Source organism: uncultured Kordia sp. (assembly GCF_947496985.1).
GTDB lineage: Bacteria > Bacteroidota > Bacteroidia > Flavobacteriales > Flavobacteriaceae > Kordia.
Map to the genome: position 1 here is coordinate 1 of NZ_CANMEZ010000009.1, position 115,343 is coordinate 115,343.

The window sequence follows — 115,343 nt, forward strand, 5'->3', positions numbered from 1 at the left end:
CCAGCATACGATACAGATGGCGATGGAGTAAGTAACCACTTAGACTTAGATGCAGACAACGATGGAATCTATGATACGATAGAAACTGGCGGCACTGATGCAGACAATAATGGAATTGCAGATGGCACGCCAGATCCGATCACCGGAATCCCAAGTAGTGCAGGCACGGGAGTATCGAGTCCAGCAGACAGTGATGGGAATGTTGGAGAGAACTTACCAGATTTCTTAGACAGTGATAGTGATGATGATGGTTGTAGTGATGCCAATGAAGCATACAACAATTCAACTGCCGATGGTAATGATGGTGGTTCGTATGGAACTGGAGAACCTCAAATAGGTGTAAATGTAAGTGGTCTTGTGATAGGAGCAGATTACACAATAGGAACAAATGCTGATGTAACAACTGTAGGAGTTGATATAGATGGAGATGGACTTGTAAGCGGATGTGACGATGACGATGATGGAGATGGTGATCCAGATGTGACAGATTCTGACCCTGCAGATCCCTGTGTTTATGATTTAACCACACAAGATATTACAATGGTTGAAGCTTCATGGAATGCTTTAGATTGTGATAATGATGGTCTAAATAATGGAGAAGAAATAACGGGAATTGATGATCCTACAACAACTTCTACTCCTAATGGAAACATAACTGATCCGAACGATCCAGATACAGATGGCGACGGAGTAAATGACGGTCAAGAAGGTGTTGATATGACTGATCCAAATGATTCGTGTAGTTATAATGTTGCAAATCAGGATATCACAACAGTTGATTCAATATGGAATGATACGGATTGTGATGGAGATGGTGTAACAAATGCTCAGGAAGTAACTGACATGACGGATCCAAATGATCCATGTGACTATCAGGCATCAAGTCAAGACTTAGCAACAGTAGACGCAGCTTGGTCAGACACAGATTGTGATAGTGATGGCTTAACAAATGGAGAAGAAGTAACAGGTGTAGATAATCCTTCCACACCAGCCGATCCAAACGGAATAACAACCGATCCACAAGATGCAGATACAGATGGCGACGGAGTAAATGACGGTCAAGAAGCAATTGATATGACTGATCCAAATGATTCGTGTAGTTATGAAATGTCAAGTCAAGACATTACAATGGTCGGAACGGTTTGGAATGAAGCTGATTGTGATAATGATGGATTAACAAATAACGAAGAAGTCACAGGCGTAGATGATCCTTCCACACCAGCCAATCCAAATGGAGTAACAACCGATCCACAAGACGAAGATACAGATGGAGATGGAGTAAGTGATGGACAAGAAGCCTTAGATGGAACTAATCCAAATGATCCATGTGACTATCAGGCATCAAGTCAAGACTTAGCAACAGTAGACGCAGCTTGGTCAGACACAGATTGTGATAGTGATGGCTTAACAAATGGAGAAGAAGTAACAGGTGTAGATAATCCTTCCACACCAGCCGATCCAAACGGAATAACAACCGATCCACAAGATGCAGATACAGATGGCGACGGAGTAAATGACGGTCAAGAAGCAATTGATATGACTGATCCAAATGATTCGTGTAGTTATAATGTAGCAAGTCAGGATATCACAGCAGTAGAACCAGTATGGACAAGTGCTGATTGTGATAATGATGGATTAACAAATAACGAAGAAGTTACAGGCGTAGATGATCCTTTAACACCAGCCAATCCAAATGGAATAACAACCGATCCACAAGATGCAGATACAGATGGCGATGGAGTAAATGATGGTCAAGAAGCAATTGATATGACTGATCCAAATGATTCGTGTAGTTATAATGTAGCAAGTCAGGATATCACAGCAGTAGAACCAGTATGGACAAGTGCTGATTGTGATAATGATGGATTAACAAATAACGAAGAAGTTACAGGCGTAGATGATCCTTTAACACCAGCCAATCCAAATGGAGTAACAACCGATCCACAAGACGAAGATACAGATGGAGATGGAGTAAGTGATGGACAAGAAGCAATTGACATGACGGATCCGAATGATCTATGTGATTATCAGGCATCAAGTCAAGACTTAGCAACAGTAGACACAGCTTGGTCAGACACAGATTGTGACAGTGATGGCTTAACAAATGGAGAAGAAGTAACAGGTGTAGATAATCCTTCCACACCAGCCGATCCAAATGGAGTAACAACCGATCCACAAGATACAGATACAGATGGCGACGGAGTAAATGATGGTCAAGAAGCAATTGATATGACTGATCCAAATGATTCGTGTAGTTATAATGTAGCAAGTCAGGATACCACAGCAGTAGAACCAGTATGGACAAGTGCTGATTGTGATAATGATGGATTAACAAATAATGAAGAAGTTACAGGCGTAGATGATCCTTTAACACCAGCCAATCCAAATGGAGTAACAACCGATCCACAAGACGAAGATACAGATGGAGATGGAGTAAGTGATGGACAAGAAGCCTTAGATGGAACTAATCCAAATGATCCATGTGACTATCAGGCATCAAGTCAAGACTTAGCAACAGTAGACGCAGCTTGGTCAAACACAGATTGTGATAGTGATGGCTTAACAAATGGAGAAGAAGTTACAGGTGTAGATAATCCTTCTACACCAGCCGATCCAAACGGAATAACAACCGATCCACAAGATGCAGATACAGATGGCGACGGAGTAAATGACGGTCAAGAAGCAATTGATATGACCAATCCAAATGATTCGTGTAGTTATGAAATGTCAAGTCAAGACATTACAATGGTCGGAACGGTTTGGAATGAAGCTGATTGTGATAATGATGGATTAACAAATAACGAAGAAGTTACAGGCGTAGATGATCCTTCCACACCAGCCAATCCAAATGGAGTAACAACCGATCCACAAGACGACGATACAGATGGAGACGGAGTTACTGATGGACAAGAAGCAATTGACATGACGGATCCGAATGATCTATGTGATTATGAAGCTGCAAGTCAGGATGTAACAGCAGTAGAACCAGCTTGGGGAGATGCTGATTGTGATGGTGACGGATTAAACAACGAAGAAGAAGTTACGGGAGTAGATGATCCTTCTACACCAGCTGATCCAAACGGAATAACAACCGATCCACAAGATGCAGATACAGATGATGACGGAGTAAATGATGGTCAAGAAGCAATTGATATGACCGATCCAAATGATCCTTGTGATTATGAACTAATGAACCAAGATATCACAATGGTCGGAACGGTTTGGAATGAAGCTGATTGTGATGATGATGGATTAACAAATAATGAAGAAGTTACAGGCGTAGATGATCCTTTAACACCAGCCGATCCAAATGGAGTAACAACCGATCCACAAGACGACGATACAGATGGCGATGGAGTAAGTGATGGACAAGAAGCAATTGACATGACGGATCCGAATGATCTATGTGATTATGAAGCTGCAAGTCAGGATGTAACAGCAGTAGAACCAGCTTGGGGAGATGCTGATTGTGATGGTGACGGATTAAACAATGAAGAAGAAGTTACGGGAGTAGATGATCCTTCCACACCAGCCGATCCAAATGGAGTAACAACCGATCCACAAGATGCAGATACAGATGATGACGGAGTAAATGATGGTCAAGAAGCAATTGATATGACCGATCCAAATGATCCTTGTGATTATGAACTAATGAACCAAGATATCACAATGGTTGGAGATATATGGAACAATGCCGATTGTGATGGTGATGGAGTTACCAATGGACAGGAAGTAACAGATATGACCGATCCATTAGAATCATGTGACTATCTAGTAACAAGTCAAGATATAACACAGGCTTCGGGAGCTTGGCTTACAGCAGATTGTGATGGTGACGGAGTTGCCAATGGACAAGAAATCAATGACAACACTGATCCAAATGATCCATGTAGTTTCAACTCAAACAGTCAAAACACATCAATGACAACAGATGAATATGATATGTTAGACTGTGATGGAGATGGAGTTACAAACGGACAGGAAGTTACTGACGGAACTGATGCTCAAAATCCTTGTGATTACAACGAGTCAAACCAAGATGTAACAATAATTACAACCACTTGGGAAGGTTTAGATTGTGATGAAGATGGAGTTCCAAATGGTCTCGAAATCTTAGAAGCTACAGGAGTACAAGATCCTTGCGATTACAATGTAACAAGCCAAGATATTAGCGCTGTTGGAGCAATTTGGAATACTGTTGACTGTGATGGAGATGGTGTCATAAATGGTGATGAAGTTGTAGATGGAACCAACCCAGTTGATCCATGTAGCTTTGACTTAGGAAGCCAAACAACTGTAACATCAGATGTCTGGAACAACGCAGATTGTGATGGAGATGGTGTAACAAATGCTGTGGAAGTTGCTAATGATAGTACAGATCCAGCAGATCCTTGTGATTTCGATTTCAATAGTCAAAACTTAGCAACGGTAGATGCTGCTTGGTTAGCTCTAAACTGTGATGGAGATACCATTCCAAACGGTGATGAACTAGGAGATGACAATAACAATGGAATTCCTGATTATGTAGAAGTAAACAACGGAGATCCTAACCAAGAACTAGAAATCTTTGACATTCTAACACCAAATGGTGATGGCCTTAACGATGTGTTCACTATCAGAGGAATTCAAAACTTCCCTAACAACAACTTAAAAATCTATAACAGATGGGGAGTTAAAGTGTACGATGTAGATGGCTATGGTCAAGGAGACAAATTCTTTAGAGGTTACTCAGAAGGAAGAGTTACCATTGCACGTGACGATCGCTTACCTGTAGGAACGTACTACTATGTATTATCATACGTGGATAGCAACGGAAACCGTAAAGAAAAAGCAGGACCACTTTACATTAATAGAAGATAAAAACAATACAAACACCTATCGGAGTATACGCTCCGGTAGGTCTAATACATACACTTATGAAAAAAAATTATGTAACGATCATAACTTTACTAGTTTTAGTGTTGTTCTCTAACATTGCAACAGCTCAGCAGGATGCACAGTATACACAATACATGTACAATACGTTGAGTATAAACCCTGCCTATGCTGGTTCAAGAGACGTGTTTAGTTTTCTAGGATTATACAGAACGCAATGGGTTGGATTAGATGGAGCGCCAAAAACATTCACAGCTTCTATGCATACACCAGTTGGAAAACGAGTAGGATTGGGACTCAATATTACCAATGATGAAATATTTATAGCCAAAGAAAGCTACATTGATATCGATTTTAGCTATACGCTAGATGTTGGAGATCAAGGTAGATTGGCTTTAGGATTAAAAGCAGGAGCGCACTTATTAGATATCGATTCGAATCGATTAAACACAGGAGCTTTCAATCCTGGAGATCCAGATGCATTTATAAATATTGATAGGCGTTTTTCACCACAATTTGGAGTAGGTTTATACTATCATACACCAAAATTTTATCTAGGACTTAGTGTGCCCAATCTATTAGAAACGGATCACTTTGATGAATCATCTAACAGTAACAATTCAAGTGCTACAGCAAGAGAGCGTGTCAATTACTATTTAATGACAGGCTATGTATTCAATCTATCAAGTGAAGTAAAATTGAAGCCAGCCACATTGGTAAAACTAGTGGCAGGAGCGCCATTACAAGTAGATCTATCAGGAAATTTTCTCATCTATGACAAACTTACGCTTGGAGCCGCTTATAGATGGAGCGCCGCACTAAGTGCTATGGCAGGATTTCAAGTATCAGATCAATTTATGATCGGATTTGCCTATGATAGAGAAACTACTGAATTGCAACAATACAATGATGGTTCGTATGAAGTATTTCTTCGCTTCGAACTCTTCAATCGTAAAAAACGTATGATATCACCAAGATTCTTTTAATCCAACAAAAAACAGCAAATATGAGACAAACAATACACACAATCATAGTTTTCTTAATCGTTGGAATCGTAGCGGTCAACGCACAAGAAAAAAAGATCCAAAAAGGAAATGATGAGTACAATAAATACGCGTTTATTGATGCCCGTGAAGCATACTTAAAAGTAGCGGAAGATGGATTTCAATCAGTAGATTTATTAGCCCGATTAGGAGATTCGTACTACTTTACAGCAGACTATAAAAATGCCGCGAAATGGTATGGCGCACTCTTTAATTTTTCAGAAGAAATAGAATCAGAATATTTATATAGGTATGCGCTTTCGCTGAAAAGTACAGAGCAATATGCGGCTTCTGATGCAATCATGGAAAAATTCTATGCAAGAAAAGGAGAAGATTATCGAGCAAAACTCTTTGTAAATGAACGTAATTATCTAGAAGAAATAGAACAACAATCAGGACGATTTAAAATAGAAAATGCAGGATTCAATTCTAAACTATCAGACTTTGCTCCAACATTTTATCAAAACAGATTAATTTTTGCATCTAACAGATCAAACAGAAACGTAACAAGAAGAATTCATGATTGGAACGATCAACCATTTCTAGATTTATATCAAATAAGTATCGCTTCTGAAAATGCAAAAAGTACAATCTCAAAAATGCCAAAAGTTATTAACACCAGATATCACGAATCTACAGCAGCGTACACAAAAGATGGTAACACGTTTTATTTTACTAGAAACAATTACACCGACAAAGAATACAAGCAAGATGATGAAGGAACAAACAAATTAAAACTCTACAGAGCAACGCTTGAAGGTGAAGAATGGAAAGTAGAAGAATTACCATTTAATAGTGATCAATACTCGGTGGCGCATCCTGCGTTAAGTGTAGATGAAAAAACACTTTACTTTGCTTCTGATATGCCTGGCGGAAAAGGACAATCGGACTTATATAAAGTAGCAATTAATGGAACAGAATTTGGAACTCCAGAGAATTTAGGAGACAAAATAAATACGGAAAGTAGAGAAACCTTTCCATTCATAAGTAAAGACAATAAACTATATTTTACATCCGATGGACACGTTGGTTTGGGAGGGTTAGATGTTTTTGTGTCAACTATTGACAGGACAAATGGCTTCGGGGAAGTTTTCAACTTGGGTCGCCCAATCAACAGTCCAGCGGATGATTTTACCTTTATCATTAACGAAACAACAGGAACAGGATACGTTGCTTCCAATCGTGAAGGTGGCGTTGGTGATGATGATATCTATATATTTACACGAACACAAAAAATCATTTCAACATGCAGTCAAACATTAGAAGGTGTTGTGTTAGACGAGCAAACGAATAATCCAGTTGCAAATGCGAAAGTATTATTATTAGATGGTGATACCAATGTGATAGAACAAACCTTTGCTAAAGATGATGGAAGCTTTGCATTCAATTTAGACTGTAATACACAATACGCTATCAGAGCTGCTAAAGAAGACTATTCAACGGCAGAAAAATCATTTGGAACGACCAATGAATTGAATAAGGTTGTTAAAAAAACACTTTTCCTCAAAAAAGGCACTACACTAGAAAAGCCAATAATAGCAAACATAGGTGGTGACTTAGTAAAAATATTAGGATTAAACCCAATTTACTTTGATTTAGACAAAGATTTTATCAGAGGAGATGCAGAAATAGAGCTACGCAAAGTAATTGCAATTATGGAACTATATCCAGGCATGAAAATTGATGTACGTTCACATACCGACAGTAGATCGGATGACGATTATAATATGGATTTATCAGAAAGACGTGCCAAATCAACGATTAAATTTTTAATAACCAATGGTATCGATGAAAGTAGACTCACGGGCAGAGGCTACGGAGAAACAAGGCACGTAAACAGATGTAGTAATGGAGTCCCATGCTCCGAATACGAACATCAACTCAATAGACGTAGTGAATTTATCATTATAGAAAATTAATAAATGTTCGAGTATTTTTAAGGTTCTTAACAGAAATGAATTCAAAGTCTATAAAAGCCCTAAAGCTGACTACTTTAGGGCTTTCTTCTTTTTATTAAACTAAGTGTTGAAAAGTCTGTAAGACGTACATAAAATACTATAAGTTGAATTAACCCTGTTGTAAAACTGGGTCTCAAAATTGTTCAATTTTAAAATAAAAAGTATTTCTTCCTAATTCCTAATTCCTAATTCCTAACTACTGACGATACTTTTCAATAGCTTCCTTAATACGTTGAATTCTATTCTCTGGATCAGGATGTGTACTTTGAAACTCAGGAGTTCTATTTGGTCCAGCGGCAGCTTTTAAAATCTTCATTACTTCAATCATAGCTTCCGGATCATATCCAGCATATAACATTAATACAACGCCTAACTCGTCACTTTCAAGCTCATCTTCACGACCATTTTTAAGTAAAGTCTGTTGTCCAATTCCATTAATCATACCACCCATGTCAGCTCCAACGGAAGCGCCTGTAGAAACGGTTTTCCAAAAATCACTCTCAGCAATTCGTTCTGCGGAATGTCGTCCCAAAACATGTCCAATTTCATGACCTAATACGCCTGCTAACTGATTGTCATCTAGCTTACTATATAAAGCATTTGTAATAAAAATTTGTCCGCCAGGCAATGCAAAAGCATTGATAGCTCTATTATCAGCCAGCAAATGAAACTCAAATTGATAATTAGATTCCTTAGCCATACTTTTGGTAACTAATTTTTCGCCAATAAAATCTACACGTGCCTGCGCACCAGCATCAGGATACAACCCACCATGTTGTTGTGCCATGGCGTCACGATTAGCAAAACCTAAAGCAATTTCTTCATCCGTAGACATGCTAATAGTTTGCGTACGACCTGTATATTGGTTTTTTTCTTGATTAGAACATTTTTTAAAGTATGCAAATGCCACAATAGCAACTCCGATCAATAAACGGATTTTAAACTTATTTCCTCTCATGATTATTAAAATTGGGATTATTTAAAAATACAAAACTTACCCTAAAAGCTGAGGATTGATATCTAAAATATTCTCTTTTATATATGAATTGATAAAATCTTCGTCAAAATGCTCACTTCCTAGTAATTTTTCAGCTTGAAGCATCTTTTTAACGTCCAATTTTTTATACGCTTGTAACATGGGTTTCGAAATTGGGGCATAACTATAATGCCAAGGTTCATACTTAAAACCTTTACGATCAGAACGATCTGTATACACGATATAAAAACCGAAGGAATTCGCATTGTTTTCTAACCATTCTCTAAGCTTGCAAAATGGTCCATCACCATGAAATTTTTTAGGAATCAACACATCACCACTATACGAAGCATTTTTATCAATAATATCAATGTCAGTTGCCCAATGGTGTCTTGAAGTTCCTGGGATAGTAGAATACTCTATAATTTTTTTAATTGCGTTTAAAGGTGCTAAACCTTGTTTTGTAAAACGTTTATACTTGCGTTCCCAAATACGATTTTGATGCGCATAATTGCGATAGCTAGAAACGACATGAATTGAAATTCCATCTTTTTCTGCAGCAGCGCGCATTTGTATAAACGCATCATAAGCCTCTTTTCGTAATGAAAATCCCTTACCGAAAACAGTTGGATTCCCTTTACCAAGAAGTTCTAAAGTTTTTGAATCTTGTGTATTAAAAGCCATACTTGGTAAACTGTGCAAAGCAATTGTTCCCAAACAAAGTAGCTTCATGAAATTTGATCTATTCAAGTTTAAGTGTTTTAACTATTTTATCAAACGGAATATAATAAATTTTTGAAGTTCCATTGCCTTCTCCGTTCATAACTTCCTTTAATTTTTTCATCGACATATTTTTATATGTCTGTTGGATAGTATTTTTTTCACTAGTAAAGAAAAAATATTTCTTGTCAAAAGTTACAAACGGACAATAATCTATTTGATCAGAATTAACTAAGTTTCCTAAAGAAACTGCTTTTGCCCAAGTTCGATTTTTACGAAAACTAATATACAAATCACCGCGTCCTAAACTTCCTTTTCGCCCGTATGAACCAAAAATAATGAAAGTCTCATCAGGACTTATATACGCGTTATATTCATAGGTTTTTGTATTCACTCCAGTTCCTAAACTCATAGGTGTTTGATAGCTTCCGTTTTTTAATTCACTTTTATAAATATCTTCTTTTCCTTTGGCGTCTTCTCGTTCGGCCGTAAAATAAATAGTTCCATTACTTGCAATTGAAGGATAATATTCGTTTTTATCAGTATTAATAGTTTCTGGCAAGCGTGTTGGGTTTTGCCATTTGCCGTTTTCTTTTGTAAGAAACCACAAATCATAGTCTTTTTTTGGAGAAGTTTCTCCGTTTGTTGGACGTTTAGAAGCAAAGAATAATTGTTTTCCATCAGGAGAAAATGCAGGTTCAATATCATGATACTTTCCAGAAAAAGAAGCAATTGTAAAATCAGACCATTTGCCGTTAATTAATTTGGAAGTTAAAATAGTTCTGAAGGCATTTTTTGGTGCATCTAGTGTAAAGAAAATTTCATCATTTGTTGGTGAAATTGCCATATCTCGAACATTAATATTTTTAAAATCAGGAAGATGAATAAAAGCTTGAGCTGTGTCAAAATCTTTTTCAAAAGTAACCGTTGCTTGTTTTTGAGCAAGCAATTGTGTGCTCGTGAAAACGAGTAAGAGTAGTATTGTTTTCATAAAATATAATTTTGATTGATAGAATTAGATTCAAAAAATACTTTATTTCCTTTCTTTGAAGCGTTAAAAAGGCGTTAATCTTTTTTGTTAAACTTTTTAATCATAACATAATGTAAACCAATTTTCGGAATAGAAAAAGGAGTTCCATGTTTTTGATAGCCTAACTTTTCGTAAAATCGAACCGCAATTTCACGTGCATTCATCCACATAAAAGTGCCATCGCGTTTCTGTATCATTGTTTCAGACTTTTTTACCAAAGCATCTCCAATACCTCTTTTTTGAAAACTAGTCAATACTGCCATTCCACGCAATTGAAAAGCCTTTTCAGATTCCAAAGTTGCATGATTATTTTCCAATAAAGTAACCACACCAACTAATTGTGTGTCTATAAAGTAACCCAAATGAAAAGTGGTAGGCAAATCATCTCCTTCAAAATGACAGGCATCTATTGGTTTTCCTTCACGCAATACAGGATGACGTACGTCATATGCTTTTTTTGCAGTAATCTCTCTAATTGTAAAAGATTCGTTAGTTTTCATAATCACAAATTATATTCAGAATACTCAAAAGTATAACTAATTTAAGACTCTTTTTTTACAGAAATAAATTAATTTTGAATAAAAAATAATAGCATGCAAATTACGTTCAAATTGCTCAATAAGGAAGAAGCCACAATTATTCTTCCCTATTTAGATATCATGAATTCGCAAAAAGTTCCAATGGATTTATTAAAAGAGCGCTTTTCTGAAATGTTAGATCAGAATTATGAAGCTTTTGCCATCTATGATGATGCACAACTGATCGGTTGTTTTGGTTTGTGGAATATGACACGCCATTATTGTGGAAGAAGCTTAGAACCCGATCATGTATACATTGAAGAAAATTACAGAAGCAAAGGAATAGGAAAGCAATTATTTGAATGGATTGAAGTGTATGGGAAAGAAAAAGGAGTGACTACGATAGAATTGAACACATACGTGGAAAATTTTCCATCACATAAATTCTATAATAATCAGGGATTTATAGCGCGAGGGTATCATTTTTTGAAAAAAATATAAAGAAATGTTTGGAAAATAAAGGAGTGTTTCTCTATATTTGCACCCGCAATGCGAAAGTAGCTCAGTTGGTAGAGCGTCAGCCTTCCAAGCTGAATGTCGCCGGTTCGAACCCGGTCTTTCGCTCCACAAAAAGCCGATTCATATGAATCGGCTTTTTTTATGGGAAAACCTTACTGGAAATTCAAAAGCTATTTTTAGTTTCATTGTCTTAAATAATTTAAAATTTTAATAATTATGAAAAAAAGACAATTTCAGAAAAAATTGAAACTAACTAAAGTTATAGTAACAGATCTAAATTCACTAAAAGGAGGAAGAGCAGGAACACACTATGAATGGTGTGAAAATGGAGGTTCTAACTTTCCTTGTGAAGTAGGAAAAGATAGATAATAAAAAAGAAAAGGTCACATAAATTTATGTGACCTTTTCTTTTTTGTTATGAAAACATGAGTGTTGAACCAGAATCGAGTTCATACGGAGCTTTCTCATGTTCAAATATTCTTGCAGAGTGTGGACCTTCTAGCGTAACTTTTTCATCAACTACACGAATCCAACTACCTTCTCTAATCCCAACTACAGGAAGTGTATTAAACTTATGAAACTCTTTAATACGTGTTTCACGCGTTTCACCCATATGTGTATCGCCTTCTATCGGATCTAAATAATGTGGGTTTATATTAAAAGGAATAGTTCCTAAGGTTTTAAAACTCGGCGGATAGATAATAGGCATGTCATTTGTCGTTTGCATGGTAAGTCCGCAAATATTACTTCCAGCACTTGTTCCTACATATGGAATTCCATTAAAAATTGCATCTCTAAGCGAAGTCATAACTTCAGTTTTATACAACTGAGAAACTAATAAAAATGTATTTCCGCCACCTGTAAAAATTCCTTTAGCATTGGCAACTGCTTCATTCGGGTTGTCAAACTCATGTGCACCACGAACTGTTTTTCCAATCGTTTTAAAAGCTTTGGCAGCAATAGCAGTATATGCATCGTGGGTAATTCCTCCAGGTCTTGCGTAGGGAATAAATAAAATTTCTTCCGTATCTTTATATAACGAAGCAAGTTCATCAAGAATATAGGTTAAATAACCGCTTTCGTGAATTGTTGAAGTACTAGCAATGATCATATTTTTCATAAGGTGTAAATGCTTGTGTTTATTCTAATAATGTAAAAGTAATCATAATAAGTTTTTAACAAAAGTTTAATGGATGTTGGCATTTTTTTAAGGACAATAGTTAATTTCTTTACCGTATCTTTATAAAAGCCTATTAAACAAACCAAAAATAACTAAACTAACAATGAAGCAAAAATTACTCTTAATATGTCTATTAATTTCAACAATAGTAATAGCTCAAGATACAGAACGGAAAATTCTGCGTGGTAAAGTTATCTATAGAAATGTAAATGTAGTTGGTGTAAATGTTGTAAATAACACTACAAGTAAAGGAACGGCTACCAACGCAAAAGGTGAATATGAAATACTAGCAAAAGAAGGTGATATTCTAATTTTTTCTTCGGTTCAGTATACGATAAGAGAAATTACAATTACAAATAAAGTTCTTAAAAATAACCGTTTAGTGGTTGAAGTAAAGGAAAAAATAGAAGAATTAGATGCAGCCGTAATTAGTCCTGAAAACAAAGAAAAATTTCTTGATTTCCAAGAAGAACAAATCGCAAAATATAAAGATTATCAATTTGCAGATGACCGGTATTCCAAAGTGCATAATGAAGCGCTAGATCAGGCAAATTTTCAAGGTGCTAACATACTTGGATTAGTCGGAATGTTATTAAACACTATTATTGGAGAAGGTAAAAAACGAGAAGTTGAAAAACCAATACATCTGCGTACAAGCTTTAATGATATTCGTGATCGTTATAAAAATGAATTCTTTACCAAAAACTTGAACATTCCAGAAGAAAAAATAGCAGCATTTCTATATTATTGTGATGATCAATTACCATCAGAAGATATATTTACCAAGAAAAATGAATTCTTAATGATTGATTTTATGGTGAAAAACAGCAAAACATTTTTAGAATCTCTCAAAACAAAAGAATAGACTAATTTCCTGAAATCTTTTTTTGGAACGCTTTTTGAATATCTTTGCCACAACAAAAATAAAGATAAAATACATTAATGAAATCATATAAATCTCTAGTCTTACTACTACTAATACCTTTGTTTTCTTTTGTAGTAGCGCACAAATTTTATGTAAGTGTTACGAATATTGAATACAGCAAACTTGACAATTCTTTGCAAATTACAACACGTATCTTTATTGACGATTTTCAAAAAGTTATGGAAATGCGATATGATTTAAAAGAAGAACTCACTACAGAAAAAAAGGTAAAAGAAGTAGAGCAAATGATGGAAAAATACCTAAAGAAAAAACTAAAAATTTGGGTAAATGGAGAACAAAAAGCATTCACGTTCATTGGAAAAAAATATGAAGATGATGTAACAATCTGTTATTTAGAAATTCCAAACATAAAAGATGTTACTTCTATAGAAGTGGAAAACGATATTTTATATGAATTAGAAGAAGATCAACAGAATTTAGTACACGTAAAAATAAAAGACCAACGTAAAAGTTTACTATTGGTTAAAGAAAATGATAAAGGTTTGTTAAATTTTTAACAATAGTAGTTGAAAATAATTATTTTCACGAATTGAAAAATACAAACCTATTTAAAACCTAATGAAACGGATACAACTCTACATTCTCGCTTTTCTATTTATAGGAGCGAATCTTGCAATAGCTCAGGAGACTCAGGACGACAAGAAGCCGCAAGGACACATCAATCAAAATAAATTTAGACAGTTATACCAAGAATTCTCTACACCAAACATGTACAGAACTGCTTCTGGTGCGCCAGGGAAAGCATACTATCAACAACAAGCTGACTATGAAATGGACATTGAGCTTGATGATAAAAACGAAAAACTGTATGGAGTTGAGACAATTACATACAAAAATAACTCACCAGACGATTTAGCATACCTTTGGGTACAATTGGATCAAAACATCAGAGCCAAAAACTCACAAGCTTCTTTAAAAAATGGACAGCGTATTCCGCGTTTACAAAGAGCTTCTACATTTGTAAGAAGTTATGTGGCAGATCCTTTTGATGGAGGTTTCAATATTGATTATGTAAGAGATGCTAAAGGAAAACCATTATCGTTTACAATCAATGAAACAATGATGCGTATTGACTTGCCTGAGACATTAGAGTCAGGTGATAAAGTATCATTTACAATTAAATGGTGGTATAACATCAACAATCACGTAAAAAACAGAGCACGTTCAGGATTTGAGCATTTTGCAAAAGATGGGAACAATGCATACGTAATTGCTCAGTTTTTCCCAAGAATGGCTGTATATAATGACGTTGAAGGATGGCAAAACTATCAGTTTTGGGGAAATGGTGAATTTGCTTTACCATTCGGAAACTACAAAGTAAATATTACAGTTCCTGCAGATCATATCTTAGATGCAACAGGGAAATTACAGAATAGAAAAAATGTCTTCACAAAAGAAATGATGAAGCGTTATGAGCGTGCCACAAACTCATATGACAAGCCTGTAATAATTGTAACGCAAGAAGAAGCAGAAGCTGCTGAGAAAAACTTTTCTAACAAAAAGAAAACATGGAAATTCTATGCAGAAAATGTAAGAGATTTTGCTTTTGCATCATCGCGTAAATTTATCTGGGACATGCAGGCAGTAGACATCAATGGTAAAAAAGTGATGGCTGTATCAATGTATCCAAAAGAAGGAAATCCACTTTGGGAAGAATACTCTACAAAAGCAGTAGCAAGTACTTTAGAGACATATTCAAAACATACATTTGACTATCCATACCACAAAGCAATCTCTGTACACGCAAAGAATCAAGGAATGGAATATCCAATGATTTGTTGGAATTATGGACGTCCAAACGAAGACGGAACATATTCTGAGCGTACAAAATTTGGAATGATCAGTGTAATTATCCACGAAGTTGGACACAACTTTTTCCCAATGATTGTAAACTCTGATGAGCGTCAATGGGGTTGGATGGATGAAGGTTTAGATACATTTATGCAATATTTATCTGAGCAGGAATTTGCAAAAACCTATCCTGAATCAGTAGCATCTACAGGAGGAAAATATCCTTCACGTAGAGGTGAAGCGTCAAAAATAGTTCCTTACATGAAAGGAAATCAAACAAGATTATCTCCAATCATGTCAAATCCTGAAAATGTATTTCAATTAGGTCCAAACGCCTACGGAAAGCCAGCTACAGGATTAAATATATTACGTGAAACTGTCATGGGAAGAGAAGCATTTGATCATGCATTCAAAACATATTCTCAACGTTGGATGTTCAAACACCCAACTCCAGAAGATTTCTTTAGAACAATGGAAGATGCTTCAGGAATCGATTTAGATTGGTTCTGGAGAGGATGGTTTTACACAACTGATTTTGTTGACATAGGAATTGAAAGCGTTGATAAATATCAAGTAGGATCAAGAAAAGGAAAAAATGGGGATTTTGTGTACTTTGTTCCAGAAGACGATGTACGTTATACAAAAGAAAACGAAGGGAAATCAGTATTAGACTTAGAAGCAAATGCGCCGTTAAAAGAATACTTAATGGATAATTTCTCTGAACAAGAAAGAAATACGATGAAAGACCCTAAATATTTCTACGAGGTTAAATTTAATAAGCCTGGAGGATTGGTTATGCCAATTATCGTAGAATGTACATATGAAGATGGAACAACTGAAATGATGAAGTATCCTGTTCAAATTTGGAGAAAAAATGATAACAGCGCAAAAATTGTAATCGCGTCAAGCAAAGCAATCAAAACGCTTCAATTAGATCCAAAACTTGAAACGGCTGATGTGGATACATCAAACAATGCATGGCCAACTGAAGAAGGAAATACAGACTTCAATAAGTTTAAAGAAAACAAAGTAAAACAGTAGTATTTACTACATATTCATAAAAAAACCAGCTTAATTGCTGGTTTTTTTATTCCATAATATTAACTTGACTATATTTGCATAATAATACAAGAACACATGGCATTATTCATAAGTGGAGGAGAAATATTCGTAGTTATGTTAATCGTAGTTTTAGTATTTGGTGCTGACAAAATTCCTGAAATAGCCAGAGGACTAGGAAAAGGAATGCGTCAATTGAAAAATGCTACCAATGAAATAAAACACGAAATTCAAAAGAGTGCAGAGGATAATGGTCTAGATACTGATATTACTGGCGATATTCAAAAAGAAATAAACAAAGTAAAAGAAGATATCGAAGACATGTCTGGCCCTATCAAAAGGCAATTTTAATGCTAGATGATTTATTAGCATATGACAAAGAATTATTAATTTACCTAAACAATTTAGGCGAAACCCAATTTGATACTTTCTGGGTATACATCACAAGTTTTATATATTGGGTACCATTATTAGTCTTCATTTTTTACAAAGTATATAAAAAATTCACCAAACTAGAGGCAAAATATATCATAGGATATGGGCTTTTCATTCTGTTTGTCTCTTTATTTTTCGTGGAAATAATTAAAATAGGAATTGAACGAATTCGTCCTTGTAATGACCCAACTGTTGCTCCATTTTTAAATATTGTAATAAAACCTACGAACTATAGCTTCTTCTCAGGGCACGCAACAGTTTCTTTCGCATTAACAACATATTTAGTGCTCGTATTACGAAAAATACTTCCATTAATACACTTACTATACATTTGGCCAATATTATTTATTTATAGCAGATTATATTTTGGGGTTCACTATCCTTCAGATATTTTAACAGGGATGATTATTGGAATTTTGATTGGAATTGCATTTCATCGAATTTGCAATGCGCGCATAGTAAAATTGCGAATTTATTAATATATTCGTTAAAATTTTAACCAATCAATAAAAAAAGAATGAAAAATCTTAACCTAAGGCTCGTCTTAGTAATGGCTGCTTTAAGCGTCATTGCGTGTTCCAAAGACGCGGCAATCAATGAAACCTTACCAGAAGAAAATGTAGTAGTTGTTGAGCAGCGAGAAGCATTAACTCCCGAACAAATTAATGCGAAAATCAACGAAACTATCGCTCAGCGTATAGAATTTGAATGGAAAAACATGGACGCACATATGATTTGGAGTGCAGCGGTTCATGGAGACAATATTATTACTGTCGGATTTGGAGCAGATGAAAATGACTTCACCAAAGAAAACTCTAATGCAGGTAGTATTAAAGACCAATTACTAAGTAATATTGCAAAAAATGAAAACGTTAGTGCTCAAAAAACAGCAAACGTATTGATTGAAGAAGATGATCAATTAAATATCATTGATGTAAAAGTTGAAAACTTAGCTACTGTAGAAGACCTATTAAGACAAGATGGAGTTCGTTACGTAGAGCCAAGTGGATATAGATATTGGCTGCATGAAGCAACGCCAGAATCTGGAGCAGGATGTGGATTTGATGGAGAATCACTAAACTCTGGAGATTACAGAACAATTGCACCAGGAGCAAAAGTGCCTTGGACATTTGACGTACATAATATACCAGATGCATGGAATTATAGTACAGGTGCAGGAATTGGAATAGGTGTTATTGACACAGGATTAACGCCAAACAATTCGTTAATGAACGGAAGTTTCAATGATGGGTATTCTTCCGGACGTTACAGACAAAGATATGGACTATACGTAGATTCATGGTGGCCATGGTCGTCAAATACAGACGGACCAAATGACAGATGTGGACATGGAACCAGTATGGCTGCGGCAGCTACAGCACCAAGAAATAATGATGGAATGCCAGTTGGTGTTGCATATAATGCAAATTTAATTAGCTATCGTGGAACAAAAAACGTACTTTTAGACGGTTATCACGAGAAAAAAGGTGTTGCTAATTCATTAAAAGCTTTAGGGAATAGAAGTGATGTAAGAATCATTTCGATGTCAATCGGAAACATATTTTCTGAAAATAGAATTAAGGACGCTATACGATATGCAAATAATAGAGGAAAATTAATCTTCGCAGCTGGTGGAACTTCAACAACTTTCACTAACTTTGTCGGAGTAATATTTCCAGCGAACATGAGTGAAACGGTTGCCGTAACAGGAGTAACTGATGCAAATTACTATGAAGAATGTGATATTTGCCACAAAGGAAGCAAAATAGATTTCACAGTTGTAATGCAACGTAATGGTAACGGAAATAGGACAATGCCAGTATTAGGGTACTATAATGGACAAACAGATTACGTAGGCGGATCGTCTGTTGCAACAGCAACAACAGCAGGAATTGCAGCCTTAGTTTGGTCAAGACACCCAAGTTGGACAAAAGAACAAGTATTAAACAGATTGAAACAATCTGCAGATTTCTATCCAAACAAAAATTCTCAGTATGGATATGGAAATATAAACGCATTGCAAGCAGTTCAATAGAACAGTTGGCATATTTAGTTTAGTAAATAGGGAGAAACTCTCGTCGTAATGGCGAGAGTTTTTTTATGATCTTTATTGAAGTGTGTCAAAATTTGTTATTGTGTAATTATCTTAAAATAAGCGTATTGTGAGTTATGAATTATGTTTTAACCTTACTTTTCTTATAAGAAAACACTCTTTTTTTAAAAGAAAAACAGTTACCTTATTAAGCGTTTATTTACATTAATGTGAATAAACGAATAATTAACCAATAACCAAATTTAACCTACATTATGAGAGCAAATTATTTTTTCTTATTGTTTTTGATGGGTATTTTTACCATTCAAGCTCAAAAACCGGGCACATTAAAAGCAACATCTACCGCTAAGGCAGCATATATGGTAGAAGTTCCTGCGTTGTCTAAAATGGATAATATTATAGCAGCAAAAGGATTAGAACATGTTGCACCTCCAAAGCGAAGAGGTAGTAACATTGTAATTGAAGGGAAAGGTCTTCCCGTTGGACGCGATCCATTAATTCAAAAACAAGTAAACATTCCAAAAACTGGAGGTAGAGCACCAACTATTGATTTTCCAGCACACACAGGAACAGTCCTTAATGATCCTACAGGAGCTATTGGACCAAATCATTATGTGTATGCATTCAACTCTGGGTTCGGTATCTTAGACAGGTCAGGGAATGTATTAGTGCCAGAAGCTTCACTAGCAACATTATTTCCTAATGAAGATCTTGGTGATCCTGTAGTAGTGTATGATCGCTATGCAGATCGCTTTATTATTATGCAATTTAGTGATACGCCAAATGGTATTTTAATAGCTGTTTGCCAAGGACCAGACCCTGTAAATGATGGCTGGTATACATATCGTTTCAATACTGGATCTTTCCCTGATTATGAGAAAATGTCCGTTTGGAGTGATGGTTACTATATCACAGCAAATAAAGATTCAGGGAACCCTAGCAATAATGATGTAATATATGCGCTTGAAAGAGATGAAATGCTGGCAGGTAATGCTAATTCTCAAATAGTTGGATTTCCATTGCCTAACGCAGCAACTAGTGGCTTTTATAGTCCAGGCGGATTTAACTGTATTGGACCAAATTTACCGCCAGTAGGAACGCCGCAACCTATAGTTTACTTACAAGATGATGCTTGGTCAGGTATTTCTCAAGATCACTTAAAAATATGGAATGTAAGTGTAAACTGGAGTAATCCAGGGAGTTCTTCTATATCACCTCCTCAAATTATCAATACAGCACCGTACGATTCTGTATTTGATAATGGTTCATTCAGTAACTTGGACGAGCCCGGAAATGGTCCAGATATAGATGCATTACAAGCAACTATGATGTATATGACGAATTACAGACGATTTGGCTCTTACAATTCAGCGGTAATGAATTTTGCAGTAGATGTAAGTGGAAATGATAGTAAAGCAGGAATTAGATGGTATGAATTAAGACAGACAGCTGATGGGCAGCCTTGGACAATTTATCAAGAAGGAACCTACTCACAGCCAAACTATAGTACTTTTTGTGGTAGTATTAGTATGGATGCGCAAGGAAATATTGGACTTGCCTATACAATTGTAAGTAGCACAGTATATACTTCGTTACGTTATACAGGACGCCAAGTAGCTGATCCGTTAGGTACAATGACAATAGCAGAGCAAAATATTGTTGATGGTGATGCGCAAAATAATAGAGGTGACGGACGTTATGGAGATTATGCTCAGTTAACGGTAGATCCTATTGATGATATGACTTTCTGGCACATTGCAGAATATATGAAAGGACCAGGGAATAATGTAAGAAAGAGTCATGTAGCAGCATTTCAAATAGTTGCAGGACCGCCTGATACAGAAGCTCCATCAACACCAACAAATTTATCTGCTTCGAATACTACGGATACAACTACAGACTTATCATGGACTGCTTCCACTGATAATGTATCTGTTGCTGGATATGATATCTATCAAGATGGTAATTTAATCGGAATAACTTCGGGAACTACATATACAGTAACTGGTTTAACAGCATTAACGAGTTACGATTTTTATGTAGTCGCAAGAGATGGTGCAGGAAATACTTCAGGAAACAGTAACACAGTTACAGTTGTAACGCTAGATGTACAAATAACATATTGTGATTCTGCAAGTACAAATACCAATGATGAATTTATTGGTCGCGTACAATTGAATACTATAGATAACTCATCTGGAGCTCAGTTTTATACTGACTTTACAGGTATTTCAACAACCTTAGATAAGGATTCACAATATACAATAACAGTAACACCAACTTGGATAGGAACTATTTATAGTGAAGGATATTCAGTTTGGATTGATTATAATCAAGATGGTGATTTTACGGATGCTGGCGAACAGGTTTGGTCACAAGCTCCAACTACAAATACACCTGTAAGTGGTAGCTTTACCGTTCCTGCTTCTGCGACTAATGGAGCAACAAGAATGCGTGTATCTTTAAAATATAACGGCATACCAACATCTTGTGAAACCTTTACATATGGTGAAGTAGAAGATTATACAGTTGTTATACAGGATGGTTCAGGAGGACCAACGTGTAGTGATGGTATTCAAAATGGAGATGAAGAAGGTGTAGATTGTGGAGGCTCGTTCTGTGCCTCATGTTCTACAGGAAGTGTAGTAATCCATGAAGGTTTCTTTGAAACTGGATGGGATAACTGGGTTGATGGAGGAAGTGATAGTTTCCGCTACAGCGGAACACGTTCTTATGAAGGAAGTTATTCTATTAGATTAAGAGATAACACAAACAGTTCTACAATGACTTCGGAAACCTTTGATTTATCAGGATTTGATTCTGTTAGTGTTGAATTTTTCTTCTTCCCTAATAGCATGGAAAATAATGAAGATTTCTGGCTTCAGTACAATGATGGTTCTGGATGGCAAACAGCAGCTACTTGGGCGCGCGGATCGGAATTTGAAAATGACTCATTCTATACATCTACCGTAACATTTAGCGCATCGGAATATAATTTAAATTCCAATGCACAATTTAGATTTAGATGTGATGCTAGTGGTAATGGAGATCGCGTTTATATTGATGCTGTCACTATTACAGGTAACACAGGCACAAGTAGAATTGCCAATTCTACTAGACGTGTAGAGAAAGAAACGCCTCAATCAACAATAAGTACACATGCACTTAGTACTGATGAAGAAGGCTTTACGATTTACCCTAATCCAACGAAAGGCATTCTTAATATCAAAAATACTTCAGGTTTAAAAGTAGATACTGTAAAAGTATTTTCTGCTTTCGGAATGTTAGTGAAGGAAATGAAAGGGATTGATAACGATGCAAGTATTGATGTTTCTAATTTTGCATCTGGAACTTACTTTATACGATTTGTTTCTGGAGAAACCATGGTGACAAAGAAATTTATTAAAAAATAAGTAGTACAAAAAGTTTAATCCTAAAATTAAAAATGAAGCCGTTTCAATGAATGTTGAAACGGCTTTTTTTCTTCTTTTTTTAAACCTTATTCAAAGATACAAACTCTAATTAATCATTCTACTAATCGTCAAACCGTCTCTAATAGGTAGTACAACTGTTTCTACGCGTTTATCTTCTTTCAATAATGTATTATATTCTAAAAGTGCTTTGGTAGAAAAATCATTCTTTTGAAGTGTTTCAATCACTTTTCCACTCCATAAAACATTATCAGATAGAATAATTCCATTCGGATTCATCTTGTCAATAATCGCATGGAAATAAGCAGGGTAATTAGGTTTATCTGCATCAATAAATACCAAATCAAATGTGCTGTTTATAGTAGGGATAATCTCCAAAGCATCTCCTGTATATTGAAAAATTTGATTTCCATATGAAGATTTATCAAAATATTTACGTTGAAAATCGTGTAATTCTTCGTTAATATCAATTGTGTGTAAATCGCCATCTTTTTGCATTCCTTCTGCCAAACACAAAGCTGAATATCCTGTATAAGTGCCAATCTCTAAAATTGTTTTTGGACGAATCAATTTAGACAGCATACTCAACAAACGACCTTGATAATGACCGCTTAGCATACGAGGTTGCAAAATTTTCTGATACGTTTCACGTGTCAATGCTTTCAATAACTCAGGTTCATTGGCAGAATGCGCCACCACATAATCATCTAAAGCTTCTGGAATAAAGTGCATAGGAAAAATATTTCTACAAAAATATCAATAAAATATGATTACCGTAAAAAGTGATTTATAAAATGATAAATATCTTTTTATTACAAAAATCTAATACGTATTTTTGATAAAAATAGCATTCAACATGTTTCAAAATACACTAGCGTATGCAAAAGAGCAAGACGCAAAAGATCCACTAAAAAGTTACCGAAATCAATTTCATATTCCAAAAGATGCAGCCGGAAACAAATGGTTATATTTTTGTGGAAATTCACTTGGATTACAACCAAAAGTAACACAAGAATATATTCAGCAAGAATTAAAAGATTGGGCAAACTTAGGTGTAGAAGGGCATTTTGATGCAAAAAACCCGTGGATGCCATACCACGAATTCTTAACAGAAAACATGGCGAAAATAGTAGGAGCAAAGCCAATTGAAGTAGTGATTATGAATACACTAACAACAAATTTACATTTGTTGATGGTTTCGTTTTATCAACCTACCAAAACAAAATACAAAATTGTTATTGAAAGCGATGCTTTTCCATCAGATCGATATGCGGTAGAATCGCAATTAAAGTTTCACGGTTTTGATCCAAAAGACGGATTGATAGAATGGAAACCTAGAGCAGGTGAAGAGTTACTTCATATGGAAGACTTAGAAACCATTTTAGAAGCAGAAGGAGACGAAATAGCGTTATTGTTGATTGGAGGTGTAAACTATTACACAGGACAGTATTTTGACATAAAGAAAATTGCGGAACTCGGACATGCAAAAGGAGCAATGGTTGGAATTGATTTAGCGCACGGCGCTGGAAACATTCAGCCAAACTTACACGATTCTAATGTGGATTTTGCGGCTTGGTGTACCTATAAATATTTAAACTCTGGACCAGGAAGTTTAGCAGGATTATTTGTGCATGAAAAACATGCGCATAACAAAGATTTAAATCGATTTGCAGGTTGGTGGGGACATGATAAAGAAACGCGTTTCAACATGCGTTATGACTTCAATCCAATTCCAGGAGCAGAAAGTTGGCAATTGAGCAATCCGCCGATATTATCTATGGCAGCAATTAAAGCTTCGCTAGATATGTTCAATGAAGTAGGAATGGACGCTTTACGCGAAAAATCGGAGACACTAACGGCCTATTTTGAATATTTAATTAATGAAATTGGTACGGATCAAGTCAAAATAATTACACCTGCAAACCCAAAAGAAAGAGGTTGTCAATTATCGATTCAAGTAAAAAATGCTGATAAATCATTGCATCAGAAACTAATGGACAAGCATATCATATCTGATTGGCGCGAACCAGACGTAATTCGTTGTGCACCAGTTCCATTATACAATACCTTTGAAGATGTTTACAAAATGGTAGACGAACTAAAAAAATGCTTATAACATGAAAACTAAAGAAAACATACTTATTGTTGGCGCAGGATTATGCGGTTCATTATTAGCGTTACGTTTAGGACAACGCGGCTACAAAGTAACTGTGATGGAAAGTCGTCCCGATTTACGAAAAGTAGATATTTCTGCGGGAAGATCCATCAATTTAGCATTTTCAGACAGAGGAATTAAAGCCATGAATATGGTGGGAATTGCAGATAAAGTAATGCCGCTATGTATTCCAATGCACGGACGTTTGGTACATGATGTAGAAGGAAATACATTCATGTCTAACTACTCAGGACGAAATGACGAATATATCAATTCGATTTCACGAGGCGATTTAAATGCGTTGTTACTCACCGAAGCAGAAGAACATGAAGCGGTTGATATTACGTTTAATAAAAAATGTACAGCTATTGACATAGAAGAAAACAGAGCAACTTTCTATTGTTACGAAACTAAAAAAGAACTACAGGTAAAAGCTGATGTTATTATCGGGACAGATGGTGCAGGCTCTATTTTACGCAAAAGCTATTACTTAGAACGTAAATTTTTATTTAGCTATTCGCAGAATTATCTCAGTCATGGATATAAAGAATTAAGCATTCCACCAACGGCAACAGGTGGTTTTCGAACAGAAAAAAATGCATTGCATATTTGGCCAAGAGGTGATTATATGATTATTGCTTTGCCAAACTTAGATGGAAGCTTCACAGTAACACTTTTCTTATCGTATGATGAAGGTGAATACAATTTCAATAATCTAACTACAAAAGAACGTGTACAAGAATTTTTTGAAACACAATTCCCAGATTTAGTTTCATTGATTCCTGAATTGACCAAAGAATATTTTGAAAACCCAACAGCGCCATTAGGAACAGTAAAATGTTCTCCTTGGTCTTACAAAAACAATACCTTACTAATGGGAGATGCAGCGCATGCAATTGTTCCATTCTACGGACAAGGAATGAATGCTTCTTTTGAAGATGTTGTTGTTTTTAATGAAATCCTAGATCAACATGAAGGCGATTGGGAAACTGTATTCAAAGCCTATGAAAAAGCGCGTAAAAGAGATACAGATGCGATTGCTGATTTGGCGATTGATAACTATTATGAAATGCGTGATCATGTTGCAAATCCTATCTTTAAAGAAAAGCGTAAACTAGAAATGGATTTAGAGAAAAACTTCCCCACACAGTATTTTTCTAAATATTCAATGGTAACGTTTAATGAAGATATTCCATATAGTAAAGCTATGGAAATTGGACGTGCGCAAGACAAAGCATTGTTGAATATGATTGCTGATGATGCAATTGATACCACAGCTGATTTACACGAAATACTTAAAAAAGTACAAACGGAAACCAACGAAATATTAGATGAAGATAACGTTGCGAAGACGATGAAGCATTAAAAGAGAAAGTTAAAAACTTAAGACCTTTTCAACTCTTCAATAATAGCTTTGATCCCTTTTTGAAAACCAGAAAAATAATTGTCTTTCTTAAACTCAGGGACAATTATTTTTTTGATGATTTCTAAAGTTTCATTATCGGTAAGTTTTTGCATAATACCATTTCCATTCTGAATCCAAATACGACGGTCTTTCATGTATAAAGCAATGAGAACACCATTGTCTTTATCTTCTTGACCAATTTTCCAATTATTAGCCAAGTCTAAAGAATAGGATTCCAGACCTTCATATCCTTGAATAGAAGTCAGCGTTACAATAGCAATTTGAGTAGTAGTTTCTGCTTCATATTGCTTTACCAAATTAAGTAACGAAGTTTCTTGTTCTTCTGACAAAACATTATCAAAATCATTCACAAATCCAACAGGAACAGGAAATACGGTGTCAGCTTGTGAGGCTGCAGATATAGCATCATACTGAGGAGGATACGCTGCTTCACAACTGATACAAAGAATAACCAGCAGGGCAAGCAGGTAATTTTTGAAATTCATAGTAGGTTATTAAAGTGTTTGGGTATCCGCAATATAATAAATTCCTGTAAATATTAGCAAGTTTTAGAATGTAGAAAAAACAAATTGCTTATAGTGCATGCGTACTAAATTTCACAATACTCTAACCATTGTAACGGTTTTTTCAATTGTTTAGTACTAAATTCTAAATGTAAAACGCTGCGTTGTTTATGATTGGTAGTACGTTCAGATGCATGCAACGTTAACGGTTTCATCAACATGACGCCACCTTTTTTAACTTCACAAATATGTTCGGTTTCTATATTCCAATCAATTGTTTCTGGTCTATAAATTCCTTTTTGATGTGAAGTGGGAATCACTTTTAAGGCACCATTTTCTTTTTCGGTTTTGTCTAAATGTATTCTTATGGTAACAATATTCTCTAAAATATCTAATGGAGGTTGTACGCCAATTTGCCCTTTTTTGAAAGTCCAATTTTTATAACTTGAAACGTCTTCTCTCCGGTCTACAGAAATACTTAAGTCTTGATGATATGCTACAAACCAATTGGACTTGCTTGGTTTATCAAAATAAATAGCTTTTGTTAAAAAACAAGATTTATCAAAAATAGTAGCCAATAGTTTGTGAAATTTATCAGTGAATAATAATGATTTTAATTCAGGGATTTTGGTCATAACTTGCCTGATTGCGAACAAATTTGCAGAACTTTCTGCAAAACCTTGTTCAGCGTTCACTTTTTCAATGCACGAACGAATGGCTTCAACTTCACTATTCGAATACATTCGATCCAATACGGCAAAACCATTTACCTCTAAATGGGATATATACGATTTGTTTTCAATCATATAAAAACTAGTTTAGTTTGGCTAACTCTTTGTCTATTTCTGAATGAAGAAAAGACAATTGCGCATCATATTTATCAGTATCTTCTTTTAAGGCTTTTTTTAATAAATCAAATATATCTAGACGTAGTTCAGAATAACGTAACAATATTTTATTTTGCTGTAAAATAGCTGAATCCAAGCCTTTTAGTGTATCCATGTTTTTTACAATTTGTAAATTTTCTTTCCATTTTGGAATGACTTCATTATCGAGCTCAAGGATTAAACCAAACGAATTTCCATTATCTAAATGATCATAAAAGACTAAAGATTCATTTTCGTTTTTGGTAAACTGTTGAAGTTGTGTATTGTATAAATTTTCAGTTTCAAAATCTGTCGATGAATAAATATATGCAAAAAGTCCTCCTCCAATAACTAATAATGACAGAATTCCAATTCCGGCTGCTTTCCACCGTGAAAAGAAAGCATATGCATTTTCTTCATGTTGTTTAAAAATTGCTCCAAATGTTTGCTCTACCCAATACACCGTTGCACCTGTATAAATAGCAGGAATAATCATCTTAGGAATTTTTTCTATAATATGTTCTGGAATAGAAAAAATAAGCGCAAACAGGGCTATCGTAATAATAATGGAAATGATAAGAGCTTTGTTTCCTTTTTCAGATTCATTTAGTGCTTTGTAATTTTCTCTAATGAGATAACCAGCAGCTAAAGGACCACCTATAAATGTAGCAATACCAATTGCTTTCTGAGAGTAAAACGTTAAATTTTTTGTATTAATTTCTTGCTGCATTCTTAAAATTTAAAGGGAATTTGATAAAGACCAAATATATTAAATACCCAAGAAAAAAATGTATGTCATTCTTCAAATGTAATTTTTGTGTTAATATATTTAGGAAGCATGGCAACAGCACTTTTCAGTTGTTCAATATTCTGCTTTTTTATTTCTTTATCTTCAAGATAGTAGATGTAGTTTTTATATAAAAAATAGATAATCACTCTGTTGAAATCATCTAGTTGTGTGTCTTTGATCATTGCCAACATAGAACGTTCAATATGTTCTCTGTTTTTAGTCTCAGCCAAAGCTCTTCCAGTTCTACTGATGCTTGCGTAATAATGGTTTTCGGCAGGGTTTTCAATACGAAAACTAATGCCAAAAATTAAATCAGAGACATTAATATTTAGTTCTTCCAACTCACGGATATATGTTTTTCGTCTTGCTTGTGCATAACTTCCATCAGAAACTCTATCAAAACGATCGTTCATGATATCTAAATGTGCTCTAAGAAACACTTCCCAATGCACAGTTTCGGCAGCCAAAACAGCAATGTTTACAGCATGTTCTCTTGGACTTGAATCCATACTACAACTTCCCATTACTTTGGTATTTCGCATTTTTGCTAATAGTGTAGATTTTTCTTCTTTGGAAAGTTGTTGCCAATTTTTAGGCAAGCTCTTGTAGAAACCTTGCGCTGCATCTTCTTTAAATTTTGTAGTAGTCGTATCAATTAGACAATTAGCATAACCAACCATTGTAGCGTATTTTTCAACTAGTGGTTCGGCTGTAAATGTGTTAGGGAAGTAAAAAGCCTTCAGCGATTCACGCGAATATGCATCTTTACTGTTGTAACGATATAACCAACTTTTCTCTTTAAGTGTTTTATATTGCTCTAATTTTTTTGTTTTTCTAATAGAAAATTCGTTGTCAGTATTTAAACTTATTTCTCTAAAATCAATCACATCTTTTTCGTCATAATCTGTATATTGATATTGAACAACGAGTACATTTTTCTTTACTGTAGCTTGCGGATGTTTTTTGAGAAACAGATCAAAGTCCATTTGATTTTCAAGATCTTTTTTAGCACTTTTCATATCTCCTGTGGTCAATTCAATGATGTGTGCAACAGTCTGATTTTTTGCCAAATAAACTTTATTAAGATCACAGTATTTATATTGAAGATTTAATGAATCTACAATGTGCGAAAGTTTACTCATGGTTACTTTGCTGTAAATCAATCCATTTTCATGTGTTGTGAATTCTCCACTTTGACCAAATGCAGGGATGCTAGCTATCAAAATAGTGAAGATTAGCAGTTGTTTTTTCATCTTTATTCGGTTTTAACATATAACGATTAAATAATTGTTTTATTTAAAAGTATTTGAATTTATAAAAAGATAAAACCCAGAATGAGTGAATGTTACTTCTGAGTTCGTAAACAAGTCAATATAAAATTAATAATCACCACTGCGTAATTTTTTATAGGATATTCGAGCAATATTCGGATGTTCGGAAGAGTAAAAAATGGGGATAATCATGCCTTTGTTAAAACTGTTGTATTCGTTTTTACCAATATCAATTGTTGCGGATTGTTTTTGTTTATGTTCATCTAAAAAAAGTACCTCAATACTTTGAATTGTTCTTCCACGCCTTCCATACATTCTTGATTTACTTTGCACAATTGCAGTTGTATAAACACCGTTTTCGGCAAGTTCATTAGAACTATAAGAAGTTGTTTTCCAAATAAAACAAATCCCAAAAATAAATAAGGAAGCTATACAGAGTAAAAATATAGGAATTGCCATATATTTTAATAAACTTCTTAGCAAAGTGCCAGCTACCCAAAACGATAAAATCACGGTAATGACACCTCCAACAATAGAAAGTAGAATACTGTAGGCTTCTGCAATATGATCTGGAATTAATTCAAAGAAAAGATAAATATTAAACAAAAGTAAAGCTAACGGAAGTATTTTTTGTAGTAGCGTTAGCTTTTTTGGTTGCACTTCTTCGGTAGTTGCGGTCATCTAAAATTGGTTTTTAATGTACCTACAATATAGTTTAAAATTTGAAAATGAGTATATCTCTATAATTTCATGTAAATCATTTACTCAGTGCTTTCATGTTTTCTTAATTGTCAAATAAGTTTATCCTTAAAAAAATCAATTGTTCGTGTCCAAGCTAATGTTGCTGCTTTTTTATCATAACGCGGTGTCGTATTGTTGTGAAAACCGTGATTTACATTCGGATAAAAATGTGCTTCGTAATCAATTTTGTTTGCTTTTAATACTTTTTCATACGCTTCCCAACCTGCATTCACTCGTTTGTCTAAATCAGCATACTGAAGCAATAAAGGGGCTTTTATTTTAGCAGCATCTTCATCATTAGGTTGTCGTCCATAAAACGGAACAGCAGCTTTTAAGTCGTCTAGTTTTACAGCCATCATATTTGAAATCCATCCGCCAAAACAAAAACCAACGACGCCAACTTTTCCATTACAATTTGGATGACTTTTTAAGTATTCATAGGCAGCAATAAAATCTTCTAGCATTTCGTTTCGATCGCGTTTTTTTTGCATGGTGCGTCCGTCATCATCATTTCCAGGATAACCACCTAAAGGTGTCAACGCATCTGGTGCCAAACTGATAAAACCATCTAATGACGTACGTCTGCCAACATCTTCTATATATGGATTTAAGCCTCTATTTTCATGAACGACAATAACGCCAGGAACTTTTGTCGTTGTATCTTTAGGTAATGAAAGTAAGCCTTTAATTTTTCCACCACCTTTTGGAGAATCATACATAATATAATCTGATTGTACACGCACATCATCTTCAGGTACTTCCGCAGTAGTTCTATAATTTGGCGACATAAAACTTAACAATGCACCAACGGTGACACTTCCTGCGGCATATAATGAAAGGCGTTCTACAAATTGTCGACGTCCAATTTTATTATGCGCATAATCGTCATATAAATCAAATACTTCTTGTTTAATGTCTTCTTTCTTCAGTTGGTTCATGGCTTGCGTTTTAGGTTGACTTAAAGTTACGGAATTAGAATAACTTTATAGAACTGAAAAGTTGTTAGTCATTATAAATATTAAATTCAATTAATAAAGTGAACAACCCATTTAATGATATAATGAAATAGTAGTATCATAATATTAAAGCTCTTTTTTAGTTCCATCATGTAATAAACGATACATGACATCATTTTCAATTAATAAACCTTCTGATTGAGAATTTGGCCAACTTTTATTGTAATCTTTTGGGTGATGTACATCAATTCCAATAATTTTTCCGTTAAAGAATGTTTTTACTTTTGACTGCAAGGTGTGTCCAACAACAACTGATTTTGCATTGAAAGTTTCCAGTTGTGCATCAATTTGCGCTTGTGACAAATCTGCTTTAAAATATCCGCGATACCATGAAATCCCTTTACGTGTTGAGGTAATTAATTGTGCAGATGTTTTTTGTACTTGTGGAAAATAAGCTTTGTAATAATGCTTGCGCGAAATATCATTTATTGCTTCCAAACTCATTCCAAGTGTAGCAACTTCAGGATGAATGCCACCGTGTACAAAAATATGTCCGTTGATTTTTTCAATAGCGTTTTTGCTTGACAACCATTTTCCTAAAAATGATTCTTGACTGTATAAATCGTTTTGTTGTTTGTCTAAAATTGCCGAAACAGCCAAGTATTTTTGAGAAGCAGCACCAAACTTTGCTTGCATGTTTTTTAATTCGTGATTTCCGATAATAAAATGTACCAAACCGCCATATTTTTTGGCTTCTTGTTCTAGTTTGTATACAAACCACAATACTTGTGTTGTAGAAAACCCACGATCTACGAAATCGCCTACCAATACTAAATGCCCTTTGCCAAATGTCCAATTCAAGTTAGTATCAATTACTTGTTGTTGAATTAAAAAATCGCGAAAGGTTTTAAAACCACTTTCAATATCCGAAATCGCCACAATAGGATTTCCATCATTATATATGGTTTTTGGTGTCTCAAACTGTGGATAAATGGTAAAGTCAAAGCTTGTATCTTCTAGTGGGAAATAGCAACTTCCAGGAATGGTATGCGCAATCGAATACTCCTTTGTTGCCGTGTAAAAACCGTCGTTTTTGTTTCCTCTGAGATAATTCACGCTAAGTGTAGAATCATTTTCATAAAAAACATACGGGCCATCTTTGTCAAGATTCATACGTGACGGATGATCGCCATAATGTAGCGAAGCGCCGTGATACAATCCTAAAGAAATTGCGCTAAGCGCCAAAAATAAAAAGGTTAAAAAGATATGTTTTAGATATCTGACTATTCGTTTTTTCATGATGATATGTGTTTAATTGTTTCCACAAACCTATACACGAACGATTGTCTAAAAAAGCTTTTGGGATCAACAATGGATAATGCGTGATACACTAATTTTTATTGAGGTTGAAATGATTTCATCACACATTTTGATTTAAATACCATCAAATATTGGTCGTTTATCAACTTCTTTTGTTCGGAAGTGGTTTTCAATTACATTTGTGTTATGTCATTTAAAAAACACTATAAAAAAATACTTTTACTTATCGGAATTTCGATTCTGTCGTATCCATTACTCATTACAATTTTTGAAGTAATGACTTCGGGTAAAGATTCTGTGATTTTTTTAGAAAACTATGATCCAACCATTAGTGCCGCAATTTTTGCGCTATATGTTATTTTATTTGTACCGATAGTAATACTTGGTCTGTATTGGCTTTTTAAGCGAATTAGTGCGATGTTAACCTTAAAAAAGGAGCAACAACAAATGGAATTATCACATTTGCAGAGTCAAGTAAATCCACACTTTTTCTTTAATATGTTGAATAACTTATATGGTTTGGTTGGTAAAGACTCAAAGAAAGCACAAACGCTGATTTTGAAACTCTCCGATATGATGCGCTATAGTATTTATGAAGGGCAAAAAAGTAGTGTGACTATTGCTGAAGAAGTGGAATATTTAAAGAATTATATCGAATTACACAGAATGCGCTATCACAAAGAAATTGATGTGGAATTTACTACAGATATTCAAGATGAAATGATTGAAATAATGCCGTTGTTGTTTATCATTTTACTAGAAAATGCATTCAAGCATGGTGTCGAAAATTTGCATGAAAACGCTTTTGTAAACGTAAGTTTAATGACAAATCAAGACGAAATTCGATTTAGTGTTGAAAATAATTTTGATAAAGAAAGTATTCCTGATAAAACAGGAATTGGATTGAAAAATTTACAAAGACGCTTGGAATTGGTGTATCCAAAAAAGCATTCACTATCTTTTACGAGTAAAGAAGAAATATACACATCACAATTAACGATTCAATTGTAATTATTGACAATGTAAGATGTGTTTTTAGACTGAGTCGTTATGTCTTATTAAAAACATAGGGAATGAAAAAAATAATAGTTGTATACTTTTTATGTTTGTTTTTTTATACTGTAAATGGGCAAAATAGTACCGATATCATTATTGGAAAAACGGATCATGTGTATTCTGAAATACTACATGAACAAAGAAAAATAATGGTGTATGTCCCTGAGAACAATCCATATGATAAAAACACCTATCCTGTAGTTTATCTTTTAGATGGCGATGCTCATTTTTATTCAGTTGTTGGGATGATACGACAATTGAGTTCTGTAAACGGAAATACTATTTGTCCAAAAATGATTGTTGTTGGGATTTCTAATACGAATAGAACTAGAGATTTAACACCTACAAAAGGAGAGGTAGAAAATTCAGGTGGAGGAGAAAACTTTATTTCATTTGTTGAAAAGGAACTTATACCGCATATAGATACAAATTATCCAACGACAACCTATCGTACATTTATTGGGCATTCATTAGGCGGATTGACAGTTATGAATACGTTAGTAAACAAACCTCATTTGTTTAATGCCTATGTTGCCATTGATCCGTCAATGTGGTGGAATAAGAAAAATTTATTGAATAAGATTAAGAGTGCAGAATTCAATAGTAAACATAATAACAAAACACTTTTCTTAGGTATTGCAAATACAATGAGTAAGGGTTTGAATATCAAAAGTGTATTAAAAGATACAACTTCTAAAACAGCGCATATTCGTGCCATTTTAGAACTTAATTCTTATTTAGAAACGCAAACAGAATTATCTTTCAAAGGAAAATACTATGAAAATGATGATCATGGCTCTGTACCATTGATTACAACATATGATGCGTTACGTTATATTTTTAATTTCTATAGATTTAAACTTAAACAGGAAGATTATATAAATCCTGAAATTGACATTTTAGGCAAAGTTGAAAATTATTATAAAAGACTATCAAAAGGATTTGGAGTAGAAATTAGACCAGACGAAGGTTATGTTAACAGTATAGGAGTTATATTGTTAAGAAAAAAACAATTTAAAAAAGCAGCGCAGTTTTTTAATTTGAATATAAAAAACTATCCTGAAAGCTTTAATGCATACGAATCAATAGGAGATCTTTATCTGGCAACAGGAAATAAAGAAAAAGCAATTAAAAATTATAAAAAAGCGATTTCATTGAATGATGATGTATTCTTAAAAGCCAAATTATTAGAATTAGAAAAAAAGTAAACAGAAAGACACATGGCGAATATAAGCTATTTAATTATTGACGATGAACATATAGCACATGATATCATTAAAGGATATTGTGATTTATTGCCAAATATGGAATTGAAAAAACATTGTTACAATGCATTAGAAGCCATGGAATATTTGAATCAGCACACAGTAGATTTAATTTTTCTCGATTTGAATATGCCAAAACTCAAAGGATTCGATTTTTTAAAAACATTGATGCATCCACCAAAAGTAATAGTAACAACAGCGTATCAAGAATATGCTTTAGAAGGTTATGAATTAAATATTTCTGATTATTTACTCAAACCGTTTTCTTTTGAACGTTTTCTAAAAGCGATCAACAAAACTGTGCGTGTTTCTGCGCAAGTAAAATCTACAGTAGTGGAAAAAAATAAGGAAACAAATCAAAGCATTTTTCTAAAATCACAGAACAAGTATGTGCAAGTTTTTACCAATACCATTCAATTTGTAGAAGCATCAGGAAACTATACCAAAATTAGTACAGATTCGGAAACCATAACCATTCGGGAAAAGCTTTCGGATGTTATTTCGTTATTACCCGTGGAAGATTTTTTACAAGTACACAAATCGTTTGCAGTAGCTACAAAACGAATCAATAGTATTGAAGGAAATCGTATTATGATAGCGGATCATATTATTCCTATTGGAAAATTGTACAAAGCAAATGTGAATGGATTGTTGCGTTAAATATCGATTGTTCTAAAGGTTAAATTTATTCTTGGATTTTTTGTTTTTTTGGTTGGAGGTAAACGGTGAAGCCAATTAGTTTGTGTCTGTCCTTTCATAACCAATAAGCTCCCTTTTTCTAAAAAGATAGAAACGGTTTGTTTGGTAGTTTTATGTTTGAATGAAAATTTGCGTTCTGCGCCAAAACTCAACGAACCAATTGCGCCATTCTTTTTTAAATCTTTTTCGCCATCACTGTGCCAAGCCATTCCTTCGTTTCCGTTATGGTATAAATTAAGTAAACAAGAGTTGAACTTTTCTCCTGTTTTATGTTCTACAATTTCTTTGAGTTCTAACAATTCTTTAGTCCAGGGTAGTGCCGATTTAGTAGTTTTTGAATACGTATAACTAAATGGCTTATCTCCATACCAAGCCACTTTGCGTTTCGTAATTATCAATTTTCCAAAAATAATAGCTTCGTCATTTTTCCATTGAATATTCTGAAGTAATTGGTTAAAATAATGTTGAGATTCTTCTATGTTTATTACTGAACCATAATAAATTACTTCTCCATCAAAAGGTAAAATATTGGTGTTTTCGCTGTTATTAAATAAGTCCATTCTTCCAAATTTTATAATCGGCTCGTAAACAATGTCCACAAGGTCTAAATCCAAATTCTTTGGCTTGTTCAATTGTCCTGAAAAAAACACGATTTTTCTTTTTCATTCTTTTACCCGATTTGCATTGTAAAGTTCCGTAAATTTTTAGATTGAAGTTTCCTCCATAAACAATTTCTTTTCGTTTTATTTTTTGATGAAGTTCAGTAGCATCAATTTCTATATGTTTTATCATGGTGTTAGTTGGTTGCATCGTGAAATATAATACCTAAAGTATATCGTTCTCCACTAATTACTTCACTAACTCCGTGTTTCATATTTGCTCTATAATAACCTCTAGTTCCTTTTATGGGTCTAAAATTCGTAGTAAAAATAAGCATATCGCCTTTTTTAGGTTTTAAAACGATAGCTTTAGATTGTGCTCTTGGTGTGTGTTGTGTTAAAACAAATTCTCCGCCTGTAAAATCTGTATCGGGTTCAGTTAAAAAAAGAACAGTTTGTATTGGGAAATACACATCGCCATATAAATCTTGATGCAACGTGTTAAAACCGCCTTTTCCATATTTTAAAATTAGTGGTGTTGGTTTTAGTTGCTTATTTTGATGGCAAAGCGATTGTAATTCTTTTAATGTTTTGGGGAATGTTTTATTAATATTTAGAACCTTCATCCAAAGGTTTGCAATAGGAGAAAGTTTAGGATATATTGTTTCTCGTATTGTTTGAATAATTTTAGGAAGTGGATAATTGAAATATTTATATTCGCCCAAACCAAAGCGATAGCGTTCCATTACAACAGTTTTTCGATACAACTTTTCGTTATTATATTCGTGTATTAGTTCTTTACATTGTTTGGCAGATAGTATTTTGGGAATAATGGCAAAGCCTTTTTCATTCATTGATTCAGATACCAATTGCCAATCGGTTGTTTCAAGTTTTGTTATCAGATTTTCCATTATTTAGATAATTGTTTTTGAAGAAATATTTTTTGATGCTTCCCAACCAATAATTGCTGTTTTTCGAGTTGTTCCCCACATATAACCGCCAAATAATCCTGTAGATTGAATAACTCTGTGGCAAGGAATTAAAAAAGCAATAGGATTGTTCCCAATAGCTGTTCCTACTGCTCTTGATGCTTTTGGTTTTTGAATGATTTTTGCAATATTTCCGTAAGTGGCTAAATTACCTGTTGGAATTTTTAAAAGTGCTTCCCAAACTTTTAACTGAAAATCTGTTCCTTTTAAGTGTAATTTTATCTTATTGATTTTAGTCCAATCTTCGGTGTAAATTTGTAAAGCATTTTGTTGAATCTCGTCTGTTTGTTGAATGAAATTAGCTTTAGCGAAACGTTTCTCCAATTCTAAAAAAGCATTTTCTTTATTATCTGAAAACCCCATATAACAAATCCCTTTATGTGTAGATGCAACTAAAATTTCACCAAATAAGCTTTCTGAGAAACTATAATTTATGGTCAAGTTTTCTCCTTTGTTTTTGTATTCTCCAGGAGTCATTCCTTCAATTTTTACAAACAAGTCATGTAATCTGCCTGTGCCAGAAAGTCCTGTTTTGTGTGCGGTTTCAAATAAAGTAGTCTGTGAATTACTTAGAATAGACTTTGCATGTTGTACGCTTATAAATTGCAAGAATTTTTTTGGACTAACACCTGCCCAATCAGTAAACATTTTTTGAAAATGAAAAGGACTCAAATGTACTTTTTTTGCAATTTCTTCAAGTGTAGGTTGTTCTGTGTAATGCTGTTGTATATATGTAATAGCTTCTGCTATTCGAGTGTAATTTATGTATTCTTGCGCGTTCATTAAAGGTTAAATTTTACAATAGCAAAAATAGAATTGATTTTACGACTGTAAAACCCGAAACTTGCTGAATGAGTATTTTGTTTTGTATAAACTCAATAGTGGATTCTAAGACTTGCGTTGCAGTCTGTAAGATACGTTTGTTTAGCAAAATAGTGATTCAAGTTTACACCTAAATCACTATTATGTTTACACTTTATTGCAACAGATTTTAAATCTGTTCTAATTTTTGATAAATTTTTCTTTTAGAGTTCTCAAATATTTCTCCTCCAAATTCTTCATTGTCTAATGAGATGATTGAAATATCTTTTATGCCCATTATTCCAAATATAAACTTCAAGTAGGTTGTTTGAAAATTCATATGTTCGTTTTTTTCATTTTCGCCATATCCTGTATCACCTCTACTTGACAAGATGAACATTTTTTTGTCTTTGAGAAGTCCTACGTAATCTCCATCTGGTTTACCCGAACGAAATTTCCAAGTTTCGTTAATTCTCATAAGTTGATCGATATATGATTTTAGACCACTCGGAATTGACCAGTTATACATTGGAGTGCCTATGACATAGATAGTATGTTCCTTAAATTCTTTGATTAGTTGGTCACTAAACTCAACACCTGTTTGATTTTCTTCTGTTCTGTCTTTTGTTGGTATGAAAGCACTTGCAATCCATTTTTCGTTTATTGCTGGAACTTCTTTTAGTCCAACTTCTCTATATGAAAAAATGTCTTCTGGGTTTTTCTTTTTCCAGTTTTCTACAAAAAAATGGGTTAATTTTCGACTATGAGATTTTTCGTTTCTTACACTTGCATTGATGATAAGTACCTTGTTCATTTTTTTAATTTTAAATTATGAAACAAAGTTCTGAATTGGAAAATTGAAAATGATTGAACTAGTTTAAGATAGCTCTAATTTTTTTCGGATTCTACTCAAAAATTCGGGAGTAATTCCTAAATAAGATGCAATTAAGTAGTTTGGAACCTTTGCAGCTATTTTTGGATAATTCTCTATAAAATCTAAATAACGTTTCTGTGCATCAAGTACATTGTTTAGGATTATTCTTTTTTGGACGCTACCGAGATAGTTTTCCAAGATGATTCTAAAAAAGCGTTCAAGTTTTGGAATTTCCCTTAACATTTCCTTAAAAGAATCGTAACCAATTTGTAATAACTCGGTTTTATGAATTGCTTGGATATTGTAAATTGAAGGTTCTTGTTTTTGAAAACTCTCAATATCTGTAGCCCACCAATTCTCAATCGCAAAAAATAAGATTTCCTCTTTTCCTGTTTTAGCGTTTATATAAAAAGCCTTTAATGTTCCACTAATTATGAAGTTATCAGTTTTGCAAGTCTCTCCATTTCTTAACAGATAATCTCCTTTTTCTAGTACTTTTTCATTCCAAAATGTTTTTACTAAATCCTCTTCTTTCGAAGTTAATTTTACGTATTTCGAAATTAATTTGATTAATGGTTCTTTCATTCAAATTATGATCAATAGTTAGCTATCATTATAATTAAAACGTATTTATTTTCTTGTTTTATTTCGTTTGATAAAAAAGAATAGCATATCAGTTGAAGGCGCTTTTGAAAATCCTAACTGATGTCCCATGGTAATAATTTGTCCTCGATGAAAAGTACTATGATTTATGCAATGTTGTATTAATTCGAATTGCGTAAAGTTGCCTTCCAGTGTTTTTGTTTTCAAAGATCGAAGTTCATTTAGTGATTTGTGACTGTTTACATAGTCTAAAAACATTTCAGATTGTTCAATAAATCCTTTGAGAATTTCTTCAGTAGTAATTCCCCATGCTCTTTCAATTGGTTGTTGTTTTAAGATATAATAATAAAAAATTTGACCATCTAAAATGTGGTTTACGGTATCTATAATACTCGTAAAACTTGATAGACATTCTTTTGTGAGTAAGTCATTTTCATTAGCTTTCAACCAAGTTAATAGTCGTTTATTAGCCCATAAATTATAAGTAACTAACTCTTTTGTTTTATCTGTCTCGTCCATTATTATTGAGTTTGTTAGGTATGACATCTGTTGTTTTGTAAAGCATTTTTATGGATTACAATCACATTTTTCATATCCTTGACAATATACATATTTAGGTATTGAATCCCATTTCGCATTGTCTTTGACAGTTACTAAATATTGACGACGTTCTTTTAGTATTGAACTCTTGAATAATAGTAACTCATATTTATCTTTATTTTTTCTGTAAGAACCACCTTCTTTATTGCAACTATCAATAGAAAAACCGTTTAATATTGCAATAAGCAACGCTTCGTCTTCTGTGTCAATCTTGTCAAGAAAACTAATTAAACTTTCTAAGTCACGTATTTCATGTACTTTATTTTTTCCTGTTGCTAAAATATAAAAAGAGTAAGTTGAGTGATGACCTGCAACATAAAATCCTTCACGGTTGTAACTCAAGTCAATTAATTTTCTCTTCTCAAAATCACCTTTTTCAAATAAAACCTCTACTTCTTTTTTATGATCACCAAAATCTCTAGATTCTATAAATGCCCAATAATCATACTTCTTATTTGGTGAAAGGTTTTTAGCTATATTTTCAAAAACATTAATGTTTCGATCATGAGTAACTTTTTTAAACTCTATTTCTCTCTGACAGTTAAAAAATAAAGTAGCAACACATAGAAGTAGCATGTAAATAGATACTTTTTTCATTTTGATTTTTTTCGATTTTTAATATAAACGTATGAAAGAAATGATTTTCTTTAAACAACAAAAATGGCATTATGAATTGGGGTTACTATAGTCAGTTTTTATTTCCAACTTATTCCACTTTTCTTTCCATTTTTTCTTTTCAATTCTACTATTATAAATAGTCAAATCAAATTTAGATGTTGGTTTTACTAAAAGGCTAAATAAATCTTCCAAACCATAAGGAGCAATATACTCAACTTGGTTTTTATGATTCAACCTTACAGCTATTGAAGTTGCAGTTTCGGGCCAAAAAGAAATAGCTTCAAAGCAATCAGTATATTGTTTATGTCCATTTCTAACATGCATTCTAGATTGATTTTTTACAGACCAATTTAGATTCTTATCAATGCTTCTTAGTTTCTTCTCTATTTGTAAATCATATTCTTTAGTAGCACATAATTTATCATAATATATGATGTCAATATCATTAAGTTCAGATCTGTCTTTTCCATGTTTTTCATCCCAAACCTTATTTCTGACAAAGCCAGCTCCAATCCAACAATCATTTAAGTTTAAATTTCGGACTATTTTTAAAACAGTAGTCATCCACTTATCATGTTCGATAATCTCTATTAATTTATTTTCTAAATTTTGGCGCATTATGATATTAGACTATAGTGTTTGGTAAAAGAAAAGCAATGTGATAGATAAGTGTTTTAAGGATCTTTTAATGTGTTTGATAAAAGTAAAACAAAGATTAGATATATACAATGTAGACACAGAGACTTGAGAATATATTAGCTACATAATTACACAGATGCACTACTTCAAAATAGCAAGCAAATCATTGAAATTGGAAATGCAATAATGCGCATATCTTGATTTTTCTTGTCCAAACTTAGACACTTGTATTGTTTGTAAGCCAAGCTCAAAACCCGCTTTCAATTCCGAATTTGGATTGTCGCCAATTATATATACAAGCTTGGAATTCCTCTTTCTCTTCATAAGAATACGTTGAAATATCCCTTTCTTATATATTCGCTCAGGACTCAGAATGTCATCAATATAAATTTCGTGAAACTGTTCTTTTATTCCTAAAGAATGAATTTTAGCATGTTGCAATTTTGAAAACCCTGTAGTGACAAGTATTTTTTCATATGGTAAACTTGTAATCACGTTAAAATCTTCAAAAGGATGAATGTTAAGGTCATATTCATGAGTGTTTATCAAACGTGCAAATTCTGCATTCTGATGCGCGTCAAAATTGTATTTATCAGCTACAACGTCAAAAGGATATTTCCATAATTCAGGAACAATTTGAGAAGTCAATACTGTTCCAAACTTATTGATCAACAAAGGCTCAAACGCATCAAAGATAGGTTTGACAGATTTTTTACTTATAGATTTAGTTTCAAATAACGTGTCGTCTAAATCAAATATTAATAGCTTTTCCATAATTTTTAAAAATGATGTTAACGACTTTTAAATATAGTCTAAGTTTACAAAATAGCATCCAAAGCAGCTTTCAATAAATTTGTGTAAATCCTCTTGGTTTCTTTTCCTCTATACCCTGTAGCACGTCCAATTACATTTCCTTTAAAATCTAAAAGTATTGTAGTAGGGAAGGCTTTTGCATTATATTTTTTACGTAGTGACATGTAATCTTCAATATAATCTGCTCTTACAAGTTCTTTCTTTGAAGGGAAATCGAGCTCTACAAGAACATATTCTTGGGCTATTTTAATAAAGGTATTTTTAGAAAAATATTTTTGTTCTAATAATTTACAAGCGCCACACCAATCGGAACCAGTAAAAAATAACAGCATTGGTTTCTTTAATTCTTCACTAACCTTTTTTGCCTTTTGATAATCTAAATACCAACGTAGGTTGTGACTATCTGTTTTTACATGTTTGCCCACTTTTTGTGCATGAAGATTACAAGTAAGAAATAAGACAGATAGGATCGTAATAATACTTTTCATAGGTATGGTTTTAATGTTGATTGAAAGATATTCAATTCTTTGATGATATTTATAATTGTGTTTAGTTTTTATTGAAATATTTTACCGCTTTTTCTAACACAGGGTCTTTATTTTCCATAGAATCAGTTAATGTCGGTCTTTATGAAGTTGTTAAAAAAAACGAAAGCTATTTTATTTTAACTACGTATTAAGAATGTAACTATTGATTATGAAATTTTGAGCTTTTGAAAAAGCAATTCAAAAACGCTATTCTGAAAAATTCATAAAAAGCGATCACTTTTAAGTGTTTCATTACTGCATACTGAGCATAGTTGAAGAAATGTGTAATAAAAACATACCCGAAACCTTCCTGCAACTCTGCGACAAGCTTTCGGGAAACTTCAGAAGCGTCTTGCAGCTCTGCGACAAGCTTCCGGGAAACTTCAGAAGCGTCTTACAGCTCTGCGACAAGCTTTCGGGAAACTTCAGAAGCGTCTTGCAACCCTGCGACAAGCTTTCGGGAAACTTCAGGAGTATCTCACAGCCCTGCAATAAGCTTCTGTTGAATTACGAAAAAGGATAACAGACCAACAACAAGGAATGATCAAGCAATAACTATTAGAAACAATTCATACAAAAAATGTATCTTTGAAACGCACACAACCAACCAACATGATTTACATTGCCATCTTACGTGGAATCAACGTTTCAGGAAGTAAAAAACTGCCAATGGCAGAACTTCGAATGTTACTCTCTAATTTAGATTTCGAAGAAGTTCAGACGTATATTCAAAGCGGAAATGCCGTTTTTAAATCTGAAGAAAAAAACCAAGGAAAATTAGGTAGTCAAATAGCAGAAGCAATCAAAAAACAATACGATTATGATGTGCCTGTATTGGTCAAAACCATTGCGCAATGGAAAACGGCGATAGCAAACAATCCATTTACAGAAGAAGATATTTCAAAACAAGCAATTACGTTTTTAGCAAACAAACCAGAAGAAAAAATAATTGAGATTGATAGCAAAGACGATCGTTTTGAAATTCTCAATTCGGAAGTATATCTCTATTGTCCAAATGGTTTCGGACGTAGCAAGCTTACAAACAATCTTTTTGAGCGCAAACTTAAAACGCAGGCAACGACAAGAAATTGGAAAACGATTTATAAATTGTTAAATCTAGCGGAAGCGATGGAATAGATGAATTGTAAATTACTTAATTGTCAGTTCGAGCGCAGTCGAGAACAATTAGTAATAAAATAGCATCTCGACTGCGCTCGATGTGACAAAAAAAAATAAAGTTTTATTAGAAAAAATAATCATGAAAACATATTATGTTTATATCTTAAAATGTAAAGACGGATTGTTGTATGTTGGAATGACAAATAATTTAGAAAGAAGAATAATAGAACACAAAAAAGGAATAAATAAATAATGTTTTACCTATAAAAGAAAACCTTTAGAATTAATATTCTATCAAGATTTTAATGATGTAGAACAAGCAATATATTTTGAAAAGGAAATTAAAAATTGGAGTAAAAAGAAAAAGTTGGCATTAGCAAAAAACGATTTCGATATGCTTCAAATTTTATCAGAGTGTAGAAATGCTACACACTCAAAATATAATAAATAATAGTAAACTGTCAGTTCGAGCGCAGTCGAGAACAATTAGTAATAAATAACATATCTACTGCACTCGATGTGATAAAAGCAACAATAAAGAATATGGAAGAAAAAAAAGTAACTCCAAGAGGCGCTTATCCGCACACAAAACGTGTAGGTGATTTTATATATGTATCAGGAACGAGTTCAAGACGGCCAGATAACAGCATTGCAGGTGTCGATATTATTGACGAAATGGGAACGAAACACCTAAACATTGGTACGCAAACAAGAGAAGTCTTAAAAAATATTGATAAAAATTTACAAAGTGTAGGGGCAAGTTTGGCAGATGTAGTCGATGTCACTTCGTTTTTAGTTAATATGAATGACTTTGCAGGATACAATAAAGCCTATGGAGAATTTTTCGATAAAGCAACAGGGCCAACACGCACAACGGTTGCTGTACATCAATTACCACATCCAGATTTAGTAGTTGAAATTAAAGTGGTAGCGTATAAAAAACAATAATACTCTAGGATGAAAAAGATTCTTCTCATTTGTTGTTTTCTATTTTGTCTCAAAGGATTTGCTCTAGATGCGGGATACGCATATCGTTTTCATTTGAATATCAAATTGGAAAATGGTCAAGAATATATTGGTTATGTATATAAATACAGCTACAATAAACTTGACGATAGTAATATGATTGAGCTCTTGAAAGAACATGCGAATGGAGAAATTACAATGTATCCACATGTAATTACTGTAAATGCAGGTAGAGATAATATTGATTTTGCTTTAAAAGGAACAACACAGAAAGTTCAACTTGATGAGATAGAGCGTATGTGGGTTACTGAAACCTTAAGTTTTACGGTAGGAGAACGTATAAAAGAACTATCTGAAGAAAACTATAAATTGATAAAATCTCATAAGGCGAAGTATAGTATTATTGAAGATGTAAATGTTTATGAAAATGTAAAATACATATTATTGACTTGGGATGAAAATCAAGAATTGTCAAAAAAGAAAAATGTAATTGCTCCAAAAATTATGGAACATTGGAAACGTTTCATAGCTATTGACATTATACAATCTGATAAATACAATGCATTTATAAAAACCTTAAAAGAAAGCCTTTTAAAAGAAAATATATTATTAATAGAGTTTGCAGAAGCACTATAACAATGAAAAAGATTCTAAACTATATTAACGGAAGTTATGTTGCACCAAAAAGCAACGCATGGATTGACAATTACAATCCTTCTAATGGAGAAGTGTATGGACAGATTCCAAACTCGTCCGCGGAAGATGTAGAAGCTGCCTATCAAGCGGCAAATGCTGCTTATCCAAGTTGGTCAACAACTACCTTGGATGAACGAAGTCGTATCCTAAATAATATTGCCACACTCATAGAAGAAAACTTAGCTGACCTAGCGCATGCAGAATCTTTAGACAATGGAAAACCGTTAAGCTTAGCAACACGAATTGACATTCCTAGAGCTACGAGTAACTTTAGATTCTTTTCACAAGCCATTACACAGTTTTCAAGTGAAGCACATGAAAGCATTGGATTCAATGCAGTGAATTTTACCTTGCGACAATCCATTGGAGTTGTCGGTTGTATTTCACCGTGGAACTTACCATTATATCTCTTTACTTGGAAAATTGCACCAGCCTTAGCAACAGGAAATACAGTTGTAGCAAAACCAAGTGAAGTGACACCAATGACAGCCTATCTATTAGGTGAAATTTGTACAAAAGCTGGTTTGCCAAAAGGTGTCTTAAACATTGTTCACGGTTTAGGACACACTACAGGACAAGCCATTACGGAACATCCAAATATAAAAGCGATCTCTTTTACAGGCGGAACAGCTACAGGTGCGCATATTGCCAGAACGGCAGCGCCGATGTTTAAAAAGCTTTCGCTAGAACTAGGAGGGAAAAATCCAAACATTATTTTTACTGATTGTGATTATGATGAAATGTTGAAAGTGACGGTGCGATCATCATTTGCAAATCAAGGGCAAATCTGTTTGTGCGGATCGCGAATATTTGTAGAAAGAAGTATCTATGATAAATTCAAAACAGACTTTGTTGCACGTGTGAAACAACTCAAAGTTGGAAATCCATTTGATGAAACAACAAAGGTTGGAGCATTGGTTTCCAAACCACATTTAGAAAAAGTAAAATCATACATACAAATAGCAAAAGACGAAGGTGGTACTGTTTTATGTGGAGGAAATGATGTTGTTGTAGAAGGTTCCGAAAATGGCTATTACTTAGCGCCAACAGTCATAGAAGTACCAACGGATCAATGTCGTGTAAACCAAGAAGAAATATTTGGACCTATAGTAACAATCATGCCGTTTGATACGGAAAAAGAAGTGTTGGCAATGGCAAATGGAGTTCGTTATGGATTATCTTCAACATTATGGACAAACAATCTTAATCGTACCATGCGAATGTCTAAACAGTTAGAAGCAGGAATTGTTTGGGTAAATACATGGCTCATGCGTGATTTGCGTACACCTTTCGGCGGAATGAAAAACTCTGGAGTAGGACGTGAAGGTGGAATGGAAGCCTTACGTTTCTTTACAGAACCAAAAAACATATGCATAAAATATTCGTGATTCAAAATTATAAACGTGTCACATAGAGCTAGCGAGATCATCTCAATACGCACTACTAATATCTCAATACTAAAAGAATGAATCTAAACTTACAACATAAAAACGCTCTTGTTTGCGGTAGTACACAAGGAATTGGAAAAGCTGCAGCAAAACAATTAGCAACGCTTGGCGCCAATATAACTTTGGCAGCCAGAAATGAAGAAAAGCTACAAAACGTACTTTCAGAATTAGATACTTCTCAAGGACAAAAGCATACATATATAGTAGCTGACTTTCAAAATCCGGAAGCATTAGGAGAAAAAATCACAGCGTTTATTTCAGAAAACCATGCTTTTCATATTTTAATAAATAATACTGGTGGACCTGCTGGCGGACCTGTTTTTAGTGCAAAAATTGAAGAATTTGAACGTGCATTTACACAACATTTAAAATGCAATCACATTTTAGCACAAAGTGTCGTTGCAGGAATGAAAGAAGCAAGTTACGGTCGAATTATCAATGTCATATCTACTTCTGTAAAACAACCGTTAGATGGTTTAGGAGTTTCCAACACCATTCGTGGAGCGGTTGCAAATTGGTCAAAAACATTGGCAAATGAGTTAGGTAAATTTGGAATTACTGTAAACAATGTGTTACCAGGCGCAACGGCTACGGAACGTTTAACAGAAATCATAAAAAACAAAGCCGCAAAAACAGGTAAATCAGTAGATGAGGTGAGTACCGCAATGAAAAATAATGTGCCTGCAAAACGTTTTGCTCAACCTGAAGAAATAGCAAATGCAATTGCTTTCTTATCGAGTGAAGCAGCTTCTTATATCAACGGAATTAATGTTCCTGTAGATGGCGGACGAACAAAGTCGTTGTAAAATTCAAACCAAAATGTCATATTGAGCGCAGTCGAAATGCCTTCTAGTTTAATTGGTTCTCGACTGCGCTCGAACTGACAAAAACATATTTTGATCTCAATAATGCTCGATGTGACAAAAGAGAAAGTAAAAATCCTACAAATCAGAAAGTAAAACTACGCGACTTTAACATTTTTCAACGATTACTTCTTAAAAGTGTTAAAAAATTATTAAATTGAGAAGCAAATAAACAATCTGTGTAGTGCTTAAAGTACTGCAAACTAATAACTAACCATAATGAATAGAAGAAACTTTATTGTATCCAGTGTAATGGGAGCAGGTGCGCTCTCAATGTTCCCAACTTCAGCCCTAGCCAGTAATAATGGTGTCTCCTTAACGAATATCGGAAAAGGATTTGAACGCTTACTTGATAGCGTAAATCATGTTTCTATTTCAAATTTATCTAGTGGAGTAGCCAAAACACATCAGCGCTTAGTAGCTGCATTAAATGAATCAGGATATGCATATAATACTACTGAAGTTGTAAAACTGAGTAATTCATGTTATGCTATTCCATTACACAAACAACCATTATTAGGTTTTGAAAGTAAAGAATTAGCACTTATTGTAAAAAACAATAGTACTAGTAAGTTTTACATTCTAAATGAAAAACTAACCAAAGAATTCAGTGGGTTGATTGATAATTTTAGTCTAAATGCGGAATCGCATGAGCTTGACTTAGATGCAGCTTCATTTGCATTTCCTGTAAAAGTTGTAAAACAACAACAAGGACGCGAAACAGTTTTTACATATCAAAACAAATTCAACAATACGATTGCTTTAAAAAGTACACGTAAAAAATCAGAAGTTCACCTGAGCTAGTTTTTAGCCCAAAATCAGCATATTTAAAACCAGTCTTTCTACTTTTTATAAAGTGATGAAGGCTGGTTTTTTAGTTTAATTAATCCCGTTATAGCGGAAAACATTCTCTTTTACAACTCTCATACATCTACGGATGATTAATGATTTTTACCAAAAAACTATATTTCTCAAAAATTTTAAAATTTTAAAACATAAATTCAATACACCATATGAGAAGAAATAGTACTTTTATAGGATTAATTATGCGTGAGCGATAGTTCTTCGACGTTTCTCAGAAGTCAACTGTTAGGTGTCAATATGATACCGATAATAAGAAGTAACAGAAAAGTTTATTGACCAGAGTCGAAATGAATTTTTAGTCACGCCCAAAAACAACACAACCTTGAAACGAAAACTGCGTATTAACGGACATTCACATTTGTTACCTTACCCAGAACAAATTCCTCAATTTATGAAGGATAAAAAGATTTTTTGGGTAGATGATGAACGTAAATATATGTTGCAAGACGATTGGAAACGGCCTGTAACGGATTCTAGCTTTTTCTTAAATGAAAAGTTAGATTGGATGGAAAAGAATAAAATTGACCATGCAGTCATTTTAAATCTTTCGCAATTATATGGAAATGGTTTACGCTTGGAAGCGATGAAACATGCATTGCGTTTTCAAAATGATTTTAATGCAGAAGTGCAACGAGATCATCCGTCAAAGTTTACGTGTGGATTTGTAGTGCATCCAGGTTTTATACATGGTGCGTTATGGGAAATTGAACGTTGTGTGGAAGAATTAGGGTTACGTGTATTATGTTTGCCAACACACTTTATGGACTCCATAGGACAATGGCGTTCTGTGTTTGATGAAGAAAATGATCCGATTTTTGAATTGGCAAATAAATACAAACTCGCTATTGAAATACATCCGTATGATGGCGACAAAATGATCAAATTACAAAATGTAAATTGGCGCTTTCACTTAATTTGGATGTTGGCACAATGTGGAGATGCGTATCATTTTTATACGTTGAATGGAATGCAAGAACGTTTTCCAGACATTCGAACGTGTTTTGCACATGGTGGACAATTGGCGCAAATGAATTTAGGAAGACGTATTCAAGGGTTTGATGGAAGACCAGATTTGTTTGAAGGAAAAGTACATCCGCGAAAAGCTGTTGGACATCCAAATATTTACTTTGATACGTTGGTTCATGATACTGATTCGTTTAAATTGATGGTAGAACGTCAAGGAAGTAAACAAATCCTCATGGGGTTAGATGATCCGTATCCGTTGGGAGAGATGGAAAGCGATGCACAATCATCGTATCCAGGAAAATTACTCGATTTGGCAATGGACCGTGATATTATAAACCAAAACCAGTATGATGATATTTGGGAAGATAATGTACTTCGTTGGTTATTTGGTGAAGATGAAGCAGCTAAGAAAGATTTAGTTCGTAAGGTTTTAGGTGAGTGATTTTAAAATTTATCATAACTGTGTTATGCTGAGCTTGATTCAGTCATTGTATAATTCTTAATTTGTGTGATTTTTTAATAGTAAAACGTGAAAAAAGTAATTCATGAGTTTGATAAAAAAGGTAAGTATGGTATTATTCTTACTTGCAACGATCCTTACGGTTATTTATTTGGATCATCAAATTAAAAATTATAATCCAACTTTTCGTGCTATAAAAGGAGATGGGCACCTAACCCGAATCGTATCTGTTATTATATTGAGTAGTTTATTTTATATGCTATATGGTGTAAAACGAACTCAAAATTTTATTAGCATATTGTATGCTGGAATAATAGGTGTTATTGTAGGTTTAGTAGTAGCTATTTTATGTTATATACTCTTTCAAATTAATTATGATGTTGTATACCAAATGACCGCTATCATTTTAAGTTACTCTTTATGTGTTGGGTTAAGAAAAAATGACAGAACAAATGATACATAATTTTTAAATTTGAAAATGTGTTACTTTCATTATTATATAATATCTTACATCACTATATGACGGATGTAGCACAATTTCATAACCTAGCACATATTTTCATTTCCTTTATTGGAGCTATTTTGCTATTGGCAATCTATTCGAATATTCGGAAACGTTTTCGTCAAATTTTAGAAGAAGATGAATCACAAAAACGTGTCGATAGTGGATTGTTATACTTAAGTTTGGCTATGTTTGTGTGGGTTTGTTCAGGAATTTGGGCATATGTTTCACAACGGTTTGAATTCTCAGATACAATTATCTATCAAATAGGTGTCAACTTATTATCTATCATAAATAATCTATTCCTATTGTTGGCATTGTTTTATTTCTATTATGCACCAAAATTCATTTATAACAATACAAAAAATGTAAAAATAATTATCGGAATCATCATTGCTGTTACTTCGGTAACTTTGCTTATGTCGAGCATTTTTGGAAATGATAATATTTATTATAACATTAAACTCAATGCAATTCCCGATTTAATTTTATCAGGTTTTTTGTGTTTTCTATTGTTGATTTCTTTTTACAAAACTTTTCTACATCGTGGTTTAAAAATTGTTGCAACGATTTCAGTTATTATTATGATTTTGATTTTTGCATCACAATTGCCTGAAATATTTTTAAGTTTAAATGATGAGTTTACTACTTACTTAATTAAGATTATTGCAAAAACATCCTTAATTTCTTTATTCTTAGTACTGGCAACAAGTTGGGTAATTCAATTAGCAAATACACCACGTCCAAACGAAATGCGCATCAAGTTTTTAGATTGGTCATTGATTCAATTAAGTATTCCGTCAAAAAACATCAACAATATACAAGTTGATTTCGGTTCAAAAACAACACAATACAAAAACTTACTAAAATTTGCCATTCGTCGCGCAAATGGAAAAGGTGATTTACAAAGTATATTGGTGAGTTCGGCAGGTGAAATAAAAAATCAAACCTATCTTACCCGAATCATTGAAAATATCAATGAAATTTTACAACTTGATACAGAGCAACAACTGCAACGTAGAGATTTGTTTACATTTTTAGGAGAAGGAAAATACCGTTTGCGTATGATTCCTGAAAATATTACTATTGACGAAGGTTTGCTGCATGAATTTGTGCAAAGTATTGAAAATGATGAATATAAGTCTGTTTGTAATTAATTGTGTTTCAAATACAAATCTGCACAACTTGTTATTTTTTGCTATACTTTACTACACAACTTTCTATTGAAATAAGGTAAAATCATATTTGTATTCTATTAAATTTTAATACAATACATATGACACCTGCTACCGCTTCCGATACACGATTCGGACATCCTAAAGGACTATTTTATTTGTTTTTTGCTGAACTCTGGGAACGTTTTTCGTTTTACGGAATGAAAGCTTTATTGATTCTCTATATGACCAAACAATTGTTATTTAGTGATGATATGTCTATCGGAATTTTTGCCGCATACATGTCATTAGTATATGTAACGCCCGTTTTAGGAGGAATTATTGCAGACCATTATATTGGCTATCGAAAAGCAATTTTCCTTGGCGGGATTATGATGGCATTGGGACACTTTTTCTTAACTATAGAATTGCCAATCTTTTTCTATGGATCATTAGCATTAATCATTGTTGGAAACGGTTTTTTTAAGCCAAATATTTCCACGTTTGTAGGCGCATTGTATAAAGAAGAGGACAAGCGACGCGATTCTGGTTTTACCATATTTTACATGGGAATCAACATTGGTGGTGCAATAGCACCGTTATTATGTGCTTGGTTTGCAGAAGTATACGGTTGGCATTATGGATTTATGTTAGCAGGCTTAGGAATGTTAGCAGGATTATTTTATTTCTATAGAGGAACGAACAAAGAAGTATTTCAAAATAAAGGGAAAGTTCCAAGTCAGGAAGTATATGATACAAAGTGGTTAGGGTTGAACAAAGGACAATTGGTTACTATTGGAGCATTTTTGGCAGTTCCTGTATTTGCAATAATCGTAAAGTATAATCAATATGAACATTACATCGTTTGGATTGCCACAATTGCTATTACAGCGATGATGATTTATATATACCGTTCCGTTGGAGCCATCGCGCGAAAGCGATTGTTAGTTACTGCATATTTTACTATTTTGATGTCTTTATTCTGGGCAATTTTTGAACAGGCAGGAAGTTCACTCACACTTTTTGCTGATAGAAACATCAATCTTGTTGGATTGAATGCGGCACAAACTAATAGTATCAACTCAGGATTTATCATTCTATTAGCAATTCCATTTTCATGGTTATGGACAGTTCTAATTAAGAAGAATAAAAACCCAAACTCAGCCATTAAAGCAGGTTTAGGATTGTTTTTATTAGGACTTGGGTTTATAGTTTTTGCAATGTCAGCTAATGGAGTGGATGCTTTTGCCAAAACGCCAATGTGGTATCTATTTGTTGGGTACTTTATACTAACAGTAGGAGAGTTGTGCATTTCTCCAATTGGTTTGTCAAAAATGACAGAACTCTCTCCAAAAAAATACTTGGCATTTATTATGGGTGTTTTCTTTTCGGCTTCCTTCTACGGACATTTTTTTGCAGGTAAAATAGCAAAGTTGACAACAGTTTCAGATGAAGAAAACATGTTTGCAAGCGGAATTTTCGGAAGCATCACAGAAGTCATTACAGGATTAACGGCAGATTTCTCTGGCCCAAATCAAGTAGCATTTGAACAACTATATCAATATGTGTCTGTATATGCTGTTTTTGGAGTTTTAACAGCGTTTATTGGACTTATTGTCATCATGATATCACCTTTTATTAAAAAGTTGATGAGCGGCGTTCATTAATCAAAAAAGGAAAAAGCCTCGTAACCAGCGAGGCTTTTTAAATTCAACTAACTATTTGTTCCCAACGATTTCTTCACACTAAGTTTATTCGATGTCTTTTTTAGTAAGACTTTTACTTTTAATAACAACCAACTAATTTCTTAGATAATATACTTGTGGAAGTGTTTATATATCTAAACAAGAACAATGTAAAACTACTAAGAAAGCGTTGAGGGAAATAGTAACATACATGACGATTCCGTGAATCATTGGAACTAAAGTAGTATTGAAAAACTATACTTTATAGTAGATTGTAGCTGTAATTTTTTTAACTGAGTTGTTAAAAGTGAGTTTATGTAAAATCAAAAAAGCCTCACAATTGTGAGGCTTTTTCAAGATTTAGAACTATTACTTTGATCCGAATTACTTCTTCACAATAAGTTTCGTATATGTGTTTCCGGTAGTACTTTGTACGTTTACAAAATAACTTCCTGTTTTTAATTCACTAATATCAATTGACTTTTGATCAGCTTGCATTGTAAATGCTTTTACTTGCTGACCAACTAAGTTGTATACAATTACTTGTGAAAGTACTTGTCTTGACTCTATTTGTAATTTTCCAGTAGTTGGATTTGGATACATAGCAAATGTAGTATCTTCCACATCAGGAGTGCTTAATGTATTTGTAATTGTTATAACTGTTGATGCCTGGTATAAATTACAATCACCCACTGTATGTGTAATAGTATATACTCCGTCTGAAGACATAGTTAAGTCAATTTCTCCTGTAGTAGGGTTAATTACTAATCCTGCTGGGTCTACTGTAAATACTCCAGTTACTCCTGTTGTTCGTGTTGGAGTAGGATTAGGATCAGCTAGATCATACATATTAGAAGCAAACATAAAGTTTGCAAAATCATTATAGTGGATATCAATATAGTTTTTAATCACCGTTGCATAATCATCTGCAAAAGGAACTAAGGTTTGTGGGCGACTATCAAAAAAGTTTCCGTTATAGGTTCCTAAATCGCGGACACGTCTATTTACTTCCGTCATAATTCCATCAATGGTTCCGCCACCACCAAGTCCATCACTTGCTGTTGGTCCAGATCCGTGACGTCTGTTGTTGTAGAAATCTCCATCAAAATATGCATTGGTAAATGGACGCGTATCATCACAAGCATTAGAGCTACCTTGGTCAAAATCACTTGGAATGGTACGGTAGCCAGAAGTTACACTACAACCAGAATATCCTTGTGCGTTGTAAAAAGCACCACCTGTATCTTTAAAAATTCCACCTAAGCTATTTGGTCCACGAACCAATTCTTCTTGTGTCAATCCGCCTAAATTGTTGCTTACTAAATTTGTAATTGTAGAGTTTGAAACTGAATTTAGGTGATTTGTGCTTGTATTATTTAAATCGGAAGCAGAAATATTGTAACCTGCTTCAATCCTAGGAACAGTATGGCTTTGTCCGTGTAAGTCAATATATAATCCTTTTCCCCATTTACTCATTACATCAGTACTTGCTGCATCAATAAAGTTATGGAAAGCATTCCAGTAAAATAAAGCATCTGCATCACCACAAGTAGCTTCGTTTTGTTCTCTATTTGGATCTAATTTACTCCTGTGTAAGTTATTGATAATAATGTACGGGTAACAACCAGTTTGATCGAATACAGATTGTTGAATTTCACGAACTAAAATTTCTGTATTATCGTCTCTCTCATTCGTTCCACAATTTCTGTCTGGTAAAGCACTATCATTATCAGGGTAAAAAGTTCCACCAATATTTTGTCCAGATTGTTTTACACCTCCGTGTGGTGCAGAAATAATAATAGGCATATTTCCAGGGATGTATTCGATGTATTCATTTCCGCTTGTATCAAACTGAGAAACTCCAGGGAAAGGCGGTGGCGGTGGCGCAGCCTCTTCGATCGCAAAGTAAATAGTTTGTGATATTTGAGAATTTGTAGCAGAGGTATCAAAACTACCATTAAAGCTTAAAGCTGTATCTCCGTCAGCAGTAATAGTAAGACTTCCTCCAGCATTCCAACCATCGCCATAAGTATCATATACAATTACGTAATACCCAGCAGTTGTACTACTATTTACAGGGTAACTTACCGCAGTTGTCGTTTCATTATAAGGATTTACAGCACTACCACTTCCATCAAACCCATTGTCAATTGTTACCAATAACATGTCATTAGGATCGTAGAATTCAACTCTGTTTTCGGTGGACCATTGTGGCCAATCGACCGTAAGGATAACATCTACATTCTGAGCAAAGCTTGTCATGCTCATCAATAAAAAAAGTGCAAAAATACCTTTGAAAAGGGGCAAAGTAGTTTTTTTCATAGTCATTTATATATTAAGTAAGATTTATTCGGGTGCGATTTAATTTATTTTCCTTACAATTGTGATAAAGAAACTAAACCAATAACAATTATACGATAAAAGGCGTAAAAAATCGACAAAATGAGCGATAATTATTTTAGAACTAACAAAGAGACATGGAATAAGAAGGTAGCTATCCATGCAAAAAGTGACATGTATGACATGGAATCTTTTAAAAAAGGAAAGTCTTCCTTAATGAAATATGAACTCAACAGTTTGTCTAATGTTGCAGGTAAATCATTATTACATTTACAATGTCATTTTGGACAAGATACCTTGAGTTGGGCACGAATGGGAGTAAAGGCAACTGGAATTGATTTGTCTGATGAAGCCATTAAGCTAGCAAAATCATTGAATACAGAATTAAACCTAGATGCACAATTTCATTGTTGCAATGTTTTTGATGTAAATGAGCATGTAACAGATACATTTGATATTGTATATACAAGTTATGGCGTTATAGGCTGGTTGGATGATTTGAAAAAGTGGGCTACGATTATAGCTTCCCGATTAAAAGAAGGAGGAACGTTTTATATGGTAGAATTTCATCCTATTGTTTGGATGTTTGATTATTTGCAAACACCTCCAGTTTTAAGATATGCATACAGTCAAGAAGAAGTAATTTATGAAGAGTATGAAGGTACGTATGCAGAAGATGGAGAAACCAAAATGATTAGTAAAGAGTATGCTTGGAATCATGGAATGGCAGATGTTATAAATGCCTTAATTGAAACAGGACTTACGATTGAATTTTTAAACGAACACGATGCTGCGCCCTATGATGTATTGCCAAATTTGGTAAAAAATGCAGAAGGCCTATATGAAACAAAGGATAAACTCTATCCGTTGATATACGAATTAAAAGCCACAAAAAAACCTCGCTAAGTTGCGAGGTTTTTTATACATATATTTTGTTGGAATTAAAACTTAGCAAAAAGCTTTTCCATTTTTATTTTTTCTTCATCAGCTAAAGCTGGGTCTACTAAAATACGACCACTATGCTCATCTGTGATGATCTTTTTTCTTGAAGCAATCTCAACCTGAACTTGTGGTGGAATTGTAAAGTAAGAACCTCCAGAAGCACCTCTTTCAATTTTTACAACAGCTAATCCATTACGAACGTTTCTACGAATTCGTTTGTATGCTGCTAACAATCTGTCTTCAATTAATTTTTCGAACTCTTCAGATTTCTGTAAAAGGAATTCTTCTTCTCTTTTCGTTTCTTCAAGAATATCATTCAATTCAGCTTTCTTGTGCTTTAAATGAGATTCTCTCTGATCTAAACGTTCTTTAGTTTGTGCAATCACAATTTTCTTTTGGTCAATAGAAACCTTAAATTCTTTAATGTGCTTCTCTGCCAATTGCATTTCTAACTCTTGGAATTCAACTTCTTTAGATAAAGCGTTGTATTCTCTGTTGTTACGAACATTCTTTTGTTGCTCGGTATATTTCTTGATTAAGGTTTTAGCCTCTTCAATAATATTCTTCTTGCTTTTGATATCTTCATCTATTTGACCAAGATCCCCGTGAAACTTTTCAAGTCTAGTGTTCAATCCAGTTACTTCATCTTCTAAATCTTCTACTTCTAAAGGAAGCTCTCCTCGTACGTTTTTGATCTCGTCTACACGAGAGTCAATTAATTGTAAATCAAAAAGTGCGCGTAATTTTTCTTCAACCGTAACTTCTTTCTTCTTTGCCATATTTATGAATACTTGATTGGATTTGTATTTTCTGCTGATAAAATGATCGCAAAATTAGGAATTTTTTTCGTAAGATACTCAAATAAAAGATTTTTTGTGTACTGTTCGCTTTCATAATGCCCAATATCTGCTAATAAAATTGTGTTTTCAGCCTTGTAAAAATCATGGTATTTCAAGTCTGCCGTTACATACGCATCAACACCAGCACGTTTTGCGTTTCCAATAGCAAAACTTCCACTTCCACCTAAAACAGCTATTTTCTGTATCATTTTTCCTGATAATTCAGAGTGTCTTACCACCGGAACCTTCATTTTTGTCTTCAATAAGGTCATAAAATGCATTTCCGTGATTGGTTTTTTAAATTCACCAATCATTCCCATACCAATATGCTGATTAGTGTTTTCTAGGGTTGTAATTTCATATGCTACTTCTTCATACGGATGCGTTGCATGTAATGTGTTTATAATTTTACCTTCTAAATGTTTGGCAAACGTAATTCCAAGTTGTACTTCTTCCTCAAAATGTGTTTCACCTTTTTTACCAACTGCCGGATTTGAAGCTTCATTTCCTTGAAAACTTCCGACACCATTTATATTAAAACTACAATGTTCGTAATTTCCAATGCTTCCTGCGCCAACGGCAAATAATACATTCCTAACAGCTTCTGCATCTTTTTGCGGGACAAACGTGACCAATTTTTTAATAGTTCCTTTTTGCGGAATTAAAATAGATTTATTGGTCAAGCCTAATTCGTCACACATACGATCGCTGACACCATTCCACGAATTGTCTAGCGCTGTGTGCATGGCATAAATAGCAATGTCGTTTTTAATTGCTTTTAAAACAACACGCTCTACATAGGTTTTTCCTGTAATCTTTTTTAAGCCTGAAAATATAATTGGATGAAAACTCACAATCATATTACAGTTATTTTCAATAGCTTCATCAACTACATTTTCAAGTGTATCTAAGGAAATTAATACACCTGACACTTCTTGTTTGCTGTTTCCAACCAACAAACCAACATTGTCAAAATCTTCGGCATACGCGAGCGGACATAATTCTTCAATGTGTGATATAATATCTTGAACGATCATTTTTTAGCTTTTTTTGAATGAATTCATCTTAATCTTAATAATTGTCATTAAAAAATCAAGAGGAGTTCAAATATAAAGATTAGCTCTAAAAATTACCTCATAAAATTTTAAAAGGCTCCTATTTAGAACGCTTACGAATTTGAAGTTACGTTTATAAACTATATTGAGGAAGTTTGTTTGTATTGATTTACTTTAATGGATTAATCAAATAAATTTTTAATTCATATGAAAATAAACATTTTTACGATCCTGCTCTTATTGTCAACTACGCTTATGATGTCGCAATCACGGCGCGGCATTATTCCTATTGAAGATAACCGATTGTTTAAGGTTGTGCTTGAAGTTGATGAAAACAACGTGCTATCGCGCAGTAATGAATATTTTAGAATGCAAGCTGTAAAAGTTGTAAGTAATGAACGCGTCAGTGATGATGAGGAGTTGCAAGCATTTAAAAGCTTCTATTATATTGTGATTGCTGACTTTGATGAATCGCCGCAAGGCAAACTTTACAGAACAGAAAACTTAATTTCACCAACAATTTCAGTATTTCCAGATAGTTATCGGTTTTTTAAAATTCTCATTACACACGGTGAACAACAAGAAAAACAATTGGTATTGTTTGCATCAAATGAAAAGGTATATGTAAAAAAGGAATGATTTTTAGCGATTCAATTCCTTAAAAAATTATACTTTCGCTTTTATGCGACGACTTCGACTTTTATTATTGCCTTTTTCCATCTTATATGGTGCAATCGTATTTGTGCGTAATTGGATGTTTGATAAAAGCATGTTAAAATCAACTTCGTATAACTTTCCTGTGATTTGTGTTGGAAATTTGAGCGTTGGCGGTACTGGAAAGTCACCAATGATAGAATATTTAATTAGATTGACGAAAGACACGTACAAAGTTGCCACTTTGAGTAGAGGTTATAAACGTAAAACAAACGGTTTTTTGATTGCAAATGCACAAACAACAGCTTCCGATATTGGTGATGAACCATTGCAGTTTTACAGGAAGTTTGGAGATGAAATTATTGTTTCTGTAGAAGCACAAAGAACCGTAGGAATTGAATCGTTACAAGGTTTACCGAATACGCCAGAAATTATTTTGTTGGATGATGCATTTCAACACAGAAAAGTTTCAGCAGGTTTCAATATTTTGTTGACACCTTACAACGATTTGTATGTGAATGATTTTATGTTACCTGCTGGAAATTTACGCGAACCGCGTTCAGGAGCCAAACGTGCCGATGTGATTGTAGTGACCAAATGTCCGCAAACTGTTTCTGAAAGTAAGATGCTTCAAGTTGCGAAGCAGTTACGTCCAAAAAAACATCAGCAGGTATTTTTTACTACGATAGCATATTCTGAAATGATTCAGAGTGAAACAGAAACTATAGCTTTGTCTTCTTTAGAGGAAGCGTTTATGCTTGTTACAGGAATCGCAAATCCGAAACCATTATTACTATACTTAAATGATCAAGGATTATCGTATATACATTTGAAATATCCTGATCATCACGATTTCAGCGAAAGCGAACTGAATACAATTAAACAGAAAGCAGGAAATAAACAAATCTTAACCACAGAGAAAGATTTTATGCGTTTACAAGGAAGTTTGGAAAACTTGTATTACTTGCCGATTAAAGTTCAGTTTTTAGCCAATGAAAATGCTTTTCAAAATCGAATTGCAGCATTTGTTAGGGATATTTAATGTAGCAATTTATTACTTCCTTGATTTTCGTTTTTTCTTAGAAAAGAGTACTATGAAAACCAACAATACACTGCTAATTAAAAGAATCCATACGATAGTTGAAATACTTTGCGTGACTGCCGTTTGATCTCCATAAAGTATAAAACCTGCCCAATAATACGGTTGTGAAAGTTTCGTTCCTTGGTGTGTTACGATATAATCCAGTTTGGCATTTTGTAATGCTTTTGATTTTGAAACACCTTTTTTTAGGTATTGATAGAAGCTTTCCATGATTTCACTTGTAGATTGATCCGGGACTTCCCAAAGACTTGCTACTGTAGCAGGAACACCAGCAAACGTGAATGCACGCTGAAAAGATTCCATACTTCTCCCTGCATTTTCTTTTCCTAAACCTGTATTACAGGCACTTAAAACAGCCAAATCTGCACGTAGATTTAATGCGTATAATTCTTCTAGATATAAATCGTCTTCATCCGTATTGTTTTTATTGAATAAGAGTCGACTCAATCCAGCTTCTTTGTTATTAATTTCGGCATGCATTGCCAAATGCAAAATTTTAGCAGTATGCGCCGTTTCTATGAATTGTTGTTTAGAAACATTTTTGCCCATATATATTTTAGAAGGAAACAGTTTGCCAATAATTTTAGCTTCTGCCTTGGCTCCTTCTAAGTTGGAAATAGCACTTCTGGTTGCGAAAGCTGTTGTATTGCCTTCATAGGTAGGCGCATATATTGCCAACGTTGTTTCTTTTGTAGTTTCTGTGTCTAAGTGTATGAATTTTAGATTTGACGTATATCGAATTTCATAAGGTATTGCTAGAAATTCATGAGTTGCTTGTAATGTTTCAAATGGAATTTTATATAATTCTCCGTCAGGATTGAAAATAATTTTTTTGATGTTTTTATCAATTGTAGGTAGGATGTAGTTGGCAAGTGATACAGCATCATCCGAATTGTATTTTCTATTTTTTATGGCTGTGACATAATTGTTTACCAAGTCAATTTCTTTAGTCGTCCAAGGTTGCAGTTTCCAAGTTAGATTGTTTGCAGTAATGGAAAAAATTGCCAACTCTTTTTCAAATAATATATATTTTACAACAAGTTCGTCGGTTGCTAAGTTGTTTTGTAATTCGCTTAATTTGAATTCTTTACTGCTTAGTAATTCTAAGTTTGGAAACATTGTATTGGTAAAGTCTATATGAAGATTGATTAAGTTGAGAATAGAATCTTCTTTGTGAATGTTTTGTTGCTTTTTTGCAGCGGTTAATATAGTTCGTAGTGTTAAGTGTCTGTGTTTTAAAGAATCTAATGCAGGAAGATTGTTGGTGTATCTATTTTGATAAAATCGTTGCCAAGTCATTTGATTCATCATGGTTTCCGTGCAACTTAGTAATGTATTTGTAGTCAAACCTTTTACATTGGTGCCTTTTTCTTTTGTTGCCAATACACCATAAATTATTTTACGGAGTAATTGATTTTGTTCAGGATTGAATTTGGTTTTAGCATAACTATTTTCAAACTGAATAAACGCTAAATGATACAGTTTGGCAATCGTTTTTTGTACAGTAATATCATCTTTGTAAAATGTTTCCAGTTTTTCAGCAACTCGTCTAATCAACCGAGTATGACCATATACTTTACTTGGTTTAAAGTTGTTATAAGCTTTTGCAAGTTTTGTGGTATCTGAATGAATTTCTTCAATCACCGTATGAAAAATGTGTAATGCACTATCTTTCTGACTAAGTTTAGCTTTGATCAAGGCTTTTTGAGCTAAGAAAAATGGTTTTCTTCCGTCTGTTTCAGCCATCGAATTCAGTAAATCTAGGATTAAGGTATTTGCTTCAATTAATTTATTACCTTTTGTGAGTGCTTTGCATTTGTTGTATTTAAATACAATAGAATTGCCTGGATAGTTTTTGTTTTCAATTAAATCAATAGACTTATCTATATAATAAGTTCCGTGTTCTAAATGTTTTTTATCAATTAAAGAATCGGCTTTGTAGCTTATATACCAATCGCCCACATGATTTAAAGCGGTACTGTAATAGATTCTTTCATTTTCTTGGAATGATGGTGACGCATGTGAAGCTTCCAAGCTTTTTATCACTTTGGTGAGTTCAAGACTGTCTTCTTTTTTTTCTGCTAGTTTGTAAAGTAAGTATATTTTTCGGTAGTCTAAGATAACTTCATACCGATGCGATTTGGTTTTGTCAAGATGTTTTTTGTGTTTTCTATATATTTTTTCAGCAAAGCGAATGTTTCGTTTCGCTTCTGCCAAATTTCCATGATATGCAGCTTCTGTTGATAGAAATACATACGCATCCACTAAATAGTCCAAGTTTGGTTTATAGTCATCCGTTAAGTATTTGATGGCAGTTTTCATGGTATTTTCTGCACGTTTTGGAAAGTTGAGGTTCGATTCTCCATATGCTCTTTTGTAATATAAAGCACCTTTAACATTTTTCCCTCTTTTGCTCGTGATGTTATTGCAGAATGGAAGTCCTTTTTCAACACTTTTTATACTTTCTGAATAGTTTCCGGTGTAAAAATATCCTTGAAATTCATAGTAATATAAATCTGCGATATCTAAACTGTCTTTTGCTGTTTTTGGATTTACATTGTTGATATGTGTATCTAAATATTCCAACAGTTTAGTGTACTGTTCCGTATTGTTTAGTGCGCTGGCTGTTTTCCACATTAAATGAACGCTAGGGTTTGTAAGCGAATCTTGTTTTTGATAGTGATTACTTTTTGCAGCTACGCTAGTGTATATACATAGTACGCATAGGATAAAAGTTATGCGTACTATGTTGACTATTTGTGGTTTGGATTTGTTCAATTTGTTTAAATAGGTTGTATTGTGGTTTCCTTAAAAGTACAATTTTTTGTTTGTATTTTTTTAGAAAAGATTTGTGCTTTCTGCTATCGCAATAGCTATTTTTTTATAATCGCGGTTTTTGGCAACTTCTTCTTCTTTAAATACAGATCCTGGAGCCGTTATAACAACAGAATAACCATCCATTTTTATAGAAAGCTCTCTTTTTTTAGCCTTCCAAATAGCAGCTTTTCCCAAATTAGATACATATTCTGAAGATTTTGACATCTTTTTTTTGAGTTCCCAAGTTTCTTCCCATTTTTCACCTTCTGCGAGTTGATCTTCAGAGGCAAAAATAGTTCCTGTGAGATAATTGAAATCTCCATCACCTATGTATACAAGAAATCGACAGCTTTTAGACATGAATGTTTTTCCATCATCAGTCAATATTTTTGAAGCATCAGGATAGAGTTCTTTTACTTTGTCATTATTGATGTAAGTACATAAATTTTTAGGAAGTGCAGAGAATTCTATTTTGTTTTTTATAAAATTTGTATTTACAAAGTTTGTATCTCCTAATTCTGTTCCCACAGCGATGTTTTTGTCTCCAAAACATCCAGTGAGTGAAAAAGATATAGATAATATTAAAGCAATCAGTTTTATTGTTTTCATTGTTATATTAGTTGATGATTAATTTTTTTATTTGAGTTGTGTTATCTGTTTTTATTCGGACAGCATACATTCCGCTAGCTAAAGTGTTGAGCTGAATTGTTTGAGCATGTGTAGTACCGTTTTTACGACTTAAAATTTGTTTTCCAGACATGTCATAAATTGAAATTTCTTCTAATGGAGTTTTAGCACTTATTGTAAAATTATTATTTGCAGGATTTGGATATAAAAGTATTTGGTTTTCATTATTTTGAAAGTCCGTAACCGAAAGCGTTGACGTATCTTGCACATTTAAAACAAAACCTCCATTTACGTTTTCAGGTAAATCTGTTCTGTTCATGGTATCAACTTCCAGCCAAACTTGTATATAATATGTTGTGTTTGGCATTAGATTTTCACCCAATAATTCACCTTCTGCGCAAAGCAACGGATTGGCATCTGTACACGATTCATAAAGCGCTATTTTTGAAGTAATTGTTCCCGCATTTATTGTCATGGTAACACTTCCAGATGCAGGTACTATAAATTCATACCAAACATCAAATATGACAATTCCATTTTGTTGACAGCTTGGTGTATTTGTGCTCGCTGTAGCTCCTTGAGTTGTACCAATAGTATCTTGCGCTAATGTTATAGATGTTGCGTTTGTACAATCATCATTTTCTGGAGTACAATCGAGACTAAAATTAGTTTGTACATCTTTTTGAGTCCACGTAGTATTGCTGTAATTTACATCGTCAACATCAATACAGATTAAATTAGGATTTGAAGTAACTATAAAGTTTGAAGTGTTGATATTTGAATTGCCACCATTTCTCATATCTAACCGAGTTAAAGCATTGTTATTAAGAATAACATTTGTTAATAATGGATTTTGTGACAAGTCTAGCTGTCCCACCATATTATTTGGAATCGTTAATTCTTCAAGAGCGGGCAATGTGCTTACATCAAGAGCTGTAAGGTTATTATCCTCTACATATACTTGTGTTAAGTTTACATTTGATGAAAGATCTAAGCTCGTTATTGAGTTTTGATTTAAGCTTATAGATATCAAATTCACATTGTTTGAGAGATCAATATTTGTTAACTGATTTATTGCAATTAATAATCCTGTTAAGGCAATATTCTGACTGACATCAACTGTCGTTAAATTATTATTGTAAACAAACAGTGTCTCTAGTGATGTAAATGCTTCAATACCTGTAAGGTCTGAAATATTACTGCTGTTTACATCTAAATAACTTATGTTGATGACATCAGACCGTAATATAAAACCATTGACTATTCCGTCAGAATCAATATTTTGATCTACCAATGCTTGTTCAAAATTCATATCGGGAATTTCGACATTAACACTTTCTGCCAATTGAATATCGTCAAAAACAGCGTCGTTACTAGCTCCATTATTTCGTAGCGATATTATTCGAATACGAATAGTTCTTGTTCCAATAGGAGCAACTCTTGTATCTTCAAACCTATACCATTCGCTTGTACTTGTTATAAACCCAGTATCAAATACTTCCAAAATGTTTCCATTTTCGTCACGATATTCTGCAATGGCTTTACCGCTATCTGCTGGAGTTTGTAAAAATGATTGTATATATCCACTAAATGTGTAATAATAAAGACCTGTGTCAATCAATACACTATTGGAAGAAACATCTACATCTTGACTTAATTCTGCTAGCGCATTACTTCCTGCATAAAACATCTTTGTACCTTCTACTGGAGAAAATTGTGAATTTGCATTTGAGGCAGCCCAATTTCCTGAAACTTGCGTCCAACCATTACTTGTAAATGGTGAAACTTCAGCGCTTCCATTCACGACCAAATTTTGTGCATTCAGTGTAAAAGAAAATAATAATGTGAGTATTATAGATAATTGTAATTTCATAGTTTGTGATAGATTTAAAACATCTTTTTATATTCCTTCGGGTTGATAGTTTTACTAATATTATCTTTGATGGCAATCGTTTCACTTTTCATTGTACCTTCATTTGACTGAACCGTATATTCCATAATGTATCCTTGTAGCACTTCATTGTTTTGAATAAACCAGTTTGATAATTTCACTTCTGGCGCTACCCAAAAATTGATTTTTACAGAGTTATCAGACATTGAATATTCATAACACTTAGCACCTAAAATAGTTTTGGTATTTCCTGTTTTGGACAATTTTGTATAATCGTACTTCATCATTTGATCGGTAGGATTGTTCATGTTTTGTTGTCCCATCATTCCGTTAGACATGCGCATTTTTATTCCGGATGTTTCTACAAAAATGTGTGTATTTCCTTTGTCCATAACAATGATGGATTCTCCAGCCATACCTTCATCGGAATATTCACTCATATCCGCTTTGATAGCAATATATTTTGCATTAGGGTTTAGTAGATACGATATGTTATAGGATCTATTTTGTTCTGGAACTGTAATTTTGGTTACTGTTTCAAATGTGAATTTATAAGTGCCAGGAACTGCATTGTCTGTGGTTTTTTTTGAATTTTTATCGCCCCAAGAAGTCTCTTTTTTCGAATTGTTTTCCTTTTTAACTACACTTTGTTCATTTATAAATTCGGGTGTTTTCGAATCAATTCCACCTGTAATAGAAGATTCAAAAAAGGTTTCCGAATAGTCATCAATGTTTGCTTTTCTAATTACTTCTCTTAAAGTAGCAACACCAGAAAAACTAATCTGAATTGCTTCATCTGTAAGTACATCTAGAGTAATTTCACCTTTGGCAACATCGTAGTTTTGATAATCATCAGTAACAGCACGTTTAAAGTTATCTTCAGATTTTTTGTTGTAAGGTAGCTGTGGATCATATCCAAGACTTAAGCTAGCTTCTTCAGGAATTTTAAAAACCTGCCTTCCCTTAATTTTAGCTTCTTTGGTATCGTGTTTTAAATTTTTGTCGGTTTTGATATGAATTGTAAAGCCATCATAAATATCCGCTTCATGCGACCACCAATTTCCAGAAATGCGATAGCCATCATTTGTTTTTGCAACTTTAATCTTGGTAGCTTCCGTAATTTCAACACTACCAAACTTTTTAGAATGTTTGATAATTACATCTCCAAAATCTTTTTCATTTTTGGTAGCTGGTTTTCCTGCATTCAGATTGTTTCTACCTTCTATAGCACCATCGATTGTTTTTTCTGCTTTATCTTCTATTTTTTTTAAGGCCTTATTTTCAAGTTCTTTTGCTTTTTGTTTTGCTCTTTCTTTCATTTTTTTAAAAATCTGAGCATCAGCATTTTGAAATGAAAATACACAAAGAATAAGGAGTAGAATACTTAATTTATGTTTCATGATAAATACGTTTGTTTATCCTTTTGTATATTTAGCAAGCTTAATATTAACAGCTACATAAAAAAAATCATTCTATTGTTAATATTTTAATCTTTTGCATAACTAATGAATAGAAATAGCACAGATGCTGAATTACAAGATTTATTAAGATCTGATGATAAGAAGGCGCTTGAGACTATATATGTGAAATACAAGAATGAGTTTCTAAACTATGCCAAAAAGTATGGTTTGGATACGTACAATGCAACAGATATTTATCAAGATGCAATCATCGCAATGCATCATAACTTTGTTTCATCACAATTAGTAATTACTTCAAGCTCTATCAAAACCTATTTATTTGGTATTGGGAAATTTAAAATTTTAAAAAAGTTAAAAGAAGAACAAAAATTTTTAAATGTTGAAGCAAAAGAAGAAGATACATATACAGAAACACGTATAGAAGAATTAGAACCATCTGAACAATCAATTACTTTAAGTAAAAACTTGGATAAGATGTCTGAAAGTTGTAGAAAAGTTTTAGAACTGTTTTATTATCGAAACTTAACAGTAGAAGAAATTGTACAACTTACAGATTACAAAGATGGAAATACTGTTCGAAGTCATAAGTCGCGATGTTTAAAACGTTTAAAATCTTTATTTAAAATTAAATAATGGATAAAGAAAAATTCATACAAAATTATATAGCCAATCGCCTGTCTGAAGAAGAAAAGGCTAACGTAGAAGCTTTACTTGAAACAGATGCTGAAATGCAAGACTTGTATGAAACGCACAAGGAAATGGCTGCTGCGTTTCAATTATCTAATAAAAAAGCTATAAAGAAGCGTTTACAAGCATTAGATACTGAAGAAACTGGTTCTAAAAGGAAAGGTTTTTTTCAAAATAATTATAGTAAAATAGCCATTGTAGCTGTTTTTATTTTGGGTGTATTTTTTATGATTAATGTATTAAAGTCAGATGGCAATTTATATGATTCTTATTTTGAAATTTGCCCCAATACCTATCTTCCTGTAACAAGAGGTGATTATCAAGATACATTAGAGTTTGAAGCGTTTAAATCTTATGAAAGCGCAGATTTTAAAACGGCAGAAACAACTTTCAATACTATTTTAAAAACGGATACAAATCCTACGATTCAATTTTATTACGCGATGTCTTTATTAAATCAAGATAAACTTGATGAAGCTTTAACGCAATTACAGATATTGAATACAAAAACCTTCGATTACCAACTAGAATCACTTTGGTATACGGCATTAATTCAAATTAAAAATAAAGATGTAGTAAGTGCTGAAAAGCATTTGAATGCTATTCAACAGTTAGATTCAGTTTTCAAAACTAAAGAAATTCAAGCGATCCTTAATACATTTCCATAGTTACAAATAGAAAGCATGTTTTGATATTTTTTATTTTTATTAAAAATTTGATAATCAATAATTTGTAGTGGATTTTCTTATTGCTTAAATTAGATAATTTATGCTTTCTTCATTTGTTTTGCTTAGCAAATTCATAGTTCTTCGATTCATTAATTAATTTTAAAATCTTTACAATTATGAAAAAAAAGAATCTTAAATCATTAAGTTTTAACAAATCAAAAGTAAGTTTATTAGGAAGTAAAAACCTCACTGGTGGTTTGTGGCCAAATACAGGTTGGTTTTGTCATTCAGATATGTCTGAGTGTTTATGTTCTGGAGTACCAGGTTGTCCAATGCCATTAAATACAAACGAAGGACCATGTCCAAGTGGAAGTATAGGTTGTAATACTACAACAAACATGGAACCATAAAAATTTAAGATATATAATACCATTTATGTAATTTTATAAAATGGTGTAAAAATCAAATGTAGGCTGTTTAAAAAGAGGAGGAGAACACTATTCTAACTTTTATCAACTTGATTCAAAATTCAGTTCAGAGTGATATCTTTTAAATTTTTAGACAGCTTATTTTCATTTCTTTAAAGTATATTAGTTTTCCTTAACCTTTCAGGAAAAACGCCCATTTAAGTCCCAATTCTTTTAGTTTCAATAATACAGGATATTCAAAACTCTTATACATAATAAGTTTGTAATGCGTATTAATCAGAAACTAAAATACTCATGAAAAAAAATATTCTTATAACAGTATTCCTTATTGTCTTTACAATAGAGGCGTACGGAGCAATCAGATATGTAACTCCAACTGGAGCCGGAACTTTAGATGGTACAAGTTGGGCAAATGCATTACCAGGCACTTCGCTTCAAGCAGCCATTGATGCATCGAGTGTTAATGACGAAGTTTGGGTTGCCTCAGGTACATATTATACCACAACCACCACTAATAGGACCATTTCATTTGGTATGAGAAATGGTGTTACAATTTATGGTAGTTTTTTAGGCACAGAAACACTTCTATCACAGCGTGTATTAACAAATGGGCTTACAAGTGTATTAAGTGGCGAAATTGGCGGAGTAGGAATTGCCGATAATAGCTATAACGTTGTTTACAATCAAGAGTTAGATAATACGGCAATTATAGATGGTTTTATTATAGAAGGAGGAAATGACAATCGTTCTCCTACGAGTTCAGGCAATGGTTTAGGTGGCGGAATGTATAATCATGGGTATAATACTGGCGGATATTGTCATCCAATTGTTAGAAATTGTTTGTTTAGACAAAATACAGCTTCATGGGGCGCTGGCGCTTTTAATAATGGTTATGGTGGCGGAAATACTTTACCAACATATATCAATTGTGTATTTTCTCAAAATCATGCTTTAATTGAAGCAGGAGGAATGGATAGTTATGGTGTTGGCGGCACGGCAAGTCCAACAGTAATTAATACTATTTTTTATGAAAATACTTCAGCTACTAATGTAGGTGCTATGTATGCTTGGGGCGGAGACGGCGGAAATTGTCATCCAGTTTTGATCAATTGTGCATTTATAAACAATATGGCGTTAAACGGTTATGGTGGTGCGTTCATTGCAGATAATTTAGATCCAAGTGGCGGAACATCATCAGGTTCATGTACAGTGACACTACAAAACTGTATAGTTTGGAATAATACCGCAACAGGAACGAGTCCACAATTTTATGTGCGAGGAACTGGAGCACAGGTAATTGCTACATATTCAGATATAAGTCTTACTGGGCAAAATGCTCCACATGTTATTTCTGGTGTAGGTACAGGAAACATTGATACAGATCCATTGTTTTTAGATATTACAACAGGAGCAGGAATTGATGGAATTTGGATGACTGCTGATGATGGTTTACAATTGCAAAATACTTCTTTGTGTATTGATGCTGGAAACAATACAGGAGTTGCCTCAACCGATATACTATTCAATAATAGAATATTCAATGCTACAGTAGATATGGGAGCATATGAATTTGACACAACAACTTTGAGTGTGAAAAATACGAAATCTAAATTGGTTGTAAGCATATATCCTAATCCAACAACATCCATTGTAAATCTAAGTTATAATAGTGCAGAAACAAATAATAGTTCAGTATTGCTTTTAGATATGCATGGAAAATTGATAAAAACGATTACTAAAGGACAAAAAAATACAGATACATTCAATTATCAAGCAGATCTATCAAAACAACCATCAGGAATTTATTTTCTAATACTTCAAACAGACAAAGGAAATTATACAAATAAAATCATACGAAAATAATCATTGAGCAATCATAAATTGATTCATAGTTTCTAAGAATAATTCGCTAAAGTCAGAAAAATCAACATTTCTGGCTTTTTTAATTTCGTTATTGGAAATATTTTACTGAAAAATGTTGAGGTTTATAAATGTATTAAAAGCAAGATGAACTTTGTGATTTTTACCCATAATTACTGAATATTAGTTAAAAATCGGTCAAAAAATATAAAAATCACTACTTTTGCAAAACGGAAGTTATTTCATGCGCTACTGAAATAGTGAATTGAATTTGAGGAGTGACCTTGGATTTGTGAATAATATCAACAAAAATGATAACAATTTGAATTCTAAAGAACAAAACTCAACAACACTTCAATCAATAGATGATTTAATCACCGCTCTTTGTGAAGAAGAGAGGACGACATACAATCACATAATCCGTTCCATAAATTTACCAAGTGAAGCTTTCAAGAACTATTGCTCATGGTCTAATACTTGTTATACGCGTAACTGTATTGCTGAAAATGAGAAGTTTGAATTGATCTTATTATGTTGGGAAAAAGGACAAAAAACACCTATTCATGATCATGGAGGCGAAGAATGTTGGGTGAAAATTATTGAAGGCGAATTTAGAGAAACTATATACCAAAAAGATGAAACTGGCACACTTGCTAGTGTTACTTCAACAATTTCAAAAGTAAATGACATTTCGTACATGATAGATTTCATGGGATATCATTGCTTAGAAAATCTTTCAGAAAAAAGAAGTATGTCTCTTCATCTATATGCAAAACCTATAAGTAATTGTAATGTTTTTGATGAAAAATCGAACAAAATCATCAATAAAGAGTTAAGCTACGATACGATTGCTAGATAAACAACAACTAAAAAACAAATTGAATGGCTGATATGAATAATGATATCACTTTATTTAATGAACTTATTGAAATTTTATTAAATGAAGAAAAGAAGAATCCAGTTGCAGACCGAATAGAAGCAAACAAATTATATGCTTCACTTGACCTCTCGTTAAATGAGTCTCCAATGGTAGATGATGAATTTAAAACGGCACTTCGAGATGTTGTCATATCTACTCCAAAAACAGCGACAAACTTATTTTTTAACCAATTATTTGGAGGGAGACAAAGCAAAGCCGTTTTAGGTGATTTATTAGCAGTAATGCTAAATAATAGTATGTATACTTATAAAGTAGCAGGTCCTCAAGTTGGTATTGAGCAAGAAATTATAAGAAAGTCATGTGAGTTAATTGGTTATGGACCACAGAGTAATGGAACATTTCCAACTGGAGGTTCTATGAGTAATTATATGGCGTTGGTAATGGCAAGAGATGCAAAAGATCCAGCATGTAGATCTAAAGGAATGACAAAGCCGATGGTAATATATACTTCTAAAGAATCACATTATTCAAACGCTAAAAACACAAGCTTTACAGGAATAGGTAAAGATAATATTAGGTATATTGAAGCTGATGAAACAGGAAGAATGATTCCTGAAAAGTTAGAAGCAACAGTGATTGAAGATATAAAAAATGGATTTGTGCCAACGTATGTAAATGCTACGGCAGGAACCACTGTTTTAGGTGCTTTTGACCCAATAGACAAACTTGCAGATATTACTGAAAAATATGACATGTGGTTACATGTTGATGGTGCTTATTGTGGAAGTGTAATTTTCAGTGAAGCCTACAAACATTTATTAAAAGGTGTAGAAAGATCAAATTCATTCAGTTACAATGCGCACAAAATGCTTGGCACACCTTTAACATGTTCTATTATTTTAGTTAACGATAAAAAGCATTTACACAATTCGTTTAGTAATGACGCTGATTATTTGTATCAAACAGATGGAGATGATTTCAACTTAGGTAAAACTTCATTCCAGTGTGGAAGAAGAAATGATGCATTAAAATTTTGGACACTTTGGAAATCTGTTGGAACAAGTGGTTTAACACAAATTGTAAATCAGCAATTTGAATTAGCAAATGTTGCCCGTAACTATGTCAAAAATCATCCTGACTATACTTTATATAGTTTTGAAGATTCAATTTCTATATGTTTTAATTACAAAAACATCGATCCAACAACTTTATGTACTGTATTGTATGAACATCAAGTTACGGTGGTAGGTTTTGGTTCTTTTAAAGAAGATACTTTCGTAAGATTGGTTACTGTAAACGCAAATAATACAACGCAAGATATATTGCATTTCTTTAAAGTATTAGAAACATTTGTAGAAGAAAACCCAAGTGTATTTGAAACTAAAGATGAAGCAATCAATATATAATTATTAGTATAAAATATTCTTTTTCTAAAAGGAGAAGAAATTTCTACATAACATAAAACCTCAAAAAACCAGAGAAACTAACGACTCTGGTTTTTTTTATGGCATAACTAAAATGACTGTAAGATTAAATTAGTATATGCTAATTACAATGATTGAGATTTTCCCTGTTCACAATACTATCAGCTTTGTCTACAAGTAATTGTATTCTTCTTTTTATCTTCTAAAAACGCTATTTGAATTTTAGTTTTACTCTTTCATTTGAGCATAAAATTTTCTCCATTCAGTAGTATCATATATCAAATTCGATTCTTTTATAAGTCCGTCTTCAATTCTGAACCATTCGGTTCCTGAGTTTGACTCTAAACCTTTGACTGATGATTTAAAAATATAAAAAACAGCTATCCAATTTCCGTTTTCGGCAATATTAATAATCTCTATCCCAGTAATTACAGCGCCAATCTGTTTGGCTAGCTCAATAAATTCTTTTTTAGAATTAAGTTCAAGCATTGGATTCTTAAATCTATAATCATCGGCCAACAAGTCCAAAGATTTTTGAATTTGTTCTGGGTTATTGAATCCATTTAAAAACGTAGTCACGATTTCTTGATTTGTCATAGTCTTACTTTTAATTTGTTGCGCGTTACTTTGGATTGAGAATATGGCTAATCCAATAATAACGGCTTGTTTTATTAGTTTCACCATTCTATTTTAAATTTATGATGAGACAAAATTGCAACAGATTATAGACTCTATTCTTGGTAAAAACCAAGATTTTTTAAAATTTTACAGAATTGATTAATTTACTAAAGTTTGTAGGGTCAATTCGTAAATATGAAGCAATATCTTTCTGCGGAATCATATTTATCAAATGCGGACTTCTTTTTATGAATTTCTTAAAACGAGTATCTGTGTTGAAAGCCATTAATTGGTGATGTCTTTCGATAATACCTATTAAAAACTGTTCTGTGATGATTCTAAATAGGGTTTCAAGTTCTCTATGCTTTTTTATTAATTGAGAATGTTTCGTGTAAGGTATTCGTAAAAATGTACTGTTTGTGATTGCTTCAAGATAGTATTTGGAAGGAGTTTGTGTAAGAAAAGATTCAACGACTCCACTAAATGATGGCGCGTAGGCAAAAAACATAACATGCATTTTTCCTTCATTTAAGTAGTATGACTTTTGAATTCCTTCTTTTACAAAATAAAGGTAGCGTTCAGTTCTACCGCATTCAGTAATTAATGTTTTTTTTGGAACAGAATATTCCGACCAATGAGAAATATATTCTTCTAGGACTTCTTCTTTAATTTTATAAAAAGAGGACAAGTATTTTTTCAATTGTTTACCAACGATTTATATAAAAACTATAACGGATTATTATGTGCGTATCGTTCAAAAAGCAATATACTAATTTAAACGCGAAAACGGCACTAAGTGAACTGTCAAACAGTTATTCTTCTTATAGTTTCTAGAGTGTTATTTTTTTTCTATTTCAGAGAATGAATCCCGATTGTTTTGCCTTTTACTTTAGTTTGTTTTATTTGGGAAATTCATTAATTGAAAGTTGTTGCGTTTTGTTGCAAACTATTGCTAGATTCATTTTTTAGACCTAAGAAAATAGTATGTGAATATTTAATATGCTTAAAATTAGTTCATTGGAAATGGATACATTCTTTTGTTGGGAGTCCATACATTGTTATCGCACGTTTTTACTTTTCAGATTCATATCCGTGAATATTCCAAGTTTTTAAAAAATCATAACCTTTATGTCTCAAATATGTCATTCCGTCTATTTTAAATTTCATTTTAGTCAAGACTTCGATTTCCGTTGTATCTGAATCTCCTAAACCAACAAATTCTAACTGGACTTTACCGTTAAGTTTTATCAATCCAGCGATTGTTGAAGAAGAAGTTATTGGCAGTTCTTCTGTCCGTTTGATATCTTCTGTATATGGTATTATTTCCCAAGTTGCAAAATTCTTCACTTTATGAAAGTTTAGCCATAATATATTTTCTCCTTTAATATTATTTTCAGGAATCCAAAATCCGTTAAGATTTTTACGTACTGAATCCAATTTCGTCAAATCAATTTCAGAGTCATTTTCCACAACAATTAAATTTCGTTTAGGATTAGAACAACCGAAAAATATAAAAGTCAAAATCGATATGTAAATTATTAATCTCAAGTTGCTGTTTTTTAAATGTGTGGTAATGTGTTTGTGTCTAATTCCGTAGAGTGTATTAGCAACTAAATTAGCAAAAACAAACCAAATAGAAAATCTGTGAAGATTTTTAAGAAGTAAGTGAGAACAAGCAATTACTTATAGCCATTATTGTGGTTAGTTTTTTCCGATGCTATTGTTTCGTTTAAAAAAATCAAAACTTCCTTAAAATAACGTTCTAAACTTTGGTGTTCTTCTTCTCCAGTATTTCCACTTTTTATTTGTTGAATTCGGTGGAATAAGAAGAAAGTATTGTTCTTGATTTATTCCTGCAATTAAAATACTTTTTTCGAGTTGTTTTCCAATATCTTCAAATTCGTTAATACAATAAGCTTCGATTATAAAACTGTCAATATTTTTCAGAAAGTCAATTTTGTTAATTGACTCAAAATTCGGTTCGATATCGTTTGGTGCAGAAAATCCGTTTGAGATTAATAGAAACTGTTTAAAGTTATTCGGAAATTTAATCCCAAGTCTTTTTTCGGTTAGTTGTATTTCATTTTAAAATGTTGGTTTTGTACCTAGCCATTTATTTTCAATCTGCTCTTGAGTAAACTCAAAATCGGCTAATTCTATTGCTTTTACAGATATTTGATTTAATAGATCTTTCATTATTCTAATTTATCATAAATGTGGTTTTGCAAAATAGAGCCAACCACACCATAGGGTCCAAAAACAGCTAAATAAGAGTCCGATTATAAAAAAAAATATTCGAAACCTTTTTAGTCCGATTTTGTTTTTCAAATAATACCAATCAAACAATTCTAATAGAGTTCCTAATGAGTAAAAAATATTTGCTCCAATTCCCCAAATTATAATTCCGATTGTGTCCTCTATAGTCCAAGAATATTCTCCTCTTGAAAGGCCATCATAAATTGCAAAAAATCCAAAAAATCCAACAACAATATTGTAAATCCATCTTTTAGATTCCCACCATTTTATATTCAATTTTAGTTCTTCTATTGTCATTTTCTCAAATTAAACAACCGTCAGTTATGGGTTTAAAGTTACTGATTTTTGATAAAAAACAGACTTTAGCAATTCCGAGTGGAGTCGGACAAAGTCGAATCCGCCGTAATTGCGATTATACATTGTTATGTGTAGTTTTTTTATTGTTCATTAATTCAGTTATTTTTTTCGCTTTTTCAAAATCCGCATCAATCAGCCATATCTTCAAATTCCGATTTTCCATTTCAAGAATTAAATTGGCTTTTTTCTTAAATTTTCCACCAACTCCACTTCCTATGAGTAAATCCACAATTATACTTAAAGTCGAAATTAACCAATTCGTCCGTTCTGCATTCAATTCCGTATTTTTTAGCTTTCTGAATGAGTAGATTCCGCTATTTTTCGGTTCAGAAGCATCAACGATTTCAAATTCATCGTTATTCAGAATTATTTTCAGTTCAGGTTTGTTCCTCAATTCAATAGTTGTGATCATTTTCGAGTTCTGATTTTAACTTACACAAAACGTTTAGTGTATGGAAAGTAGGGCAGAAGAAAGCGACAAACTTTCAAGATTGCTCTGAACTAAATCGTTATATTTTGTTTTTAACTTCTCATTTTTAAAACCCAATCAAAAAAAATGGCGGACTTGGTTAAAAGCTTTAAACTTTGGGTTAAGCACCAAAATCCGTATTAGTTGTAGTCCTTTTTAGGCACAGTTTTTTCTATTCTACTGAAATACTCATGATATTTTTTTAAAGATTCTGACTCAAGATATGGTTCCAATAATCCACAACAAATTTCCATATAATAAGATAACTCAATATTTTTATTAGATGAAATTTCTGCATCAATAGCCCAAAAATTATTTAGTATTTGACCAACATTAATTATTCTTTCAATGTTCTTTTTGTTCAAGCTACGAATCAGAATACCTTTTTTTATATAATATTCTAATATCTGTTCTGCTAAGACTCTTTCATTAGAGGTGTTTTGTATAAAATCAGTTTTTATAGTTTCATAATTTGACAATATTTCAAATAAGTTTAAATAAAAGAATCTATATTTTGATTGTATTTTAAAAAGTTCTTTATGAGTATCAAGATATGTAATTATACTTGGTTTTTCATTTTTAACTACTGAATACATGTTTTGTAATTCCTGTTGTAATTCGATATATAGAGATTTTATGATTACTTTTTTATCAGGGTAGTGATATGAGTAACTACCTAAGCTAATTTTTAGGTTTTCGCATATCATTCTTGCAGTAACATTGTTCAATCCTTTTTTATTATAGAGAATTCTAGCAGTATTTAATATTTTCTTTTTTGTATCCACTTCACAAAGATAAAACATTCGTACACTTGTACAATTAAAAAGATATCGTACATTTGTACGATAAAATATTATACTTATGGATTTCTCTCTTATTGATTTTATTATTGGACTTACATTGGTGAATACTATTCCACATTTTGTTTTAGGTATTTGGAAAGGTAGAATGTTTAGTGGATTAGGTTTTGGGAACAAACAAAACATTCTCTATGGCTTGTTGAATTTAGTTATATCTCTTAGTTTGTTTATCTACAAGTATAAAGTGGAAGGTTTATTAGAAAATAGCATCTATTTGGGGGCTCTTTTCGTGATTTTCTCTTATCTTCTTGTTGGAAAGTTATGCTATAAGTATTTCCATGAGAAATATTTTTCGGAAAATGAGTCGTAATTGTGCCTATGGTTTGTGTATGAAACGTAGTGTGTAAAAATACACTAACATTTCGAGCTAACACAAAGCCAAACTTAAAATTTGGCGGACTTTATAAAAATACACAAACCTTTGGGTTAAGCACTTTTTAGCTATGTTTTATACACCGTGTTGGCAGTAGTTTTATTCTTTCATCATTTGATATTTTTTATAAATAGAATTTTTCCACTTAGTAATATTTTCAGTTTTACTGTTGTCTAATTTACTTTCAATACTATCTATAATTTCTCTTGTCCAATTTAATTGTAAAGCTTTACCAAATTCTATAATCTTATTATTTTCAATTTCACATTCCCACCAAAATAAGATATCTGAAACAAATAATCCATCCCAAGTAAATCTTTGAGAACTTTCATTGATATTTGGTTCTGGCATTTCAATATCAAAAGTTAAAAATCCATTCTTTTTTTTATCGTATGCATAGATTTTATAAAAACTTATGTCAGACAGAAATGGAATTATGTTTTCAACATTATAAGCGTCTTGTTCCTTTTTTGTCATCAGGAAAAATTCAGTTGGACATCTCAAATAATTGTTGAGCCCTATTCTTTTAGATTCTTCATTTTTACAAAATAAATCACTTATTGTCTTGGGTAAATCAAGCTTTTTTATTGTATTTAAAACATCTTTTTCTTTTAATCTTTCTGTATCTCTTTCCCATTCTGATTTGTAATTCGCCATTTTTAATAAACTATCAAATGGTAATTTGGGGTATTGTTTTTTATATTCTTCAAAGTACATTCTTGTCAAGTCATCTTTGATTTGACTGACTTCATCCTTTTGTCTTTTTCCAAATAAATTAAACATTATCTTGTTTTGTTAATTACTGCTAACATTCCTTGTATATTGCGTTTGCCTACCGAAGGCGGCATATGCAATATACAAACTGTTATGCAAAAGTTTCTTGGTCTTTTAATTTCCCTTTGATTAATTTCTTCAATAACTTCTTTTTTCCATACAATACCTAGCTGAGCATCAAATTCAGATTTTCCAGTTATCCTTCCAGAATAGATCCCGACAAATCCTCTTATTTCGCCAATTCTTGAATTAACTCTTAAAGTTTCATCTTCTACTCCGTGAATTCCAAATCTTCTAAAAATTACTGGTGAGCCAGACATTCCTGATTTGCTGGCAGTATCAATAAAAACCTTTGGTAAATCTTCGTAATCAATATCAGGCTCGGTTGCCACACTTCCTCTTTTCCATATTGGTAATGATCCACCACCTGTTATGGAGTATGGAAACCCTAGAATAAAAACCTCGTCAGCGATTCTTAGGTTGAAATCATCGAACTGAATTTTATTAATTGGTCTTAAAATTCCATTAAAATTATCAGGAGTTTCCATTTCAAATACAACTACATCGACAAGTTCCTTATGGACAGGATGTACAAACCAATCCGCTTTATCATTATCATAAAGATTCATTGTGAAAGTTTCCCATTCTATGATTGGTTCTTTTTGTATTTGAAGTTTAAAATTTAATACATCAGGTATACCTATGGTTTCCTATATGCTCTTTTGTTATTGGATTTAAGCCGGTAACATTGTGCCAATTGGTAATCAAATAAAACTTTTCCTCAAATTCATAAATAAATGCAGTTCCTGAGGCTAATTTTTGTTTAGTTTCCGAAAAATGCATTGTGATAGGAATACTTGTATAAGATATTTGGTCGAAGTTGAATTTTTTCACAGATTTTTCAATTTTGCATAACGTATGTATAACAGGAATTTCTGTTATTTCTACTATAACCAAACTTTTTTATCGATTAAAGATTTAGTTATTTTAAAACTACAATTTTCTTATTCCAAGTCAAAATCATCTAAAGAATTTTTAATACCTGTTTGAGTAATACGTAGCCAATTTCCTTTTCATATTAGAAGTGTGACATTTTGAATGTGTGTAAGTTTTAATGAGTTGAGTTCTATTATTAATATCAATTTCATTTTTTGCGTCATTAATTATGGTAAAATTATATGATATTTTTTTATTTACGATTTATGCAAATTTGTCTAATATACACATAAAAAAAGATTTGTAAAAAACTAAAAACCCTTATGAATAGTATGTTTAAAGCTATAGTTCCAAATTCTTATATAAAACAAGAAAGGCGAGTAACCAACTCGCCTTGTTCTTTAACTAACCAATCCAAAATTTATGTGAAATGAAAACAAAGCGTGATGCTTTTATTTGCTTTCAATTAATAAATAACAAACCGTGTGCCAAAAGTTGAAATTTCAATTTTTTGGAATGCTAAATATTTGTTAATGAATGGTTTTTGAACTTCTTTAACTTTGTTTACGATAAAATATGAGAAATCTTTTGGTAGAAAATTTCAGGATCAAATGGTTTTGAAATTACTTCGTTAAAACCATCTTTTAAGAAGTCATCTTTGTTATCGTCCAATGAAATTGCCGTTAACGCAATGATAGGTGTAGAAACATCAAACTTTCTAATTTCTTTAGTTGCTTCAATTCCACTAATTCCTGGCATGTGAATATCCATTAAAATAAAGTCATAACGGTTGCTTCGCGCGTAATCAATAGCTTGATAACCATCATCGGCAATATCGCATGTCATATTTTGTTTGGCAATAATTTTCTTAGTAATTACTTGGTTGATTTTATTATCTTCTACCAATAATACTTTAAATTTACGACTCTTAAGATCTGTTTTTTCTTCGTTGATAGCTTCTGCTTCAATCGTTTCCACAGGAATTTTATCAAATGTTAGTGTAAAACGAAACGTAGAACCTTGGCCAAGTTTACTTTCTAGTTGAATATCGCTTTCAAGCAATTCTAAGAGACTCTTTACAATAGTTAATCCCAAACCAGTTCCGCCATATTTACGGTTTATTTGAACTGAACCTTGTGAAAAACTATCAAAAATATTTTCTTGCATTTCATCAGAAATACCAATTCCATTATCTTTTATTTCAAACTGAATAGTTTGTTGTGTATCACTTTCCTCTTTAATAGAAGCAATGATTTCAACCAAACCATCTTTCGTAAATTTCAAGGCATTACTAATCAAGTTGATGAAAACCTGTGACATCTTTAAATAGTCACCAATCAACTTTTCAGGAATACCTTTGTCAATATTCAGAATGATTTTGTTATTATTTTCTTTTGACGTCTGCGTAAGGGAATTCATAACGTCATTCAATACTTTTTTTAGTTGTAAAGGAGCTTTTTCAACAGCTAACTTTCTCGCTTCAATCTTATTAACTTGAAGTATATCATTGATAAAGGTCAATAGATAATCACCTGAAAATTTCAAAGATTTTAAATGTTCTTTTTGACTCTCACTTGGGTTTTCTTCCAACAATAAATGTGTCAAACCAGTTACAGCATACAGAGGCGTCCGCAATTCGTGTGTTACGGTTGATAAGAATTGCGCTTTAGCTTTCATAGCTTTTTCAGCATTGTCTTTTGCCAATTGCAATTCAGAGTTTTTCTTTAATAATAAGTTGTTTGTTTTTACCTTAATTTGATTATTTCGATACAATGAAATCGTTAATAATGAAATAATAATTAGTAATGCCGAACTGAGTATGGAAGTTAATTTATTTCGTTTTCCTTTTTGTGATTCTTCTGTGTTTTCACGCTTTAACTCTTCAATATAACGTGTTTTAAACTCATTGTCAAAATAAGCATCCGCCGTAACTTCTTGTTGTAGACGTGCATTATTATAGATTGAATCGTTGATTTTTAGATACTTGGATTGAAAAATATAAGCATTTTCCATGTCGCCCATTCCATGATACGTATCAGAAATGATAAGTGTACTTTGTAATTTTATAATAGGGAAATTATAGGAAGTAGCAATACGCAAAGCAGCTTCTGCATTGAGTTTTGCATCTTTATATTCCTTGATGTTTTTGTAAGCTTTCGCTAGATTTAAATGAACTTTGGCGCGTAAATAATTTGGTTGATAGATGTCATTAATCGGTAATGAATTTTCAAAACGTTCAATAGCGCGTCCATTAATTCCTTGACTTAAAAAGAATAAACCTCTATAATATTTTAATTTATTAATATCATCTTTCGATTGAAATTTACTAAAAATTACCTCAGCTTTATTAAAGTGTCCATCAGCAATACTATACGAAGTATTTCGAGTAGCTGTCAACGCTTGCAATATGTAATTGTAACCGAGTCCGAGAGAGTCTTTAATCTCTTCTTGAATTTCTGCAGCTCTGAGTAAAATATCTTTAATATCCTTTGGATTAAAGTCTTTGTAGTTCTCTTCAATCTCTAGTTCGGCACGAAGCATGTAAGCTTTGGCTCTACTTTTTTTATCATTAATACTATCAGAAAGATCTATAATAGTGGTTAACTTCTCGTATGCTAAATGTTTTTTAGCTTTCTTTTTGTATTCATATACATCAACAAAAGAGCGCTCAATACTGTCCTTTACTGTTTCATTTGACTGTGCTTGGGACAATACAGAGGATAAAGCAAACAAGATATATAAAATGTGTTTTACTTTAAACACCATGAAGTAATGATTTATTCAAAAATACTTATTTATTTGAAATATATAGAATTAAATCAATTAATCTGTAGGAATATCCTATTTCATTATCATACCAACCGACAACTTTTACCATTTTCCCAATAACAGAAGTCATTAATGAATCAAATGTACACGAATATGGATTGTCAATTACATCTACAGAAACTATTGGATCTTCCGTATATGACAAAATTCCTTTTAAACTTGTTTCAGAAGCGTTTTTAAAAGCTAAATTAATTTCATTAATCGAAGTTTCTTTTTTCACGTTAAATGTAATATCCGTGAGCGAACCATCAGGAACAGGAACACGTATTCCACAACCACCAATAACATCTGAAAACTCTGGAAATATTTTTGTCAATGCTTTTGCAGCACCTGTAGTTGTAGGAACAATACTTTGACTTGCGCCACGTGCGCGACGTAAATCACGATGTGGCTGATCATGTAAACTTTGATCTGTAGTATACGAATGAATCGTAGTAATATACGCTTGTTCAATTCCACATAACTCATTGATGACTTTCATCATTGGAGCTGCATTATTTGTCGTGCAAGAAGCATTAGAAACAATGGTTTCTGAACCATCTAAAATATGTTCATTAACACCTAAAACCACCATTTTAATTTCTTCATCTTGTGGAGGAACCGCTAAAATAACTTTTTTAGCACCATTGGTAATATGATGATTTAATAACGATTTTGTTTTAAATTTTCCAGTAGCTTCAATTACAAAATCTATATCATATGGCTGCCAGTTGAGTTGCGTAATGTCAGAAATATTTGTTACAGGATATTTTTTTTGATCAACTAAAATTTCAGTTTCAGTATGTTTTACTTCTTGCGGAAGCACGCCGTGAATACTATCATATTTCACTAAATGACTCAAGGTACGTGTATCTGCCAAATCATTAATCACAACAACTTCAATAGACGGATGGTTTAGGAGTAAGCGAAAGAAGTTTCGACCAATTCTACCAAAACCATTAATAGCAATTCTAATCATGTGTATGCTGTATTTATAAGAAAAGCAAAATTACGGTTTTTAGTTGGATTGTAAGTTTGATAGATTATTAGATTTTTTGAAATGAAGTAGTACTAACAGATCACACTTTAATCAAAATATATTTTTTGGTAATTATGCAGTAAAATTCTATGATGATGAAAGAAAATTCCATAAAAAGATATCGATTTTTGTTAAACAGAAAAGATTATTCAAGATGAATTTTTAGATATGTAAAATTTACAGTATCTATGAGATACGTAAAATTACGCATTTTCATATTTGTTGCTTTTTTTACATTTACAATGAGAAAGAAATAGTATTTACTAACAAATTATTCAATTTAAAACCCTAAACATTATGGCTGGATTCTCAGACCCACAACTCAGTATTGAAAATTGGAAAGCACTTGCACAAGAGTCACCTATTGATGGAATTATTTCCTTGTTTGAAAAAAGCGGAAATAATTTTCAATTGACATTAGATGAAAAAATGAAATCTTCTGAACGATTACATATATACCTGACGCTTAGTGATGATGAAATTAGTTTCTTTGTAATTCCGTCAGCTTCTGATTTACCTGTGAATAAAAATATTTATGGTTCAGGAGTTTATCCTGTAGCAATTAGTGCAACACAACAAACAGTTTCTGGTACTGGAAATGAAGAGTTAATGACCTGGATTAACAATTGGTGTAATGAAAAAATGCGTAATACTTGGTTAATGAACGTTCAGAAAGCGCCACAAGTACTAGTTATTCATACAGATGATTTTATTGTAGATAATTTACATGAATGCTATTTCGCTTTAAGACCTAATTCAAATGCATCAATTCCAACTAAAAATAGAATGGATTTAGTTGTAAAAAATACTGTAACTGGAACATTTTTAAATGTAGAATTAGAAACAGCTACAGCAGAAGGTGTTGGACCTCAATTTAGAGATATGGCACGACCAGTTCCTCCATTTGGACAGGAGAATCATACCTCAACAGATGTATCTAATTTTGGAATATTATCACTATTAGGAGAATAATAATGACACTTAGTACATTTTCTGAAATAATGACTTACTTATCGCCACTCGTGCTATTTATTGGTACGAGTGTTGGTATCTTTTATCATAAAAAATTAGATAAAATTACTAAGTTATTATTGTATTTTTTAATGGGAAGCTTGGCAATAGATATTTTTTCTCGAGTTTTGGGAGAACTGTTAAATAATAATTTAATTTTATATGTAGCACTAAGTTTGCTTGAGTTACTCATTTTTTTTAACATTTATGATAGCTTATGTAAAAAGAAAAAAATCATCAGAATCTTAACAGTCATTGGTGTGTCATATACACTGATAGAATCTATATATTTAAATGCAAACAATGTAGAGTTATTTCAACCATATGCAAAAGCGTTAACCCCTTTGTTAATTGTAATAATGACGATAGTGTATTTCTTTGAATTGATACAAGATGAAATGAAATTAGTCAAAGGAAAGGCACGTTATTTTTCGTTTAACAGTATCGTTCTATGTTTTTTTGCGTTGGAATTTTTATTTTTAGTGCCCATTAACTTTTTAATAAACGGTGGTTTTTATTTGGCAGTATATGTCTTATTAGCGCATGTTTTTTTACTTGTATTATTTTATTCGTACTTAACTTATTTTATATGGAAGCATGGCAGAAACCCGAAACAATAATTCTTTGGATCATTATTGTGGGAATATTTTTAGTGGTGCTCCTAACGGTCATCATCTTCTTGGTGCGCGCCATCTTTAAAAAAATTATAAAAGCAAAAGAAAAAGAAGCAAAGACACAATTAGCCTATCAGCAAAACTTACTTGAAACAACGATAAAAACGCAAGAAATTGAACGACATCGTATTGCGGCAGACATTCATGATGCGTTAATAGGAAAGTTAACGGCGATTAAAATGGAGCAAGAAATCACACAAAAAGACCAAAAAACAATTGAAGCGTTGCATGATAGTATCGCAATTGCTCGTAGAATCTCGCATGATTTAAGTCCGCCACTCATTGAATTTACTAAGCTTCCCGAGTTAATAAAAGAATTACTATATCCTTGGGAGCAACATGTTTTAATTACGGCTATTTATGATATTCGTCACGATACCAACGAAACGGACGATTTTAAAGTACAGATTACGCGTATCATTCAGGAAATCATTACTAACATTGTAAAACATGCTGAAGCTACACAAGTAACATTACATTTAAAACAGACCGAAAATTACATGGCATTGTATATAAGTGATAATGGAAAAGGATATGATACAGGTAGCAATAGCAAAGGTTTAGGAACTAAAAATATAGAAACTAGAGTACAGTATCTAAAAGGAATTTACAAAGTAAAATCGAACATAGGAAAAGGAACTTCAAATATGTTTCTATTTAAAAACTAAAAAGAATTATGGAAAAAATAACACTCGGATTGGTAGATGATGATGCATTAATTGTATCTCTTTTAAAAGACTTTTTAGGAAATCAAGAAGGAATAGAAGTATGTTATACGGCAGATAGTGGCGAAATGCTCAAAGAGAAATTATTGACGGATAGTGCATTGCCAGATATCATTATTCTAGATTTAAATATGAAAGGAATTAATGGTGTAGAAGTAACCGAGTTTTTAAAGAAAAACTATCCGAGTATTGGTGTCATTTTAATGACTTCACACTACAAGCGTTCTTTTATGGGATTCATGTTAAAAACGGGCGTTTCTGCATTTTTACCCAAAGGAATTTCGCCAGTACAATTACTAGAAATTGTTAGAGAAGTGTATGACAAAGGATTTTACTTTATGGACGATCAATTGGGTGTATTGCGTGAGCAAATATCACATAAAAGTCCAAAACCAACCTTAATTGAAAAAAATAAACTTACCGAACGAGAAATAGAAGTATTAAAACTGATTTGCTTCCAAAAAACAGCCAAAGAAATTGCAGAAAAACTTTTTATTACACCTCGAACTGTGGAAGGTCATAAAAGTAATCTATTCATCAAAACGGAAGCTAGAAACATTGCAGGTTTGGTGATTTACGCGATTCAGAATAATTATATTGAACCGAATGAAATTCCGTTGATTTAGTTTTTTAGTAATGAGATGTTAGTATTGAGAATTGAAATATTGGAATGTTAGAGTTCTTACACAGTCGTTATCCTGAACTTGATTCAGGATCACATAGCAGTAACTAAGGTGCTGAATCGAGTCTAGTCATGACACGGAGCGTAAAAAAAAGGGCTAGAAGCGAAGCGCAGCTAGCCTAAAATTTATAATTCTTTATTTTACAAAGCTCTTTAACGGATCATGGTGCTTTAAGAACTTGATAAGTTATGTCTTGATAAGTCTACGTTATAACTTTATAAATTTAAAAACGTTTTCTACACCTTTTAATTTTAAAAAATAAACACCAGATTGTAATTTCTCTATATTGATAGGCTGATTGTTTGTAATCTTACCTTGAACAATATTACTTCCTTGAACAATATTACTTCCTTGAATATTATAAATTACATACTCTTTACTTTCTTTAAGCCCCGTAATAGCTACTAAATTATGTGAAGGATTAGGATAAAGACTCAGTTTTTCAATGATAGTATTGGTGTCAACTCCTAAAGTTGCATCAACATTCAAGAAAGCTAGGTTACTTTGCACACTGCATGATGATGAACTAAACACTTCTACAAAGTATCGACTACCATCGTCTGCCAATTGTACATTATTTAGCGTAAGTGTTGCGTTGGTTTCGCCTGCTAATGGTGTAAAAGGGCTGATAATAGATAAACCTCCACCACCAAAAACTATATCACCTGTAGCTACATAAATAGTTCCGTTGGATTCGTATACCCCTTGAGAGTCATTACTAAGTAAACCATCAGTTGTGGTCTTATTGATAAAGGTGTTACCTGCATCTGTAGAGATCGATAAACCTCCTCCAGGTGTAGCTACATAAATAGTGCCGTTGGATTCGTATACATCAAAACAAATATTACTGCCTAATCCATCTGTTGTGGTCTTATTGGTAAAGGTATTACCTGTATCTGTAGAGATTGATAAACCTCCAGTTGTACCAATATAAATAGTGCCGTTGGATTCGTATACCCCATAACAGGAATCAGTCCCTAATCCATCAGCTGTAGTTTTATTGGTAAAATTATTACCTGCATCTGTAGAGATCGATAAACCTCCAGCTGTAGCCACATAAATAGTGCCGTTGGATTCGTATACGCCTCGACAGAAGTTATTCCCTAAACCGTCTGTTGTAGTTCTAGTGGTAAAAGAAGTTCCTCCATTTGTAGAAGTCGATAAACCTGCAACTGTAGCCACATAAATAGTGCCGTTGGATTCGTATATGCCATTACAAACATTACTTCCTAATCCATCTGTTGTGGTTTTATTGGTAAACGTACTTCCTCCATCTGTAGAGATTGACAAGCCTCCACTTGTAGCCACATAAATAGTGCCGTTGGATTCATATACACCATTACAAGTATTACTCCCTAAACCGTCTGTTGTAGTTCTATTGGTAAACGTACTTCCTCCATCTGTAGAGATCGATAGACCTCCATTTGTAGCCACATAAATAATACCGTTGGACTCATAAACATCATTACAAACATTACTCCCTAATCCATCAACTGTGGTTTTATTAGTAATAAGCTCTCCTGGTTCGTACCACTGATACATAACATTGGTACCTGAAGCTACAACATTAAAACTAGCATCACTTCCTTCAATAACACTTACATTTTGAGGCGGAGTCATGATGGCTATATCGCAAGGATCAACTGTTAATGTAACTAGGTTACTTTGCACGTTACATGTTGATGTATTAAACACCTCTACAAAGTATTGACCACCATCGTCTGCCAATTGTACATTATTTAGCGTAAGTGTTGCGTTGGTTTCGCCCGCTATTGGTACAAAAGAGCTGATAATAGATAAACCTCCATTTGTAGCCACATAAGTAGTAGCGTTGGATTCGTATACACCATTACAAATATTATTTCCTAATCCATCAGCTGTGGTTTTGTTGGTAAAAGTAGCTCCTCCATCTGTAGAGATCGATATACCTCCATCTGTAGCGACATAAATAGTACCGTTGGACTCGTATACATCTCGACAGAAATTATTTCCTAATCCATCAGCGATGGTTTTATTAATAAAGGTATTTCCTGCATCAGTAGAGATGGATAAACCTCCACTTGTAGCCGCATAAATAGTGCCATTGGATTCGTATATTGCTAGGCAACCATTATTCCCTAATCCATCAGCGATGGTTTTATTGGTAAAGGTATTTCCTGCATCAGTAGAGATTGACAAACCTCCACTTGTAGCCACATAAATAATACTATTGGATTCGTATACATCTCGACAGAAATTATCTCCTAATCCATCTGTTGTGGTTTTAGTAGTAAACGTATTTCCTGCATTTGTAGAGATCGATAAACCTCCACCACTTGTAGCCACATAAATAATACCGTTGGATTCGTATACCCCTGCACAGTTATTATTCCCTAATCCATCTGTTGTGGTTTTATTGGTAAAGGTATTTCCTGCATCTGTAGAGATCGATAAACCTCCAGATGTAGCTACATAAATAGTGCCGTTGGATTCGTATATATCTGAACAGATATTACTCCCTAATCCATTAGCTGTGGTTTTATTGGTAAATGTAGTTCCTCCATCAGTAGATATTGATAAACCTCCAAATGTACCTGCATAAATAGTGCCGTTGGATTCGTATACTCCTCTACAAACATTATTCCCTAATCCATCAGTAGTAGTTTTATTAGTAATAAGCTCTCCTTCTCCGTACCACTGATACATACTATTGGTACCCGAAGCTACAACATTAAAACTAACATCACTGCCTTCAATAACACTTACATCTTGAGGTTGCGTATTGATGGCTATATCGCAATTAATTAATTGCACATCTGCAATTTGAAGAATTGATGACGCGCTACAAGTTCCTGTAAAATTTAATCTATAATGTGTATATGAATTTGTATTTTGGAAAGAAAATGTTCTTGAAGAAAGACGTGTTGAAATACATGGAATTACGCCTGCAGTAATGCTTGTAAAGTTGGTCCCGTCGTTAGAACCAAAAATTTGATAATTTGTCGGATCTCTTTCAGGCGCATCATTAGCAGTCACAAATTCCATACTAGTGACTCTACTTGCAACACCTAACATATCGACTTGAAAACCGATACCATCATTGGCATTAAAATCTAAATATTTTGTATTTGAATTTTGGTCAATGACATTTTGCACCTGTTCTCCTCCAGGTGAATTTACACTCCCAAAGGTAGTGGCAGTATGTATAGAGCTATTAAAAATGCCTTGCGCATAATTGGTAGTTGTTACTGTAATAAAAATGAATAAAAGTAATAGTTTTCGCATATGTAGGATATTTTAAATAAATAGAATTGGGGTTACTAAATGTATAAATTCAAACAAAGATATATAACTTGATACTCCATAATTTTTAAATGTTCTGAATAGGCGTTATGGTGTTACGAAAGACTAATAAATTAATATTTAGAATTGTTGCATAGTAGGTATTGTATATCCTAAAGTAGATTTATGATGCACGATTTTAGGAATATCATTGCGAACATTATTGAGATCAAAATATATTTCTTGGAAAGCATAAACGTCACTTCAAGTGATTCGCCCATGCGAATTGTATCGAGAAGTACTTGGAAACGATTAGTGTCACAGCACTTCTAGCTAGTTCTGCTGAACTTGTTGAAGTACATTTTTTTCATTTTGCTTTGCAACGAAAAAACACTCGAAGAGACGTTCGGTGTTGTGATAAAAAGAAAGTTTAAAAAAACAATTCGTGAATTCGTGGTGAGAAAATAAAGTCTTGCAATTATTCAAAAAAATGGATGAGCTACTGAATCGAGTTCAGCATGACGTGGAGCGTCAAAAAAAAGCTAGAAGCGAAAGCAACTAGCCAAAATTTATAATTTAAAATTCTGAATTTAACATTCAAAATTACTCAATATGTTTATGTGCTTTGTATGACGAACGTACCAATGCACCACTTTCTACATGACGGAATCCTAAGTCCAATCCGATTCGGCGGTATTTGTCAAACTGATCTGGTGTAATGAATTGCTGAACAGGTAAATGCTTTTTACTTGGTTGTAAGTATTGCCCAATCGTAACGACATCTACATTCGCTTCACTCAAATCGTGTAATGTTTGAATGACTTCTTCTTCTTTTTCACCCAAACCTAACATAATCCCTGATTTGGTTCTGTTGATTCCTTGATCTTTTAAATATTTTAAAACACCTAAGCTACGATCGTATTTTGCTTGAATTCTTACTTCACGCGTTAAACGACGTACGGTTTCCATATTATGCGAAACTACTTCTGGAGCTACTTCTACAATACGATCTAAATGACGTTCAACACCTTGAAAATCTGGTATTAATGTTTCTAAGGTAGTCGTAGGATTCATTCGGCGTACAGCCTTTACCGTTTCTGCCCAAATGATACTTCCCATATCTTTTAAATCATCACGATCAACCGAAGTCAAAACTGCATGCTTAATTTTCATGATTTTAATAGAACGCGCTACTTTCTCAGGCTCGTCCCAAGCAACCGTCTCTGGTCGTCCAGTTTTTACACCACAAAATCCGCATGAGCGTGTACATACATTTCCTAAAATCATAAAGGTTGCTGTTCCTTCTCCCCAACATTCGCCCATATTCGGACAACTTCCAGACGTACAAATGGTATTCAATTTATACTTATCAACCAATCCACGAAGTTCTGTATATTTCTTTCCTGTTGGAAGTTTTACACGAAGCCATTTCGGTTTTCCTTTAGGAGGCAACACACTTGCTTTTGTTTCTATACTCATAGCTATTTTCTATTCTATTCGTTGAAAATATGAACAGCAAAGATACAAAGAATCTCTTAAAAAAATGCTTGTTCGTAGTTCGTCAATTTATTAATTTGTTTTTTGTCAATTTGAAGATTTTTCAATGGGAATTCCACATGGAAAAGATATTTTTAAGAGTCAAGAGCTAAAGAGTAAAAAGATACCAAACCGAAAATCCTGTTAAGAAAAACATACCCGCCCAACTTAGAATTCGTAAAACAGTATTGGGTTGCCATTCTTTAGGTGTGTGTGTACTAGTAATAAGTATATAGTTTGATATTGCATAAAAAGGAGCTGTAATGAATGAAAGCGCTGTTGCTACATAAATTAATGTACTCATTTTTGCTAAAAACTGTGTTAAGATTAGAACTGTTCCAATCACTAAAATAAGCATCCAAAAAATGTAACTATGTCTAATGTATTTTCCAAAGAGTAGCTGACTCGTTTTTGCCATTGCTCTAGGTGAAGCATCCAATGTTGTTAGAGTTGTACTAAACATAGTTGTAAATGCTGCAATAGCAATAATAATGTAAGTACCACTTCCTAGATTCTGTGTATATAAATCAATGAGTTGTGAAGCAAAAACACCGCCTTTTGGCGAAAATACAGTGCCAGAATTAAACATTACATACGCGCCCAATCCCATAAAACAAATTCCTAATACAATTGTAACGAAGTATCCTAGGTTAAAATCGAATAGTGCGTTTTTAGGTGTAAAACTCTGTGTTTCATTTTTCTTTTCAATTGCCCATAACGAATGCCAAATAGAAATGTCCAGTGGCGCTGGCATCCAACCCATAAACACAATAAGCAAAGTAATTCCGCCAATTTCTGATGGGAAAATTTGTCCTGCGCTTAAGGTGTCATTTCCTTTAAATATTGCAAAACATATTGCAATTACAGTACTGATGGTAAGTGTAATGATAATTACCTTCATCAGTTTATCTAAAATAGTATAGCGTCCCATGGCTAGGATTCCTAAACAGATAGCTGTAATAATAGTACTCCAAATTTCCATAGATAAGGCAATTCCAAATAATTGCGAAGCCAATCCAGCTGTAACAATAGTAACAGCCGTTTGTATGGTAAACATTGTTGCAAATGATAAAATAAAATAGGCAACTAAGAGTCCTTTGCTAAGTTTTTTATAACCGTCCAGTAAACTTTCTCCAGTTGCGGCAGCATATCGAGGTCCAAATTGAAAGAATGGATATTTAAATAAATTCACTAATAACAAAGCCCATAACAAGCCAAAACCAAATTCGGCACCAACCTTTGTAGAATTTACCAAATGCGAAACACCAATAGCTGCACCTGCAAATAGTAATCCTGGACCTAGTTTTTTAAGAAATGAAGTCATTATTGTTTCTGAATTATTTCTGCAAGTAATTTTTTAGCACGTAACAGTTTCACTTTTACATTGTTCATCGGTTCATGTAATTGCTCCGAAATTTCTTTGTAACTCAACTCTTGAAAGTAGCGTAAATTGATCACTTCTTGGTAATGTGGTTTTAGCTTTTTGATATCACGTAAAAGTTTGGCTAAATTTTGCTCTGTAATAATTTTATCTTCAGGCGTTGGACCATCATCAATGATTCTATATACTTCTTCTTCTTGTTCTTGCGTGGTTTCGATTAAAGTTTTTTTCTTGCGTAAAAAGTCAATATGAACATTTTTGGAAATTGTAATCAACCATGTTTTAAACTTGTAGTTTTCATCATAGCTGTCAATTTTATCAAATGCTTTCGAGAAGGTTTGAATGGTAATATCTTCCGCATCATTTTCGTTTTGAACACGTTTTAATTGAAATCCATACACATCATTCCAAAATGAATTTAAGAGAAAATTGAAAGCCACTTGATTGCCTAGTTTAGCTTTTTGAATGTATGCTTTCAGAATCGTTTCGGCTATTTCCAATGCGTTGGTTTTGAGGTCAAATTAGTGATAAAGATACCAAAATGTATGATAACTAAAAAGATTTCAAGAATTGGCAGTACATATAAAACGTCTTGTTCTTTTAGTTTGCTTGCCGCGAAACCTAACACAAAGTATTGAATTATGATTCTGAATACAAGTATGCAAAGTGCATATTGCCACATAGATGTGCATAGTAAAACAATAGCTAAAATCCAGAAGAATAGTTGTGAGGTATAGAATAGTCCTAATAAGAATTTATGAATAAACTTGTAATGCGAAGATGTACTTACATGTCTGCGTTTTTGACGAAACCACGCAAAGAATCCTGTTTTTGCTTCCGAAATAGTAAAGCTATCTTTTGAAAAACAAATAGCAGTATTTTTTTTAGTAGCTGCGTCTTTTATGAATAAATCATCATCGCCAGAACGTATTTTCATATGGTTTACAAAACCATTTACACCATAAAACTCATCTCTATGATATGCTAAATTGCGTCCAACAGCAGTGTATGGAATACCTATTTTAGCATAACTAAATGCTTGAATGGCTGCCATAACTGTTTCAAATCGGATTAAAATATTTAGTAGTGAGTATTTCTTTTTCGCGTAAGCGCCATACCCAATAATAATCTTTTTTGAACTTGAAAAATGCTGACTCATTTCTGTTATCCAATGTTTGGAAGCAGGTTTGCAATCGGCATCTGTAAACAATAAATAATTATGTGTTGCTGCTTTTATTCCAAGCGTAAGTGCATACTTTTTATTACCCCAAAAGGCTTCATTGTTTTCTACATTGACAATTTTAATATTGCTATGTTCTTTTTGAAAACCTTCCATTATGTCTAAGGTTTCATCAGAAGATGCGTCATTTATCAATACAATTTCAAAGTTTTTGTAGGATTGTTGAAGTAATTCTGGAATTAGGCTCTTCAAGTTTTCGGCTTCATTTTTAGCGCAAACAATCACGGAAATAGGAATGTCGTATTGTTTCGTATTATGTTTGATCTTCGCAAAAGCGAACACACCAAAAACTGAAAAATAAACGACTTGTATAGCAGTAATTGCTATAAAAATGTAAAAAAGTAGTGTAATCATAAAAGGAGAGAAGTCCTACTGATGTTGAGGTTCAGCGCATGAATCAAATTGATCTGGCGTTTTTCCACAAAAACCACATGCTTCTCCATTTTTGTTAAGCATAGGGTTTTGACTTGCGCAAGTTCCTGCAAATTCTCCATCTTTTTTTGCCCAAAGTTTAATTGCAATTCCGGCAACACCTAGTAATAATAAACCAATTGTTAATAATGCAAGTTTCATGTGTTAATATCTATTATTTTTTATCGGTCACATGTTTCATCCTAAAATGGTTATCATCTTTAGATTAAAAGTCATCTTTGGGATGATTCATGTAATTTGATTTTTTTTCAGTACTCAATAATCTATTGCAAAGATACAGCTTTTTATGGAATAATTTTTGATATCTTGTAGTAGGTTTTCAAACAAAAATATAGCGCTATGAAGTATTTAGGAATGATTTGCATGTTGGTTTTAGTTGTAGGATGCTCGGCTCCAAAAGTTATATATGATTATGATTCAAAGTTAGATTTTTCCATATACAAATCGTACAATTATTATCCAGAGTTTGAATCTGGTTTGAGTGAACTCGATACAAAACGTCTTCTGAGACAAACCGATTCTATTTTACAATCGCGCGGATTTAAAAAAGTAGCGACACCTGATTTTTATATAAATGTAATGGCGAGTGCTTTTGAAAGTGAGCAAAACAGTGCTGTTGGTGTTGGAGTTGGTGGCGGCGGACGTAGTGCTGGTGGTGGAATTTCTATAGGATTACCTGTTGGGTCAAAGTTGAATCAGCAATTGACTTTTGATTTTGTAGATGTTCGAAAAGATGCGTTATTTTGGCAAGCTATTGCCGAAGGCTATTATAAAGATGAAGCCACACCACAAGAACGCGAAGCGTATTTTAGAATGATTTTATTAAAGGTTTTGGAAGATTATCCTCCAAAAAAATAACTTCGACTCCGCTCGGACTGACAAATAATTTATTTTAAGTCACTTGAAAAGACGTTCGATTTTAAGATTCATAAAGTCTCACTTTTTTGTTTTCAATAGAGGAATATCTATCAAGTTATTTTGAAGTACATATACAACCAAGCCAGCAACATTTCTACATTCTAGTTTTGAAAGTAAGTTATTGCGATGTCCGTCTACTGTACGGGCACTGATGAATAATTTTTCTGCAATTTCGGGTGCTGTATACTGTTCGCAAATTAATTGTAAAACTTCTTTTTCTCTTCTAGTTAACTCAATTGAAAACTGTGCTTTTGGCTTTTTTTTCGAAATAATATTTTCTCTAATAATTGCTAGAACTTGTGTGTTGTAATGGAACCCTTTTTCGTAAACAGCTTCAATGGTTTCTACAACTTCTTCGGGTTGTGAATTTTTTGGTAAGTATGCAACTGCTGATAATTCAATCATATTGATAATAAACGCTCTACTAAAGTGTGTAGAAATTACAATGATTTTTAGAGTTGGATATTTTTTCTGTATGAGTTTTGCTGCTTCAATTCCATTCATCTCAGGCATTTTCAAATCGAGCAATAAAATGTCAGGAACGGTTTTGCAATTGGCTAATTTCTTTAATAAATCAACTCCGTTTTCTGCTTCCAAGTCTACTTGAAGATTTTCGTAAGCGTTCAATAATAAGCTCATTCCTTTTCGGAATAGTGCTTCATCGTCTGCAATAGCAATAGAAATAATTTTCATAGTTGATGTATTAAATTTCATGAGTTTTATTTGGAACAATTTCTATCATTACTGTAGTTCCATTTTCTTTGGACGAATCCAATTGATATGTTCCGTTGATAATATGCAACCTACTTTCAATATTTTTCATACCAAGTCCTTTTTTATAAGATGCTTCGGAAGTATCAAAACCAGTTCCATTATCTTGATATATTAGTTTAATTGATGTTTTTTCTGAATGTAAATTTATATCGATTTCAGTCGCTTTTCCATGCCGAATAGAATTGTTGATGAGTTCTTGAATGATCCTAAAAAGATTCAATTCGATTAAAGAATTTTCTATAGGATGCGAATCATCTACCGTAGTGAAATCGACTTGAACTTTACCCGCCAAATTATAACTGTGTTGTAATTCTCGAATCGTTTCTATCAATCCAAATTCTTCTAAAGTAGGCGGTAATAATTCATGCGATATAAAACGTATTGAATCTATGGTTGTATGAATTACAGTTTCGACTTCATCAGTAATTAGCTGAATTTCTTCGTTTTTTTGACCATGTTTTTTAAGCCGACAAATATTTAAAAAAATAACATTCAGTTTAGATCCAATTTCATCGTGTAAATCTCGTGCAATTCTATTTCTTTCTTTTTCTTGGGTTAAAATGGTTGCATGTAGTAATTCTTCTTGATGTTTATAATCTAACTTTTGCACACGCATTTGCTCTTTAAGAATCTTTTTTTGAGAGTAATTCACAAAAAGTACAAATGCCATCGCAAAAGCGAGCATAATTAGTATACCAAAGATGATTAGTATTATAAAATTTTCTTTTTGAAAAATACTTTCCATAATCCTATTAAAATTAACAACTGAAAAAGAATGTTTAATAACGCATTAAAAATCCAAAATATATCATATACTTGCGCATTTTCATAATAAACATTGCTACACATAAATATAAATAAACTTCCTGAGTAATAGATAAGTACAGCCGAATTGATCAATCGCAAACTTTTTGATACGGTTGGTGCAAATACTTGGTTCTCGATCAAATTATAAAAATACAGAATGGCATATCCAATAATAGTTAACTGTACAAACGTTTTGGCATAACTATTAAAAATATAAATGCTTTGTAGCCATGTTGAGTTACACACAATAAAAAGACTTCCTATGAGTATAAAATACCAAAAATACTTTTTGAAAAAAATGGGTTTGTTCAATAAACTTTTAAAGAAATATGAAAACAAAATAAATTCTCCCAAAGTATATATGTGTAGTAATGGTAAATTGTTTGAATACCCCAACTTGCTAGCAATTAGAACTATAATTTCAATGCTAAGATTCCAAATTAGATAATAGAATAAACGTTGAAACGGAGTATTTAATTTTTTTCGATAAAAAATACATAACGCTACATTAATGCAAAGACAAAGCAAGGCAACATTTGCCGTATGAAAGTAAATACTATGCAATGTAACGATAGAATCCATTAGTTTAGCTGTTTAATTATTTGTAGGATATTCTAAGTTAGGTATATTTTTCGGACAACCATTTGGGCAAGGTCGTGTAAAATCAAAATAAGTATATGTTGGATTTTCTTTATGATCTTTTGATTCAAGTACAAACATGATTTCGGTAACAGGTTCACCTTCAATTGGTTTTCTGTTTTCATCGAGTTTTGGTCTAATAGTATTCATTAAAAATAATTTGTCACTACACACAAATTTACGATGCGCTAAAACTTCTAATAACAAGTCAAAATCTACTTCAGAGCCATAATTTAATTTATCTTCTTTATCAGGAAATGCTTCTGGAGCTTTTTTATCAAGCGTTTCTTTTACACGATCTATATAATCTTTATACTCAGTTAATCCTTTTGTTGCTTCAGTGCTACCTATTTTATGAGGCTCGTGCTCATGAGGACATGATAAATCCCAATCTACTACAATTGGTTTGAATGAATTAGTTTCCGCTTGGGTATGATTACACGATACTAAATAGATGAATGTGATAATTAGTAAGACTGCATATGTAATGGTTGTTTTCATGATGATTAAGTTTAAGTTATCAATCGTTTTCAGAAGAAAGGTAGTGCGTAACTATTTGAAAAAAATAGTTTCAAACTCAAAACAGGTTGAATTACCTAGTAAATGCCGTTAAATCACCTACGTTATACATCATAAAAAACACCCAAGTAGTTTAGCTTGATTTCTAAAAACACGCTGTTGCACTCTTATGCAGGATGTTTCTTCTCTTGATATTTGTGCAAACAAGATCGATCGTTATGGAGTGCAGAACCCATTTAAAAAAACGCATTATTAAATCAATTTAAACTATAAATTATGAGTAATCAAGTAGAAGAAAAAACATTAGAAAAAGTTGCAGAAAATGCAGTAGTCGCAAAAAATAATGCAGAAGCGTCAGGTACAGCAGGTAAAGCGTCAGGTCAAATAACATTTTCAATGGAAGCTTATGAGTATCAAGGGAAACTTCATATTAGAACTAAATCGAGTATGGTTCCTTTAAAATTATACGCTCAAATATACTTAAATGGATTTCCATCAAATCCAAATACTGGATATACTAAAGCTAGTCAAATTAAAAAGACAACCGATGTGTGGAACACTGGATTAGATTGGGGAGTAGGCTATGGTTGTGCTTTAATTATAGACACATATGATAGCCCATACACGTACGAGTATGTTTGTAGATACACGACATAATTAAGTGTGGTTTACGGTTTTATAAAAAAACAGCATTTCAAAAAAAGAGATGCTGTTTTTTCTATATATAAAAATCGTTTTAAGAATTACTCTGTACAATAGCGCTTGTAATCTTTTATACGTAATGACTTTTAAAAAATCATTTTGCGCAGTAAATATTATAGTCTTCTACAAGTTTTTTCATATCTCTATATTTGTATTCACCAGATGCAATTCCTTCGGTAACTTCTGGACAATTATTGAAATAGGCAATCATTTTCTTTTTCCAGCTACTAAATAGACCAATTTTTACAAGTATTGCTTTTTCATCCTCTATTTTTTTTAGAAATAATGTAAAACTTGTTTGTCTTGAAATATTCCCATTGTTTGGTTGAAAAACACTTCCTTCCCCAATATTTACATTCAAAGGGAAATGTATCCAACTGGTGTCAGCACGAGCGTACAATTTTATATCACCATCTACAACAACTTCCATCAATTCGTATGTACGTTTCCATCGAGTTTTTACGTATTCAAATGCTAGTTGAGAATTTTCAAAACCAAAAAAAGTGATACGCTGTATATTTTCACTTCCCCAAATGTCTGCGTTACTTTTTTTATCAAGTCGAAATTTAATACGGTTCTTTTTTGTAAGACTAGCATACCCTTCTATAGTTGTACCGTCTTTGAAAAGTAGTTCGCATTTTTGATTTTGACTAAAAGCGATTCCTGTAAAACAGAGAAAAATGATAATATATTTTAACATAAATGTACTTTTATAATTTTCAATACTGAGAATACTATATCACATTCACTTCTGCTTCAATAGCAATATTGAATTTATCTAAAACGGACGCTTGTATTTTTTTGGCTAAAGCCAGAATTTCCGCGCCAGTAGCATTGTCATAATTAACTAAGACTAAGGCTTGATTTTTATGAACGCCAGCGTCTCCAAATCGTTTTCCTTTAAAACCGCATTGTTCAATCAACCAACCTGCAGGAACTTTAATTTCAGTATCAGAAATCACATAATGCGGTGCATTAGGATGTTCTTTTTGTAATATATCAAAAGCAGCTTTCGAAATTACGGGATTCTTAAAGAAACTTCCACTATTGCCAATTTCTTTAGGGTCTGGAAGCTTTCGCTGGCGAATAGCAATGACTGCATCGCTTACATTTTTAATTGTAGGTTTTGTAATCTGATTACGTTCTAATTCTTGCTGAATAGCTCCGTATGAAGTATTGAGTTTGTGATTTTTTCGAGTTAATTTAAAAACCACAGATGTAATAATATACTTGCCTTTTACTTCATTTTTAAAAATGGAATTTCGATAGCCAAAATTGCAATCATCACGTTGAAAGACTTTTTGTTCTTGTGTTTTTATGTCAATTGCTGCACAACTTATAAATGTATCTTTTAACTCTACGCCATAAGCACCAATATTCTGAATAGGCGATGTTCCTACATTTCCTGGAATCAATGACAAATTTTCAACACCACCAAAATCATTTTCTATACACCAAAGCACAAATTCGTGCCAATTTTCACCAGCTTGAATTTCAACTAATACTTCATCTTCAGTAGAAAAAACAACTCTTTTTCCTTTACTATTAATGTGCAATACAGGGATTTCTATATCCTGTGTCAATAACATATTACTTCCGCCACCAAGTACGAAATAGTTAGAAAATTCCTCTAATTGTAGCGCGACAATGAGTTCAGATATATTTGTAATGGTGATAAAGTTTTTTGCTTTGGTATTAATGCCAAACGTATTAAACTTTTTGAGGGAAACATTATGTTGTATTGTAATCACGTATAGTTTTATGGTTTTAGTTGAAAAAATTAAGCATTATATTGTTGTAAAGCTTCTTTTAAAATGTTGACGGAAGCTATTAAATCTTTTTTATTGAGTACATATGCAATTCGAACTTGATTCAATCCAATACCCGGAGTAGAATAAAAACCAGCCGCCGGAGCTACCATAATTGTTTCACCGTTATGATCAAATTTTTCTAATAACCATTGCGCAAAATCATCTGCGCTTTCTACAGGTAATTCGGCAATACAGTAAAAAGCTCCTTTTGGATTTGCAACACGTACACCGTCAATTTTTTGTAATTCTGAAACTAAAGTGTTTCTTCGTTCTACGTATTCTTCAATTACATCATCAAAATAACTTTTAGGGGTTTCCAATGCAGCTTCACTTGCAATTTGTGCATATGTTGGAGGTGATAAACGTGCTTGTGCAAATTTTAAAGCGGTTGCCATAAATGCTTTATTTTTAGAAACAATACAACCAATTCGTGCACCACACATGCTGTAACGTTTGGAAACAGAATCAATTACAATTGCATTTTCTTCCAAACCAGCTTCTTGCATTACAGAATAATGTTGCAATCCGTCATAAGCAAATTCACGATATACTTCATCGGCAATCAAAAATAAGTCATGCTTTTTTACAATACTAGCTAGTTTTTGAACCTCTTCTTTTGAATATAAATATCCTGTTGGATTTCCAGGATTACAAATTAAAATTGCTTTCGTTTTTGGAGTAATTAACTTTTCAAACTCTTCAATTGGAGGCAATGCAAAATTGTCTTCCATTTTAGAAATTACAGGCACAACTTTTACGCCAGATGCCGTAGAAAAACCATTATAATTTGCATAAAATGGTTCAGGAATTATTACTTCATCTCCAGCATCCATAATACTTCCAAAAGTGAATAATAAAGCTTCACTTCCGCCAGTAGTTACAATAATATCAGTAGCAGTTACATGAATATCATTTTTTACATAATATGCTGCAATTTTAGTTCTGTATTCTTCGGAACCTTCTGATCTACTGTATGCTAGGACTTCAAGGTTGTTGTTTTTAATAGCATCAAGAGCAACCTTTGGGGTTTTAATATCTGGTTGACCGATGTTTAAGTGATATACTTTTGTTCCACGTTTTTTAGCATCTTCTGCATAGGGTACCAATTTACGAATTGGCGATTGCGGCATTGCAATTCCTTTATTAGAAATAGTTGGCATACTGTTAGTTTTTTAGAAACACAAAATTGCAAAATATATTTCAAATTTAAGTTATTCTTATAGACATTTTCATCAATGTTAAAAAATGAAAAAATATGCGGTAATTAGTACTGATTTTTGTACCTTTAGTTGTTACCAACTCCCTTTATTACTTTGATCAGATTTAAAAAACATATCATTTTATTTTTTTTATGTATAGTTAGCTTTGCACAAGCACAATACAAATTTGAAATGCCCGAAGGAAAAGATAAAGTCACAATTCCGTTTAAGCTTTTAAACAATTTGATTTTAATTCCTGTAGAAGTTAATGGTGTAGAAATGTCTTTTTTATTAGATTCAGGAGTAAATAAACCTATTTTATTCAATCTTAATCCTGGCGATTCTCTTGAAATAGAACAACGCGAACGTATAGAACTTCGTGGTTTGGGTTCAGGAAGTACTATTTCTGCAGTGCGAGCACGTTCTGATTCTTTCAAAATAAAAAACGTAGAAAAAATAGATCTAGAATTGTTTATCATTTTAGATGAAGAAATAAATATGTCTACACGCTTAGGTGTTCCAGTACATGGAATTATTGGGTATGATGTGTTTAAAGATTTTATTGTTGAAATAAATTATAGTAACTCTAAAATAAAACTACACAGACCAGAAAGTTATACTTATAAATCGTGTCGAAATTGTGTAGATCTTCCGCTAACTTTTAGGCATAGTAAACCATATATAGATGTAAATGTTGCTATAGAAAGTGATGAAGAAATTCCTGTAAAGCTGCTGATAGATTCAGGAGGAAGCGATGCATTGTGGCTTTTCGAGGAAGATCAACTAAATATTAGCGTTCCTGATAAGCACTTTGATGATTTCTTAGGGAAAGGACTAAGTGGTAGTATTTACGGAAAACGATCACGTGTAAAGAAATTTTCTATGGGAGGTTTTTCATTTAAAAATGCAAAAGTTGCGTTTCCTGATTCTTCTGCTATTGTTTATGTAAAGAATTTTAAAGAACGTAATGGAAGTATTGGCGGTGAAATTTTAAAACGTTTCAAAGTTGTATTAGATTATGGAAACAAACGAATTCGTCTTCGAAAAAGTCGCTTCTTTTCTGATCCTTTTAGATATAATATGAGTGGAATTGATTTACAACATAATGGAATGCGCTTAGTGTCTGAAGTTGTAAAAAAGAGCAGTGCAACAACACAGTCAGATACAAGTACGCTGAGAAACTCGAACACATTGGGAGAAGTAAGTATTGTATTTGAACATTACAATAAATTTAGCCTTGTAAAATCATTTGAAGTAGCAGAAGTCCGAGAAAATTCTCCAGCAGGACAAGCAGGTTTAATCAAAGGTGATATTATTATCTCTATCAATGGACGCTATGTTCACAATTATTCACTTAACAGAGTAACAGGAATGTTAGAGGGAAAAGAAGGTAAAAAGATACGAATGAAAGTAAATCGTAATAATATCTTATTTGAATTTGAATTCCGACTGAAAGAAGTTCTTTAAATTTTAGTATTCAGTATTGCAATAAATCGGTCAATGAATAACTAATAATACTACAATCTATATTTTTTTCTCTATTGCCTTTTTTCTTAAAATCAACACAAAAAAATGCCTCATCAAATTGACAAGGCATCTTTTATAGTTTGTATTTTAATGTAAATGATTAAGATTCGATTTCCGATTTATCTTTCATCATGATACTTTTTCCTTTTGCTGGATCAACAATCTTTCCTTTAATCTTGATTGCTTTCGTTGGCTCGTCTGCATTAGAATATACTGTGATAGTTTTTCTAATTGGACCAACTCTTTTTGTGTCGTACTTCACTTCAATAACACCTGTTTTTCCTGGTAAAATAGGAGCGTCTGGTTTTTTAGGAATTGTACAACCACAACTAGAATATACTCTAGTAATGATTAACGGAGCATCTCCTGTGTTTGTAAATTCAAAAACACGAACGCCGTCAGCGCCTTTTTCAATGGTTCCGTAATCAATTGTCTCTGTTTTAAACTTGATTTTTGCAGTCTTTTCCTGTGCGTTTACGGCAAAGGCAAATAAACCAACAAATAATATAGTAACTATTCTTTTCATTATTTCTATTTTTTGTATTACTGTAAAATTACTTACTTATTTGTAATCTTACAAAATTTGTTTCACAAAATACAAACTAATCTGTATTACCTGCACATATTTAACAATTAAATGCAAAAGTGATAAAACACTTTTTAAATAGTACAGATATAAGTACTTTTGCCAATTATATTACAAAAACAATACCAAAAATGAGTATTCAAGCAAAGTATGATCCAAGTAAGATCGAAGACAAGTGGTACCAATATTGGATGGAGAACAACTATTTCCATTCAGAACCAGACGAACGTGAAGCGTATACAATAGTAATCCCGCCACCAAACGTCACTGGAGTCTTGCACATGGGACATATGTTAAACAATACCATTCAAGATGTATTAATTCGTAGAGCACGATTGAAAGGATTTAACGCTTGTTGGGTTCCTGGAACCGATCATGCTTCTATTGCTACCGAAGCAAAAGTTGTTAATAAACTAAAAGAAGAAGGTGTTCAAAAAGCAGATCTTACGCGTGAAGAGTTTTTAAAGCACGCTTGGGAATGGACAGACAAGCATGGAGGAATCATTTTAGAGCAACTAAAAAAATTAGGAGCTTCTTGTGATTGGGACAGAACAAAATTTACAATGGATGACGATATGTCAGAAGCTGTAATTAAAACGTTTGTTGATTTGTATAACAAAGGCTTGATTTATCGTGGATATCGTATGGTAAATTGGGATCCTGAAGCAAAAACAACTCTTTCTGATGAAGAAGTAATCTACGAAGAAAAGCAAGGAAATCTTTATTATTTGTCATATGCCATTGAAGGTAGTGATGAAAAAGTAACGATTGCAACAACGCGTCCTGAAACGATTTTGGGAGATACTGCAATATGTATCAATCCAAATGATGAGCGTTATGCACATCTAAAAGGAAAAAAGGCAATTGTTCCGTTAGCAAATAGAGTAATTCCTATTATTGAAGATGAATATGTAGACATCGAATTTGGTACAGGTTGCTTAAAAGTAACACCTGCGCACGATGAAAATGATAAAGTTTTAGGAGAGAATCACAACTTAGAAGTAATTGATATTTTTAATGAAGATGCTACGCTAAATAGTTTCGGATTGCATTACGAAGGAAAAGATCGTTTTGTAGTGCGTAAAGAAATTTCAAAAGAACTTGAGGAAAAAGGATTTCTAATAAAAACGGAACAGCATATTAATAAAGTTGGAACGTCTGAAAGAACCAAAGCTGTGATTGAACCAAGATTATCAGATCAATGGTTTTTGAAAATGGAAGACTTGGTAAAACCTGCTATCAAAGCAGTTTTAGATGAAGATAGTGATATCAATTTGTTCCCAAAGAAATTTGAAAATACGTATCGTCATTGGATGGAGAATATCCGTGATTGGAATATTTCACGTCAACTTTGGTGGGGACAGCAAATTCCTGCGTATTATTTTGGTGACGGAAAAGAAGATTTTGCTGTTGCTGAAACCAAAGAAGCTGCATTAGCATTAGCAAAAGCTACTACAGGAAATGAAAACTTAAAACTTGATGATTTACGTCGAGATGAAGATGCTTTAGACACATGGTTCTCTTCTTGGTTGTGGCCAATGAGTGTATTTGATGGAATTCGTAATCCTGAAAATGAAGAGATAAAGTATTACTATCCAACAAATGACTTGGTAACTGGACCAGATATTTTATTTTTCTGGGTTGCCCGAATGATCATTGCTGGTTATGAATATAGAGATGTAAAACCTTTTACAAACGTATATCTTACAGGATTGGTTCGTGACAAACAAGGTAGAAAAATGTCTAAATCCTTAGGGAATTCACCAGATGCTTTAAAGTTAATTGAAGCATATGGAGCAGATGGAGTTCGTGTTGGATTGTTATTAAGTGCTGCTGCAGGAAACGATTTATTATTTGATGAATCACTATGTGATCAAGGAAAGAAATTTGCTAATAAAATCTTTAATGCATACAATTTAACCCAAATTTGGGAAGTAAGTGATAGTGTTGATCAACCAGAAGTTGCAAAAGTTGCGATAAAATGGTTTCAATCGAAGTTTCAAAAAGCATTAGTTGATTTAGAAGATCAATACAGTAAATATAGAATCTCCGATGCGTTAATGATTACATATAAATTAATTTGGGATGATTTCTGTTCATGGTTCTTAGAAATGGTAAAACCAACATACGGTTCTCCAATAGATAAGAAAACATATGATACAGTTATTTCATTATTTGAAGATGTTTTAAAAATTTTACATCCGTTTATGCCATTCCTTTCGGAAGATATATGGCAACGTATGTCAGATCGTTCCAAAGAAGATGCTTTAGTAATTTCGGCTTGGCCAGAAACAGCGACAATAGATGAAACATTATTGAAGAATTTTGAAATGATTCAAGAGGTTGTTTCAGGAATTAGAACAATACGTAAAGAAAAGAATATTCCAAACAAAGATGCGTTATCGTTGATTATTGTAAATAACGAAAAAGCTACTGAGGATTTAAATGCTGCAATTGCGAAACTTGGAAACATAGAAAATATTAGTTACAGCGATGAAAAGGTTGATGGTGCATTGTCATTCCGTGTAAAATCGAATGAATACTTTATACCAATGGAAGGTGCTATTGATATTGAAGCTGAAATTGAAAAACTAACTAAAGAACTTGAATATGTTGAAGGTTCTTTGAAGATAGTTCAAAAGAAACTAGCAAACGAACGTTTTGTGAACAATGCTCCTGATCAAGTTGTCGCAAATGAAAAGAAAAAAGAAGCAGATGCTATTAGTAAAATAGAAACATTAAAAGCGAGTTTAGCTTCTTTGAAATAATGTAACAGTTAGATATTTCAACTTCACTTAGTATGAAGTGTTGATTAATATATTATAGAAAACCATGTGCAAAAGTAATTTTGTATGTGGTTTTTGTTTAAGAAATGGAATAATTAACAAACTTAATGATTCAAAACATTAAAAGTCTCGTTGAATGATTTTGACTTTGAATATGAAAAATGTAATCTTAAAAATGACTGTGCTTTTTCTAGATTCTTTTGAAAGAATTTCAAGCGTGAATCATTATTTTTTGTAGCTAATTTAACTGCTTTCCCGAAACTCCTTACAGCTTTTTCATAAGCTTTACATTTTAAATAACTTTCTCCTAAACTGTCCCATAAATTTGGCGAATTAGGAAATTTCTCTGTAGCTTCTTTAAAAATTTCTGCAGCTTTTTGATAATTAAATTTGAATATTCTATAACCTAATTGATTCATATCATTTCTAGAAGGATCATGTGATTCCATGTATGCTTTTCGGATACTATCACCCTTTTGATTGTTCCCGTTTTTATAATACAAACTCATAATTTGCTGCAATGAACCATTAGAAGGTTTGATATCATAACCGCATAAATTAGATAATTTATTAAAGTATGTATTTAAGGCTTTAATACCTCCTTCTCTTTCAAATTCGGTTAAAGATCCTCTATCAGGATATCCTTCTAGTCTATATTTATCCTCAAGCTGATTCGCTGTTAAATATAATCTATGGACTATTTTTTGAGCTTTTATTCTATTCACATTACTTGTAAATATTATGGTAGTACCATCATCAAACAAACTAATCACTGAAGCATGCCCAAAAGTTGACCCTGTGTGTGAATATAATTTGGCTTGTGTATTTCTTTCAATGATATCATCCCAGTTCCTAACCCAACCGTAAGCAAAGCCTTGTTTAACTGGGGTTAGCATTTTTTTGGTAGTCTTTTCAGATAGTAGTGTATTATTTTTAATAGCCTTACTCCAAATAAATAAATCCTTAACAGTTGAATGCATTCCACCTGCAGTATAAATATTGGATTGGTCTCTATCAGGAGCTTCTTGAAAGTGACCTCCATGTTTGATAAATAGCATCTTATAAGTTTTATCTTCATTAAAAATATAGCCTTTTGCTATTTCTTTTTTTATAAATTTATTAGATGCAAATCCAGTATTTATAAGCCCAAGTGGTTTTGTTATTTTTTCTTTTAATAATTCTGAAAAAGATTTTCCAGACACTTCTTCTAAAATAGCACCTAACAACATATAACCAAAACTACTGTAATGTGCTGATTTTCCTGGCGTATCAATTAACTTCATCTTACTAATAAATATCGCTAACTCCTTTGGAGTATAAAATGTAGAGGTAAATGTCCTTGAGTTCATCCCTATAGTTGCTAAACCTGTATAATGTGGTAATCCTGATGTATGTGATAATAACTGATGAATTGTTATATTCTCGGCAAATGTTTTAGGTAGATACTCTAGGTGTGTAGATACCGAATCATTTAATTTTAAAATACCTTCTTCAACCATTTGCATTACTAACATTGCTGTGAATTGCTTCGTTAAAGATCCTATCGAAAATTTAGTCTCTATTTTATTAGGAATATTTTTAGCTCTATCTTTTAACCCGTAAGCTCCTGTAAATAGAATTTCGTCATTTTTTGCTACTAATACAGTGCCTGTGAATGGGCTTCCAAGTTCTTTTCTTCCGTTTTCTGCATAGTCATTCATAATACTTTCAATAGTATTTTCACTATTCATACATGAACTAAAAAGCAATAATATCATGCCTAGCAATAATGATTTTAATATCTTATTTGCATTCATAATTTTTGTTTTAAGTAATAGGATTATCTGTTCGCAGAGAATTGTTCTTTGCAAATACTTGTTCCGTAGCATTTTGCTACGATTAAAATTTGTTTTTGAATCTTTAGGTTGTTCTTATATCAACATCAGTCCTGTTATTGATTTATGAATCGTTTTTTATACGTTGTTTTGAATGACCTGAAGCAGTTTCTAATTGTAAAAATAAATTCACTAGTATAAAAGAACACATTCCGAGCTGTATCAATGGGTTTCTATAATCTGCACTTAGATTAGGATTATCGTAAAGCTCTAAAAATAGAACTATCAATATCAAAGTAATGAAGACACCCAATAGGCCATATTTCCTATTTTTAGCTATCTGTTTTTTAACTTTAGCTTGTGTTTTTATTTTTTGCATAATGGCATCTTCAAAATCTACTTCGGTATAAATTGACTCAATATTTTTAAAAATGTTTTGTAACTCGTCTTGTGTTTCCATGGTGTTATAGTAAATCGTTTATACTTGAAATATGATGTTCATTCCTTATTATATCATAAAAGTGAGCTCTAGCTCTATGCAGTAAGATTTTTACATTTGCTTTTGAAAAGTTCAAAATACTTACTATTTCATCAACTTTTAATTCATTTAAGTAAAATAATTGCAGCATTAGTGCTTCTTTGGGTGGCATTTTGGTTAAAATACTTTTTATCAATTGTTTCAATTCATCTTGATGTAAACGTATGATGGCATCATTATAATTAGATCTGTCTTGAGCTGATACAACTGATGAAACTTCATCTAGAGTATATCTTTTTTCTTTTTCAAGAAGCCTTAAGCTCTTGTTAACTACAATACGATACAACCACGTTGAAAATTTAGATTTCTTCTTAAATGATGACAACGAATTATAAGCTTGGATAAAACTCTCTTGAACAACATCTTTTGCCTTATCTTCAGATTTCATAATAGATATAGCTACTGCATAAGCTCCATTCTGATACGTTTTGATGAAGTAAGAAAAAGATTGAGCATCTCCATTTAATACTTTTTGTAAGTATTGGTCGTCCATTAAACAGATGCTTATTTTTTTGAACGTTTATTTAACTTTGCTACTACCAAATAAGATATTAAAAGATTTACTCCTCCAAAAAGAAGCATGTAAGCAGAATACATAGCATAATCTGTATTAGAACCTTCAGCACCCTTAGCTAGAATCATACCAAAACCTAGGCCTATCATTAACATTCCAAACTTTATATCTAAATAAGAATTTGCAGATGAATTTTGATTTTCACTCAGCTGATTTCGTTCAATTTGCGCCATACGTTCGAGATGTCTTGCTTTATGAAAAAAATAGATTGTAATTGCTGATACAATAATTAAAAGGGCTAGTATTTCCCCAAAACCGATAAATGATTCCATAATAATGATTTGTTTCTAGTAAGATACGTCGTTTAGAAAAAAGGTTACAAAAAACACGGTATAATTGTTTTTGCATACTATAGGCAAAAGATAATGTCAGAAATAATTCTGACTTTTAGAATTTGATAAAGCTTAACTAGATTTTTGTAAAATGAATACTATTACTGATAATAGGTAAAACATACAATGGGTGAGAATGTGTATAATCAATTGCTTGGTTGTCGACTACTTGGGGATTTCTTCGGTTCTCCTCTGGTTCGTTTTCTTTTACTAACTTTGTTCTTAACAGCGCAACTAGTAGTACGCGAATACATTGCTCATTATTAGAATTGAATGTTTAAATTTTTTAAGAAAAAGAAGAAGGTTGGTTGCCCAGTTTGCCATAAGAAAAACATCGTAGGATTCGGAACTGATTATTTGGAATCTAAATTCGATTCAAGAATTTTGGCGTCAGAAATAATCGGCAACATTCAGACTTATCAATGCTCAATATGTAAATCTATATTTTATAAGGAAGTAGAAATGTTTCAAAGATTTGCAAATGGGCAAATAGAAATATTGAAAGAATTCGACTCTCATAATTTAGAATTGAATGAGAAACTTAAAATTGAATTGAACTCAATTGGATTATCAGACGATTTGCATATGAATAAGACAGCGCCTGTGAAAGTTTTACTTAAAAATGGAAAAACTATCGATTTTGCAACAATCCGAATTTCAAAAAAGCCACCAATTGGTTATTACTTTGACCATTTCAAAGAAGTAATATTTATTGACAAAGTCGAAGCTATAGAGAAAAGTGAATTTGGATTGTCAAAAAAAATCAGAGAGAAAGCAAAAAATGCAGAAGAAATGCGGATGGGATTTTACCCTACTGTTCTTGGAGCAAGTAATGGAGAGAAAGTCGTTATAAACGGAAAACCACTTTTCTTTCGGAATGGAAAAATTAAAAGAGCTGATTTAAAACTTGAGAATGAATCCTGGGATCATAGAGTTACATATGTTTATGAAGAAAAAATTGAAGAACAAGTTATAGTGATATCTAAAAAGTAAAATTAGTGAACAATAAATAATTAATTGTTGATTCACTAGTTTTAGAAGGATAAACGTTTTGTGTAATTTGAAAAGATTTAATGTAGAGTATGGAGTTTATTGATGTATACTATACTTTGTAAAAGCAAAACGAGCCCAGCTATCTAACTGTTTTTCTTCTATAATACCAATCAATTATAAAAATGCTTATTAACATTAGTAAAGACCCTAAAAGTGAGCCTTCAAAGCCAAAATGACCGCCATTTATGTAATTATCTTTAGTGCGAACTTGTTCTACAATAGAATATGAACTAAAACCACTTACACCAAAACCAAAAATGGGTCCTTGGAAAAAATTCCAACTTAAATGTAACGCTATAGGAAACCATAAATTTTTTGTGTGAATATATGTGATACCAAGCAATACGCCTGCTAAAAATAAATTTAAAAGCGGAATTGTGCCTATGTTAGGGTTAAACATGTGTAGTGCAGCAAAAAAGATAGAAGTTATAATGAGAGAAAGATATTTGTCATACACATTTAGCAATTGACCAAGGACATAGCCTCTACATAAAACTTCTTCCATAAAAGCAACAAATGTGTAAAAAATAAAACTGTATGCAATAGCACTTTTATTGATATGTGTATTATAATTTAGCTCTATTTCATGTAAATAAAACAAAGAAAAACACCCGATTACCATAATAAGTATCCCTAAAAAGAAACCAGCAATAATATCAATAGTTCTATGTTTTAAGTGAAGTCCAATAGAAATAAACGATGTTTTGTCTACAAATTTTGTAAAAATAAAAATAGCAAGTAATGTTCCTATAAATTGAAATAATCGATCTAAAGTTAAAGTGTCTAAATTTCCTATTTCATAAGGAAGTATGTGAAGTTGATTCACAAAATAAGCAGCAATTTGAAATATGAGTAAGCAAGCAAACCACGTGATTATAAATAAGCACAGTTTTAATACGATAGGTAAGTTATTGTTAGACTTCAAAATATGAATTAACTAATTCTATATATGCTTTCTTAGCTTGTTCAGGAGTAATGTCTTGTGTTTGTAAAAGTGCATTCATTTTAAAGGCATTGATAATTGGTCTACGACTACTAGGTTTGCCATCGTTGTTTGTTGCCTTTTTGTAGTATGCATACAATCGCAATAGGAAATCTGCAGGAAATGCAGACGTACTATTGTTTACGCGCTCTACGGCTTCAAAGAATTCTATGTCTAACTTTGAGGAACTCATTACTTCATCGCAATTACGTCAACACCACCTTTTACAACTTGGTTGAGTTTTACATTGATATTTGTATCTAACGGAAGAAATAAATCTACACGTGAACCAAATTTAATAAAACCAGCATCTTCACCTTGTACAGCAGCTGCGTTTTCTTCAGCATAATTTACAATTCTTTTTGCTAAAGCACCAGCAATTTGTCTATATAAAATAGGTCCATATGTTTCATTATCAACCACAACAGTAGTACGTTCGTTTTCCTCAGAAGCTTTTGGATGCCAGGCTACTAAGAATTTCCCTGGATGATATTTACTGAATTTTATAGTGCCACCAATAGCATAACGTGTTACATGTACGTTAATTGGTGACATGAAAATAGATACTTGTAAACGCTTATCTTTAAAGTATTCTTTTTCAAATACTTCTTCAATAACAACTACTTTTCCATCAACAGGAGCAATAACATGTTCGTCATTTTTTGGAGTCGTACGTTTTGGATTTCTAAAAAATTGTAGAATCAAAATTAAAAATACAACTGCAATTCCTTGCAATAGGTATTTAATCCAAGCTGTATCAATTTTATCAGCAGTAATCACAATAGCTGCAACAATGATAAACGTTACAATGATAATTTTATATCCTTCTTTATGAAACATAATCTAATATCTTTAAAAACAAATAAATAAATGGAGCAGAAAATATCATGCTGTCCAATCGGTCAAAAATACCACCATGACCTGGTAGTATAGAGCCACTATCTTTTACATTGGCTTGTCGTTTGAATTTTGATTGAATCAAATCGCCAATAGTTCCTATAGAACTTATAATAATTGCTAAGATTAGCCAACTGCTAAAACTTAACGTATCTGTAAATTTAGCTATAAAATAACTAGCAACACAAGAAAAAAGCAATCCGCCTAAAAATCCTTCTACAGTTTTCTTAGGTGAAATACGTTCAAATAATTTCTGTTTACCAAAGTTTTTTCCTGTCAAATATGCAAAGGAATCATTTACCCAAACTAAGATAAAACTTCCTAAAATAATGCATGGTTCATACGTTCCTGCAGCGCTCGGTATTAATAATAAGAATGCAAAACTACTACTTATATAAAAGGTAGCAAGTAGGAATTTTTTAAACTGAAAAAGCGGAATTACCTTTTTTGTAAATAAATCTTGAATCAAGAAAAAAGAAACGAATATAGAAAACACTAATAAGATCATAGTGGCTTCCTGACTTGGTTTCCAGTAGGCAAATACACCTACAATTACTAAGAATATGATGTGTTGAATAAATCCTCTAAGATTGATAAGTTTACTAAATTCTGTCATGCAAACCAATCCGAAAACTACGAATACAACCAAAATAGCTGTTTCTGAATAGAATACTGAAAAAATTAATAGTGAGATAAAAATTAATCCAGATAAAGATCGCGTTAAAAGTTCTTTCATTTTAGAGGTCTTCCAATAGTAGCAAATATAAGTTTTTTGAGCTACTTCCATAAGATAAAAAGTCCTTTTCTTCTTGCACTTGGAAATGCTTGATAGTAGTGATGTTACTTGGGATATTAGACTTGTATTTGTTTTTTATTCCACGCAAACCTTCACCAATTGCACCTACAAGTTGACTAGTTGTGGCAAGAATGACAAAGTTATCAGGTAAGTCGTTTAACTTTTTTTCTTTAATTTGATTAGAACAAACTAAAATAGAGCCATTATCAGCAATTAAATATTCGCAAGAAGCCAAATAAAAACTTGAATTCATGTTAATTTTTGAGAAACGAACGTCAAAATTGTCAAAACGTTCTTGCAATTGTTGATCAAAACAAAGCGCTTCTTTTCCTTCCCAACCGTTTTCAATTAGGATATTTTCCAAGCTATTGTATACATCGGTAAATGAATCGCAGTATAAAAATTTACCACCATTCTTTCTGAAGTTTATTGTAAATCGCTCATCTATAGGGAGTTCAACTTGTGGCATATATTTGCCACGCTCATCTACAGAATTATCTTCCTGTTGCGGTTTAGATTTGGAGCCAAAAATTTTTTTAAAAAGACTCATAGAGTCAAGCTGCAGTTTAATGTTAGGACATAGTTTCCGTAAAGATAGAAAATCTCGACTTATGCTAGCGATAAATCGAGATTTTTTAAATATAAATATCTGTTAAAGTAGTAGACTATTCTTCAGAGTCTTCTATCTTGTTTGATTTTTCAAACGGTCTTGCTCCGAAAATTCCCTCTAAGTCATCTTTAAAGATCACTTCTTTTTCTAAAAGTAATTCGGCAAGTGTTGTTAGTTTATCTTTGTTTTGCTCTAATAATTGAATAGCTCTTTGGTATTGATTTTCAATAATTGCAGAGATTTCTTTATCGATTACTTTCGCAGTTTCTTCACTATAAGGTTTAGAGAATCCATTATCATTTCCGCTTGAATCGTAATACGTAATGTTTCCAATTTGATCATTTAAACCATATACCGTTACCATAGCACGCGCTTGTTTGGTAACTTTTTCTAAATCACTTAATGCACCAGTAGAAATTTTATCAAAGATTACTTTCTCAGCAGCTCGTCCTCCTAATGTAGCACACATTTCGTCTAACATTTGTTCTGTACGAACCAATAAACGCTCTTCTGGTAAGTACCAAGCAGCTCCTAATGATTGTCCTCTTGGAACGATAGTAACTTTTACTAACGGTGCAGCATATTCAAGCAACCAACTTACAGTTGCATGACCAGCTTCGTGAAAAGCAACTGTTTTCTTTTCGCCTGGCGTTATGATTTTATTTTTCTTTTCTAAACCACCAACAATTCTGTCAACCGCATCCAAGAAATCTTGCTTCTCAACAGCTTTTTTCCCTTTACGAGCAGCAATTAATGCAGCTTCATTACACACGTTTGCAATATCAGCACCAGAGAAACCTGGTGTTTGTTTTGATAAGAAATCGGTATCTAAGTTATCTGCTTTCTTTAATGGTTTTAAGTGAACTTCAAAAATTTCTTTACGTTCACGAATGTCTGGAAGATCTACATAAATTTGTCTGTCAAAACGTCCAGCACGCATTAATGCTTTATCTAAGATATCTGCACGGTTGGTAGCAGCCATTACAATTACATTTGTATTGGTGCCAAAACCATCCATTTCTGTTAATAATTGGTTTAATGTA

Annotated in this window: 112 protein-coding genes, 1 tRNA gene and 1 pseudogene (1 of these 114 running past the window's edge); 48 read left to right on the forward strand and 66 right to left on the reverse strand. The window is 32.8% G+C overall.

Features of this window, described 5'->3' with window-relative positions:
* From Q0828_RS18965 to Q0828_RS18975, 3 genes are all read left to right on the forward strand, one after another.
* On the forward strand, positions 1 to 4,860 hold a 4,860-nt coding region (locus tag Q0828_RS18965), incomplete at its 5' end, for a gliding motility-associated C-terminal domain-containing protein (RefSeq protein WP_298424994.1).
* 56 nt (positions 4,861 to 4,916) lie between these two features.
* Positions 4,917 to 5,861 (forward strand): type IX secretion system membrane protein PorP/SprF, encoded by a 945-nt coding sequence (locus tag Q0828_RS18970; RefSeq protein ID WP_298424997.1) that lies wholly within the window; start codon positions 4,917 to 4,919, stop codon positions 5,859 to 5,861.
* 20 nt (positions 5,862 to 5,881) lie between these two features.
* Positions 5,882 to 7,837, forward strand: a complete 1,956-nt coding sequence (locus Q0828_RS18975) for an OmpA family protein (RefSeq protein ID WP_298425000.1) — start codon at positions 5,882 to 5,884, stop codon at positions 7,835 to 7,837.
* A gap of 235 nt (positions 7,838 to 8,072) precedes the next feature.
* Here the strand turns inward: Q0828_RS18975 and Q0828_RS18980 are convergent, their stop codons facing one another.
* The 4 genes from Q0828_RS18980 to Q0828_RS18995 all read right to left on the reverse strand — a co-directional run bounded on the left by Q0828_RS18980 (position 8,073) and on the right by Q0828_RS18995 (position 11,102).
* Positions 8,073 to 8,834, reverse strand: coding sequence for a M48 family metalloprotease (locus tag Q0828_RS18980; protein WP_298425003.1), 762 nt, complete (start codon positions 8,832 to 8,834; stop codon positions 8,073 to 8,075).
* A gap of 36 nt (positions 8,835 to 8,870) precedes the next feature.
* Positions 8,871 to 9,584 carry a M15 family metallopeptidase gene (locus Q0828_RS18985; protein WP_298425006.1) on the reverse strand — a complete coding sequence of 238 codons (714 nt, stop codon included), beginning with the start codon at positions 9,582 to 9,584 and terminating at the stop codon, positions 8,871 to 8,873.
* Between the two features lie 10 nt (positions 9,585 to 9,594).
* Positions 9,595 to 10,563, reverse strand: a complete 969-nt coding sequence (locus Q0828_RS18990) for a hypothetical protein (RefSeq protein WP_298425009.1) — start codon at positions 10,561 to 10,563, stop codon at positions 9,595 to 9,597.
* A gap of 74 nt (positions 10,564 to 10,637) precedes the next feature.
* Positions 10,638 to 11,102, reverse strand: a complete 465-nt coding sequence (locus tag Q0828_RS18995; protein WP_298425012.1) for a GNAT family N-acetyltransferase — start codon at positions 11,100 to 11,102, stop codon at positions 10,638 to 10,640.
* 93 nt (positions 11,103 to 11,195) lie between these two features.
* Here Q0828_RS18995 and Q0828_RS19000 point away from each other — a divergent pair, with 93 nt between their 5' ends.
* From Q0828_RS19000 to Q0828_RS19010, 3 genes are all read left to right on the forward strand, one after another.
* A complete protein-coding gene (locus Q0828_RS19000; RefSeq protein WP_298425015.1) occupies positions 11,196 to 11,621 on the forward strand; it encodes a GNAT family N-acetyltransferase in 426 nt (141 codons plus the stop codon).
* A 50-nt stretch (positions 11,622 to 11,671) separates the two neighbouring features.
* Positions 11,672 to 11,747, forward strand: a tRNA-Gly gene (locus tag Q0828_RS19005).
* Between the two features lie 108 nt (positions 11,748 to 11,855).
* On the forward strand, positions 11,856 to 12,008 hold the full coding sequence (locus Q0828_RS19010; RefSeq protein ID WP_298425018.1) for a hypothetical protein: 153 nt from the start codon (positions 11,856 to 11,858) through the stop codon (positions 12,006 to 12,008).
* A gap of 46 nt (positions 12,009 to 12,054) precedes the next feature.
* Here the strand turns inward: Q0828_RS19010 and pepE are convergent, their stop codons facing one another.
* On the reverse strand, positions 12,055 to 12,759 hold the full coding sequence (gene pepE / locus Q0828_RS19015) for a dipeptidase PepE (RefSeq protein ID WP_298425021.1): 705 nt from the start codon (positions 12,757 to 12,759) through the stop codon (positions 12,055 to 12,057).
* 163 nt (positions 12,760 to 12,922) lie between these two features.
* Between pepE and Q0828_RS19020 the strand changes: the two genes are divergently transcribed.
* From Q0828_RS19020 to Q0828_RS19050, 7 genes are all read left to right on the forward strand, one after another.
* Complete coding sequence (locus Q0828_RS19020; RefSeq protein ID WP_298425024.1) at positions 12,923 to 13,684, forward strand: carboxypeptidase-like regulatory domain-containing protein; 762 nt, start codon at positions 12,923 to 12,925, stop codon at positions 13,682 to 13,684.
* Positions 13,685 to 13,761: 77 nt separating this feature from the next.
* On the forward strand, positions 13,762 to 14,262 hold the full coding sequence (locus Q0828_RS19025; RefSeq protein ID WP_298425027.1) for a DUF6702 family protein: 501 nt from the start codon (positions 13,762 to 13,764) through the stop codon (positions 14,260 to 14,262).
* Between the two features lie 61 nt (positions 14,263 to 14,323).
* Positions 14,324 to 16,597, forward strand: a complete 2,274-nt coding sequence (locus Q0828_RS19030) for a M1 family metallopeptidase (RefSeq protein WP_298425030.1) — start codon at positions 14,324 to 14,326, stop codon at positions 16,595 to 16,597.
* Positions 16,598 to 16,693: 96 nt separating this feature from the next.
* Positions 16,694 to 16,966, forward strand: coding sequence for a twin-arginine translocase TatA/TatE family subunit (locus Q0828_RS19035; RefSeq protein ID WP_298425033.1), 273 nt, complete (start codon positions 16,694 to 16,696; stop codon positions 16,964 to 16,966).
* Complete coding sequence (locus Q0828_RS19040; RefSeq protein ID WP_298425036.1) at positions 16,966 to 17,529, forward strand: phosphatase PAP2 family protein; 564 nt, start codon at positions 16,966 to 16,968, stop codon at positions 17,527 to 17,529. The genes Q0828_RS19035 and Q0828_RS19040 overlap by 1 nt, the downstream gene beginning before the upstream one ends.
* Before the next feature lie 38 nt (positions 17,530 to 17,567).
* Positions 17,568 to 19,085 carry a S8/S53 family peptidase gene (locus Q0828_RS19045; RefSeq protein WP_298425040.1) on the forward strand — a complete coding sequence of 506 codons (1,518 nt, stop codon included), beginning with the start codon at positions 17,568 to 17,570 and terminating at the stop codon, positions 19,083 to 19,085.
* Positions 19,086 to 19,357: 272 nt separating this feature from the next.
* Positions 19,358 to 22,516, forward strand: coding sequence for a GEVED domain-containing protein (locus Q0828_RS19050; RefSeq protein ID WP_298425043.1), 3,159 nt, complete (start codon positions 19,358 to 19,360; stop codon positions 22,514 to 22,516).
* A 105-nt stretch (positions 22,517 to 22,621) separates the two neighbouring features.
* Here the strand turns inward: Q0828_RS19050 and Q0828_RS19055 are convergent, their stop codons facing one another.
* Positions 22,622 to 23,266: an O-methyltransferase gene (locus Q0828_RS19055; RefSeq protein ID WP_298425046.1), complete on the reverse strand. Its 645-nt coding sequence runs from the start codon at positions 23,264 to 23,266 to the stop codon at positions 22,622 to 22,624.
* A gap of 124 nt (positions 23,267 to 23,390) precedes the next feature.
* Here Q0828_RS19055 and kynU point away from each other — a divergent pair, with 124 nt between their 5' ends.
* Together kynU and Q0828_RS19065 are read left to right on the forward strand one after the other, a co-directional pair.
* Complete coding sequence (gene kynU / locus Q0828_RS19060; RefSeq protein ID WP_298425049.1) at positions 23,391 to 24,650, forward strand: kynureninase; 1,260 nt, start codon at positions 23,391 to 23,393, stop codon at positions 24,648 to 24,650.
* 1 nt (position 24,651) lies between these two features.
* Positions 24,652 to 26,055 (forward strand): NAD(P)/FAD-dependent oxidoreductase, encoded by a 1,404-nt coding sequence (locus tag Q0828_RS19065; protein WP_298425052.1) that lies wholly within the window; start codon positions 24,652 to 24,654, stop codon positions 26,053 to 26,055.
* A gap of 17 nt (positions 26,056 to 26,072) precedes the next feature.
* Here Q0828_RS19065 and Q0828_RS19070 read toward each other — a convergent pair whose 3' ends face one another.
* From Q0828_RS19070 to Q0828_RS19100, 7 genes are all read right to left on the reverse strand, one after another.
* Complete coding sequence (locus Q0828_RS19070; RefSeq protein WP_298425055.1) at positions 26,073 to 26,600, reverse strand: YgcG family protein; 528 nt, start codon at positions 26,598 to 26,600, stop codon at positions 26,073 to 26,075.
* Between the two features lie 104 nt (positions 26,601 to 26,704).
* Complete coding sequence (locus tag Q0828_RS19075) at positions 26,705 to 27,424, reverse strand: phytanoyl-CoA dioxygenase family protein (RefSeq protein WP_298425058.1); 720 nt, start codon at positions 27,422 to 27,424, stop codon at positions 26,705 to 26,707.
* Between the two features lie 7 nt (positions 27,425 to 27,431).
* Positions 27,432 to 28,214, reverse strand: a complete 783-nt coding sequence (locus tag Q0828_RS19080; RefSeq protein ID WP_298425060.1) for a hypothetical protein — start codon at positions 28,212 to 28,214, stop codon at positions 27,432 to 27,434.
* A gap of 65 nt (positions 28,215 to 28,279) precedes the next feature.
* The gene (locus tag Q0828_RS19085) at positions 28,280 to 29,527 is read right to left on the reverse strand and encodes a hypothetical protein (RefSeq protein WP_298425062.1); all 1,248 of its coding nucleotides are present in this window, start codon (positions 29,525 to 29,527) and stop codon (positions 28,280 to 28,282) included.
* A gap of 126 nt (positions 29,528 to 29,653) precedes the next feature.
* On the reverse strand, positions 29,654 to 30,226 hold the full coding sequence (locus tag Q0828_RS19090; protein ID WP_298425063.1) for a hypothetical protein: 573 nt from the start codon (positions 30,224 to 30,226) through the stop codon (positions 29,654 to 29,656).
* A gap of 110 nt (positions 30,227 to 30,336) precedes the next feature.
* Positions 30,337 to 31,224, reverse strand: coding sequence for a dienelactone hydrolase family protein (locus tag Q0828_RS19095; protein WP_298425065.1), 888 nt, complete (start codon positions 31,222 to 31,224; stop codon positions 30,337 to 30,339).
* A 144-nt stretch (positions 31,225 to 31,368) separates the two neighbouring features.
* The gene (locus Q0828_RS19100) at positions 31,369 to 32,541 is read right to left on the reverse strand and encodes a metallophosphoesterase (protein ID WP_298425068.1); all 1,173 of its coding nucleotides are present in this window, start codon (positions 32,539 to 32,541) and stop codon (positions 31,369 to 31,371) included.
* Positions 32,542 to 32,748: 207 nt separating this feature from the next.
* On the opposite strand from Q0828_RS19100, the gene Q0828_RS19105 reads away from it, so the two are divergent.
* The 3 genes from Q0828_RS19105 (at position 32,749) to Q0828_RS19115 (ending at position 35,543) form a co-directional block, all read left to right on the forward strand.
* Entirely contained in the window at positions 32,749 to 33,573 is an 825-nt protein-coding gene (locus Q0828_RS19105; RefSeq protein WP_298425071.1) for a histidine kinase, read from the forward strand.
* 62 nt (positions 33,574 to 33,635) lie between these two features.
* Positions 33,636 to 34,826 carry an alpha/beta hydrolase-fold protein gene (locus Q0828_RS19110; protein WP_298425073.1) on the forward strand — a complete coding sequence of 397 codons (1,191 nt, stop codon included), beginning with the start codon at positions 33,636 to 33,638 and terminating at the stop codon, positions 34,824 to 34,826.
* 12 nt (positions 34,827 to 34,838) lie between these two features.
* Positions 34,839 to 35,543 carry a response regulator transcription factor gene (locus Q0828_RS19115; protein ID WP_298425076.1) on the forward strand — a complete coding sequence of 235 codons (705 nt, stop codon included), beginning with the start codon at positions 34,839 to 34,841 and terminating at the stop codon, positions 35,541 to 35,543.
* Here Q0828_RS19115 and Q0828_RS19120 read toward each other — a convergent pair.
* The 11 genes from Q0828_RS19120 to Q0828_RS19170 form a co-directional block, all read right to left on the reverse strand.
* Entirely contained in the window at positions 35,540 to 36,142 is a 603-nt protein-coding gene (locus tag Q0828_RS19120) for an alpha-ketoglutarate-dependent dioxygenase AlkB (protein ID WP_298425080.1), read from the reverse strand. The genes Q0828_RS19115 and Q0828_RS19120 overlap by 4 nt on opposite strands.
* Complete coding sequence (locus Q0828_RS19125) at positions 36,129 to 36,374, reverse strand: Ada metal-binding domain-containing protein (RefSeq protein ID WP_298425083.1); 246 nt, start codon at positions 36,372 to 36,374, stop codon at positions 36,129 to 36,131. Before Q0828_RS19125 ends, Q0828_RS19120 begins: the two co-directional genes overlap by 14 nt.
* A gap of 4 nt (positions 36,375 to 36,378) precedes the next feature.
* Positions 36,379 to 37,092, reverse strand: a complete 714-nt coding sequence (locus Q0828_RS19130) for a 2OG-Fe(II) oxygenase (RefSeq protein WP_298425086.1) — start codon at positions 37,090 to 37,092, stop codon at positions 36,379 to 36,381.
* A 3-nt stretch (positions 37,093 to 37,095) separates the two neighbouring features.
* Positions 37,096 to 37,953: a methylated-DNA--[protein]-cysteine S-methyltransferase gene (locus Q0828_RS19135; RefSeq protein ID WP_298425089.1), complete on the reverse strand. Its 858-nt coding sequence runs from the start codon at positions 37,951 to 37,953 to the stop codon at positions 37,096 to 37,098.
* A gap of 208 nt (positions 37,954 to 38,161) precedes the next feature.
* On the reverse strand, positions 38,162 to 38,785 hold the full coding sequence (locus tag Q0828_RS19140; RefSeq protein ID WP_298425092.1) for an NAD(P)H-dependent oxidoreductase: 624 nt from the start codon (positions 38,783 to 38,785) through the stop codon (positions 38,162 to 38,164).
* Between the two features lie 63 nt (positions 38,786 to 38,848).
* Positions 38,849 to 39,430 (reverse strand): Crp/Fnr family transcriptional regulator, encoded by a 582-nt coding sequence (locus Q0828_RS19145; protein ID WP_298425096.1) that lies wholly within the window; start codon positions 39,428 to 39,430, stop codon positions 38,849 to 38,851.
* A 45-nt stretch (positions 39,431 to 39,475) separates the two neighbouring features.
* Positions 39,476 to 39,967 (reverse strand): DinB family protein, encoded by a 492-nt coding sequence (locus Q0828_RS19150; RefSeq protein WP_298425099.1) that lies wholly within the window; start codon positions 39,965 to 39,967, stop codon positions 39,476 to 39,478.
* 48 nt (positions 39,968 to 40,015) lie between these two features.
* Positions 40,016 to 40,645 (reverse strand): hypothetical protein, encoded by a 630-nt coding sequence (locus Q0828_RS19155; protein ID WP_298425102.1) that lies wholly within the window; start codon positions 40,643 to 40,645, stop codon positions 40,016 to 40,018.
* A 69-nt stretch (positions 40,646 to 40,714) separates the two neighbouring features.
* Entirely contained in the window at positions 40,715 to 41,284 is a 570-nt protein-coding gene (locus tag Q0828_RS19160; protein WP_298425105.1) for a nucleotidyltransferase family protein, read from the reverse strand.
* A gap of 162 nt (positions 41,285 to 41,446) precedes the next feature.
* Positions 41,447 to 42,079: an HAD hydrolase-like protein gene (locus tag Q0828_RS19165; protein ID WP_298425108.1), complete on the reverse strand. Its 633-nt coding sequence runs from the start codon at positions 42,077 to 42,079 to the stop codon at positions 41,447 to 41,449.
* 44 nt (positions 42,080 to 42,123) lie between these two features.
* Positions 42,124 to 42,606 carry a thioredoxin family protein gene (locus Q0828_RS19170; protein WP_298425111.1) on the reverse strand — a complete coding sequence of 161 codons (483 nt, stop codon included), beginning with the start codon at positions 42,604 to 42,606 and terminating at the stop codon, positions 42,124 to 42,126.
* Positions 42,607 to 43,233: 627 nt separating this feature from the next.
* Here Q0828_RS19170 and Q0828_RS19175 point away from each other — a divergent pair.
* The 11 genes and pseudogenes from Q0828_RS19175 to Q0828_RS19225 all read left to right on the forward strand — a co-directional run bounded on the left by Q0828_RS19175 (position 43,234) and on the right by Q0828_RS19225 (position 53,350).
* Positions 43,234 to 43,782, forward strand: a complete 549-nt coding sequence (locus tag Q0828_RS19175) for a DUF1697 domain-containing protein (RefSeq protein WP_298425114.1) — start codon at positions 43,234 to 43,236, stop codon at positions 43,780 to 43,782.
* Between the two features lie 121 nt (positions 43,783 to 43,903).
* A pseudogene (locus Q0828_RS19180) lies at positions 43,904 to 44,215 on the forward strand (GIY-YIG nuclease family protein).
* Positions 44,216 to 44,307: 92 nt separating this feature from the next.
* Positions 44,308 to 44,712 carry a RidA family protein gene (locus Q0828_RS19185; RefSeq protein WP_298425117.1) on the forward strand — a complete coding sequence of 135 codons (405 nt, stop codon included), beginning with the start codon at positions 44,308 to 44,310 and terminating at the stop codon, positions 44,710 to 44,712.
* A 9-nt stretch (positions 44,713 to 44,721) separates the two neighbouring features.
* Complete coding sequence (locus Q0828_RS19190) at positions 44,722 to 45,366, forward strand: hypothetical protein (RefSeq protein ID WP_298425120.1); 645 nt, start codon at positions 44,722 to 44,724, stop codon at positions 45,364 to 45,366.
* Between the two features lie 2 nt (positions 45,367 to 45,368).
* The gene (locus tag Q0828_RS19195) at positions 45,369 to 46,814 is read left to right on the forward strand and encodes an aldehyde dehydrogenase (protein WP_298425124.1); all 1,446 of its coding nucleotides are present in this window, start codon (positions 45,369 to 45,371) and stop codon (positions 46,812 to 46,814) included.
* A 77-nt stretch (positions 46,815 to 46,891) separates the two neighbouring features.
* Positions 46,892 to 47,680, forward strand: a complete 789-nt coding sequence (locus Q0828_RS19200) for an SDR family oxidoreductase (protein ID WP_298425127.1) — start codon at positions 46,892 to 46,894, stop codon at positions 47,678 to 47,680.
* A 276-nt stretch (positions 47,681 to 47,956) separates the two neighbouring features.
* A complete protein-coding gene (locus tag Q0828_RS19205; protein WP_298425132.1) occupies positions 47,957 to 48,541 on the forward strand; it encodes a hypothetical protein in 585 nt (194 codons plus the stop codon).
* Between the two features lie 382 nt (positions 48,542 to 48,923).
* Complete coding sequence (locus Q0828_RS19210; RefSeq protein ID WP_298425135.1) at positions 48,924 to 50,009, forward strand: amidohydrolase family protein; 1,086 nt, start codon at positions 48,924 to 48,926, stop codon at positions 50,007 to 50,009.
* A gap of 103 nt (positions 50,010 to 50,112) precedes the next feature.
* On the forward strand, positions 50,113 to 50,490 hold the full coding sequence (locus Q0828_RS19215; RefSeq protein ID WP_298425137.1) for a hypothetical protein: 378 nt from the start codon (positions 50,113 to 50,115) through the stop codon (positions 50,488 to 50,490).
* 56 nt (positions 50,491 to 50,546) lie between these two features.
* Positions 50,547 to 51,686: a hypothetical protein gene (locus Q0828_RS19220; RefSeq protein WP_298425140.1), complete on the forward strand. Its 1,140-nt coding sequence runs from the start codon at positions 50,547 to 50,549 to the stop codon at positions 51,684 to 51,686.
* A 119-nt stretch (positions 51,687 to 51,805) separates the two neighbouring features.
* Positions 51,806 to 53,350 carry an oligopeptide:H+ symporter gene (locus Q0828_RS19225; RefSeq protein WP_298425144.1) on the forward strand — a complete coding sequence of 515 codons (1,545 nt, stop codon included), beginning with the start codon at positions 51,806 to 51,808 and terminating at the stop codon, positions 53,348 to 53,350.
* 402 nt (positions 53,351 to 53,752) lie between these two features.
* On the opposite strand, the gene Q0828_RS19230 is transcribed toward Q0828_RS19225, so the two are convergent.
* Entirely contained in the window at positions 53,753 to 55,690 is a 1,938-nt protein-coding gene (locus tag Q0828_RS19230; RefSeq protein ID WP_298425146.1) for a T9SS type A sorting domain-containing protein, read from the reverse strand.
* Between the two features lie 120 nt (positions 55,691 to 55,810).
* On the opposite strand from Q0828_RS19230, the gene Q0828_RS19235 reads away from it, so the two are divergent.
* A complete protein-coding gene (locus Q0828_RS19235) occupies positions 55,811 to 56,614 on the forward strand; it encodes a class I SAM-dependent methyltransferase (protein ID WP_298425149.1) in 804 nt (267 codons plus the stop codon).
* 35 nt (positions 56,615 to 56,649) lie between these two features.
* Here Q0828_RS19235 and Q0828_RS19240 read toward each other — a convergent pair whose 3' ends face one another.
* Positions 56,650 to 57,429: a C4-type zinc ribbon domain-containing protein gene (locus Q0828_RS19240; protein WP_298425153.1), complete on the reverse strand. Its 780-nt coding sequence runs from the start codon at positions 57,427 to 57,429 to the stop codon at positions 56,650 to 56,652.
* A 2-nt stretch (positions 57,430 to 57,431) separates the two neighbouring features.
* Positions 57,432 to 58,526, reverse strand: a complete 1,095-nt coding sequence (locus Q0828_RS19245) for a Nif3-like dinuclear metal center hexameric protein (protein WP_298425156.1) — start codon at positions 58,524 to 58,526, stop codon at positions 57,432 to 57,434.
* A 225-nt stretch (positions 58,527 to 58,751) separates the two neighbouring features.
* On the opposite strand from Q0828_RS19245, the gene Q0828_RS19250 reads away from it, so the two are divergent.
* Complete coding sequence (locus tag Q0828_RS19250) at positions 58,752 to 59,183, forward strand: hypothetical protein (protein ID WP_298425159.1); 432 nt, start codon at positions 58,752 to 58,754, stop codon at positions 59,181 to 59,183.
* Positions 59,184 to 59,226: 43 nt separating this feature from the next.
* Positions 59,227 to 60,240: a tetraacyldisaccharide 4'-kinase gene (gene lpxK / locus Q0828_RS19255; RefSeq protein ID WP_298425162.1), complete on the forward strand. Its 1,014-nt coding sequence runs from the start codon at positions 59,227 to 59,229 to the stop codon at positions 60,238 to 60,240.
* A 12-nt stretch (positions 60,241 to 60,252) separates the two neighbouring features.
* Here the strand turns inward: lpxK and Q0828_RS19260 are convergent, their stop codons facing one another.
* From Q0828_RS19260 to Q0828_RS19275, 4 genes are all read right to left on the reverse strand, one after another.
* The gene (locus Q0828_RS19260) at positions 60,253 to 62,937 is read right to left on the reverse strand and encodes a CHAT domain-containing protein (protein ID WP_298425165.1); all 2,685 of its coding nucleotides are present in this window, start codon (positions 62,935 to 62,937) and stop codon (positions 60,253 to 60,255) included.
* A gap of 201 nt (positions 62,938 to 63,138) precedes the next feature.
* Positions 63,139 to 63,726 carry a hypothetical protein gene (locus Q0828_RS19265; RefSeq protein WP_298425168.1) on the reverse strand — a complete coding sequence of 196 codons (588 nt, stop codon included), beginning with the start codon at positions 63,724 to 63,726 and terminating at the stop codon, positions 63,139 to 63,141.
* 7 nt (positions 63,727 to 63,733) lie between these two features.
* Positions 63,734 to 65,617 (reverse strand): T9SS type A sorting domain-containing protein, encoded by a 1,884-nt coding sequence (locus Q0828_RS19270; RefSeq protein ID WP_298425171.1) that lies wholly within the window; start codon positions 65,615 to 65,617, stop codon positions 63,734 to 63,736.
* A 14-nt stretch (positions 65,618 to 65,631) separates the two neighbouring features.
* Complete coding sequence (locus Q0828_RS19275) at positions 65,632 to 67,035, reverse strand: hypothetical protein (protein ID WP_298425174.1); 1,404 nt, start codon at positions 67,033 to 67,035, stop codon at positions 65,632 to 65,634.
* Between the two features lie 105 nt (positions 67,036 to 67,140).
* On the opposite strand from Q0828_RS19275, the gene Q0828_RS19280 reads away from it, so the two are divergent.
* The 6 genes from Q0828_RS19280 to Q0828_RS19305 all read left to right on the forward strand — a co-directional run bounded on the left by Q0828_RS19280 (position 67,141) and on the right by Q0828_RS19305 (position 72,985).
* Positions 67,141 to 67,689 (forward strand): sigma-70 family RNA polymerase sigma factor, encoded by a 549-nt coding sequence (locus Q0828_RS19280; protein WP_298425177.1) that lies wholly within the window; start codon positions 67,141 to 67,143, stop codon positions 67,687 to 67,689.
* Positions 67,689 to 68,411, forward strand: a complete 723-nt coding sequence (locus tag Q0828_RS19285; RefSeq protein WP_298425180.1) for a hypothetical protein — start codon at positions 67,689 to 67,691, stop codon at positions 68,409 to 68,411. Before Q0828_RS19280 ends, Q0828_RS19285 begins: the two co-directional genes overlap by 1 nt.
* A 176-nt stretch (positions 68,412 to 68,587) precedes the next feature.
* Positions 68,588 to 68,821 carry a hypothetical protein gene (locus Q0828_RS19290; protein WP_298425183.1) on the forward strand — a complete coding sequence of 78 codons (234 nt, stop codon included), beginning with the start codon at positions 68,588 to 68,590 and terminating at the stop codon, positions 68,819 to 68,821.
* Positions 68,822 to 69,133: 312 nt separating this feature from the next.
* Positions 69,134 to 70,702, forward strand: coding sequence for a T9SS type A sorting domain-containing protein (locus Q0828_RS19295; RefSeq protein WP_298425185.1), 1,569 nt, complete (start codon positions 69,134 to 69,136; stop codon positions 70,700 to 70,702).
* 319 nt (positions 70,703 to 71,021) lie between these two features.
* Positions 71,022 to 71,558, forward strand: a complete 537-nt coding sequence (locus tag Q0828_RS19300; RefSeq protein ID WP_366523615.1) for a cysteine dioxygenase family protein — start codon at positions 71,022 to 71,024, stop codon at positions 71,556 to 71,558.
* A 23-nt stretch (positions 71,559 to 71,581) separates the two neighbouring features.
* Positions 71,582 to 72,985, forward strand: a complete 1,404-nt coding sequence (locus tag Q0828_RS19305) for a pyridoxal-dependent decarboxylase (RefSeq protein ID WP_298425193.1) — start codon at positions 71,582 to 71,584, stop codon at positions 72,983 to 72,985.
* Positions 72,986 to 73,231: 246 nt separating this feature from the next.
* Here Q0828_RS19305 and Q0828_RS19310 read toward each other — a convergent pair whose 3' ends face one another.
* From Q0828_RS19310 to Q0828_RS19340, 7 genes are all read right to left on the reverse strand, one after another.
* Positions 73,232 to 73,687, reverse strand: coding sequence for a nuclear transport factor 2 family protein (locus tag Q0828_RS19310; RefSeq protein ID WP_298425196.1), 456 nt, complete (start codon positions 73,685 to 73,687; stop codon positions 73,232 to 73,234).
* Between the two features lie 73 nt (positions 73,688 to 73,760).
* A complete protein-coding gene (locus Q0828_RS19315; RefSeq protein WP_298425199.1) occupies positions 73,761 to 74,321 on the reverse strand; it encodes a cyclic nucleotide-binding domain-containing protein in 561 nt (186 codons plus the stop codon).
* Between the two features lie 371 nt (positions 74,322 to 74,692).
* Positions 74,693 to 75,169, reverse strand: coding sequence for a hypothetical protein (locus tag Q0828_RS19320; protein ID WP_298425202.1), 477 nt, complete (start codon positions 75,167 to 75,169; stop codon positions 74,693 to 74,695).
* Between the two features lie 201 nt (positions 75,170 to 75,370).
* Complete coding sequence (locus tag Q0828_RS19325) at positions 75,371 to 75,700, reverse strand: SMI1/KNR4 family protein (protein WP_366523618.1); 330 nt, start codon at positions 75,698 to 75,700, stop codon at positions 75,371 to 75,373.
* A 129-nt stretch (positions 75,701 to 75,829) separates the two neighbouring features.
* Positions 75,830 to 76,174 carry a hypothetical protein gene (locus tag Q0828_RS19330; RefSeq protein ID WP_298425205.1) on the reverse strand — a complete coding sequence of 115 codons (345 nt, stop codon included), beginning with the start codon at positions 76,172 to 76,174 and terminating at the stop codon, positions 75,830 to 75,832.
* Between the two features lie 115 nt (positions 76,175 to 76,289).
* Positions 76,290 to 76,646: a hypothetical protein gene (locus Q0828_RS19335; RefSeq protein ID WP_298425208.1), complete on the reverse strand. Its 357-nt coding sequence runs from the start codon at positions 76,644 to 76,646 to the stop codon at positions 76,290 to 76,292.
* Positions 76,647 to 76,843: 197 nt separating this feature from the next.
* Complete coding sequence (locus tag Q0828_RS19340; RefSeq protein ID WP_298425210.1) at positions 76,844 to 77,488, reverse strand: TetR/AcrR family transcriptional regulator; 645 nt, start codon at positions 77,486 to 77,488, stop codon at positions 76,844 to 76,846.
* A gap of 76 nt (positions 77,489 to 77,564) precedes the next feature.
* Between Q0828_RS19340 and Q0828_RS19345 the strand changes: the two genes are divergently transcribed.
* The gene (locus Q0828_RS19345; protein WP_298425211.1) at positions 77,565 to 77,873 is read left to right on the forward strand and encodes a hypothetical protein; all 309 of its coding nucleotides are present in this window, start codon (positions 77,565 to 77,567) and stop codon (positions 77,871 to 77,873) included.
* A 162-nt stretch (positions 77,874 to 78,035) separates the two neighbouring features.
* On the opposite strand, the gene Q0828_RS19350 is transcribed toward Q0828_RS19345, so the two are convergent.
* The 4 genes from Q0828_RS19350 to gap form a co-directional block, all read right to left on the reverse strand.
* Positions 78,036 to 78,719, reverse strand: a complete 684-nt coding sequence (locus tag Q0828_RS19350; protein WP_298425214.1) for a hypothetical protein — start codon at positions 78,717 to 78,719, stop codon at positions 78,036 to 78,038.
* A complete protein-coding gene (locus Q0828_RS19355; RefSeq protein WP_298425217.1) occupies positions 78,719 to 79,339 on the reverse strand; it encodes a hypothetical protein in 621 nt (206 codons plus the stop codon). The genes Q0828_RS19350 and Q0828_RS19355 overlap by 1 nt, the downstream gene beginning before the upstream one ends.
* Before the next feature lie 871 nt (positions 79,340 to 80,210).
* The gene (locus Q0828_RS19360) at positions 80,211 to 82,379 is read right to left on the reverse strand and encodes an ATP-binding protein (RefSeq protein WP_298425219.1); all 2,169 of its coding nucleotides are present in this window, start codon (positions 82,377 to 82,379) and stop codon (positions 80,211 to 80,213) included.
* A 58-nt stretch (positions 82,380 to 82,437) separates the two neighbouring features.
* Positions 82,438 to 83,433, reverse strand: a complete 996-nt coding sequence (gene gap / locus Q0828_RS19365; RefSeq protein WP_298425221.1) for a type I glyceraldehyde-3-phosphate dehydrogenase — start codon at positions 83,431 to 83,433, stop codon at positions 82,438 to 82,440.
* 357 nt (positions 83,434 to 83,790) lie between these two features.
* On the opposite strand from gap, the gene Q0828_RS19370 reads away from it, so the two are divergent.
* Genes Q0828_RS19370 through Q0828_RS19385 form a run of 4 tightly spaced genes read left to right on the forward strand, consistent with a single transcriptional unit; the run spans position 83,791 to position 86,529 of the window.
* Positions 83,791 to 84,465 (forward strand): hypothetical protein, encoded by a 675-nt coding sequence (locus Q0828_RS19370; protein ID WP_298425223.1) that lies wholly within the window; start codon positions 83,791 to 83,793, stop codon positions 84,463 to 84,465.
* A 2-nt stretch (positions 84,466 to 84,467) separates the two neighbouring features.
* Positions 84,468 to 85,124: a hypothetical protein gene (locus Q0828_RS19375; protein ID WP_298425224.1), complete on the forward strand. Its 657-nt coding sequence runs from the start codon at positions 84,468 to 84,470 to the stop codon at positions 85,122 to 85,124.
* Entirely contained in the window at positions 85,094 to 85,846 is a 753-nt protein-coding gene (locus Q0828_RS19380) for an ATP-binding protein (RefSeq protein WP_298425226.1), read from the forward strand. Before Q0828_RS19375 ends, Q0828_RS19380 begins: the two co-directional genes overlap by 31 nt.
* Positions 85,847 to 85,854: 8 nt before the next feature.
* Positions 85,855 to 86,529, forward strand: a complete 675-nt coding sequence (locus tag Q0828_RS19385) for a response regulator transcription factor (RefSeq protein WP_298425228.1) — start codon at positions 85,855 to 85,857, stop codon at positions 86,527 to 86,529.
* A gap of 264 nt (positions 86,530 to 86,793) precedes the next feature.
* On the opposite strand, the gene Q0828_RS19390 is transcribed toward Q0828_RS19385, so the two are convergent.
* The 6 genes from Q0828_RS19390 to Q0828_RS19415 all read right to left on the reverse strand — a co-directional run bounded on the left by Q0828_RS19390 (position 86,794) and on the right by Q0828_RS19415 (position 94,577).
* Entirely contained in the window at positions 86,794 to 89,850 is a 3,057-nt protein-coding gene (locus Q0828_RS19390) for a T9SS type A sorting domain-containing protein (RefSeq protein ID WP_298425230.1), read from the reverse strand.
* A 600-nt stretch (positions 89,851 to 90,450) separates the two neighbouring features.
* Complete coding sequence (lipA, locus tag Q0828_RS19395; protein WP_298425233.1) at positions 90,451 to 91,326, reverse strand: lipoyl synthase; 876 nt, start codon at positions 91,324 to 91,326, stop codon at positions 90,451 to 90,453.
* A 166-nt stretch (positions 91,327 to 91,492) separates the two neighbouring features.
* Positions 91,493 to 92,707, reverse strand: coding sequence for a divalent metal cation transporter (locus Q0828_RS19400; RefSeq protein ID WP_298425235.1), 1,215 nt, complete (start codon positions 92,705 to 92,707; stop codon positions 91,493 to 91,495).
* Entirely contained in the window at positions 92,707 to 93,264 is a 558-nt protein-coding gene (locus tag Q0828_RS19405) for a sigma-70 family RNA polymerase sigma factor (RefSeq protein ID WP_298425237.1), read from the reverse strand. The genes Q0828_RS19400 and Q0828_RS19405 overlap by 1 nt, the downstream gene beginning before the upstream one ends.
* Positions 93,255 to 94,358 (reverse strand): glycosyltransferase, encoded by a 1,104-nt coding sequence (locus Q0828_RS19410; RefSeq protein ID WP_298425239.1) that lies wholly within the window; start codon positions 94,356 to 94,358, stop codon positions 93,255 to 93,257. Before Q0828_RS19410 ends, Q0828_RS19405 begins: the two co-directional genes overlap by 10 nt.
* Before the next feature lie 15 nt (positions 94,359 to 94,373).
* A complete protein-coding gene (locus tag Q0828_RS19415) occupies positions 94,374 to 94,577 on the reverse strand; it encodes a membrane or secreted protein (protein WP_298425241.1) in 204 nt (67 codons plus the stop codon).
* A 198-nt stretch (positions 94,578 to 94,775) separates the two neighbouring features.
* Here Q0828_RS19415 and Q0828_RS19420 point away from each other — a divergent pair, with 198 nt between their 5' ends.
* The gene (locus tag Q0828_RS19420; protein ID WP_298425243.1) at positions 94,776 to 95,294 is read left to right on the forward strand and encodes a DUF4136 domain-containing protein; all 519 of its coding nucleotides are present in this window, start codon (positions 94,776 to 94,778) and stop codon (positions 95,292 to 95,294) included.
* 78 nt (positions 95,295 to 95,372) lie between these two features.
* On the opposite strand, the gene Q0828_RS19425 is transcribed toward Q0828_RS19420, so the two are convergent.
* From Q0828_RS19425 to Q0828_RS19440, 4 genes are all read right to left on the reverse strand, one after another.
* Positions 95,373 to 96,068 (reverse strand): response regulator transcription factor, encoded by a 696-nt coding sequence (locus Q0828_RS19425; RefSeq protein ID WP_298425245.1) that lies wholly within the window; start codon positions 96,066 to 96,068, stop codon positions 95,373 to 95,375.
* Entirely contained in the window at positions 96,058 to 96,813 is a 756-nt protein-coding gene (locus Q0828_RS19430; protein ID WP_298425247.1) for a sensor histidine kinase, read from the reverse strand. The genes Q0828_RS19425 and Q0828_RS19430 overlap by 11 nt, the downstream gene beginning before the upstream one ends.
* A 26-nt stretch (positions 96,814 to 96,839) precedes the next feature.
* Positions 96,840 to 97,247 carry a hypothetical protein gene (locus tag Q0828_RS19435; protein ID WP_298425248.1) on the reverse strand — a complete coding sequence of 136 codons (408 nt, stop codon included), beginning with the start codon at positions 97,245 to 97,247 and terminating at the stop codon, positions 96,840 to 96,842.
* A 282-nt stretch (positions 97,248 to 97,529) separates the two neighbouring features.
* Positions 97,530 to 98,075, reverse strand: a complete 546-nt coding sequence (locus Q0828_RS19440; protein WP_298425250.1) for a hypothetical protein — start codon at positions 98,073 to 98,075, stop codon at positions 97,530 to 97,532.
* Positions 98,076 to 98,369: 294 nt separating this feature from the next.
* On the opposite strand from Q0828_RS19440, the gene Q0828_RS19445 reads away from it, so the two are divergent.
* Positions 98,370 to 98,750 (forward strand): hypothetical protein, encoded by a 381-nt coding sequence (locus tag Q0828_RS19445; RefSeq protein WP_298425252.1) that lies wholly within the window; start codon positions 98,370 to 98,372, stop codon positions 98,748 to 98,750.
* 139 nt (positions 98,751 to 98,889) lie between these two features.
* On the opposite strand, the gene Q0828_RS19450 is transcribed toward Q0828_RS19445, so the two are convergent.
* The 3 genes from Q0828_RS19450 to Q0828_RS19460 are packed head-to-tail and all read right to left on the reverse strand — an operon-like array spanning position 98,890 to position 101,766.
* Positions 98,890 to 99,495 (reverse strand): hypothetical protein, encoded by a 606-nt coding sequence (locus Q0828_RS19450; RefSeq protein WP_298425255.1) that lies wholly within the window; start codon positions 99,493 to 99,495, stop codon positions 98,890 to 98,892.
* Between the two features lie 34 nt (positions 99,496 to 99,529).
* Positions 99,530 to 100,543, reverse strand: coding sequence for a UDP-N-acetylmuramate dehydrogenase (murB, locus tag Q0828_RS19455; protein ID WP_298425482.1), 1,014 nt, complete (start codon positions 100,541 to 100,543; stop codon positions 99,530 to 99,532).
* Between the two features lie 32 nt (positions 100,544 to 100,575).
* Positions 100,576 to 101,766: a pyridoxal phosphate-dependent aminotransferase gene (locus Q0828_RS19460; RefSeq protein ID WP_298425257.1), complete on the reverse strand. Its 1,191-nt coding sequence runs from the start codon at positions 101,764 to 101,766 to the stop codon at positions 100,576 to 100,578.
* Between the two features lie 231 nt (positions 101,767 to 101,997).
* Here Q0828_RS19460 and Q0828_RS19465 point away from each other — a divergent pair, with 231 nt between their 5' ends.
* Positions 101,998 to 103,272, forward strand: a complete 1,275-nt coding sequence (locus tag Q0828_RS19465) for an aspartyl protease family protein (protein WP_298425259.1) — start codon at positions 101,998 to 102,000, stop codon at positions 103,270 to 103,272.
* 160 nt (positions 103,273 to 103,432) lie between these two features.
* Here the strand turns inward: Q0828_RS19465 and Q0828_RS19470 are convergent, their stop codons facing one another.
* Positions 103,433 to 103,858 carry a DUF1573 domain-containing protein gene (locus Q0828_RS19470; protein WP_298425261.1) on the reverse strand — a complete coding sequence of 142 codons (426 nt, stop codon included), beginning with the start codon at positions 103,856 to 103,858 and terminating at the stop codon, positions 103,433 to 103,435.
* Positions 103,859 to 104,049: 191 nt separating this feature from the next.
* On the opposite strand from Q0828_RS19470, the gene Q0828_RS19475 reads away from it, so the two are divergent.
* Positions 104,050 to 106,686, forward strand: coding sequence for a valine--tRNA ligase (locus tag Q0828_RS19475; protein ID WP_298425263.1), 2,637 nt, complete (start codon positions 104,050 to 104,052; stop codon positions 106,684 to 106,686).
* A gap of 122 nt (positions 106,687 to 106,808) precedes the next feature.
* On the opposite strand, the gene Q0828_RS19480 is transcribed toward Q0828_RS19475, so the two are convergent.
* From Q0828_RS19480 to Q0828_RS19495, 4 genes are all read right to left on the reverse strand, one after another.
* Positions 106,809 to 108,500, reverse strand: coding sequence for a serine hydrolase (locus tag Q0828_RS19480; RefSeq protein ID WP_298425265.1), 1,692 nt, complete (start codon positions 108,498 to 108,500; stop codon positions 106,809 to 106,811).
* Positions 108,501 to 108,642: 142 nt separating this feature from the next.
* Positions 108,643 to 108,978 (reverse strand): hypothetical protein, encoded by a 336-nt coding sequence (locus Q0828_RS19485; protein ID WP_298425267.1) that lies wholly within the window; start codon positions 108,976 to 108,978, stop codon positions 108,643 to 108,645.
* 4 nt (positions 108,979 to 108,982) lie between these two features.
* The gene (locus tag Q0828_RS19490; protein ID WP_298425269.1) at positions 108,983 to 109,549 is read right to left on the reverse strand and encodes a sigma-70 family RNA polymerase sigma factor; all 567 of its coding nucleotides are present in this window, start codon (positions 109,547 to 109,549) and stop codon (positions 108,983 to 108,985) included.
* Between the two features lie 11 nt (positions 109,550 to 109,560).
* Positions 109,561 to 109,902, reverse strand: a complete 342-nt coding sequence (locus tag Q0828_RS19495; RefSeq protein WP_298425271.1) for a DUF6249 domain-containing protein — start codon at positions 109,900 to 109,902, stop codon at positions 109,561 to 109,563.
* 333 nt (positions 109,903 to 110,235) lie between these two features.
* Here Q0828_RS19495 and Q0828_RS19500 point away from each other — a divergent pair, with 333 nt between their 5' ends.
* Positions 110,236 to 110,955, forward strand: coding sequence for a hypothetical protein (locus tag Q0828_RS19500; protein ID WP_298425273.1), 720 nt, complete (start codon positions 110,236 to 110,238; stop codon positions 110,953 to 110,955).
* Between the two features lie 139 nt (positions 110,956 to 111,094).
* Here the strand turns inward: Q0828_RS19500 and Q0828_RS19505 are convergent, their stop codons facing one another.
* From Q0828_RS19505 to ftsH, 6 genes are all read right to left on the reverse strand, one after another.
* Positions 111,095 to 111,841 (reverse strand): CPBP family intramembrane glutamic endopeptidase, encoded by a 747-nt coding sequence (locus Q0828_RS19505; RefSeq protein ID WP_298425275.1) that lies wholly within the window; start codon positions 111,839 to 111,841, stop codon positions 111,095 to 111,097.
* Positions 111,842 to 111,929: 88 nt separating this feature from the next.
* Positions 111,930 to 112,190 carry an acyl-CoA-binding protein gene (locus Q0828_RS19510; protein WP_298425277.1) on the reverse strand — a complete coding sequence of 87 codons (261 nt, stop codon included), beginning with the start codon at positions 112,188 to 112,190 and terminating at the stop codon, positions 111,930 to 111,932.
* Entirely contained in the window at positions 112,190 to 112,837 is a 648-nt protein-coding gene (locus tag Q0828_RS19515) for a phosphatidylserine decarboxylase family protein (RefSeq protein ID WP_298425280.1), read from the reverse strand. The genes Q0828_RS19510 and Q0828_RS19515 overlap by 1 nt, the downstream gene beginning before the upstream one ends.
* On the reverse strand, positions 112,827 to 113,630 hold the full coding sequence (locus Q0828_RS19520) for a phosphatidate cytidylyltransferase (RefSeq protein ID WP_298425282.1): 804 nt from the start codon (positions 113,628 to 113,630) through the stop codon (positions 112,827 to 112,829). Before Q0828_RS19520 ends, Q0828_RS19515 begins: the two co-directional genes overlap by 11 nt.
* A gap of 1 nt (position 113,631) precedes the next feature.
* The gene (locus Q0828_RS19525) at positions 113,632 to 114,240 is read right to left on the reverse strand and encodes an LUD domain-containing protein (protein ID WP_298425286.1); all 609 of its coding nucleotides are present in this window, start codon (positions 114,238 to 114,240) and stop codon (positions 113,632 to 113,634) included.
* Between the two features lie 115 nt (positions 114,241 to 114,355).
* On the reverse strand, positions 114,356 to 115,343 hold the 3' portion of the coding sequence (gene ftsH, locus Q0828_RS19530) for an ATP-dependent zinc metalloprotease FtsH (RefSeq protein ID WP_298425289.1). The gene runs 950 nt beyond the window's last position; the window shows 988 of its 1,938 coding nt (coding positions 951–1,938); its start codon lies beyond the right edge, outside the window; the stop codon is at positions 114,356 to 114,358.

Bases quoted from the DNA above. Each gene is read 5' to 3' on its own strand.
- Q0828_RS18970 (WP_298424997.1), top strand. From the start codon at position 4,917: ATGAAAAAAAATTATGTAACGATCATAACTTTACTAGTTTTAGTGTTG.
- Q0828_RS18975 (WP_298425000.1), top strand. From the start codon at position 5,882: ATGAGACAAACAATACACACAATCATAGTTTTCTTAATCGTTGGAATC.
- Q0828_RS18980 (WP_298425003.1), bottom strand. From the start codon at position 8,834: ATGAGAGGAAATAAGTTTAAAATCCGTTTATTGATCGGAGTTGCTATT.
- Q0828_RS18985 (WP_298425006.1), bottom strand. From the start codon at position 9,584: ATGAAGCTACTTTGTTTGGGAACAATTGCTTTGCACAGTTTACCAAGT.
- Q0828_RS18990 (WP_298425009.1), bottom strand. From the start codon at position 10,563: ATGAAAACAATACTACTCTTACTCGTTTTCACGAGCACACAATTGCTT.
- Q0828_RS18995 (WP_298425012.1), bottom strand. From the start codon at position 11,102: ATGAAAACTAACGAATCTTTTACAATTAGAGAGATTACTGCAAAAAAA.
- Q0828_RS19000 (WP_298425015.1), top strand. From the start codon at position 11,196: ATGCAAATTACGTTCAAATTGCTCAATAAGGAAGAAGCCACAATTATT.
- Q0828_RS19010 (WP_298425018.1), top strand. From the start codon at position 11,856: ATGAAAAAAAGACAATTTCAGAAAAAATTGAAACTAACTAAAGTTATA.
- pepE (WP_298425021.1), bottom strand. From the start codon at position 12,759: ATGAAAAATATGATCATTGCTAGTACTTCAACAATTCACGAAAGCGGT.
- Q0828_RS19020 (WP_298425024.1), top strand. From the start codon at position 12,923: ATGAAGCAAAAATTACTCTTAATATGTCTATTAATTTCAACAATAGTA.
- Q0828_RS19025 (WP_298425027.1), top strand. From the start codon at position 13,762: ATGAAATCATATAAATCTCTAGTCTTACTACTACTAATACCTTTGTTT.
- Q0828_RS19030 (WP_298425030.1), top strand. From the start codon at position 14,324: ATGAAACGGATACAACTCTACATTCTCGCTTTTCTATTTATAGGAGCG.
- Q0828_RS19035 (WP_298425033.1), top strand. From the start codon at position 16,694: ATGGCATTATTCATAAGTGGAGGAGAAATATTCGTAGTTATGTTAATC.
- Q0828_RS19040 (WP_298425036.1), top strand. From the start codon at position 16,966: ATGCTAGATGATTTATTAGCATATGACAAAGAATTATTAATTTACCTA.
- Q0828_RS19045 (WP_298425040.1), top strand. From the start codon at position 17,568: ATGAAAAATCTTAACCTAAGGCTCGTCTTAGTAATGGCTGCTTTAAGC.
- Q0828_RS19050 (WP_298425043.1), top strand. From the start codon at position 19,358: ATGAGAGCAAATTATTTTTTCTTATTGTTTTTGATGGGTATTTTTACC.
- Q0828_RS19055 (WP_298425046.1), bottom strand. From the start codon at position 23,266: ATGCACTTTATTCCAGAAGCTTTAGATGATTATGTGGTGGCGCATTCT.
- kynU (WP_298425049.1), top strand. From the start codon at position 23,391: ATGTTTCAAAATACACTAGCGTATGCAAAAGAGCAAGACGCAAAAGAT.
- Q0828_RS19065 (WP_298425052.1), top strand. From the start codon at position 24,652: ATGAAAACTAAAGAAAACATACTTATTGTTGGCGCAGGATTATGCGGT.
- Q0828_RS19070 (WP_298425055.1), bottom strand. From the start codon at position 26,600: ATGAATTTCAAAAATTACCTGCTTGCCCTGCTGGTTATTCTTTGTATC.
- Q0828_RS19075 (WP_298425058.1), bottom strand. From the start codon at position 27,424: ATGATTGAAAACAAATCGTATATATCCCATTTAGAGGTAAATGGTTTT.
- Q0828_RS19080 (WP_298425060.1), bottom strand. From the start codon at position 28,214: ATGCAGCAAGAAATTAATACAAAAAATTTAACGTTTTACTCTCAGAAA.
- Q0828_RS19085 (WP_298425062.1), bottom strand. From the start codon at position 29,527: ATGAAAAAACAACTGCTAATCTTCACTATTTTGATAGCTAGCATCCCT.
- Q0828_RS19090 (WP_298425063.1), bottom strand. From the start codon at position 30,226: ATGACCGCAACTACCGAAGAAGTGCAACCAAAAAAGCTAACGCTACTA.
- Q0828_RS19095 (WP_298425065.1), bottom strand. From the start codon at position 31,224: ATGAACCAACTGAAGAAAGAAGACATTAAACAAGAAGTATTTGATTTA.
- Q0828_RS19100 (WP_298425068.1), bottom strand. From the start codon at position 32,541: ATGAAAAAACGAATAGTCAGATATCTAAAACATATCTTTTTAACCTTT.
- Q0828_RS19105 (WP_298425071.1), top strand. From the start codon at position 32,749: ATGTCATTTAAAAAACACTATAAAAAAATACTTTTACTTATCGGAATT.
- Q0828_RS19110 (WP_298425073.1), top strand. From the start codon at position 33,636: ATGAAAAAAATAATAGTTGTATACTTTTTATGTTTGTTTTTTTATACT.
- Q0828_RS19115 (WP_298425076.1), top strand. From the start codon at position 34,839: ATGGCGAATATAAGCTATTTAATTATTGACGATGAACATATAGCACAT.
- Q0828_RS19120 (WP_298425080.1), bottom strand. From the start codon at position 36,142: ATGGACTTATTTAATAACAGCGAAAACACCAATATTTTACCTTTTGAT.
- Q0828_RS19125 (WP_298425083.1), bottom strand. From the start codon at position 36,374: ATGATAAAACATATAGAAATTGATGCTACTGAACTTCATCAAAAAATA.
- Q0828_RS19130 (WP_298425086.1), bottom strand. From the start codon at position 37,092: ATGGAAAATCTGATAACAAAACTTGAAACAACCGATTGGCAATTGGTA.
- Q0828_RS19135 (WP_298425089.1), bottom strand. From the start codon at position 37,953: ATGAACGCGCAAGAATACATAAATTACACTCGAATAGCAGAAGCTATT.
- Q0828_RS19140 (WP_298425092.1), bottom strand. From the start codon at position 38,785: ATGAACAAGGTACTTATCATCAATGCAAGTGTAAGAAACGAAAAATCT.
- Q0828_RS19145 (WP_298425096.1), bottom strand. From the start codon at position 39,430: ATGAAAGAACCATTAATCAAATTAATTTCGAAATACGTAAAATTAACT.
- Q0828_RS19150 (WP_298425099.1), bottom strand. From the start codon at position 39,967: ATGGACGAGACAGATAAAACAAAAGAGTTAGTTACTTATAATTTATGG.
- Q0828_RS19155 (WP_298425102.1), bottom strand. From the start codon at position 40,645: ATGAAAAAAGTATCTATTTACATGCTACTTCTATGTGTTGCTACTTTA.
- Q0828_RS19160 (WP_298425105.1), bottom strand. From the start codon at position 41,284: ATGCGCCAAAATTTAGAAAATAAATTAATAGAGATTATCGAACATGAT.
- Q0828_RS19165 (WP_298425108.1), bottom strand. From the start codon at position 42,079: ATGGAAAAGCTATTAATATTTGATTTAGACGACACGTTATTTGAAACT.
- Q0828_RS19170 (WP_298425111.1), bottom strand. From the start codon at position 42,606: ATGAAAAGTATTATTACGATCCTATCTGTCTTATTTCTTACTTGTAAT.
- Q0828_RS19185 (WP_298425117.1), top strand. From the start codon at position 44,308: ATGGAAGAAAAAAAAGTAACTCCAAGAGGCGCTTATCCGCACACAAAA.
- Q0828_RS19190 (WP_298425120.1), top strand. From the start codon at position 44,722: ATGAAAAAGATTCTTCTCATTTGTTGTTTTCTATTTTGTCTCAAAGGA.
- Q0828_RS19195 (WP_298425124.1), top strand. From the start codon at position 45,369: ATGAAAAAGATTCTAAACTATATTAACGGAAGTTATGTTGCACCAAAA.
- Q0828_RS19200 (WP_298425127.1), top strand. From the start codon at position 46,892: ATGAATCTAAACTTACAACATAAAAACGCTCTTGTTTGCGGTAGTACA.
- Q0828_RS19205 (WP_298425132.1), top strand. From the start codon at position 47,957: ATGAATAGAAGAAACTTTATTGTATCCAGTGTAATGGGAGCAGGTGCG.
- Q0828_RS19215 (WP_298425137.1), top strand. From the start codon at position 50,113: ATGAGTTTGATAAAAAAGGTAAGTATGGTATTATTCTTACTTGCAACG.
- Q0828_RS19220 (WP_298425140.1), top strand. From the start codon at position 50,547: ATGACGGATGTAGCACAATTTCATAACCTAGCACATATTTTCATTTCC.
- Q0828_RS19225 (WP_298425144.1), top strand. From the start codon at position 51,806: ATGACACCTGCTACCGCTTCCGATACACGATTCGGACATCCTAAAGGA.
- Q0828_RS19230 (WP_298425146.1), bottom strand. From the start codon at position 55,690: ATGAAAAAAACTACTTTGCCCCTTTTCAAAGGTATTTTTGCACTTTTT.
- Q0828_RS19235 (WP_298425149.1), top strand. From the start codon at position 55,811: ATGAGCGATAATTATTTTAGAACTAACAAAGAGACATGGAATAAGAAG.
- Q0828_RS19240 (WP_298425153.1), bottom strand. From the start codon at position 57,429: ATGGCAAAGAAGAAAGAAGTTACGGTTGAAGAAAAATTACGCGCACTT.
- Q0828_RS19245 (WP_298425156.1), bottom strand. From the start codon at position 58,526: ATGATCGTTCAAGATATTATATCACACATTGAAGAATTATGTCCGCTC.
- Q0828_RS19250 (WP_298425159.1), top strand. From the start codon at position 58,752: ATGAAAATAAACATTTTTACGATCCTGCTCTTATTGTCAACTACGCTT.
- lpxK (WP_298425162.1), top strand. From the start codon at position 59,227: ATGCGACGACTTCGACTTTTATTATTGCCTTTTTCCATCTTATATGGT.
- Q0828_RS19260 (WP_298425165.1), bottom strand. From the start codon at position 62,937: ATGTGGAAAACAGCCAGCGCACTAAACAATACGGAACAGTACACTAAA.
- Q0828_RS19265 (WP_298425168.1), bottom strand. From the start codon at position 63,726: ATGAAAACAATAAAACTGATTGCTTTAATATTATCTATATCTTTTTCA.
- Q0828_RS19270 (WP_298425171.1), bottom strand. From the start codon at position 65,617: ATGAAATTACAATTATCTATAATACTCACATTATTATTTTCTTTTACA.
- Q0828_RS19275 (WP_298425174.1), bottom strand. From the start codon at position 67,035: ATGAAACATAAATTAAGTATTCTACTCCTTATTCTTTGTGTATTTTCA.
- Q0828_RS19280 (WP_298425177.1), top strand. From the start codon at position 67,141: ATGAATAGAAATAGCACAGATGCTGAATTACAAGATTTATTAAGATCT.
- Q0828_RS19285 (WP_298425180.1), top strand. From the start codon at position 67,689: ATGGATAAAGAAAAATTCATACAAAATTATATAGCCAATCGCCTGTCT.
- Q0828_RS19290 (WP_298425183.1), top strand. From the start codon at position 68,588: ATGAAAAAAAAGAATCTTAAATCATTAAGTTTTAACAAATCAAAAGTA.
- Q0828_RS19295 (WP_298425185.1), top strand. From the start codon at position 69,134: ATGAAAAAAAATATTCTTATAACAGTATTCCTTATTGTCTTTACAATA.
- Q0828_RS19305 (WP_298425193.1), top strand. From the start codon at position 71,582: ATGGCTGATATGAATAATGATATCACTTTATTTAATGAACTTATTGAA.
- Q0828_RS19310 (WP_298425196.1), bottom strand. From the start codon at position 73,687: ATGGTGAAACTAATAAAACAAGCCGTTATTATTGGATTAGCCATATTC.
- Q0828_RS19330 (WP_298425205.1), bottom strand. From the start codon at position 76,174: ATGACAATAGAAGAACTAAAATTGAATATAAAATGGTGGGAATCTAAA.
- Q0828_RS19335 (WP_298425208.1), bottom strand. From the start codon at position 76,646: ATGATCACAACTATTGAATTGAGGAACAAACCTGAACTGAAAATAATT.
- Q0828_RS19345 (WP_298425211.1), top strand. From the start codon at position 77,565: ATGGATTTCTCTCTTATTGATTTTATTATTGGACTTACATTGGTGAAT.
- Q0828_RS19350 (WP_298425214.1), bottom strand. From the start codon at position 78,719: ATGTTTAATTTATTTGGAAAAAGACAAAAGGATGAAGTCAGTCAAATC.
- Q0828_RS19355 (WP_298425217.1), bottom strand. From the start codon at position 79,339: ATGAATCTTTATGATAATGATAAAGCGGATTGGTTTGTACATCCTGTC.
- gap (WP_298425221.1), bottom strand. From the start codon at position 83,433: ATGATTAGAATTGCTATTAATGGTTTTGGTAGAATTGGTCGAAACTTC.
- Q0828_RS19370 (WP_298425223.1), top strand. From the start codon at position 83,791: ATGGCTGGATTCTCAGACCCACAACTCAGTATTGAAAATTGGAAAGCA.
- Q0828_RS19375 (WP_298425224.1), top strand. From the start codon at position 84,468: ATGACACTTAGTACATTTTCTGAAATAATGACTTACTTATCGCCACTC.
- Q0828_RS19380 (WP_298425226.1), top strand. From the start codon at position 85,094: ATGGAAGCATGGCAGAAACCCGAAACAATAATTCTTTGGATCATTATT.
- Q0828_RS19385 (WP_298425228.1), top strand. From the start codon at position 85,855: ATGGAAAAAATAACACTCGGATTGGTAGATGATGATGCATTAATTGTA.
- Q0828_RS19390 (WP_298425230.1), bottom strand. From the start codon at position 89,850: ATGCGAAAACTATTACTTTTATTCATTTTTATTACAGTAACAACTACC.
- lipA (WP_298425233.1), bottom strand. From the start codon at position 91,326: ATGAGTATAGAAACAAAAGCAAGTGTGTTGCCTCCTAAAGGAAAACCG.
- Q0828_RS19400 (WP_298425235.1), bottom strand. From the start codon at position 92,707: ATGACTTCATTTCTTAAAAAACTAGGTCCAGGATTACTATTTGCAGGT.
- Q0828_RS19410 (WP_298425239.1), bottom strand. From the start codon at position 94,358: ATGATTACACTACTTTTTTACATTTTTATAGCAATTACTGCTATACAA.
- Q0828_RS19415 (WP_298425241.1), bottom strand. From the start codon at position 94,577: ATGAAACTTGCATTATTAACAATTGGTTTATTATTACTAGGTGTTGCC.
- Q0828_RS19420 (WP_298425243.1), top strand. From the start codon at position 94,776: ATGAAGTATTTAGGAATGATTTGCATGTTGGTTTTAGTTGTAGGATGC.
- Q0828_RS19425 (WP_298425245.1), bottom strand. From the start codon at position 96,068: ATGAAATTTAATACATCAACTATGAAAATTATTTCTATTGCTATTGCA.
- Q0828_RS19430 (WP_298425247.1), bottom strand. From the start codon at position 96,813: ATGCTCGCTTTTGCGATGGCATTTGTACTTTTTGTGAATTACTCTCAA.
- Q0828_RS19440 (WP_298425250.1), bottom strand. From the start codon at position 98,075: ATGAAAACAACCATTACATATGCAGTCTTACTAATTATCACATTCATC.
- Q0828_RS19445 (WP_298425252.1), top strand. From the start codon at position 98,370: ATGAGTAATCAAGTAGAAGAAAAAACATTAGAAAAAGTTGCAGAAAAT.
- Q0828_RS19450 (WP_298425255.1), bottom strand. From the start codon at position 99,495: ATGTTAAAATATATTATCATTTTTCTCTGTTTTACAGGAATCGCTTTT.
- Q0828_RS19460 (WP_298425257.1), bottom strand. From the start codon at position 101,766: ATGCCAACTATTTCTAATAAAGGAATTGCAATGCCGCAATCGCCAATT.
- Q0828_RS19465 (WP_298425259.1), top strand. From the start codon at position 101,998: ATGCCCGAAGGAAAAGATAAAGTCACAATTCCGTTTAAGCTTTTAAAC.
- Q0828_RS19470 (WP_298425261.1), bottom strand. From the start codon at position 103,858: ATGAAAAGAATAGTTACTATATTATTTGTTGGTTTATTTGCCTTTGCC.
- Q0828_RS19475 (WP_298425263.1), top strand. From the start codon at position 104,050: ATGAGTATTCAAGCAAAGTATGATCCAAGTAAGATCGAAGACAAGTGG.
- Q0828_RS19480 (WP_298425265.1), bottom strand. From the start codon at position 108,500: ATGAATGCAAATAAGATATTAAAATCATTATTGCTAGGCATGATATTA.
- Q0828_RS19485 (WP_298425267.1), bottom strand. From the start codon at position 108,978: ATGGAAACACAAGACGAGTTACAAAACATTTTTAAAAATATTGAGTCA.
- Q0828_RS19490 (WP_298425269.1), bottom strand. From the start codon at position 109,549: ATGGACGACCAATACTTACAAAAAGTATTAAATGGAGATGCTCAATCT.
- Q0828_RS19495 (WP_298425271.1), bottom strand. From the start codon at position 109,902: ATGGAATCATTTATCGGTTTTGGGGAAATACTAGCCCTTTTAATTATT.
- Q0828_RS19500 (WP_298425273.1), top strand. From the start codon at position 110,236: ATGTTTAAATTTTTTAAGAAAAAGAAGAAGGTTGGTTGCCCAGTTTGC.
- Q0828_RS19510 (WP_298425277.1), bottom strand. From the start codon at position 112,190: ATGAGTTCCTCAAAGTTAGACATAGAATTCTTTGAAGCCGTAGAGCGC.
- Q0828_RS19515 (WP_298425280.1), bottom strand. From the start codon at position 112,837: ATGTTTCATAAAGAAGGATATAAAATTATCATTGTAACGTTTATCATT.
- Q0828_RS19520 (WP_298425282.1), bottom strand. From the start codon at position 113,630: ATGAAAGAACTTTTAACGCGATCTTTATCTGGATTAATTTTTATCTCA.
- Q0828_RS19525 (WP_298425286.1), bottom strand. From the start codon at position 114,240: ATGAGTCTTTTTAAAAAAATTTTTGGCTCCAAATCTAAACCGCAACAG.